The organism is Flavobacterium sp. (genome assembly GCF_036759525.1).
Lineage (GTDB): Bacteria > Bacteroidota > Bacteroidia > Flavobacteriales > Flavobacteriaceae > Flavobacterium.
In genome coordinates this window covers 1-92,500 of record NZ_DAIOUN010000011.1, presented here as the reverse complement: position 1 = coordinate 92,500, position 92,500 = coordinate 1, and the positions used below count along the sequence as shown (strand labels likewise).

Annotated in this window: 91 protein-coding genes and 1 tRNA gene; 57 read left to right on the top strand and 35 right to left on the bottom strand. The window is 34.9% G+C overall.

The window, feature by feature from the left end:
• The 3 genes from V7M80_RS09090 to V7M80_RS09080 form a co-directional block, all read left to right on the top strand.
• Positions 1–2,238: gliding motility-associated C-terminal domain-containing protein (locus V7M80_RS09090; protein ID WP_333695570.1), on the top strand; the 2,238-nt coding region annotated here is incomplete at its 5' end.
• Positions 2,239–2,250: 12 nt separating this feature from the next.
• Complete coding sequence (locus tag V7M80_RS09085) at positions 2,251–3,195, top strand: PorP/SprF family type IX secretion system membrane protein (protein ID WP_333695569.1); 945 nt, start codon at positions 2,251–2,253, stop codon at positions 3,193–3,195.
• 10 nt (positions 3,196–3,205) lie between these two features.
• Positions 3,206–5,074: an OmpA family protein gene (locus V7M80_RS09080; protein ID WP_333695568.1), complete on the top strand. Its 1,869-nt coding sequence runs from the start codon at positions 3,206–3,208 to the stop codon at positions 5,072–5,074.
• Here the strand turns inward: V7M80_RS09080 and V7M80_RS09075 are convergent, their stop codons facing one another.
• Positions 5,075–5,647, bottom strand: coding sequence for a pentapeptide repeat-containing protein (locus V7M80_RS09075; protein ID WP_333695567.1), 573 nt, complete (start codon positions 5,645–5,647; stop codon positions 5,075–5,077).
• 271 nt (positions 5,648–5,918) lie between these two features.
• Between V7M80_RS09075 and V7M80_RS09070 the strand changes: the two genes are divergently transcribed.
• Entirely contained in the window at positions 5,919–7,442 is a 1,524-nt protein-coding gene (locus V7M80_RS09070) for a DUF4394 domain-containing protein (protein WP_333695566.1), read from the top strand.
• 79 nt (positions 7,443–7,521) lie between these two features.
• Here the strand turns inward: V7M80_RS09070 and V7M80_RS09065 are convergent.
• Positions 7,522–7,595: transfer RNA gene (locus tag V7M80_RS09065), tRNA-Arg, on the bottom strand.
• 69 nt (positions 7,596–7,664) lie between these two features.
• Here V7M80_RS09065 and V7M80_RS09060 point away from each other — a divergent pair.
• Entirely contained in the window at positions 7,665–8,177 is a 513-nt protein-coding gene (locus V7M80_RS09060; protein WP_333695565.1) for an adenine phosphoribosyltransferase, read from the top strand.
• Here the strand turns inward: V7M80_RS09060 and V7M80_RS09055 are convergent.
• Positions 8,174–8,323: an SsrA-binding protein gene (locus V7M80_RS09055; RefSeq protein ID WP_333695564.1), complete on the bottom strand. Its 150-nt coding sequence runs from the start codon at positions 8,321–8,323 to the stop codon at positions 8,174–8,176. The genes V7M80_RS09060 and V7M80_RS09055 overlap by 4 nt on opposite strands.
• A 112-nt stretch (positions 8,324–8,435) precedes the next feature.
• Here V7M80_RS09055 and V7M80_RS09050 point away from each other — a divergent pair, with 112 nt between their 5' ends.
• Both V7M80_RS09050 and V7M80_RS09045 read left to right on the top strand, forming a co-directional pair.
• Positions 8,436–9,269: a CvfB family protein gene (locus V7M80_RS09050; RefSeq protein WP_333695563.1), complete on the top strand. Its 834-nt coding sequence runs from the start codon at positions 8,436–8,438 to the stop codon at positions 9,267–9,269.
• Between the two features lies 1 nt (position 9,270).
• The gene (locus tag V7M80_RS09045) at positions 9,271–9,555 is read left to right on the top strand and encodes a hypothetical protein (RefSeq protein WP_333695562.1); all 285 of its coding nucleotides are present in this window, start codon (positions 9,271–9,273) and stop codon (positions 9,553–9,555) included.
• A gap of 1 nt (position 9,556) precedes the next feature.
• On the opposite strand, the gene V7M80_RS09040 is transcribed toward V7M80_RS09045, so the two are convergent.
• The 3 genes from V7M80_RS09040 to V7M80_RS09030 are packed head-to-tail and all read right to left on the bottom strand — an operon-like array spanning position 9,557 to position 11,777.
• On the bottom strand, positions 9,557–10,765 hold the full coding sequence (locus V7M80_RS09040; protein WP_333695561.1) for a serine hydrolase domain-containing protein: 1,209 nt from the start codon (positions 10,763–10,765) through the stop codon (positions 9,557–9,559).
• 52 nt (positions 10,766–10,817) lie between these two features.
• Positions 10,818–11,252 (bottom strand): PH domain-containing protein, encoded by a 435-nt coding sequence (locus V7M80_RS09035; protein WP_333695560.1) that lies wholly within the window; start codon positions 11,250–11,252, stop codon positions 10,818–10,820.
• Positions 11,253–11,255: 3 nt separating this feature from the next.
• Positions 11,256–11,777, bottom strand: a complete 522-nt coding sequence (locus V7M80_RS09030; protein ID WP_333695559.1) for a hypothetical protein — start codon at positions 11,775–11,777, stop codon at positions 11,256–11,258.
• A gap of 60 nt (positions 11,778–11,837) precedes the next feature.
• Here V7M80_RS09030 and V7M80_RS09025 point away from each other — a divergent pair, with 60 nt between their 5' ends.
• The 6 genes from V7M80_RS09025 to V7M80_RS09000 are packed head-to-tail and all read left to right on the top strand — an operon-like array spanning position 11,838 to position 17,500.
• Positions 11,838–12,677, top strand: a complete 840-nt coding sequence (locus tag V7M80_RS09025) for a 1,4-dihydroxy-2-naphthoyl-CoA synthase (RefSeq protein ID WP_333695558.1) — start codon at positions 11,838–11,840, stop codon at positions 12,675–12,677.
• Positions 12,678–12,697: 20 nt separating this feature from the next.
• The gene (locus V7M80_RS09020; protein ID WP_333695557.1) at positions 12,698–13,285 is read left to right on the top strand and encodes a PH domain-containing protein; all 588 of its coding nucleotides are present in this window, start codon (positions 12,698–12,700) and stop codon (positions 13,283–13,285) included.
• Complete coding sequence (locus V7M80_RS09015; protein ID WP_333695556.1) at positions 13,275–14,777, top strand: PH domain-containing protein; 1,503 nt, start codon at positions 13,275–13,277, stop codon at positions 14,775–14,777. The genes V7M80_RS09020 and V7M80_RS09015 overlap by 11 nt, the downstream gene beginning before the upstream one ends.
• 44 nt (positions 14,778–14,821) lie before the next feature.
• Positions 14,822–15,763, top strand: a complete 942-nt coding sequence (gene menA, locus V7M80_RS09010) for a 1,4-dihydroxy-2-naphthoate octaprenyltransferase (RefSeq protein WP_333695555.1) — start codon at positions 14,822–14,824, stop codon at positions 15,761–15,763.
• A gap of 12 nt (positions 15,764–15,775) precedes the next feature.
• Entirely contained in the window at positions 15,776–16,453 is a 678-nt protein-coding gene (locus tag V7M80_RS09005; RefSeq protein ID WP_333695554.1) for a metal-dependent hydrolase, read from the top strand.
• Between the two features lie 3 nt (positions 16,454–16,456).
• Entirely contained in the window at positions 16,457–17,500 is a 1,044-nt protein-coding gene (locus V7M80_RS09000; protein ID WP_333695553.1) for an o-succinylbenzoate synthase, read from the top strand.
• On the opposite strand, the gene V7M80_RS08995 is transcribed toward V7M80_RS09000, so the two are convergent.
• From V7M80_RS08995 to V7M80_RS08945, 11 genes are all read right to left on the bottom strand, one after another.
• Entirely contained in the window at positions 17,497–17,970 is a 474-nt protein-coding gene (locus V7M80_RS08995) for a nuclear transport factor 2 family protein (RefSeq protein ID WP_333695552.1), read from the bottom strand. The two genes, V7M80_RS09000 and V7M80_RS08995, sit on opposite strands and share 4 nt — an antisense overlap.
• Positions 17,951–18,424, bottom strand: a complete 474-nt coding sequence (locus V7M80_RS08990; protein WP_333695551.1) for a hypothetical protein — start codon at positions 18,422–18,424, stop codon at positions 17,951–17,953. The genes V7M80_RS08995 and V7M80_RS08990 overlap by 20 nt, the downstream gene beginning before the upstream one ends.
• Complete coding sequence (locus V7M80_RS08985; RefSeq protein ID WP_333695550.1) at positions 18,421–19,098, bottom strand: peptidoglycan DD-metalloendopeptidase family protein; 678 nt, start codon at positions 19,096–19,098, stop codon at positions 18,421–18,423. Before V7M80_RS08985 ends, V7M80_RS08990 begins: the two co-directional genes overlap by 4 nt.
• A 57-nt stretch (positions 19,099–19,155) precedes the next feature.
• Positions 19,156–21,144: an excinuclease ABC subunit UvrB gene (gene uvrB, locus V7M80_RS08980; protein ID WP_333695549.1), complete on the bottom strand. Its 1,989-nt coding sequence runs from the start codon at positions 21,142–21,144 to the stop codon at positions 19,156–19,158.
• 60 nt (positions 21,145–21,204) lie between these two features.
• Complete coding sequence (locus V7M80_RS08975) at positions 21,205–21,867, bottom strand: thiamine diphosphokinase (protein ID WP_333695548.1); 663 nt, start codon at positions 21,865–21,867, stop codon at positions 21,205–21,207.
• A gap of 35 nt (positions 21,868–21,902) precedes the next feature.
• A complete protein-coding gene (locus tag V7M80_RS08970) occupies positions 21,903–22,724 on the bottom strand; it encodes a DUF4249 domain-containing protein (RefSeq protein WP_333695547.1) in 822 nt (273 codons plus the stop codon).
• Between the two features lie 3 nt (positions 22,725–22,727).
• A complete protein-coding gene (locus V7M80_RS08965; RefSeq protein ID WP_333695546.1) occupies positions 22,728–25,106 on the bottom strand; it encodes a TonB-dependent receptor in 2,379 nt (792 codons plus the stop codon).
• Between the two features lie 125 nt (positions 25,107–25,231).
• Positions 25,232–27,454, bottom strand: coding sequence for an NADP-dependent isocitrate dehydrogenase (locus V7M80_RS08960; RefSeq protein ID WP_333695572.1), 2,223 nt, complete (start codon positions 27,452–27,454; stop codon positions 25,232–25,234).
• 240 nt (positions 27,455–27,694) lie between these two features.
• On the bottom strand, positions 27,695–28,045 hold the full coding sequence (gene rplS / locus V7M80_RS08955) for a 50S ribosomal protein L19 (RefSeq protein ID WP_333695545.1): 351 nt from the start codon (positions 28,043–28,045) through the stop codon (positions 27,695–27,697).
• Positions 28,046–28,176: 131 nt separating this feature from the next.
• Positions 28,177–28,854, bottom strand: coding sequence for a tRNA (guanosine(37)-N1)-methyltransferase TrmD (gene trmD / locus V7M80_RS08950; RefSeq protein WP_333695544.1), 678 nt, complete (start codon positions 28,852–28,854; stop codon positions 28,177–28,179).
• A gap of 188 nt (positions 28,855–29,042) precedes the next feature.
• Positions 29,043–29,492, bottom strand: coding sequence for a DUF1569 domain-containing protein (locus tag V7M80_RS08945; RefSeq protein ID WP_333695543.1), 450 nt, complete (start codon positions 29,490–29,492; stop codon positions 29,043–29,045).
• A gap of 90 nt (positions 29,493–29,582) precedes the next feature.
• On the opposite strand from V7M80_RS08945, the gene V7M80_RS08940 reads away from it, so the two are divergent.
• Together V7M80_RS08940 and V7M80_RS08935 are read left to right on the top strand one after the other, a co-directional pair.
• On the top strand, positions 29,583–30,515 hold the full coding sequence (locus V7M80_RS08940) for a peptidylprolyl isomerase (protein ID WP_333695542.1): 933 nt from the start codon (positions 29,583–29,585) through the stop codon (positions 30,513–30,515).
• Positions 30,516–30,768: 253 nt separating this feature from the next.
• Positions 30,769–31,323, top strand: a complete 555-nt coding sequence (locus tag V7M80_RS08935) for a hypothetical protein (RefSeq protein WP_333695541.1) — start codon at positions 30,769–30,771, stop codon at positions 31,321–31,323.
• 26 nt (positions 31,324–31,349) lie between these two features.
• Here the strand turns inward: V7M80_RS08935 and V7M80_RS08930 are convergent, their stop codons facing one another.
• Genes V7M80_RS08930 through V7M80_RS08920 form a run of 3 tightly spaced genes read right to left on the bottom strand, consistent with a single transcriptional unit; the run spans position 31,350 to position 34,604 of the window.
• Positions 31,350–32,627, bottom strand: coding sequence for a glucose-1-phosphate adenylyltransferase (locus tag V7M80_RS08930; protein ID WP_333695540.1), 1,278 nt, complete (start codon positions 32,625–32,627; stop codon positions 31,350–31,352).
• Between the two features lie 4 nt (positions 32,628–32,631).
• Positions 32,632–34,047 (bottom strand): glycogen synthase, encoded by a 1,416-nt coding sequence (locus V7M80_RS08925; RefSeq protein ID WP_333695539.1) that lies wholly within the window; start codon positions 34,045–34,047, stop codon positions 32,632–32,634.
• The gene (locus V7M80_RS08920; protein WP_333695538.1) at positions 34,044–34,604 is read right to left on the bottom strand and encodes a thioredoxin family protein; all 561 of its coding nucleotides are present in this window, start codon (positions 34,602–34,604) and stop codon (positions 34,044–34,046) included. The genes V7M80_RS08925 and V7M80_RS08920 overlap by 4 nt, the downstream gene beginning before the upstream one ends.
• A gap of 95 nt (positions 34,605–34,699) precedes the next feature.
• Here V7M80_RS08920 and V7M80_RS08915 point away from each other — a divergent pair, with 95 nt between their 5' ends.
• Entirely contained in the window at positions 34,700–35,032 is a 333-nt protein-coding gene (locus tag V7M80_RS08915) for a tRNA-binding protein (protein WP_333695537.1), read from the top strand.
• A 35-nt stretch (positions 35,033–35,067) separates the two neighbouring features.
• Here the strand turns inward: V7M80_RS08915 and V7M80_RS08910 are convergent, their stop codons facing one another.
• Positions 35,068–35,451 (bottom strand): PUR family DNA/RNA-binding protein, encoded by a 384-nt coding sequence (locus V7M80_RS08910; RefSeq protein ID WP_333695536.1) that lies wholly within the window; start codon positions 35,449–35,451, stop codon positions 35,068–35,070.
• A gap of 70 nt (positions 35,452–35,521) precedes the next feature.
• Entirely contained in the window at positions 35,522–37,282 is a 1,761-nt protein-coding gene (locus tag V7M80_RS08905) for an ABC transporter ATP-binding protein (protein WP_333695535.1), read from the bottom strand.
• A 203-nt stretch (positions 37,283–37,485) separates the two neighbouring features.
• Here V7M80_RS08905 and V7M80_RS08900 point away from each other — a divergent pair, with 203 nt between their 5' ends.
• The 4 genes from V7M80_RS08900 to yajC all read left to right on the top strand — a co-directional run bounded on the left by V7M80_RS08900 (position 37,486) and on the right by yajC (position 40,442).
• The gene (locus V7M80_RS08900) at positions 37,486–38,589 is read left to right on the top strand and encodes a Glu/Leu/Phe/Val family dehydrogenase (protein ID WP_333695534.1); all 1,104 of its coding nucleotides are present in this window, start codon (positions 37,486–37,488) and stop codon (positions 38,587–38,589) included.
• A 75-nt stretch (positions 38,590–38,664) separates the two neighbouring features.
• Complete coding sequence (gene nusB / locus V7M80_RS08895; protein WP_333695533.1) at positions 38,665–39,603, top strand: transcription antitermination factor NusB; 939 nt, start codon at positions 38,665–38,667, stop codon at positions 39,601–39,603.
• A gap of 19 nt (positions 39,604–39,622) precedes the next feature.
• Positions 39,623–40,165 carry a DUF1573 domain-containing protein gene (locus tag V7M80_RS08890; protein ID WP_333695532.1) on the top strand — a complete coding sequence of 181 codons (543 nt, stop codon included), beginning with the start codon at positions 39,623–39,625 and terminating at the stop codon, positions 40,163–40,165.
• Positions 40,166–40,175: 10 nt separating this feature from the next.
• Complete coding sequence (gene yajC / locus V7M80_RS08885; RefSeq protein ID WP_333695531.1) at positions 40,176–40,442, top strand: preprotein translocase subunit YajC; 267 nt, start codon at positions 40,176–40,178, stop codon at positions 40,440–40,442.
• On the opposite strand, the gene V7M80_RS08880 is transcribed toward yajC, so the two are convergent.
• The 6 genes from V7M80_RS08880 to V7M80_RS08855 form a co-directional block, all read right to left on the bottom strand.
• Positions 40,443–41,021 carry a YdeI/OmpD-associated family protein gene (locus tag V7M80_RS08880; RefSeq protein ID WP_333695530.1) on the bottom strand — a complete coding sequence of 193 codons (579 nt, stop codon included), beginning with the start codon at positions 41,019–41,021 and terminating at the stop codon, positions 40,443–40,445. It abuts the gene before it with no gap.
• Between the two features lie 110 nt (positions 41,022–41,131).
• Entirely contained in the window at positions 41,132–42,373 is a 1,242-nt protein-coding gene (gene pepT / locus V7M80_RS08875; protein ID WP_333695529.1) for a peptidase T, read from the bottom strand.
• Between the two features lie 207 nt (positions 42,374–42,580).
• Positions 42,581–42,967 (bottom strand): DUF4258 domain-containing protein, encoded by a 387-nt coding sequence (locus V7M80_RS08870; RefSeq protein ID WP_333695528.1) that lies wholly within the window; start codon positions 42,965–42,967, stop codon positions 42,581–42,583.
• Between the two features lie 37 nt (positions 42,968–43,004).
• On the bottom strand, positions 43,005–44,204 hold the full coding sequence (locus V7M80_RS08865) for an alanine dehydrogenase (protein WP_333695571.1): 1,200 nt from the start codon (positions 44,202–44,204) through the stop codon (positions 43,005–43,007).
• A 104-nt stretch (positions 44,205–44,308) separates the two neighbouring features.
• A complete protein-coding gene (tsaE, locus tag V7M80_RS08860; protein WP_333695527.1) occupies positions 44,309–44,713 on the bottom strand; it encodes a tRNA (adenosine(37)-N6)-threonylcarbamoyltransferase complex ATPase subunit type 1 TsaE in 405 nt (134 codons plus the stop codon).
• Positions 44,714–44,800: 87 nt separating this feature from the next.
• A complete protein-coding gene (locus V7M80_RS08855) occupies positions 44,801–46,354 on the bottom strand; it encodes a T9SS response regulator signal transducer PorX (RefSeq protein WP_333695526.1) in 1,554 nt (517 codons plus the stop codon).
• A gap of 124 nt (positions 46,355–46,478) precedes the next feature.
• Here V7M80_RS08855 and V7M80_RS08850 point away from each other — a divergent pair, with 124 nt between their 5' ends.
• From V7M80_RS08850 to sucD, 8 genes are all read left to right on the top strand, one after another.
• Positions 46,479–47,720 (top strand): HD domain-containing protein, encoded by a 1,242-nt coding sequence (locus V7M80_RS08850; protein WP_333695525.1) that lies wholly within the window; start codon positions 46,479–46,481, stop codon positions 47,718–47,720.
• Between the two features lie 25 nt (positions 47,721–47,745).
• Positions 47,746–48,768 (top strand): UDP-3-O-(3-hydroxymyristoyl)glucosamine N-acyltransferase, encoded by a 1,023-nt coding sequence (gene lpxD / locus V7M80_RS08845; protein WP_333695524.1) that lies wholly within the window; start codon positions 47,746–47,748, stop codon positions 48,766–48,768.
• 2 nt (positions 48,769–48,770) lie between these two features.
• Positions 48,771–50,168 (top strand): bifunctional UDP-3-O-[3-hydroxymyristoyl] N-acetylglucosamine deacetylase/3-hydroxyacyl-ACP dehydratase, encoded by a 1,398-nt coding sequence (locus V7M80_RS08840; RefSeq protein ID WP_333695523.1) that lies wholly within the window; start codon positions 48,771–48,773, stop codon positions 50,166–50,168.
• 10 nt (positions 50,169–50,178) lie between these two features.
• Positions 50,179–50,964 (top strand): acyl-ACP--UDP-N-acetylglucosamine O-acyltransferase, encoded by a 786-nt coding sequence (gene lpxA / locus V7M80_RS08835; RefSeq protein ID WP_333695522.1) that lies wholly within the window; start codon positions 50,179–50,181, stop codon positions 50,962–50,964.
• A gap of 59 nt (positions 50,965–51,023) precedes the next feature.
• Entirely contained in the window at positions 51,024–51,590 is a 567-nt protein-coding gene (gene efp / locus V7M80_RS08830; protein ID WP_333695521.1) for an elongation factor P, read from the top strand.
• A gap of 20 nt (positions 51,591–51,610) precedes the next feature.
• Positions 51,611–52,540, top strand: coding sequence for a UDP-3-O-(3-hydroxymyristoyl)glucosamine N-acyltransferase (locus V7M80_RS08825; RefSeq protein WP_333695520.1), 930 nt, complete (start codon positions 51,611–51,613; stop codon positions 52,538–52,540).
• A gap of 25 nt (positions 52,541–52,565) precedes the next feature.
• The gene (locus V7M80_RS08820) at positions 52,566–52,928 is read left to right on the top strand and encodes a nuclear transport factor 2 family protein (RefSeq protein ID WP_333695519.1); all 363 of its coding nucleotides are present in this window, start codon (positions 52,566–52,568) and stop codon (positions 52,926–52,928) included.
• 122 nt (positions 52,929–53,050) lie between these two features.
• The gene (sucD, locus tag V7M80_RS08815; RefSeq protein WP_333695518.1) at positions 53,051–53,923 is read left to right on the top strand and encodes a succinate--CoA ligase subunit alpha; all 873 of its coding nucleotides are present in this window, start codon (positions 53,051–53,053) and stop codon (positions 53,921–53,923) included.
• 46 nt (positions 53,924–53,969) lie between these two features.
• On the opposite strand, the gene V7M80_RS08810 is transcribed toward sucD, so the two are convergent.
• Complete coding sequence (locus tag V7M80_RS08810; protein ID WP_333695517.1) at positions 53,970–54,440, bottom strand: hypothetical protein; 471 nt, start codon at positions 54,438–54,440, stop codon at positions 53,970–53,972.
• 196 nt (positions 54,441–54,636) lie between these two features.
• On the opposite strand from V7M80_RS08810, the gene fabG reads away from it, so the two are divergent.
• The 24 genes from fabG (at position 54,637) to V7M80_RS08690 (ending at position 81,415) form a co-directional block, all read left to right on the top strand.
• The gene (gene fabG, locus V7M80_RS08805) at positions 54,637–55,383 is read left to right on the top strand and encodes a 3-oxoacyl-[acyl-carrier-protein] reductase (protein ID WP_333695516.1); all 747 of its coding nucleotides are present in this window, start codon (positions 54,637–54,639) and stop codon (positions 55,381–55,383) included.
• 374 nt (positions 55,384–55,757) lie between these two features.
• On the top strand, positions 55,758–57,785 hold the full coding sequence (locus V7M80_RS08800) for a hypothetical protein (protein WP_333695515.1): 2,028 nt from the start codon (positions 55,758–55,760) through the stop codon (positions 57,783–57,785).
• 78 nt (positions 57,786–57,863) lie between these two features.
• Positions 57,864–58,298 carry a thioredoxin family protein gene (locus tag V7M80_RS08795; RefSeq protein WP_333695514.1) on the top strand — a complete coding sequence of 145 codons (435 nt, stop codon included), beginning with the start codon at positions 57,864–57,866 and terminating at the stop codon, positions 58,296–58,298.
• On the top strand, positions 58,298–59,281 hold the full coding sequence (locus V7M80_RS08790; protein WP_333695513.1) for an FAD:protein FMN transferase: 984 nt from the start codon (positions 58,298–58,300) through the stop codon (positions 59,279–59,281). The genes V7M80_RS08795 and V7M80_RS08790 overlap by 1 nt, the downstream gene beginning before the upstream one ends.
• A gap of 78 nt (positions 59,282–59,359) precedes the next feature.
• Positions 59,360–59,569 (top strand): DUF4266 domain-containing protein, encoded by a 210-nt coding sequence (locus tag V7M80_RS08785; RefSeq protein WP_333695512.1) that lies wholly within the window; start codon positions 59,360–59,362, stop codon positions 59,567–59,569.
• 116 nt (positions 59,570–59,685) lie between these two features.
• A complete protein-coding gene (locus V7M80_RS08780) occupies positions 59,686–61,005 on the top strand; it encodes a DUF3570 domain-containing protein (protein ID WP_333695511.1) in 1,320 nt (439 codons plus the stop codon).
• Complete coding sequence (locus V7M80_RS08775) at positions 61,002–61,664, top strand: response regulator transcription factor (RefSeq protein ID WP_333695510.1); 663 nt, start codon at positions 61,002–61,004, stop codon at positions 61,662–61,664. Before V7M80_RS08780 ends, V7M80_RS08775 begins: the two co-directional genes overlap by 4 nt.
• Positions 61,665–61,710: 46 nt before the next feature.
• A complete protein-coding gene (locus V7M80_RS08770) occupies positions 61,711–63,057 on the top strand; it encodes a sensor histidine kinase (RefSeq protein WP_333695509.1) in 1,347 nt (448 codons plus the stop codon).
• A gap of 66 nt (positions 63,058–63,123) precedes the next feature.
• Positions 63,124–63,501, top strand: coding sequence for a hypothetical protein (locus V7M80_RS08765; RefSeq protein WP_333695508.1), 378 nt, complete (start codon positions 63,124–63,126; stop codon positions 63,499–63,501).
• 88 nt (positions 63,502–63,589) lie between these two features.
• Positions 63,590–67,930: a CusA/CzcA family heavy metal efflux RND transporter gene (locus V7M80_RS08760; RefSeq protein WP_333695507.1), complete on the top strand. Its 4,341-nt coding sequence runs from the start codon at positions 63,590–63,592 to the stop codon at positions 67,928–67,930.
• Positions 67,930–69,045: an efflux RND transporter periplasmic adaptor subunit gene (locus V7M80_RS08755; protein ID WP_333695506.1), complete on the top strand. Its 1,116-nt coding sequence runs from the start codon at positions 67,930–67,932 to the stop codon at positions 69,043–69,045. The genes V7M80_RS08760 and V7M80_RS08755 overlap by 1 nt, the downstream gene beginning before the upstream one ends.
• 12 nt (positions 69,046–69,057) lie before the next feature.
• Positions 69,058–69,558 (top strand): hypothetical protein, encoded by a 501-nt coding sequence (locus tag V7M80_RS08750; protein ID WP_333695505.1) that lies wholly within the window; start codon positions 69,058–69,060, stop codon positions 69,556–69,558.
• Positions 69,559–69,634: 76 nt separating this feature from the next.
• On the top strand, positions 69,635–70,453 hold the full coding sequence (locus V7M80_RS08745; protein WP_333695504.1) for a prohibitin family protein: 819 nt from the start codon (positions 69,635–69,637) through the stop codon (positions 70,451–70,453).
• A gap of 253 nt (positions 70,454–70,706) precedes the next feature.
• A complete protein-coding gene (gene hisG, locus V7M80_RS08740; protein WP_333695503.1) occupies positions 70,707–71,564 on the top strand; it encodes an ATP phosphoribosyltransferase in 858 nt (285 codons plus the stop codon).
• Between the two features lie 35 nt (positions 71,565–71,599).
• A complete protein-coding gene (hisD, locus tag V7M80_RS08735) occupies positions 71,600–72,880 on the top strand; it encodes a histidinol dehydrogenase (RefSeq protein WP_333695502.1) in 1,281 nt (426 codons plus the stop codon).
• A 48-nt stretch (positions 72,881–72,928) separates the two neighbouring features.
• Complete coding sequence (gene hisC / locus V7M80_RS08730; RefSeq protein ID WP_333695501.1) at positions 72,929–73,990, top strand: histidinol-phosphate transaminase; 1,062 nt, start codon at positions 72,929–72,931, stop codon at positions 73,988–73,990.
• A complete protein-coding gene (gene hisB / locus V7M80_RS08725) occupies positions 73,962–75,101 on the top strand; it encodes a bifunctional histidinol-phosphatase/imidazoleglycerol-phosphate dehydratase HisB (RefSeq protein ID WP_333695500.1) in 1,140 nt (379 codons plus the stop codon). Before hisC ends, hisB begins: the two co-directional genes overlap by 29 nt.
• Before the next feature lie 138 nt (positions 75,102–75,239).
• Positions 75,240–75,821 (top strand): imidazole glycerol phosphate synthase subunit HisH, encoded by a 582-nt coding sequence (gene hisH, locus V7M80_RS08720; RefSeq protein ID WP_333695499.1) that lies wholly within the window; start codon positions 75,240–75,242, stop codon positions 75,819–75,821.
• A 30-nt stretch (positions 75,822–75,851) separates the two neighbouring features.
• Positions 75,852–76,583, top strand: coding sequence for a 1-(5-phosphoribosyl)-5-[(5-phosphoribosylamino)methylideneamino]imidazole-4-carboxamide isomerase (gene hisA / locus V7M80_RS08715; RefSeq protein ID WP_333695498.1), 732 nt, complete (start codon positions 75,852–75,854; stop codon positions 76,581–76,583).
• A gap of 30 nt (positions 76,584–76,613) precedes the next feature.
• Positions 76,614–77,369 carry an imidazole glycerol phosphate synthase subunit HisF gene (gene hisF / locus V7M80_RS08710; protein ID WP_333695497.1) on the top strand — a complete coding sequence of 252 codons (756 nt, stop codon included), beginning with the start codon at positions 76,614–76,616 and terminating at the stop codon, positions 77,367–77,369.
• A 159-nt stretch (positions 77,370–77,528) separates the two neighbouring features.
• Positions 77,529–78,125 carry a bifunctional phosphoribosyl-AMP cyclohydrolase/phosphoribosyl-ATP diphosphatase HisIE gene (hisIE, locus tag V7M80_RS08705; protein WP_333695496.1) on the top strand — a complete coding sequence of 199 codons (597 nt, stop codon included), beginning with the start codon at positions 77,529–77,531 and terminating at the stop codon, positions 78,123–78,125.
• 98 nt (positions 78,126–78,223) lie between these two features.
• On the top strand, positions 78,224–80,104 hold the full coding sequence (locus V7M80_RS08700) for an alpha-amylase family protein (protein WP_333695495.1): 1,881 nt from the start codon (positions 78,224–78,226) through the stop codon (positions 80,102–80,104).
• 109 nt (positions 80,105–80,213) lie between these two features.
• Entirely contained in the window at positions 80,214–80,900 is a 687-nt protein-coding gene (locus V7M80_RS08695) for a DUF4328 domain-containing protein (RefSeq protein WP_333695494.1), read from the top strand.
• Complete coding sequence (locus V7M80_RS08690; protein WP_333695493.1) at positions 80,897–81,415, top strand: hypothetical protein; 519 nt, start codon at positions 80,897–80,899, stop codon at positions 81,413–81,415. Before V7M80_RS08695 ends, V7M80_RS08690 begins: the two co-directional genes overlap by 4 nt.
• 24 nt (positions 81,416–81,439) lie before the next feature.
• Here V7M80_RS08690 and V7M80_RS08685 read toward each other — a convergent pair whose 3' ends face one another.
• Positions 81,440–82,444 carry a glycosyltransferase family 9 protein gene (locus tag V7M80_RS08685; RefSeq protein WP_333695492.1) on the bottom strand — a complete coding sequence of 335 codons (1,005 nt, stop codon included), beginning with the start codon at positions 82,442–82,444 and terminating at the stop codon, positions 81,440–81,442.
• A gap of 357 nt (positions 82,445–82,801) precedes the next feature.
• Between V7M80_RS08685 and V7M80_RS08680 the strand changes: the two genes are divergently transcribed.
• The 5 genes from V7M80_RS08680 (at position 82,802) to V7M80_RS08660 (ending at position 86,952) form a co-directional block, all read left to right on the top strand.
• Positions 82,802–83,638 carry an alpha/beta hydrolase family protein gene (locus V7M80_RS08680; RefSeq protein ID WP_333695491.1) on the top strand — a complete coding sequence of 279 codons (837 nt, stop codon included), beginning with the start codon at positions 82,802–82,804 and terminating at the stop codon, positions 83,636–83,638.
• Between the two features lie 34 nt (positions 83,639–83,672).
• Positions 83,673–83,948: a hypothetical protein gene (locus V7M80_RS08675; RefSeq protein WP_333695490.1), complete on the top strand. Its 276-nt coding sequence runs from the start codon at positions 83,673–83,675 to the stop codon at positions 83,946–83,948.
• Between the two features lie 152 nt (positions 83,949–84,100).
• Positions 84,101–84,544: a DoxX family protein gene (locus V7M80_RS08670; protein ID WP_333695489.1), complete on the top strand. Its 444-nt coding sequence runs from the start codon at positions 84,101–84,103 to the stop codon at positions 84,542–84,544.
• The gene (gene chrA, locus V7M80_RS08665) at positions 84,522–85,646 is read left to right on the top strand and encodes a chromate efflux transporter (protein ID WP_333695488.1); all 1,125 of its coding nucleotides are present in this window, start codon (positions 84,522–84,524) and stop codon (positions 85,644–85,646) included. Before V7M80_RS08670 ends, chrA begins: the two co-directional genes overlap by 23 nt.
• 4 nt (positions 85,647–85,650) lie before the next feature.
• Positions 85,651–86,952: an Ig-like domain-containing protein gene (locus V7M80_RS08660; RefSeq protein ID WP_333695487.1), complete on the top strand. Its 1,302-nt coding sequence runs from the start codon at positions 85,651–85,653 to the stop codon at positions 86,950–86,952.
• 227 nt (positions 86,953–87,179) lie between these two features.
• Here V7M80_RS08660 and V7M80_RS08655 read toward each other — a convergent pair whose 3' ends face one another.
• From V7M80_RS08655 to V7M80_RS08635, 5 genes are all read right to left on the bottom strand, one after another.
• Positions 87,180–87,914, bottom strand: coding sequence for a hypothetical protein (locus V7M80_RS08655; protein WP_333695486.1), 735 nt, complete (start codon positions 87,912–87,914; stop codon positions 87,180–87,182).
• A gap of 412 nt (positions 87,915–88,326) precedes the next feature.
• Positions 88,327–89,118, bottom strand: coding sequence for a hypothetical protein (locus V7M80_RS08650; protein WP_333695485.1), 792 nt, complete (start codon positions 89,116–89,118; stop codon positions 88,327–88,329).
• A 221-nt stretch (positions 89,119–89,339) separates the two neighbouring features.
• Positions 89,340–90,296 carry a DUF4062 domain-containing protein gene (locus tag V7M80_RS08645; protein WP_333695484.1) on the bottom strand — a complete coding sequence of 319 codons (957 nt, stop codon included), beginning with the start codon at positions 90,294–90,296 and terminating at the stop codon, positions 89,340–89,342.
• Between the two features lie 169 nt (positions 90,297–90,465).
• Positions 90,466–90,936, bottom strand: coding sequence for a hypothetical protein (locus V7M80_RS08640; RefSeq protein WP_333695483.1), 471 nt, complete (start codon positions 90,934–90,936; stop codon positions 90,466–90,468).
• On the bottom strand, positions 90,933–92,303 hold the full coding sequence (locus V7M80_RS08635) for an AAA family ATPase (protein WP_333695482.1): 1,371 nt from the start codon (positions 92,301–92,303) through the stop codon (positions 90,933–90,935). Before V7M80_RS08635 ends, V7M80_RS08640 begins: the two co-directional genes overlap by 4 nt.
• Between the last annotated feature and the right edge of the window lie 197 nt (positions 92,304–92,500).

Here is a 92,500-nt window from a genome sequence, read left to right as displayed (position 1 = left end):
CAAAGTAGTACAGTAACCGTAAGTTTGGTAAGTCCACCTAATGCGGGAAGCAATGCGTTGTTGACAGTATGTGAGAGTGGAGCCCCGGTTGACTTATTTGCGAGTTTACAAGGCACCCCCGATGCGGGAGGAGTTTGGTCACCGGCCTTAGCTAGTGGTAGTGGTATTTTCAATCCTAGTGTTGACCCACAAGGGGTTTACACCTACACGGTAAGTGGCACATCACCTTGTACGAGTCAAAGTAGTACGGTAACTGTAAGTTTGGTGAGTCCACCTAATGCGGGAAGCAATGGGTTGTTGACAGTATGTGAGAGTGGAGCCCCAGTAGATTTATTTGCGAGTTTACAAGGCACCCCCGATGCAGGCGGGGTTTGGTCACCGGCCTTGGCTAGTGGCAGTGGCATATTCAATCCGAGTGTTGACCCACAAGGGGTTTACACCTATACGGTAAGTGGTACATCCCCTTGTTTGGAACAAACCGCTACGGTAACAGTAACAGTAGTTGCCGAGCCTGATGCGGGTAATTTTACAGGAGTACAAACCTATTGTAGAAGCGTAATGAGTTTAGATTTATTCCTTTTATTAGATGGAACGCAACAAACCGGTGGAATTTGGACTAATAGTAATGGCGATACAGTACAAAATCCAGTTAGTTTTGATACTCTCATTTCTGGTGAAAATACATTTACTTATACGGTTCAGAACGAATGTGGTAATGCAAATGAATCTGTTCGATTCATTTTAACAGATGGTCCTCAATTAGTTTTAGAAGATATTTCTATAGTTACTCCATTTTGTCAAGGTAATTCTACTATAGTTAGTTTGTTCAATTTACCCGATGGAAATTATACGCTTACCTATGTTATATCCGGTGCCAATAATTCATCTGAGCAAACACTTTCTTTTATTTCAAATGATGGGGAAGCTCAATTTACAATTGATGCATCATTGATTGCAAATTCAGGAGTTTCGCAACTTACTATTTTAACTTTAATTTCAGATTCAAATGGATGTATAACCTCATTTTCAGATTATAACATTTCATTTACAGTATTGCCATTGCCTCAAATAGATGCAACATCTATTCAAATTCCTCAGGTTTGTTTGGGAGAAAACGTTTTGGTAGCTTTATCCAATGCTTTAGGATTGGTAGATGGAGTTTATCAAATAACTTATAGTATTCCGGGAGCGAACCCGGTAACAGGAAGTGCTTCTAATGTAGTAATTGAAAATGGTCAAGCTAGTTTTACAATTCCTGGATCTGTTTTTACAGCGGCCGGAACTTATAATTTGTTAATTGTTTCAATAAATAATACGACTTCAGGTTGCGTTAATTTGAATGTAGGAGTAACAAAAGAATTTGTAATACTACCATTATCTGTTATTTCTGAAGTTCAACCAGTTGTGTCTTCAGTTTGTTTAAATGCAGAAGGTAGCGTTACACTTTCGGGAGTTACAAATTTATCCAATGGAACGTATACTGTTAATTATCAAATTTCAGGTGTTGTAACTGCAAATGTTCAAACAGAAATAGGTATTACAAACGGAAATGGGACTTTAATTATCCCAGCTGGTTTATTAAATGCAATCGGCTCAATTACCTTAAGCATTGAACCTTTAAACTCTCAAACTCCTGGAGCTTGTGGGATTTCTGGACATACTTTTTTACCGGTTTCTATAATTTTAGAAAATGTTCCTACTCCAGAGATTAATACCACTTCTGTTGAATTTTGTGAAAGTGATTCTGCAACAATTTCTAATTTGAATGACCTGATTACTTCAAGTCAAACCATAGTTTGGTACGATTCAGCTCAAAATGGTAATGTTTTATCAAATTCACATCCATTGGAGAATGGCGTAACCTATTATGCTAGTATTCGTAATAGTTTAGGTTGTGAAAGTATTATTAGGCTAGAAGTACCGGTAACAATTTCTGACTGTCAATTACCAGATATTGTAATTCCGGATGGCTTTTCACCAAACGGAGATGGAATTAATGATGCTTTTGAAATTAAAAATATACGAACGCTCTATCCTAATTTCACAATAGAAATTTACAATCGATACGGAACTATTTTGTATAAAGGAAATAAAGATAAGCCCGATTGGAACGGAACTTCGTCTAACGGAATTCAAGTGGGTGGAAACCAATTACCGGTTGGTGTATATTTCTTTATATTGAACTTTAATGATGGAGCTCGAAAACCGTTGCAAGGAAGATTGTATTTGAGTAGATAATATGTTTGTAAAATGAAAAAGAAAGTAAAATTATATATAGTGTTAGCCCTATTAATCCATTCGAGATTCATTTCGTTGGCACAGCAAGATCCGCATTATACTCAATATATGTATAATATGAGCGTTATTAACCCTGCTTATGCAACAGATAATCCTGAACTCTATTCTTTTGGAGCTTTGTACAGAGCACAATGGGTAGGATCTGTTGGTGGCCCTACAACAGGGACATTTTTTGGGCATACGGCTTTGGGTAAAAATGTTGAAACCGGACTATCTATTGTTCACGATGAAATAGGTGATGTGGTTAAACAAACCTCAACTTTTATAGACTTTTCCTATACAATTCGATGGAATGAAAATTCAAAATTGGCTCTTGGAATCAAGGGCGGGGCTACTTTTTTTAGTACCAATTTTAATGGTTTTGTTTATTCTGATGAACTGCCAGATCCGGCTTTCGCATCCAATTTAACCCGTACTTTTCCCAATGTAGGGGTAGGAGCTTATTATTTTGGAGAAAATTATTATGTAGGATTATCTGCTCCAAATCTATTGGAAACCAAACATTTGGAACGCCAAGATGGAATTATAGCTACTGGAGTAGAATCGATTCATTATTTTTTTACCGGTGGTTATGTTTTGAATCTAAATTCTAATTTAAAATACAAACCGGCTTTTATGGTTAAGGCGGTTGCCGGAGCCCCGGTTTCTTTTGATTTTACTTCCAATTTTTTGATAAATGAAGTTTTCGAAATAGGGGCTGGGTATCGGTTTGGCGATGCCGTTTCGGGATTAGTAAATTTTAAAATATCGCCGGCACTTCGTATTGGATATGCCTATGACTATACAGTTACTAATTTAGGCCGATTTAATTCCGGTTCACATGAGATTATGCTTCTGTTCGATATCAATAAAACCAAAACAGGTCGTGGTTATGATAAATCACCGAGATTTTTCTAAGGAATAGATTATGAAAAAACAAACGCTAACTTTATTTTTTTTAGTTTTCTTTTTTGTAGGTTGGAGTCAAAAGCCCTCTGAAAAAAAAGCAAATGAATTATTTGCGAATAAAGCTTATGTAGATGCCGCCAAAATGTACGAAAGTTTAGAACCTTCTAAAAATATATTGCAAAACCTTGCAGATAGTTATTATTTTAATTCCGAAATGAAATTTGCGGCAAAACATTATGCTCAACTTTATTTTACATACAAAGACAGTTTAAAATCGGAATATCTTTTTAGATATGCACATGCGTTAAAAGGTATTGGAGAATATGAGAAGGCTGATTTAATTATGAGTTCCTACTTGAATTACACCGTTAATACACAAAAATTTAAAGAGCATTTGGTAAATATTATTCCGTTTAATTACGAATGTAAACCCATGCAGAAAAATGGATTGGGCGATTTTGGAATTTCCATTTTTGGAGATAAAGTTGTTTTTGCATCTACTCGAAATACCAAAAGTAAAATTTATAAATGGAATGAAAAACCTTATCTGGATTTATTTCAAGCCCAAGTCTCTAAAGATGGAACATTGGAAAACATTGTTCCGTTTTCAGATAAAATCAATTCTCCAACTCATGAAAGTTCGGCAACCTTTTCCAGTGATGGAAAGATTATGTATTTTTCCAGAACCAATTCAAAAATGGTTGAAGTAGGAAATGAAAAATTTGCTTCAGTAAAAATATATAAAGCAGAATGGGTTGATTCTAAATGGGATAATGTAATAGAATTGCCTTTTTCTAGTGATCAATTTTCATGTCAGCATCCGGTATTGAGTCCCGATAATAAGCGATTATTCTTTTCCAGTGACAGACCTGGTTCGTTGGGCTCATTTGATATTTTTTATGTTGATGTAAATGCTGACGGAACTTATGGAGAACCAGTTAATTTAGGCGAAACCATCAATACCAAGCACAGAGAACAATTTCCATTTGTAGATGTAGATGAAACCTTGTATTTTTCATCAGATGGACATCAAGGATTGGGCGGACTAGATGTTTTCATGTCTAAATTATACAATAACGTTTATGCCAAACCGCTCAATTTAGGGGAAACTTTAAATTCCGGTATGGATGATTTTGCATTTGTGGTTGTCCCCAATGAAAATTTAGGGTATTTTTCTTCCAACAGAAAAGGACAAGATAATCTATATACATTCACCAGAAAAGAAAACGAAAGAAAATTTGCCGTTGAGGGTGAAGTTCGCGATAAAAATACGAAGCAGTTGCTACCGGGAACCACTGTGACTTTGTATGATATGAATGACAAATTAGTTGGACAGCTCATTGTAGGTGAAAACGCAGATTATACGTTTAATTCCGAGCCAAATACAAAATATAAAATAGTAGCAGAACGTGATTTTTATGACTCAAAAACAGAGATTTTTGAAACTACAGACGATGGAAGAGTTCGCTTTGTGATAGAACTTGAAATTGAATCTTATGATGATGCAGAAGAAATTATCGTAACCAAGCCGGACGGATTGGTTTACATTCAGTTGGAAAACATATATTTTGATTTGAATAAGTGGGATATCAAAGAAGAGGCAGCACGAACTTTGGATGTATTGGTTGCCATTATGAAAAAGTATCCCCGAATGGAAATCGAATTGGGTGCTCATACCGATTCTCGTGCTTCGGATGCCTACAACTTGAGACTTTCACATGATAGAGCCGGAGCTGCATTGGAATATTTGGTGTCCAAAGGAATCAGTCGTAATCGTATGCGATCTAAAGGGTATGGAGAAAGAGTGCCACTTATTAAATGTGGAGATACCTGTACCGAAGTTGAACATTCTATAAACCGACGTTGTGAATTTATAATTTTAAAATAATTATTTTACAATTAAATCGTATTTGCAAAGCAATCCTTTTAATCCCTCGGTTGAAAAGATTGCTTTTTTTATTTTATTCTTTTCAGGGTCAATTTCATAATCAAAACTGGTATAAAAGTCGGCTTTTTGTAAATTCGAATCCATAAAAACAGCTCTTCTTAAATTGCAATGGTCAAAAAGGGCTTCACTTAAATCGGTATTCATAAAGTCAACCGCAATCATACTGCAATTTATAAATTGAATTCTTTTGAGTTTTAAACTGTAAAATTGAGCATAATCCAATAAGCAATCTGTAAAATTAAAATTATATATTACTTGATCAGTCATAGCAAAATTTACAGCCGTAAAATTGCATCCGGTAAATTGAACGTCTCGCAAGGATACATAATTAATTTTAGTTTCTTTAAAATTGCAATTGTAAAAATGACATTCTACAAATACTACACCTGTAAAATCACAAGATGAGAAATCACAATTTTTGAAGATGCAATTTTCAAAAGATTTATATCTAATAGAATTGCGTTCCAAATTTTGGTTTTCAAATTCTACATTGTAATTGTAATCCGTATGCATATCTAGATTCAAGTTTTAATTTCCAAAAGTAATACTTTTAGGTGGGATAGTAGTTCATCACACACCCTATGCCTTTATCAAACGGCCTTTTTTGGATGAAGAAGCAAAAGAATTTGAAATCGAGTCTTGGTTTTATGTTTTTTTTTTTTTTGTTGTTGTGTAATAATTTAATAATGAGCATTTTGTATAAAAATTGTTTTTTTTAATATATAAAATAAAACCAAGTTCAAAAGGAATACGTAAATCCTATTGAACTATAAAATTAAATCCCATGAAAAGAAACACATTCAAAGTAATTCAAAATGTTGTAGCAGGAATTATCTTCGGATTAACCTTAGTAGCTTGTAGTGATGATGATACTTCAGGTAACAACCCTATGACCGGTATGGCACCCGATGCCAATTTTACCGGATTAACCAATGCCAACCAATTGGTATTTTACAATGCCCAGAATTTGAACAGTCCGTTAGGAACGGTCTCCATTACCGGTTTGCAATCTGGCGAAACTCTAACTAGTATTGATTATCGTCCTGCAACTGGTCAACTCTATGGTTTGGGCAGTAGCGGAAGATTATATTTTATTAGTGAGAATTCCGGATTGGCAACTCCCTTAAACGAGCTTCCTCTAAATCCGATGGTTTCCGGTGCAAATGCTTCTATAGATTTTAATCCAACTGTAGACCGCATCCGATTGGTAACAGAATCCGGTCAAAATTTGCGATTACATCCCGAACTCGGAACCGTTGTAGCAACTGATGGTTCTATAAATGGAGGAAATGCTCCACGAATTGGAGCTGTTGCCTATACCAACAGTATGGCAGGTGCAACTTCTACTCAGCTTTTTGATATTGATTTCCAAGAAGACAAACTTTATGTTCAAACTCCTCCAAATGATGGTGGTTTGGAGTTTGTCGGAAACCTTACTCTAGATTTTAACGGTTTGGGTGATTTTGATATAAACCCTGATAATTCAGTAGCTTTGGCTGTAACTTTTCATGAAAATGTATCCAAATTGTATACTATAAATTTAATGTCCGGTAAAGCAAATTGGGTAGGTACTTTTGGTTTACCTGTAATCAGTTTAGCATTCAAAACCAATCCGGTTGCATTCGCTACTACAGCTGACAATAAATTATTGCGATTCAATCCATTAAATGGAATGACCAATTCTGTAGATATAGCTGGTTTATCAACAGGTGAACAAGTTGTTGGGTTAGATTTTCGTCCGGCAAAAGGTATTTTGTATGCAGTAACTAATCAAAGCAGATTATTAACATTAAATACCGCGAACGGACAAGCAACACAAGTTGGTGCCTCACTCTCACCTGTATTGTCAGGAACTTCATTTGGTTTTGATTTCAATCCAACTGTAGATCGTATTAGATTGGTAAGTAGTTCAGGACAAAATCTACGTTTACATCCCGATTTAGGAACTGTTGTTGCTACAGATGGGAATTTAAATCCCGGTTCACCGGTAGTTACAGGAGCTGCCTATACCAATAATGTTGCATCGGCAACTTCAACTTTGTTATATGTTGTAGATTCAAACACCAATATGCTTTACACTCAGAATCCACCTAATGATGGAGTATTAGTACCAGTTGGATCCTTAGGGATCAATATTGAGTCTTCAAACGGCTTTGATATTGGCGGCATGAGTAATAGTGCCTTTGGTCTATTTACGGTAAATGGAAATAGAGGAGTTTACAGTATCAATCTTACTTCAGGAGCCGCTACATTAGTAACTTCTTTTCAAATGGATGTTACCGCTATGGCAGTAGGATTGGGTTTTTAAAGTTTCGCTTGGAATGTAAATTTTAGATTTTAAAAATAAAAAAAACGCTAAAGATACTTTAGCGTTTTTTTGTTTTTAGTGACCTCGACAGGATTCAAACCTGTAACCTTCTGAGCCGTAATCAGATGCGCTATTCAGTTGCGCCACGAGGCCTTATTGCGGGTGCAAATATAGGTATTTTTGTGTAACTTGCAAACCTAAATTCAATTAAAAACTCATTTTATGGCACTAGAACCTTTTATTAGAGATATAGCCAACTTTCCTAAGCCGGGAATTATTTTTAAAGATATTACACCACTTTTGGCAAATGCAGCTGCAACTCAAGAATGTTTGCAGTTGTTAATCAGTAGTTTAAAAGATAAAAAAATTGATAAAGTAATAGGGGTAGAGAGTAGAGGGTTCTTTTTTGCAACCTTATTGGCACATCATTTTAATGCGGGTTTTATTCCGGTTAGAAAACCAAAAAAATTGCCATTTGAGACTGTATCGGCTTCATACGAGTTAGAATATGGTACCGATTCGTTGGAAATTCATATAGATGCTATTGAAAAAGGAGACAAAGTTTTAATTCATGATGATGTCTTGGCTACCGGAGGAACTGCAAAAGCGGTTTGTGATTTGGTGGAGCAATTGGGAGGCGAAATAGTACAGGTCAATTTTTTGATGGAATTATCATTCCTTCATGGGAGAGAAAAAATAAAAGGATACGACATTTATGCTGCTATGAATTATTAATTTTTTTCATCCAAAGCTCTACAGGTTATGTAGTATCTCCATGCTAGGATTGCCATTTGCCATTTCTTGACTTTAGATAAATCCATTCTTTTTTTGGTAAAACTCGGTAATAGGATTTTGTTAATTTGAGCTAACAGTCTGTACATGGTTATTTTTTTAGCTAAAATATTAAAATTTGTTGGTTTTAGTCTTTTGTGTTTTAATTCTTTTCCAATCAGATTCATTGCTTAATTTGTACCTTTGCTTAAAATTATAAATATGTTTACACTCGGAACCTATCATACTCTCACCATCAATCGTTCAACTCCGGTTGGATTATTTTTAACCGATGGTCAAAATGATGTATTGTTACCTCTAAAATATGTTCCTAAAAAGTTTGAAATTGGAGAAGAACTCAATGTGTTTGTATATTTAGATCATGAAGAACGTCCTGTTGCTACAACTTTAAAACCCTATATTACACTTAATGATTTTGCTTTTTTAAGAGTAAATTATACCAATCATTTTGGGGCTTTTTTAGATTGGGGATTGGAAAAAGATTTATTTGTTCCATTCAAAGAACAAGCACGGCCTATGGAGCAAGGCAAAAGGTATTTAGTTTACTTGTTTTTGGATGCCAAAACAAATCGATTGGTTGCTTCAAGTAAGTTGAATCAATTTCTAAACCAAAATCCGTTTGAAAACGAAGTCGGAGATGAAGTTCATTTGATTATATCTCACATAACCGATATGGGAATTAATGTAATAATAAACGGTACTCATAAGGGATTGGTATACAAAAATGAAGTGTATACCGATAAAATCAGACCGGGTGATAAACTTTTGGGTTACATTAAATCGATTCGTCCGGATGGAAAAATTGATGTTAGTCTTCGCAAATCCGGATTGGAATCTATAGGTGATGATGCTCAAATTATTTTAAATGAATTGCACTCTAATAAAGGATTTTTGAGGTTGCATGACAACAGTAACCCCGAAGATATTAAAACCGTACTCAAAATGAGTAAAAAAGCTTTCAAAAAAGCGATTGGCACACTTTATAAAAATCAGCAGATTGAAATTAAAGAAGACGGTATTTATCTCAAAAAATAAAATGAAACGCGATCTCAGTAAAGTATATCTCGGGCTGAGTATTTTTACTCTTGTTTTGATGTTTTGGACTCTTTTTTTTCCGATGCATTTAGTACAAATGTGGAATTTAGAGTTTGATTTCTTGTGGATACCTACCGGAATATTGATTTTATTTTTACCTCTATTCGGAATGGCAAAAATTGCCACCAACCGAGAGGATTGGAATATGAATTATTGGATTGGAATTGTACTGAACTTAACAACCATGTTATTTATCTTCAGACATTTGAAAATAGAATGGCTTTAATTTATGGAGTTTCTTCCAGTTCAAAGGGGTAGTCTCCAAATAAGGAAGCCAACTTCATAGCCTTGTACGTTTTTTGGGTGTATTTATTGGCAAGAGCAACAATAACTATAGTGTCATTTTTTAACGTTGTGTATGAGGTTGTATTACCGTGCCACCAACCATTATGATAATGTACTTTTTGTCCCGTTTCCCACTCCCGAATGCGAATACCTAATCCGTAATTTTTTTGTCCTTTTTTTTCATAACTATATCCCTTCAAAGCTTCTTCCCAAAGTGCCGCAGATAGAAAATCGGCAGAATAGGTAGCCAAATCAAATTTTACCAAGTCTCTGGGAGTTGCATATATGTTTTTATCTCCATATATAGCATCAAATTGATCCCATCCGTAATTGACATAATTTGACTTATAGGATTGACAGACCTCCTTTTTTTGATTGGGAAAATCTATAACAAAACTGTCATTCATTTCTAAGGGTTCAAAAACCATTTTTTTCATGGCTTCAGGATATGATAATTCGGTTACACTTTCAATGACTAATGCTAAAATGGCATAATTTGTATTGCAATAATTAAAAGTTGAATTGTTTTTGGATAGGAGAGGAAATTTATGTTTTGACAAATAGGTCAAAACATCTGCATTGGTAAGTAATTTTTTTGAATTCCATCCTTTGATCGTTTCGCCAAATCTGGAATAATGCGGTAAGCCACTTCTGTGATTTAATAAGGTTCTTACCGTTGTTTGAGAATAGGGAAAATTGGGTATATAATGTTGCACTTTTTGATCCAATTCTACTAAACCGGCTTGTGTAAGCTTAAGTACCAAAGTAGCAGTTAACACTTTGGAGATAGAAGCTAGATGAATAGGAGTTGAAGCATCAATCTCTTTTTTGGAATTAAAATCAGCATATCCTTTGTAATCTTCATAAATTACGGTTCCGTTTTTAGCCACAATAAATGAACCGCTAAAATCAGATTGTCCAATGTATTTTTGATAGTATTTTGCAACAGCTTCACTTTTTTCTTGTAAAAAAAGGGCAGAGGGTTTTTGCAATTCAAGTCCTAATGGAATAGTAATGGTATTGGTATCTTTAACTGTTTCTTCTAAAGTTTCAGGTACATGTAGGGCAAGAAGAGGAGCTTCCTCCTTTTTTTGACAGGAAATCGAAAAAAGTACGATAATCAGTACCTGTGCGATTTTAGTGAGTTGCATTAATTGGTATTTAGATGATTTTGGTAAACACAAATCTAAACTTTTTTTGCGGTCACTCCTTTTTAATTATCAAAATATTAGGATTACTTGTCAACAGGTAATTAACAAAGGCGTGCCTGTCTTTAGGAGATATAAAGATATCATCAAAGCCATTGTATTTTATATACAAGCCTTCTTTGTCTAGAGATGCTTTGGTAAAACTTGGTGGTGCCCAACTGTCTACAAACTCAACAGACCGAATGGATTGAATGGCAATTTTACCCCGAATAGGGCCGGTTTTATAGTGTAAATTTTCTGTTCCTAATACATAATTAGTATCAAGTAAAATCCACATACATAAAAGACTTACAGAGGTAAACAACACAAAAGCAATCCAAGTTTCAGGTACTGATAATTTTAAAATCAATACTCCGGAAAGGAAACAAATTCCGGCACTTAAAACAAGCACCCAGCCGGTTAATTGATGTACAGATGATTTAAATTTCATAATTTAAGTTCTAAATTTGAAAGAAGATTTAATACCTGAACTTACGTTTTCTGCTTTTTCAAGAGTTTCTGAAAAAACCAAGATAGAAAAAAGTTTATGTTTTTTGGCAAAATTATATACCACGGCATAATAAGGACCTACTTTACTGACCGAATGTAATGCTGTGAGTTTATCCTGAAAAAGAGTAGATTCTTCTTTTATAACAATTGCAGTTTGTCCCAATTGAGAGGCTAAGTTTTGAATTGAGCCCTCTTTAGAATTTTTCAAAATTTTTAGAGCTACTTCTTCAGAAGCCGAGATGTTTAGTTCGTTAGGATACGTTGAATCCAACATTAAAATTAAACTTCCTTCGTGTAAAACTTGATACATTTTAATTAGAGCAGTTCCTGCTTCTGTAACTACTTGCTCTTCATTTACAGTGGGGGTGCCCGGTAAAGTTAAACTGTATTCGGGAGTGTATATAGATTGTGCGTTTAGATAAAAACCTAAAAATAAAAGAATTACTGCTAGTGTGCTTTTTTTCATGGTGAAAATTTCGGTTTCAAAATCTAAAAGTACTATTTTTACGTGATAAAATAAGAGATTATGTCAAAAATTGAATGGAAAACCGCAAAAGAATTTGAAGATATTACCTATAAAAAATGCAATGGTGTAGCACGTATTGCTTTTAATCGCCCGGAAGTTCGCAATGCTTTTAGACCCAAAACTACAGCCGAGTTGTACCAAGCCTTTTATGATGCACAAGAAGATACGTCTATTGGTGTTGTTCTTCTTTCTGCCGAAGGGCCATCTCCAAAAGATGGGGTTTATTCGTTTTGTAGCGGAGGAGATCAGAGAGCTCGTGGGCATCAAGGTTATGTAGGAGACGACGGTATGCACCGCTTGAATATATTGGAGGTTCAACGTTTAATTCGTTTTATGCCCAAAGCAGTAATTGCAGTAGTTCCAGGTTGGGCTGTGGGTGGAGGTCATAGTTTACATGTCGTTTGCGATTTGACTTTAGCCAGTAAAGAACATGCTATTTTTAAACAAACCGATGCCGATGTTACCAGTTTTGATGGAGGTTACGGATCGGCTTATTTAGCAAAAATGGTGGGTCAAAAAAAGGCCAGAGAGATATTCTTTCTTGGACGTAATTATTCTGCTCAAGAAGCTTTTGAAATGGGAATGGTTAATGCTGTTATTCCTCATGCCGAATTGGAAGATACCGCTTATGAATGGGCACAGGAAATATTGGCAAAATCACCAACTTCTATCAAAATGTTGAAATTTGCCATGAACTTAACAGATGACGGTATGGTAGGACAACAAGTATTTGCCGGAGAAGCTACACGTCTTGCCTACATGACAGACGAGGCTATCGAGGGAAGAAATGCTTTCTTGGAAAAACGAAAACCTAATTTTGAAAAAAAATGGATTCCCTAAACTAAAGATCAAAAAAAGCTATGAATGATTTTTCAAATGCGGTTCGGTTTCCTGAAGGATTACCTCAATTAGAAACGGTACCGTTGACTCCGTTGGAGCGATCCTACTTTAAAGTCGTGTATTTAAGTAATTCATTTATTTCGATAGTGTTACTAGGTATTGCAACTCTGGTGAAGTATTTTAGTAATCTGGATTCATTTTACACCCTACTGTTGTTCTTGGGTATAGGAATTCTTATTTTAGTTCTTTTTGTCTTTTCCTATTTTAGTGTTCGTAATAAAGGGTATGCCTTGCGAGAAAAAGATATTATGTTGCGAAAAGGAGTGCTAGCAAATCATCAAACGGTGATTCCAATAAATCGAATTCAGCATGTTGGAATTCATGAAGGAATTTTATCTAGATTTTTTGGTTTGTGTGAATTGCAAATATTTACAGCCGGTGGTAGTTCTAGTGACATCAGTATACCCGGAATACCAAAATCTACAGCAGAGAAAATTAAATTATTTCTATTGAATCAAATCAGTTTGGAAGAAGATAATGTTGAAGTAAATTCTTCTGACGAATTATTGCCAAACGAAACGGACAATTCTGTTAGTGATGGAAACTAAAGGACATGATTTTTCATTACCACAACGACAATCCATTAAGGGAATTGTTATACTGTTTGCAGACTCCATTCAGGAGTTTGTGAGAGCAATGTGGGCTCCAATTCTTTTACTTTTATACAAATTGGATACTACCAAGTTGGGCATAATGGCATTAATTGTATTGGGAATTACAGTTTTTTTAATAGCCTTAGCCTATTTGCAATACCGAAATTTCACCTTTTATCTCGATATAAAACAAAAGGAGTTTATTATAAACAAAGGAGTTTTTAAGAAAAGTAAAATAACTATTCAACTTTCAAAAATTCAACAAGTTACAATCAACCAGTCTCTCATTCAAAAACTAATTGGAGTTTACAGTTTAGATGTTGATACCGCAGGTAGTTCAAAAAAAGAAGTAAGTTTGAGAGCCATCGATAATGATTTAGCTCTTTATCTCAAAGAAACTTTATTGGCTGTCAAAGATACCACGCCAATTCTTTTGCAGTCGCATTCAAATTCTGAGCATCCCTTCATAAAATTAAAAGGCCTTACTCTTTTGAAAGTTGGACTCACTTCAAATTATGGTAGAAGTATTGCATTGATTATTGGTTTCTTCGCATCAATTTATGGCGGTTTTCAAGATGTTATAGAATCTAAAACGGTAGATGAAGAGTTTGTAAACACATGGATTGATAAAGGGATGGCCTTTTTTTCAATTTCGGTATTTGTTTTTTTAGGACTTATAGTTTTGCTGTTATTTAATTTAATTCGGACAGTTGTTAAATATTTCAATTACACTATAAAATTAGACAAAGGAGCATTGGCTGTTTCACAAGGTTTATTGGCTAAAAAAAATACGTTATTACGTCCTGTAAAAGTTCAGTTAACCTCAATTAGACAAAATTATTTTCAGCAAAAGTTAAGTTTGTTTGATTTAGTCATAAAGCAGGCTACTTCAGCCAATCCGGATCAAAATCCATCTAAGGAGTCTGCAGTTGATGTTCCGGGATGTGATCCTATTGAAAAAGAGACCTTACTGAAAATGATTTTATCAACCCATCCCAATTTTAAGGAAATTTTAAAACCCAACATTCGATTTTTAATTTTTGCTTTCTTGTATGGTGTCTTTATACCGGTATCTGTTTATGTTGGATTTTGGATTTTGGGATTCTCACATTTAGAGAATTACTGGATAGGTGTTGTATTGTATTGTTTACTGGTTAGTATTTTGGTTTATTTTAGATTCAAAAACGCAACTCTTTTTCTTGGAAGAGAGTTTGTTGCGGTGAAACAAAATGCCTGGGATGTAGCTTTAATATATCTCGAAACATATAAAATTCAAGGCGTGACCACAAAACAATACCTTTGGCATAAAAAGTCAGATTTAGTTCATCTTACCCTACATACGGCTGCCGGAGATCTTCATTTTAATTATATTTCATTTTCAAAAATTAAACCTTGGATTGATTTGTGGCTCTATCATGTAGAGCAAACCCAAAAAAATTGGATGTAGCATATAAATTAAATTACCTTTGTAGTTAAATAATTGATTAAATCATGAAACATTGGATTGAAGCCGCACGTTTGAGAACATTACCTTTATCAGTTTCCGGAATACTTGTGGGAAGTTTTTATGCCTTGGCAAAACCTACCGATACGGTTCTGACTCCAACTCAAGTATTCAGTTGGAGAATATTTATTTTGCTTTTACTTACCACAATTGGTCTTCAGGTTTTGTCAAATTTTGCAAACGATTATGGCGATGGAGTAAAAGGTACTGATAATTCGGATAGAATCGGACCCAAAAGAGCTATACAGTCCGGAGTTATTTCACCAAAATCAATGAAATTAGCCATTTTCATAACAGCTTTAGTCACTTTTATCTTTTCAGTTCTTCTCATTTATTTTGCGTTTGAATTCAAGTATTTCTATTATTCTATTTTTTTTCTATTACTTGGAATTGTAGCAATTGCATCAGCTATACGCTACACAGTAGGAAAAAAAGCCTACGGTTATAAGGGCTTTGGAGATTTATTTGTTTTTGTGTTTTTTGGACTCGTTAGTACTTACGGTTCGTATTTTATGTTTTCTAAATATTTGGACTGGACACTTCTACTACCGGCAATTGCAATTGGGTTTTTGAGTGTTGGGGTTTTGAATTTGAATAATATGCGTGATGAAGAATCGGATAGAAAAGCCGGAAAGAATACCATTGTAGTAAAAATAGGAGGAGCAAAGGCAAAACAATACCATTATTTTCTTTTAATAACAGCAATGGTTTTATTATTTATTTTTGGAATTATTCAAGACTTTGCTCTAGATCAATACCTCTATTTGATTGTTTTTTTACCACTAATATCTCATATAATGCGGGTTAAAAGAAATCAGAATCCGGCTGATTTGGATCCGGAGTTGAAACGATTGGCAATCAGTACTTTTTTGGTGTCTCTTTTGTTGTCATTATGCTTGATTTACTTTATTTCTGACGTAATTGTTTAAAAATATATAGCTATGAAAATTACATTTTTAGGTCATGCTTCATTAAGTATTGAAGTGAGTGGAAAACATATTTTGGTGGATCCCTTTATAACGGCAAATCCTCGTGCTGCTCACATCGATGTAAATACATTGAAAGCAGATTATATTTTGCTTACACATGCACACCAAGATCATATTTTAGATGTAGAATCTATTGCTCAAAGAACTCAAGCCGTTATTGTTTCCAATTGGGAAATTGCCACCTATTATGGCAATAAAGGATTTCATACGCACCCCATGAACCATGGCGGAAGTTGGCAATTTGATTTTGGAAAAGTAAAATATGTAAATGCCGTTCATTCCAGTTCATTTCCGGATGGAACATACGGGGGAAATCCCGGAGGTTTTGTTATCGAAAGCGAACATAAAAATATTTACATTTCAGGAGATACAGCTCTAACTATGGATATGAAATTGATTCCACTACGAACCAAACTGGATTTGGCCATTTTTCCTATTGGAGATAATTTTACTATGGATGTAGAAGATGCCATTATTGCGTCAGAGTTTGTTGAATGTGATAAAGTATTGGGAGTTCACTATGATACATTTGGTTACATCGAAATCAATCATGAAGACGCAATTAAGAAGTTCTTTAGTAGTGGGAAAGATTTAATGTTATTAGGAATCGGAGAATTTATTGAACTGTAACCTTTGAAAGCATGCTATCAGAAATACCTACTTGAATTTAAAAAACCTTCGGGTACTTCAAGAGGAGTTTTAACACAAAAGGAAACCTGGTTTATCATTTTAGAAAAAAATGGGAAATGGGGAATAGGAGAGTGTGGTATTTTGAGAACCTTAAGTATTGACGATCGTCCCGATTATGAAGAGAAACTGCAATGGGTTTGTCAAAATATTCATTTGGGAAGGAATCAACTTTGGGAAAGTTTAATGGAATTCCCCTCTATTCAATTTGGTATTGAAATGGCATTTTTGTCCCTCGAAGCTAAAACCCCCTTTGAATTATTTCCCTCACCATTTACCTCCGGTCAAGAAAGGATGAACATAAACGGATTGGTTTGGATGGGTGAGGAAGCGTTTATGAAATCTCAAATAGAAGAAAAATTAGCTCAAGGTTTTCGATGTATAAAAATGAAAATTGGAGCAATAGATTTTGATACAGAATTGGGATTATTGCAATTTATTAGACAACATTTTGATGAGAATGTTATAGAAATCCGAGTGGATGCCAATGGGGCATTCAATTCAAATGAAGCTTTATATAAACTAAATCAATTATCTGGTTATAAAATACATAGCATTGAGCAGCCTATTCCCAAAAATCAACCTGACATGATGGCAGAATTGTGTAAAAGTAGTCCTTTTCCTGTTGCTTTAGATGAAGAGCTTATAGGTGTTTTTTCTAAAGAAGAAAAACGCCTTTTGTTGGAAAAAATCAAGCCACAATACATCATTCTAAAGCCTAGTTTGGTGGGTGGGTTTAGAGGTTCGCAAGAATGGATTTCCCTTGCCGAAGAACTTCAAATTGGATGGTGGATTACATCTGCATTAGAAAGTAATATTGGATTGAATGCCATTGCTCAATGGACATATACCTTGCGAAATCATTTGCCTCAGGGTTTAGGAACCGGAGGCTTGTATACGAACAATTTTGATTCGCCTTTGTTTATTGAAAAAGGTCAAATTGGATACAATCCAAATCTAAAGTGGAATACTGAAGCAATTTCTCTTTAAGTTCTGTTAAGATAGGTGTTAAGTGATTGTAATGCTTGAGCTTTTATTTTTCTTTTCATAAAGGGTGTCCACCCTAAAAGTACACCTTTCCAGCCCAAAGCCATTCGATTCCATTTCCATAAATCAAAAGAGTCATGATGCTCTATTATTTTGCCGTCTTTACATTTAATTTTGGCTCTTATGATGTTTTTAACACGTCTGTTTTCTTTTCCAAAACTATATTCAGCTATCCACGTAACACAAACAATATCATTGTTTTGGATAATATCATCGAAAGTTATACTTAAGTTTCCTTTACTTCGTTTTAAAAGCATTTCCCACATTGCGGATACTTCGGTATAGTTCAATAAACCAAAAACCGGATCTGAAAAAAGGGCCTGCTCGTTATAACAAGCTTTCATAGCTTGACTGTTTCCGTTTTGAAAAGCGGTGTAAAATTGCTTTACTATTTCAATAGCTGAAGGTGTCATTCCAATCAATTGTAGTTAGTGCTGTTATTTGTTTTGCATCATTCATTGTTATACGAAGTTCTTTGATACGGTATTTCTTTTCATAATCACATTTGTATCTAAAAACAGTCAATTGTTCCGTTTCTATTCGGTAAACTTCAATAAGTTTAATGTCATTGAACTTCCCAAACGATTTAATAATATTTTGACAGGTTTCAGAAATACGATCTTTATTAACTTTTTGGATAACTTCTGTAGTAGCTTCTTCTGATGTAAACGGTTTGAAAGTTGAAGTGTTACAGGTCATGAGCACTCTTTTTCCCAATTCATAGGCCCGTTTTTTTAATGTACTATTTGCCTGATTTAAAGTGATAGGTGTATAAGTTGGTTTATTTTCTGGATGGGTTAGGGTGGATTTAGATTTACATCCAATTAAAAATATAAAGATTAGAAATAAGAAGATTTTTTTGATCATGAAAGTTGTAAAATTAAGTTAGGATCCGGACAATTTTTTTGATAAAAAGACAGTTGTTCTTCACTGCAAACTCCGGGATAATCACCCTGAAAATCTTGAATGTCTCGAATGATTTGAAAATGCAAATGTGGTGCATAATCTCCATTTACTTTGGCTTCACCTAAAGTAGCAATTTTTTCTCCTTTTTTAAAAAATTGTCCCATTTTTAGTTCGCTTATACTTTCTAACGAAAGATGTCCGTAAAGCGTATAAAAATGGAAAGAATTTAACGTATGTTTTAAAAGTATAGTTGGTCCATAATCTCCCAATGCGGTGTTGTTCTTAAAACTATGAATTTCTCCATCAAAGGCTGCTAAGATAAGAGTTCCGGCATCTATCCAAAGATCTATACCCAAATGTATAGAACGATTGTTTGAACTGGATTGGGTAAATAAAGAACTTCTTTGGTATAAATTTCTTTTCTCCAAATACCCTCCAAAACCTACTTTTCCTTTTTTTAAAGCAATGTATTTTTTTAGAATTACTTCATAGTCATCGGCAGTTGTGGGATTTTGAAATTGAAATAACTTTGAATTAATAGACAAATCTACCGGAACATAATCCGATTTTGAAAACTGTTTATCAATTACCTGAGTATCTTTTTGTTCTGAGAGCCATTTTTCGAATGAATCCATAATTGTACTAAACTATAAATGAATGGAACTAATAAAAAATTCGTTGCAGAATTCGTATTATATTTTTTCTTGTAACGTTTTTATTTCATCTCGCAGTTTTGCAGCTTCTAAGAAGTTGAGTTCTTTAGCTGCTTTCTCCATTGACTTTCGTAATTCACGTATCTTTTTTTCTATTTCCGATTTTGATAAATACAAACTCTCCGGTTCTGCAGCTTTTAAAATTTTCTCTTCATAATACGAAGTTGAAACCGAATTAGAACTTAGAGCATTGTTTAAGCTTTTATTCAAAGCTTTTGGCTCAATTCCTTTTTGGATATTGTAGGCCATTTGTTTTTCTCTTCTGTAATTGGTCTCATCAATAGTTTTTTGCATGGAAGCTGTAATTTTATCGGCGTACATGATGGCTTTTCCATTTACATTTCGAGCAGCTCGACCAACAGTTTGCGTTAGAGAACGATGACTGCGAAGAAAGCCTTCTTTATCGGCATCTAAAATAGCAACTAAAGAAACTTCCGGTAAATCAAGTCCTTCTCTCAATAAGTTAACTCCAATGAGCACATCAAACAATCCTTTGCGTAAATCTTGCATGATTTCAACTCGTTCTAACGTATCAACATCCGAGTGAATGTAGCGACAGCGAATGGAAACTTTGGTTAAGTACTTGGTTAATTCTTCCGCCATGCGTTTTGTTAATGTTGTAACCAGAACCCGTTCATCGGCTTCACATCGCACTTGGATTTCTTCAATTAAATCGTCTATTTGGTTTAAGCTTGGGCGTATTTCTATGATTGGATCTAATAAACCTGTGGGTCTGATAACTTGTTCAACATAAACCCCTTCACTTTTTTGTAATTCATAATCGGCTGGAGTTGCAGAAACATAGATTACTTGATTTTGTAGACTTTCAAATTCTTCAAATTTTAACGGGCGGTTATCCATGGCTGCCGGAAGACGAAATCCGAATTCTACCAAGTTTTCTTTTCTACTTCGGTCTCCGCCATACATAGCATGAACTTGCGATAGGGTTACATGACTCTCATCAACCACCATCAAGTAGTCATTGGGGAAATAATCTAATAAACAGAACGGACGAGTTCCCGGGAGTCTGCCATCTAGATAACGCGAATAATTTTCAATTCCGGAACAATAGCCTAATTCTCGAATCATTTCTAAGTCAAAATTTGTTCTTTCTTCCAAACGTTTTGCTTCCAAATGTTTTCCGGTTTCCTTAAAATAATCCACTTGCTTAACCAAATCTTGTTGGATTTCCCAAATGGCATTTTGCAACACATCCGGAGATGTTACAAACATATTGGCAGGGTAAATGTTGAGTTTGCTGTAACGCTCCATTACTTGGGCTGTTTTAGCATCAAATGCTTCAATTTCTTCAATTTCATCTCCAAAAAAATGAATTCTAAAGGGTTCATCTGCATAACTTGGAAAAATTTCAACCACGTCTCCTTTAATGCGAAATGTTCCGGGTAAAAATTCGGCTTCGGTTCTCGAATACAAGCTTTGTACCAATCGGTGCAGTAATTGAGTGCGAGAAATGATTTGACCTCTATCAACTGAAATAACATTTTTTTGAAATTCTACCGGGTTTCCAATTCCATACAAACAGGATACGGAAGCCACTACTACTACATCTCTTCTTCCCGAAAGGAGTGCAGATGTGGTACTTAAACGCAGTTTTTCCAGTTCGTCATTAATAGATAAATCTTTTTCTATATAGGTTCCTGTTACCGGAATGTAAGCTTCCGGTTGGTAATAGTCGTAATAAGAGACAAAATATTGTACAGAATTATTAGGAAAAAATTGTTTGAACTCAGAGTACAATTGGGCCGCTAAAGTTTTATTATGAGCAAGAACCAATGTAGGTTTTTCCACTTTTTCAATAACATTGGCTACAGTAAATGTTTTTCCGGAACCGGTAACTCCCAATAAGGTTTGGTATTTTTCACCATTGAAAATTCCATTAGCCAATTTTTCAATAGCTTGGGGTTGATCTCCAGTGGGTTGGTATTCGGATATAACTTGGAATTTCATTTTTGAGTGACTAAGGAGCGGTGTTACAGATTGGCTAAGTTAATCATTTTTGGGATAGAATTAATCCCAGCATTCCATTAAAATCAAATCGCCTTCTTCATGAATAATAGTAACAATTCCATCTTGTGCAACGTGATTGCTACTGCCGGTTCGGTAACCAATGGTAAGTGAATCATTGGCTAAAGGATAAAATAAATTGTGCGAGTGAATACCTTGAACCGCTCCAATTGGGATAAGTGAAATTACCGATTGAGCCGGATACCATTTTTCATACTTTTTGGGAAGTAAAAATATTTTTGAATGATCATCAAACAAGACAATTTTCAAAAGATCTCTGTATTTTACTATAGATGTAATATTGGTTATGGTATGATCGGCTCTTTTTCCCGTAGCCCAAACTACATTTACGGCGGGTACTTTTCGTTCAATTAGATAATCAAATGCTTTTTCTAAATCGGTTTTGTTCTGATCTGGTGTGTGTATGATTTCAAGAGGATATTGAATTTCTTTGTAATACTGAGTGTCAAAATCTCTGTCAAAATCCCCTAGTAAAACATCTACTTTAATGCCCAACTCCATCACACGACTTATAGCTGAATCCAAAACAATGACTATAGGCGACCATTCCAGTAATTGACCCAAGAGTTCTTCACTGCATGAAGCTCCATTAGCAATTATTAAAGCGGGTTCTTGGTCGTCTTTGACAATGTGGTGTGATGACATTTATTTTAATCGAATTAACCGTTATTTTGAAAAAATTATTCAATGATGTATTCTTTTACTTCGGTTTCTCCCAACCTAAAGTAACCTAATGCAAAGTTACTGAAGTTCGTTTGATTGACTATGTTTCCTCTTACCGTTGATGTTGGAGTGCTAAAAGGTCCCGCACTCGTCGTTCCGGCTTGAGCCAATAGAATGTTCATGTAATTGAAATATTGTTGTGAAACACCACTCATGGTAAAAGTTACTGTATCAGTTGGTTTAAATTTATCACTAAAGTACAATCCAAACATTTCATTATTTTGAAAAAATCGGTCTTCTAAGACGCCGTATTCGGGGATGACTTTATACGGATCAAATATGCCTAAAAAGTAAAAATTGGTTTCATTGGGAATGTCATTGAAAAAGAATTTCAGTTCGATGTCTTCACCTAAAACGCCTGCATCATTGCGTTGTTCAACTCGAGTTACGGCTGGAGTTGCTAAGAGTTTTTCAGTGGATGTGTAAATTTCGCCTTGGTATACTATGGTAAGAGTATATGTTTCACCTACCACCGGTACAAAATTAGAGCAAATGTACAATCCGGGTTGGTCAATTTCACTGAAAGTAAAAATTGTTCCCGAGCTATTGGAAATCCGAACTTCGGCATCGGTTACCGGAGGGATTTCAGTATCAAAATAGCCGGTTGTGGTAGAAAGTCGAATTGCTTGTATATTTCCTGGGGTGTCTTTAATCCAATTGATTGAGGCCTCAACAACCAATCGTGGTTCGGCAGTTTTAAGATTTACATCGATAACTTCTTCACAACTTGTAAAAATTCCAAGGCTTATTATGGCCAAGAGATATAGTAATTTTTTCATAGTTTAAAATTTAAAGTTATAGGTTACACTTGGTACAATTCCAAAAATAGAGAGTCGAATGGCTTCATTTCTTGCGGTTTCATCATTTTGTCTAAAAGTGATAGAGGCTGCATTTTGACGATTGTAAAGGTTGTAAATCCCAAAAACCCATTCTGCTTGCCAGGTACGATTTTTATTTTTAGTTGGAGTTAGCGTAGCTGAAACGTCCAATCTATGATAGGTGGGGAGTCTGCTGTCATTTCTACTCGTATAATTGGGAATTGTAATACCTAAATATTCGTATTGTCCGTTGGGAAATGTCACGGGTTGTCCGGTTTGCAGTGAAAAATTGGCACCAAAACGCCATTTTTCATTCAATTTGTAGTTTCCTACACATGATAAATCATGAAGTTTATCAAATCCGGTTTTATACCAATCTCCATTATTAATACCGGTTTCCTCTGGAGTTCTTCCTGCAACTTGTTGTTCGGTTCGAGCTAAGGTATAGGCCAACCATCCGTTGAAACGACCTTCATTTTTACGGAACAAAATTTCCAGACCATAAGCTCTACCACGACCGTTTAAGACTACGCGTTCTATGGCTTCGTTGGCTATTAAATTGGCTCCATCAATGTAATCTACCCGATCTTGTATTTTTTTGTAATAGGTTTCTACCTCTAATGAATAAGCATCCTCCTTAAAATTTTGAAAATATCCCAGAGCGAATTGATCCAGTATTTGGGGTTTTAAAAAGGAGTCGCTGGGAGCCCAAACATCCAATGGAGTGGGGGATTGAGTGTTTGATATCAAATGCAAATACTGACTCATGCGATTGTAACTGGCCTTTATCGATTGGCGGTCGTTTAAAGCATAGGAAATTCCCAATCGGGGTTCCCAGTTGTCAAATTGTGCAATGGTTTTGTTTCTACCATAATATTTTGTCCCTATGGGTTCTGCACTTTCATAGATTTGAAAAGTTGGATTGAAAATTACGGCTTGATTGTTTTCATAAACGTTTAGAGTTTGTTCCCCTAATCGTAAAAAATTACTGTAGCGAAGTCCGTAGGATACAGCTATTTTATCTGAAATTTGATGTTCTGCATCCCAATACAAAGCCGATTCAAAGGCATATTTTCGATCCAATTGATCGGGATTGATTCCGGAATCGGGGCGGCTGGGTTCAATTTTACCGGGATTGAAAGTGTAATATATCGCATTGGCTCCGTAGGTAAGTTTTAATTTATCATTAACATAATGTTTAAAATCGTATCTGAAATTGTAGTTTTTAATCCCACTATTCCATTCAAATCCAATAAAGTCGAGTTCTAAACCATAATAATAATCCGAGTATATCAATGACATATTACTGAATAGTTTGTCGGAAAACAGATGATTCCAACGCAAATTTAAAACAGCATTACCATAAGTGTTCACAAAAGTATTGTTGAGTGTAAATACATCTCTTCCAAAATAACCGGAGAAGTAAATGTTATTGTTATCGTTGATTTTATAACTCAATTTGGTATTTAAATCATAAAAATAAGCCGAATTGTTATTGTCTGTCAGTTTTAAAAACAAATGGGCATAGGTTCCTCTTCCTGCGACAAGAAATGAACCTCTACTTTTTTGAAGTGGTCCTTCTGCTAGTAATCTGCTTGAAATGAGTCCGATGCCTCCATTCATGTGGAATTCGTTACTGTTTCCTTCCTTTTGATAAATATCCAAAACCGAAGACAATCTCCCACCATAACGAGCCGGGATACCCCCTTTGTAAAGTTTTAAATCTTTAATGGCGTCGGGATTAAACACAGAAAAAAGACCAAATAAATGCGAAGAGTTATAAATAGTTGCCTCGTCTAAAAGGATTAAATTTTGATCGGCACCACCACCTCGAACATTAAAACCCGATTGCCCTTCACCGGCACTGGTTACACCCGGCAAAGTGAGTAACGATTTTACAATATCTACTTCTCCTAGCAATACTGGCATCTCTTTGACTTCTTGGATAGAAAGTTTATTTACACTCATTTCGGGCTTTTTAATTTCAGATTTTAATTTGCGTTCCGAAACGATAACCTCTTTCAACTGTTGAGTGGTTTCTGATAAACTGAAGTTTTTTCGAATATTTTTGTCTAATATTACAGATTCTGTAAGGGTTTCATACCCCAGAAAACTTATTTCAATTTGGTAAGTTCCTTTTGGTAGTGACAAAGAAAAAAATCCGTACTCATTGGTTGTGGCACCTGTTTTCAGATCGGTTACAAAGATAGTAACACCATACAGCGATTCATTACTACGCTTGTCTGTTACGGTACCACTTAAAGTAAATTTTTCTTGAGCCACACCATTTGATAAACAAATGAAAAGAAGGATAAATTGAAATGCTATTTTGTTTAACGACATAAGCAAATTTTTTAACAAAATTGATGATTTTTTTTCAGAAATTTTATACACCATTTGTTAAAGTACGGTTAATAAAAAAAGACAACCGGTTAAGATTGTCTTTGTTATTAGGAGAAAATATATTTTTAATTCAACTTCGCCAAAATAGCATTAAATGTTGCACTCGGACGCATTGCTTTTTCCAACAATGTAAAATCAGGTTTGTAATACCCACCAATTTCTTGTTTTTTACCTTGCGAACCTATCAATTCTCCATTGATTTGGGCTTCGTTTTGGGTTAATTCTTTAGCAATAGGAGTAAAAAGTGCTTGTAGTTCTGCATCTTTATTTTGTTCTGCTAAAGCTTGAGCCCAATACAGTGCCAAATAAAAATGCGAACCTCTGTTGTCAATCTGACCTACTTTTCGAGCAGGAGATTTATCGTTTTCTAAGAATTTTTCAGTGGCCGTATCTAAGGTTTCAGATAAAACCAAAGCTTTGGCATTATTCAATGTTTGACCTAAATGTTCTAACGAAACCCCAAGAGCTAAAAATTCACCCAATGAATCCCATCGCAAATACCCTTCTTCGATAAATTGTTCCACATGTTTGGGAGCTGAACCACCGGCACCGGTTTCAAACAATCCACCACCATTCATTAAAGGTACGATTGACAACATTTTGGCCGATGTTCCTAATTCTAAAATAGGGAATAAATCGGTTAAGTAATCACGCAACACGTTTCCGGTTACAGAGATCGTATCTAAACCTTTAATGATTCTTTCTAAGGTGAATGTAGTGGCGTCAACCGGATTTAAAATACGAATATCCAATCCGTTTGTATCGTGGTTTTTTAAATATAAATTTACTTTTTCTATGATTTGTCTATCGTGAGCTCTATTTTCATCCAACCAAAAAACAGCTGGTGTGTTTGATAATCTGGCACGGTTTACGGCTAATTTTACCCAATCTTGAATAGGAGCATCTTTTACTTGACACATTCTGAAAATATCTCCTTTTTCAACATTTTGTTGCATTAAAATAGTCTCATTGGCATCTATAACTTTCACCACACCTTCTTGATCCATTTGGAAAGTTTTGTCGTGCGAACCATATTCTTCCGCAGCTTGAGCCATTAAACCAACGTTAGGAACACTTCCCATAGTTTTGGGGTCAAATGCTCCGTGTTTTTTACAAAAATCAATCGTAGCGGTATAAACTCCAGCATAACATCTGTCTGGGATTATCGCTTTGGTATCTTGTTGTTTGCCTTCCGCATTCCACATTTGACCGGAAGTTCTAATCATAGCTGGCATCGAAGCATCTACAATTACATCCGATGGGACATGAAGGTTGGTAATTCCTTTATCTGAATTTACCATCGCAATCGCTGGTCCTTTTGCCATGGCTTCGCTTAAGGCAGCTTCTACTTCAGCTTGTTTAGGATGACCGGCAATTTTGGCATATACATCACCTAATCCGTTTTTGGTATTCACACCTAATTCGTTGAACAAATTGGCATACTTTTCAAATACATCAGCAAAGAAAACATCTACAATGGCACCAAAAATGATGGGGTCGGAAACCTTCATCATAGTTGCTTTTAGATGTACAGAAAACAATACGTTTTTTGCTTTTGCATCTTCAATTTCGTTAGCAATGAATTGTTTTAATGATTTTAAATTCATTACCGAACTATCTATAATTTCACCTGCTTTTAAAGGGGTTGTGTCTTTTAAAACTTTTGTTGTACCGTCTTTGGCTTCAAAAACAATTTTAAACGTTGTAGCTTCCGGAATGGCAACCGATTGTTCACTACCATAAAAATCGCCACCGTTCATATGAGCTACATGCGTTTTAGAATCACTTGACCAGGCACCCATGCTATGCGGATTGTTTTTAGCATAATTTTTCACCGCTTTTGGTGCACGACGATCGGAGTTTCCTTCGCGTAAAACCGGATTTACAGCCGAACCCAACACTTTAGCAAATTTAGCTTTGATAGTTTTTTCTTCTTCAGTTTGTGGATTTTCTACAAAATTTGGAATGGCATAGCCTAACTTTTGTAATTCTGCAATCGCTTCTTTTAATTGAGGAACAGATGCTGAAATATTGGGTAACTTTATGATGTTGGCTTCTGGTGTTGTGGCTAGTTGACCTAGCTCTGCTAAATCATTATTTATGCGTTGACTTTCAGTTAGGTATTCCGAAAAATTTGCAATGATTCTTCCGGCTAATGAAATATCTCGGGTTTCAACTTCAATTTGTGCCGGAGAGGTAAAAGCTTTTACAATAGGGAGAAGGGAGTGAGTGGCAAGCATAGGTGCTTCATCCGTAATTGTATAAATAATTTTGGATTTTGACATGATATAAAGTTTGTTTGTTTTTGTGTAATTAAGGATTGCAAAGTTATGAAAATCAAAGCAATTTAGCCTAATTAGTGTTCACGAAAACGATTGAATTGAGAATATGGCAATTCAACCGAGTTAAATTGTAAATTCCATAAAAAAGATGTCAATTTTTGAAAAATACGCAATTTGTAAGAATGTAAAATAAAAAAAATCCCGTTTTGTGTTTCAAAACGGGATTTAAGTATGATTCGAGAAAAATTATCTTCTTTTCTCTTTAATTTTTGCTTTTTTACCGGTAAGGTCTCTAAAGTAGAAAATACGAGCTCTTCTAACTTTACCTCTTTGGTTCACTTCAATTTTTTGTAAAGCCGGCATGTTAATAGGGAAAATTCTTTCTACCCCAACAGCTCCTGACATTTTACGGATTGTGAAAGTTTCAGTAACTCCGGTTCCTCTTCTTTGGATTACTACTCCTTTGAAAAACTGAGTTCTGGTTTTTTCACCCTCTTTAATTTCGTAATACACAGTAATAGTATCACCTGCTCCAAATTCTGGAAAATCTTTTTTTGTTACAAATTCGTCTTGTACGAATTTCATTAAATCTGCCATAACATTTAAGTTAAAATAGTGAGTATCAGAGCAACATTCACGGTTTTCGTCAGAGGTTGGTCCAAATGTGGGTGCAAATTTACAATTTATTTTCAATCTGCAATTAAAAGGACACTTTTTTTTAATTTGATTTATTCTTCCAACAAATCCGGTCGTCTATTCTTCGTGTGTTCATAGGCTTGGTTTTCCCGCCATTTATCTATTTCGGCAAAATTGCCACTTAATAAAACGTCAGGCACTTTCCAACCTTTGTACTCGGCCGGACGAGTATAAATGGGTCCCGACAATAAATTATCCTGAAAACTGTCGGTCAATGCCGAGGTTTCATTACTTAAAACTCCGGGAATCAATCGAATGATGGCATCACTTAAGACGGCAGCACCCAATTCGCCTCCGGAAAGCACAAAGTCGCCAATCGAAATTTCTTTCGTAATAAAATGATCCCGAACCCGTTGGTCTACTCCTTTATAATGTCCGCAAAGAATAATGATATTTTTTAATAGCGACATCGAATTTGCCATTTTCTGATTCAAGGTTTCCCCATCGGGAGTCATGTAAATCACTTCATCATAATGGCGTTCACTTTTGAGTTGGCTTATACAATCGTCTATGGGCTGAATGGTCATAACCATTCCGGCACCACCGCCAAATTGATAATCGTCCACACTTTTTTGTTTATTGGTGGAATAATCACGCAAATTGTGCAAATGGACTTCCACCAAACCTTTGTCTATGGCTCGCTTCAATATTGAGGCTTCAAACGGACTTCGCAATAATTCAGGTAAAACGGTGATGATATCAATTCGCATAGGTCTTATTTTGGGACAAAAATACTTATTTTTAGGAGCTATTCCGGCTGTTTACTACAAGTTTTTTTAAAAAACAAGCGTTTTGTAAGCCTTCACAAGAGCTCCCAAGGTCGCTTTGTTAAGTCAACAAAACAGTATTGTTTTAATAAAAAAAGCTTTCCGTTACCATCCGGGCTAAAAAGAGAGCACTACACACCAAATTGTTCCAAATGATGATTCAAGTGTTTCCATTGCAAATTATCCCACTCATTATAAGTCATTTTTCCGAAAAAAGGGTGCTTTTCTATTTTAATACTTGCAGTTCCTTCGGTAGCAAAACGTCTAACTTTAGAAAGTAATTCAGCTTTTGTTTTTTCAAAATCGTAATCCCCGGTTCTCACAAAACTCGGTTCTGTTAAAGCATTTTTCTGGAATCGCGGTGCATTCAAAATTTTCTTTTTATAAAGTTTGCCAAGAATCAAAAAGATAAAATTAGATTTCAGTTGCAATTCTCCATAAGCTACATCTATTGGAGCTTGACAATGGGAAAGCATCTGAGCGGCATTCATTTTTCCCCAAAGAGGTTGGCTTTCATGTGAAATAGATTCAATTCTTTGACAGAGAATTTCATTATCGATTTTGTCAAATATGGAAGGCATAGGCGAATCTTTAAGGTATTCAAAAATACAATTTTAAGGTTAATCCACAATATTATACTAAATTTGCTCCAAAATTAAATTAAACACAAGATGGAAAACGGAATTTACGCTAAATTCAACACCTCAAAAGGGACAATTTTAGTCAAATTAACACACGATAAAACACCGGGCACAGTAGGAAACTTTGTAGGTTTAGCCGAAGGACAATTAGAAAATGAGGCCAAACCTATGGGAAAACCTTATTATGACGGATTAAAATTCCACCGCGTAATTTCAGATTTTATGATTCAAGGCGGTTGTCCACAAGGCATTGGAACAGGCGGACCGGGCTATCAATTTGATGATGAATTCCATCCTGATTTACGTCACGACGGACCTGGAGTATTATCCATGGCCAATGCCGGACCCGGTTCTAATGGGTCTCAATTTTTTATTACCCATGTAGCTACACCTTGGTTGGACAAAAAACATTCTGTTTTTGGAAATGTCGTAGAAGGTCAAGATGTGGTAGATAGTATTGCTCAAGGTGATGTAATTGAAAGTCTAGAAATTGTTAGAGTAGGCGAGGAAGCTCAAAAATGGAATGCCATCGAAGCGTTCAGAACCTTTGAAGGGTCACGAGAAAAACGAATTGCCGAAGAAAAAGTAAAAGCAGAAGAAGCTCTAGAAAAATTGGCTGCCGGTTTTGAAAAAACAGAAAGCGGTTTACGTTATAAAATCATCCAAAAAGGAAACGGTAAACAAGCCGAAAAAGGCAAAACCGTTTCTGTACATTATACTGGTTCACTGGAAAACGGAATGGTTTTCGATTCTTCCTACAAAAGAAAACAACCCATCGATTTTCCTTTAGGAAAAGGTCATGTGATTGAAGGTTGGGACGAAGGGATTCAATTACTTCAAGTAGGTGATAAAGCTCGTTTTGTAATTCCATCCTATCTGGGTTATGGTTCTCGTGGGGCCGGAGGAGTTATCCCACCAGATGCTACTTTGATTTTCGATGTAGAGTTGATGGATGTGAAATAGTTTAAGGTTAAAGGTTTCAAGTTGAAATGTTGTTTGAAATAGAGATTTTTTTAAACAAATTTGCCCTGAAAGCTACAGCCATTTGCCAAATAAAGAAAGCACTCTTTTGAGAGTGCTTTCTTTATTTTGAATTTCATAGAATTTTAAAATCGATGTTCATCTGCGTTTTACATTTTTTATAGCTATAATCCGAGTCTCTTTATTTTTGGAATAGCTTTTGCTTTTGTATCTTTACCCAACGATGAATTTAGATATGAGATTTTTGATTATTTTTTTTCTATTACTTCCCTTAATGGGTAAATCACAAGTTATTAACGCTCAGCATTGTGGTTATGATTTTACTTCTTACTTGGTGGTTGAGGTTACCGAGAAAGGAAAAACAGAAACCATTCGGGGACTTCGTATTTCTATTGCAGATAGTTTAGGTCGAGATGTGATTAATGTAAATAATATAATGAGTTGGACCAATCGAAATGAACCTCTGATTTTCAAATTGAATTACAAAATTGATAAAACCGGAAATAGAGTTTCATCTGAATCACCGGAAGCAAAATGGTTTTTTCCATTTGCCAAGGAACATTATTTATTGTCGGTTGCCAATACTTTTAAAGCAGATGACTACTTTATAAAAATACAAGATAATGATGGTACGGATAATGGGGGAGAATTTGATACCCAATTGATTCCGTTATATCCTTTTAATATGTATGTATTGTGTTCTTCTGAAAATGAACGGCAAGCTCAACAGTTTGGACCTCGAACAAATCGACCTATACAAGTATTTTTAGAGAAAAAAAACAGCCCTTAAATTTCAAGGGCTGTTTTTATTTAAAGCTATTCTATTCTAAATCCATCCGGAATTACCGCTCCTTTTTTAATAACGATAATCCCTTCCTTAATGGTGTAAAGTTTCGTATTTACATCTTCCAAATGTTTGCCCCCATTTAGATACACATCGTTCCCTATTCTACAATTTTTATCTACGATGGTGTTGTGAATAAAACATCTTTTACCAATACCTATATTCTTGATATTGTGAGCGATATTGTGATTAAGTTCGTCCAAGTTTTGATAAAAATCACTACCCATGATGTACGAGTTTTTAACCAAAGTACCTTCGTCAATTCGAGAGCGTATTCCAACAACAGAATGTTCAATGGTAGCTGAATTGATAATACATCCCTCGGCAACTATAGATTGCTCTACTGTTGTTTTACCCAATATTTTTCCGGGAGGTAGAACTCTCGCACGTGTATAAATTTTACTGCTGTTATCAAATAAATTGAACTTAGGGATATCATCCGTCAAGCCTAGATTTGCTTCAAAAAAGGAATCAATATTCCCTATGTCTGTCCAATACCCTTCGTATTGATAACTTAATACTTTTTGATGTCCTATGGCTTGTGGAATAATTTCTTTTCCAAAATCTTTGGTATCGGGATTGTTCATCAATTCAATCAATAAATCCCGATTGAAAATGTATATTCCCATCGAAGCCAAGTAGTGTCTTCCTTCTTTTTGCATTTCTTCGCTTACTTCAGAGGTCCATTGCGGTAACAATTCAGCTTTTGGTTTTTCGATGAATGAGGTTATCCAACTGTTTTCATCGGTTTTTAAAATACCAAATTCAGGAGCTTCTTTTGCACTTACCGGTAACGTAGCTATGGTTATGGCAGCCCCATTTTTTTGATGTGCATTGATCATCTGGTTAAAATCCATTTGATACAACTGGTCACCGGATAGAATCAAGGCATAATCAAATTCGTGATTCAAAAAGTGTTGCATACATTGTCGCACTGCATCGGCTGTACCTTGAAACCAAGTGGGGTTATCCGGAGTTTGCTCAGCTGCCAAGATATCTACAAAAGCGGTACTGAAATAGCTAAAATGATACGTGTTTTTAATGTGTTGATTCAACGAAGCCGAGTTGAATTGCGTTAAAACAAACATTCGCTTAATATCTGAATTGATACAATTGGAAATCGGGATATCAACCAAACGGTATTTTCCGGCAATTGGTACGGCGGGTTTTGAACGGCTTTCCGTTAACGGATACAATCGTGAACCTTGACCACCTCCCAAAATGATGGCTAAAACTTCTTTTTTATTCATAACATTATTTTTTTAAAGATTGGTAAACCGCTATATATTCTTGGGCCACTTTTTCCCAAGAATGGTCAATTTGCATAATTTTTTTTCGAGTCTGATCAAACAATTTAGCGTCATAAAATAAATCAATGGCTCTTGTGATGGAATGGTTTACATCAAAAACACTGGTTTGATCGTGACAAATACCAAATCCGCCATCACCAATGTCTAACACGGTATCTTTGAGACCTCCCGTTCTTCGAACAATTGGAATGGTACCATACCGTAAAGCATACAATTGATTCAATCCACAAGGTTCTACTCGTGATGGCATTAATAAATAATCTGCTCCGGCATAAATAATGTGAGCTAATTTTTCATTGTACCCTATGTAAGCATTATAATTTCCTTGGTAAAACTGCTTTAATTGAGTCAATTGGTGTTCTACATGCGAATCACCTGAACCTAATATCAATATATTGATTTCGTTTGGATTACGATTTAAAGCAATACTACATATTTCCGGCAGTAAATCGGCTCCTTTTTCTCCAACCAATCGACCAATAAAGGTAAAAAGGGGTTTGGTGGGGTCTAAATTAAATTCCTCGCACAAAAAAACTTTGTTTTTGGCTTTTCCGGTTTTATAGTTTTTAGTAGAGTAGGTGTGTGGCAACAATTCATCCGTACTCGGATTCCATACTTCAGTATCAATTCCGTTAAGGATTCCTAAACTTTTGGGTCGTTCAAATCGTAATAAATTTTCTAATCCGTTTGCCTTTTCACTCAATTCATCCAAATAACTTGGAGAAACAGTAGTAACTTTCCACGCACATTTTATGGCTGATGCCAATGGATTGATAATGCCATTCCATTCTAAAAAACCTAAACGACTGGAACTAACTTGCGGTAAATAGTTCAATTTTTCAAATCCAAACCAACCTTGATATTGCCCGTTATGAATGGTTAAAACGGTAGGAACTTGGTTCAAATGTTGGTAAATAGGAGCTTGAGCCATCATAAACGGAATCAAACCGGTATGGTGGTCGTGACAATGCACAATATCCGGCATTTGATGGGTTTCGGTTAGCCAATTTAAAAAAGCAACTTGAAAAGCGGTAAACCGTTCCGTATCATCTTCATAGGAATACACATTTGGACGATCAAACAACTCGGGAATAGCAATTAGGTAGAGTTCAAAGCCCAATTTATTGGTTTTTTCTTTTAAAACAGAATAGGGAAATGAAAAATAGCCCAATCGCAATTGACCTTGATGCTTCACATCAAATTCATTTTCAGTAGTAAATTTTGTGTTATATCCCGGCAAGACAACTTTGGCTTGATGACCAAGTTTGTTTAAGTATTTGGGTAAAGCACCCACTACGTCACCCAAGCCTCCAACTTTAGCAACCGGATAACATTCGGCACTGATATGAAATATATTCATTGGTTTTTCCATTTGATATTGCAACCTATACTAGGTTTTTGAAGGGTGTTAATTTTTCGATTGTATAGTAGTCCATCTATTGCACCACGGAGATCACTTCCGCTTAAAGGAATGCCATTACCGGGTCTTGAATCGTCCAATTGACCTCTGTAAACCAATTTTTTTTGAGTGTCATACAAGAAAAAATCAGGTGTACATTCAGCCCCAAAGGCACGAGCAGTATCCTGACTCTCATCGTATAAGTAGGGAAATTCAAATTTATTTTCAAATCCAAATTCAGTCATTTTTTCAGGGCTATCTTGAGGATATTGTACAATGTCATTACTTGATATAGCTACTATTCCTATGCCTTGAACCCTATAGTCGTTGGCAATTCGAATCAATTCTTCCATTACATGATGTACAAACGGACAGTGATTGCAAATAAAAAGGACTAATGTTCCTTTTTCTCCTTCGCAATCTGCAAAGGTGTAAAAAGAGTTAGACTGAGTGTCTGGTAATTTAAAATCGGGAGCTAATGTACCCAAAGGAATCATTTTCGATTCAGTTCTAGCCATGACAAAAAGGTGTGTTGTTAAGTTAATGTTTAAAGTTAAGAATTTTTGTATTAGTATGTGTATTTTTGATTTTAAATTTTTATAAATAGTATATTATGCTTACATGGGAAGAATTTGAAAAAGTTGAAATGCGGGTAGGAACCATTTTGGAAGTGTATGAGTTTCCGGAAGCTAGAAAACCGGCTTACAAGTTGGTAATTGATTTTGGAACTGAAATAGGAACACGTAAATCATCAGCTCAAATAACACAACGGTATACCATTGAAGAATTAGTTGGAAAACAAATTGTAGCTGTTGTCAATTTTCCGGAAAAACAAATTGGGAAATTTAAAAGTCAATGTTTGATTTTAGGTTCGGTGGGAGTCAACCAAGATGTTGTTTTGTTGAGTAGTGATAAGCCGGTAGAAAACGGTTTACGTATAGCATAAAAAAAAACCTTCTAATTTAGAAGGTTTTTATTTTATTAGATATCATCAAAATCAATATCGGTAAAACTGGTTCTCTGGTTTTCAGTTTCTTCAGTTGTGGGTGAAGGATTGGCATATTCCTTTTTAAAATCTTTTTGATGTCTTTCAGAAATTACTTCTTCACCTTTGTGGTCTAAAACGTAAGAGGTCATTTCGTCTAAAATTTCCTTGAATGCTACAAAATCCTCTTTGTATAAATAGATTTTGTGTTTTTTGAAATGGAAGGAACCATCTTCTTCGGTAAATTTTTTACTTTCTGTAATTGTGATGTAATAGTCATCAGCTTTTGTGGCTCTAACATCAAAAAAATAGGTTCTTCTCCCGGCTCTTAAAACTTTAGAAAAAATCTCATCTTTTTCTAACATTTCATTTTCTCTCATAATCTTTCTGTCAAATTAAGTGTTGTAAGTTGTAATCAAAAATCTAAAAAATAAATGAATTATCAAAAAATTAGGACAATTCTTTTTCAGAAAGTTGTTTAAAATACAACTCTTTGTAATACCCTTCTTCATTTACTAATTGATTATGAGAACCTTGTTGTATAATTTTTCCGTCCTCCAAAATTATAATTTTATCGGCATTTTTTGCAGTAGAAACCCGATGACTTACCAAAATAGTGGTTTTGTTTTCGCTAATTTTAAAAAGGTTATTTAAAATTTGTTCTTCGGTTTCGGTATCTACAGCCGAAAGGCAATCATCTAAAAGAAAAATTTGAGGATCTTTAATGAGAGCCCGGGCTATGGAAACTCTTTGTTTTTGTCCGCCCGATAAAGTAATACCTCTTTCTCCCAATACTGTTTGATATTGGTTTTTAAATCCTATGATATTTTCATGCACAACTGCATTTTGTGCCGCTACTACAACTTCAGCGTCTGTGGCATCTTCTTTTCCAAATTTGATATTATTTTTTATACTGTCTGAAAACAGAAAAGCATCTTGAGGAACAATTCCAATACTATTTCTTAAGTCAAATAAATTTAGGTTTTTAATTTCCTGATTATCTATCCAGACTTTTCCTTCTTGTACTTCATACAATCTACTTAATAAGGCTAGCAATGTTGACTTACCGGAACCGGTTTTGCCCAATATAGCCAATGTTTCTCCTTTGTTTAAAGTGAATGAGATGTTATTTAGTGCTTGAATATCTGTATCTTCATAGGTAAAACTCACATTTTCAAAACGTATACTTCCTTCAATTTTACTCGAATTCGGATTTTGATTTTGAATTTCAGGTTCAACTTTTAAGAATTCGTTAATCCTTTTTTGTGAGGCTTCTGCTTCTTGAACCAATGAAGATACCCATCCAATAGAAGCCACCGGCCATGTAAGCATGTTTACATACAAAATGAACTCTGCAATTGTTCCTATATTGGGTATCGTCCCATCCATGTACATGAGACCACCAAAGTAGATTACAATTAAATTACTTAAACCAATTAGCAATAACATCAAAGGGCCAAAAAGAGCATTGGCATAGGCCAAACTTAAATTTTTAGCTTTACTTTCTTGAGCCAAATTTTCAAACTGTTTTTGGTTTTTATCTTCTAAAGCATAGGCTTTGACTACTCGTATTCCTGAAAAAAATTCTTGAGAAAAAGTAGATAAATGCGATAAGTTTTCCTGGAAAGTGGTACTTCTTTTATTGATTTCGGTACTTAGTTTGAATATACAATAAGAAAGAAGAGGAAGCGGTAATAAGGTGTATAAAGTGAGTTTTGGTGAAACGGTGTACATATATACAATAACCACTGCAAACCGTATGAAAGTATTGATGGTATACATAACCGCTGGTCCTACATACATGCGTACTTTTCCTACGTCTTCCGATATGCGATTCATTAAATCACCCGTGCGATTTTGCTTGTAAAAACTTTGTGATAGTGTTTCATAATGTTTGAAAATTTCATTTTTTAAATCAAATTCAACATAACGAGACATCACAATCAATGTTTGTCTCATGAGGAACGTTAAAAATCCGGAAATTAAAGAAGCTACGACAATTAATCCCACATAAAGCCATAATTCACTTTTCAACTCGGCTGTGTTGGCAGTTGGATTTTTTAAAAATTCTTCAATAACATTTATAGATTTATTAACCAATCTAGGTGTAAACAACGAAAATATTTGAGCTACAATAGTGATGAAAATACCTAATAAAAATCGGTTCCGGTATTTGATGAAATATTTATTTAAATATTGAAGTTCTTTCATAAAAAATTGGGGCTTAGCCTGTTCTTGATTTGTTTTACTGTTAAAATTATTGGAATAGTGTTATTTTAAGGTGTAAAACAGTATGGGACTTTTATTAACAAATTACTAAAATTTAAAATTTAAATTGCATTATTTTGATTATTATTCTACTTTTGTTTGGTCTTTTTGACAAAGTCATAATTTTTACTTTAATTTTTATTACTATGATAGCAGAAGTAACATCTCCAAAAGAGCTTCAAAAAATGGATCCGGTTTTCGGACAAGTATCTTTTGATAATCATGAGCAAATTGTTTTTTGCCAAGACAAAGATACAGGTTTAAAAGCAATAATAGGAATTCATAACACAGTTTTAGGACCTGCATTGGGCGGTACACGTATGTGGAACTACACTAATGAGTGGGAAGCTTTAAATGATGTTTTGCGTTTATCTCGCGGTATGACTTTTAAGTCGGCTATCACAGGATTGAATTTAGGAGGCGGTAAAGCTGTAATTATTGGAGATGCCAAAACTCAAAAGACACCGGAATTAATGCGAAAGTTTGGTGAGTTTGTTCATTCCTTAAGTGGTAAATACATTACAGCTGAAGATGTTGGAATGCAAACCGAAGATATGGATACCGTTCGTGATGTAACTCCTTATGTTACTGGTATTTCCGAATCAAGAGGAGGATCTGGAAATCCTTCTCCTGTAACTGCATATGGAGTTTACATGGGGATGAAAGCTGCTGCTCAATACAAATACGGTTCTAATAATTTATCCGGTAAGAAAGTTTTGGTTCAAGGTATTGGACACGTGGGTGAAACTTTGGTTGATTACTTAACCAAAGAAGGAGCTTTGGTTACTATTGCTGATATTAATCAAAATCGACTCGAAGAAATTGGAGCAAGATATGGAGCTAAAATTTTTAATGGCCCCGATCTTTATTCTGCCGATGTAGATATCTATGCCCCTTGTGCTTTGGGAGCAACCCTAAATGATGATACCGTTTATAAATTGAACGCTGCCATTGTAGCCGGTGCTGCCAATAACCAATTGGCCGACGAAAATAAACACGGACAAATCCTTCAAGAACGTGGCATATTATATGCTCCCGATTTCTTGATTAATGCCGGTGGTATTATTAATGTTTATGCCGAAATAGAGCACTACGACAAAGCGGAAGCGATGCGAAGAACTGAAAATATATACAACACCACTTTGGAGATATTTGATTTTGCTTTAAAAAATAAGACCACAACGCAACAAGCGGCCTTAACGATTGCTCAAAACAGAATCAATCAACGTAAAAAAGAAAACGCGAAATAATTCGTTTCTATTAAAAATATAGTATTTTTGTGACGCCTCAGAAGAGGCGTCACTAATTTTAAAAGTTCTCATACAGTGTTAAACAGAAGACATATTCGGGTAAAAGTATTGCAAACCATTTACGCCATGCACCAAAGCGGTTCAGAAGACCTAGCCAAAGAAGAACGCTTTTTATTTGCGAGTTTGGACAGCATTCAGGATTTATATTTAATTGTACTTACCGCATTAACAGAATTGAGACAAAAAGAAGCCGACTTTTTAGATAAAGCCTCCAAAAAACATTTGGCAACTGCAGCTGATTTAAAACCAAACAAAAAATTTATTGAAAATCGCTTTTTACTTCTGTTAGAAGAAAGTACGTCTTTAAATAATGCCGTTACCACCAGAAAAATTAGTAATTGGCAACAAAACGATGATGTTATATTGTTACTTTTAGAAGATGTGAAAAAATCGGCTTTATATTTAAAATACATGGCTTCCAATCAAAAAACATTTGCAGAAGATAAAGAATTTATCATGCAATTATTTTCTGAAGTCATTGCACCCAATGAGAAATTATACGATTATTTAGAAGATTTTAAACTTACTTGGGTAGATGATATTCCATTGGTGAACACCGCTTTGATGAAGCAGTTTAAAACTTTGGATGAAAAGAATCCTTTTGAGATTTTGCCCTTGTTTAAAGATGAAGAAGATCAGGATTTTGCCCGTGATTTATTTAGAAAAACAGTTTTAAATGAAAACGATTTGGCCAAAGAATACATAGATAGAACTCCCAATTGGGATCCGGAACGTATCTCTGAAGTTGATACTATTATGTTAAAATTGGCCATCTGTGAATTCCTCAAATTTCCTTCTATTCCGGTTAAAGTTACTATTAACGAATATTTAGAGATTGCCAAGGAATATGCTACACCAAAAAGTAGTATTTTTATCAACGGAATTTTAGATAATTTAGTCAAAGAATTTCAAAAAACAGATAAACTTAAAAAAACCGGTCGCGGTTTAATGTAATTTTAAAATTGAAAAAACGATGAAAAAACTTGTTTTAATTTTATGTGCAGCCACTTTAGTTTGGGCTTGCAAAAACGAAGAAGCTTTGTCAAAAGTAGATCCAAACAGCAAAGACATTACTTTAAAAGATTACAGTGGTACCGAAACGAATGCTCAATCTAATGGTTCGGTATCCAACATTACCACAACACCTCCGGTTAAAGACGGAAAATACCCAACAATTTCGTTCTCCAAAAAAGAACATGATTTTGGGACCATTAAAGAAGGCGAAAAAGTAGAAACTACTTTTACTTTTACCAACAATGGTGAAGCCGATTTGTTAATTGCTAATGCTGCAGGTTCTTGTGGATGTACTGTTCCAGAATTTCCTAAGGAGCCTATTAAACCCGGAAAATCAGGCAAAATGAAAGTTTCTTTTGACAGTAACGGTAAACCTGGCATGCAACAAAAAACGGTTACAATTACGGCAAATACGGCCACCGGCACCGAAACTTTAACTATAAAAGCTAATGTTACTCCAAAAGCACAATCTGCACCTGAAGTAGCACCTGTAACTCAATAAATACCCAATTATGCAACAATTACTCCCGTTCTTATTAATGTTTGTGGTTATCTATTTCTTTATGATTAGACCGCAACAAAAAAGAGCCAAACAAGAAAAAGAATTTGAAAACAATTTAAAAGTAGGTGATAGAATTATTACGAAAAGTGGACTTCATGGCAAAATTGCCGAATTATCTGAAGGAACTGTAGTAATTGAAACTATGGCCGGAAAACTAAAAATGGAACGCTCTGCTATCTCTATGGATATGAGTGCCAAATTGGTTGAGAAAAAATAATTATTTTCTATATTTATCATTTAAACCGATGTTTGACAAAAGCATCGGTTTTATTTTTTCAAATCGTTCGTGCTTAGTTTTATCTTGTTTAGCCGAATCGATATACTCAATGAATTCTTTTTGTTTATAGGGTGAAAAAAGTGAAAATTTCTCAACCAGTTCGGGCTCTTCATTAAGTTTTGAAAGAAAAAAATCAGAAGGAATTACTTCTTTTTTTTCAGGTTTTAAGGATATTCCCTTTTTTTCGTTTTGGATCGCCTGATTTACATAGTGCAAAACCCATTTCTCATTGATTTCTTCTTTAGATTTAAAACGCCATTGTCTCAAGGCTTTGGTTACGCCTTCACTCGCATTTACTAAAACTTTTTGTTCATCAGTTAGAAAAACACCATTGTAAAACCAAATGGTAAAATAGTCTTTAAAACCACCAATTCCAATAATATTTTTGTTGTTCCAAGTATAAACAATACCTCCCCATTTGGTGGTCTCTTCCAATTCTGTTTTAAGGAGAATCGATTTTAAAATTTCAAGTTCATCTTGCCACTTTTCGTTGCGTTTTTGGGTTTTTTGGTCTTGCATTTGTTGATTTTATAATGGAGCAATTTATAAAATTTGGGGTAATTATAAAATAAAACCACCGAGATAATTATTGAAAATCTGTACTCAGTGGTTAAAAAGGGATTATATTTTTACTTGGTTTCGGCAGTTAATTCAGCAATTTTTACAATTACCTCAACAGCTTTTTGCATACTTTCTACAGGAATGTATTCATACTTTCCATGAAAATTATGACCTCCGGCAAATAGGTTAGGGCATGGTAAGCCTTTGAAAGATAACTGACATCCGTCTGTACCGCCGCGAATAGGTTTTATTAGAGGTTTGATATCCAATTTTTTCATTGCTTTTTCAGCAATTTTAACAATATGAAAAACAGGTTCAACTTTTTCTTTCATGTTGTAATATTGATCTTTAATCTCAATTACAGCAATCTCGTTTCCAAATTGTTTGGCATACTTTTTATTTATTTTTTCTACTATATCGTGTAGAAAGTCTTTTCTCTTTTTGAATTTTTTAGCATCATGATCTCTAATAATTAGAGATACGGTACTCTCTTCAATAGAACCGGTTATTCCCGTTACATGGAAAAATCCTTCGTAGCCTTTGGTTTTTTCAGGAACTTCTTTTTTGGGTAATTTGGCTATAAATTTGGAAGCCAAAAGCATTGAATTTATCATTTTTCCTTTAGCATATCCGGGGTGCACACTCTTTCCCTTGAAAGTTACAGTAGCTCCTGCAGCATTAAAGTTTTCGTATTCCAGTTCGCCAATTTGACTACCATCCATTGTGTAGGCCCAATCGGCTCCAAATTTTTCAACATCAAAATGATGTGCTCCACGACCAATTTCTTCATCGGGCGTAAAACCTACTCTTATTTTTCCATGGGGAATTTCCGGATGTTGAATGAGATATTCCATAGCCGTTACAATTTCGGTAATTCCGGCTTTATCATCGGCTCCCAAAAGTGTAGTACCATCTGTGGTAATTAACGTTTGACCTTTATATTGCACTAAATCTTTAAAATAGGAAGGTGATAAAACAATGTTTTGTTCTGCATTGAGTACAATGTCATTTCCATCATAATTTTCAATAATTTGGGGCTTCACATTGGCTCCTGTAAAATCTGGAGTAGTATCATAATGAGCTATAAAACCTAGTACCGGAACGGTATGTGACACATTAGAGGGTAGAGTTGCCATAACATAACCGTTTTTATCGATGGTTACCTCTTGCATTCCTATTTCTTTTAGCTCTTGAACCAATTTTTTGGCTAATACCAATTGTTTTTTTGAACTAGGTATTGTTGTCGAATTGGGATCGGATTCGGTATCAATAGTTACATAACTGATAAAACGATCGATAATATTTTGCATAAATGTAGAAATTTGTTCTACACAAAGATACAGAATGAATTGATTTGGCAATGTTAAGAATTGCAATGGATTTTGATGGAATTTTATAGAAATGGCAAAGAAGTCTAAGTTCTCTTTTTATTTCTAAAAGTTTTTTTTTCCTTTGAATAAAAAGCGATTGATTGACTTGCTTTGAAATTTAGGTTGAGCAAAATTGTTATAGAAATACTACTCTTTTTGAATTGTTTTGAGAACTGCTTTTTTTTCGTAATTGAGGATTTCTAAAACAACCGGAATATTATTTTGAGTTTTACCGGAAATCACATATAATTTTGCATTCCCTTCCTTGATATTACTTTTGCTAAAGTCAACATCACCATAGGTAAGGGTGTTTTTAATATCCAAAGTATCAATCCATGATTCTGCTAATACTGCTGAAGCTTCTTCAGAGTAATGAAAAGGTTTGTTTCGTATATCTTTTAAAACTCTGCAATTGGGTAAATAGCAAAAAGTTACATTACGAGATTCGGCTTTAGCTCCTAAAAAGTAAATCAAAAAAATTACTCCAATGAGTAATCCAAATAAGAAAAAGGCCAATCGTTGGTAAAATTTCATACTATAAATTAAGACTGTAAAAATACAAACATTTTTACTAGAAAACAATCAAATTTATATCGCTGTTTGGTAAATCAAACCAATCACCAATGGCTTTATTTGTCAAAATTCCATGATAAAAATACAATCCATTTTTGAGTCCGCGGTTGCAGCGAATTGCACTTTCAACTCCACCATCTTCGGCAATTTGAATGAGATAAGGTGTAAGTATATTGCTTATTGACAAAGAAGCCGTTTTAGAATAGCGTGAGGGTATATTGGGTACACAATAATGAATTACATTATTTTTAATAAAGGTAGGTTTTTCGTGTGTTGTAATTTCAGAGGTTTCAAAACAACCTCCGGTATCAATGCTTACATCTACAATTACTGCCCCTTTTTTCATGTGTTCTACCATAGTTTCGGTTACCACTACCGGAGTACGGTTTTGTCCTCTCATGGCTCCTATAGCTACATCACAACGACGAAGAGCTTTTAATAGGGATTTGGGTTGTATGGTTGAGGTGAAAATAGGTTGCTTCAAATTGTTTTGCAAACGTCTGAGTTTCGTAATCGAATTGTCAAAAACTTTTACTCCGGCACCAAGTCCCAAAGCTGTTTTGGCTGCAAATTCGCCTACTGTTCCGGCACCAATAATAACTACATCAGTTGGAGCTACTCCGGTAATGTTTCCAAATAGTAATCCTTTGCCAAACTGGTTGTTAATCATAAGTTCAGCCGCGATGAGTACCGATGCGGTTCCGGCAATTTCACTTAACGATTTTACAGCGGGGTATGAACCGTCGTCGTCTTTAATAAACTCAAAAGCAAATGCAGTAATTTTTTTCTTGGCTAATTTTTCAAAATACTCTTTTTTTCGGGTTTTTAATTGAATAGCCGAAATGATAATAGTGCTCGGATTTATCATTTCAATTTCTGCAGAAGTAGGAGGTTCTACTTTTAAAATCATAGGACAGCTGAAAACTTTCTTGGGATCTTGTGTGATTTCAGCTCCGGCATCACTGTATTCTTTGTCACTATAACTGGCACTTTCTCCGGCTCCCGATTCTATTAAAACTCTATGGCCATGAGAAACCAATGAATTAACCGCATCAGGTGTCAAACAAATACGACGTTCTTGATAGGAAGTTTCTTTGGGAATTCCGATAAACAATTCGCTTTTGTGTCGGGCAATTTCCAATTTTTCTTCCTGCGGAAGTAATTGCTGTTTCGAGAAAGGAGTTAGCGGCATAATAATTTGTAAAATAAGTGTCTAAGTTAGAAATTATTTTGGAATTAAAAAGAGCAAATTGAAACGAATTACTTCACAAGAAAGCATTTGAATTCTAACTACTCAAAAAATTAACTTAAATGAAGAATTCTTTTTCCATCTTCCGCAATCTCAATTCGTATCACACTGCGGGATTCAGGAATAAGATTCGGAATATTTTCGGCCCATTCAACAAAACACCAATGACCAGAATAAAAATAATCTTCTATACCAAAATCGAAGGCTTCACTTTCATTTTTTAAACGATACATATCAAAATGATAAACCAATCCGTTGGGGGTTTCATATTCGTTGACTAAAGAAAAAGTAGGACTAGATGTAGGATTGATTACCCCAAGTTTTTTTGCTAAGGCTTTTATAAACGTAGTTTTGCCTGCACCCATTTGACCGTGAAAAAGGATTACTTTCTTTGGATTTTCCTGCAAAACTTTCTCAGCCACTTCTTCAATTTCGTTTAATGCAAAGGTGTACACCATAGTAGTTGATTTGTAAAATGTAAAACGGAAAATGTATTTTAAAGCAAAAGTACACTTTCCGTTTTAAACTCCCAATAAATCATTTTTCTACCTGGGATTTAATACCAAAAAGGGTATAATCATTTCTTCCAGTGAAATTCCCCCGTGTTGGTATGTGTTTCTGTAGTAACTTACATAATGGTTGTAATTGTTTACATAAGCCAGAAACAAATCGTTTTTGGCAAAAATGAATGAGCTACTCATGTTAATGGCCGGGAGACCAATTTTTTTGGGGTCTTTAACAGCAAAAACGTCTTTATCTTCATAGGTAAGACTGCGACCTGTTTTGTAGCGTAAATTTAAACTGGTGTTTTTATCTCCAATTACTTTAGACGGGTTTTTCACATTAATAGTTCCGTGGTCTGTAGTTAGAATGAGTTTGAAACCCATTTGTTGAGCCATTTGAATCATTTCCAAAAGCGGTGAGTTTTTAAACCAACTCAAAGTAAGTGATCGATAGGCTTTGTCATTTGAAGCCAATTCTTTAACCACATCCATTTCGGTTTTGGCATGGGAGAGCATGTCTACAAAGTTATATACAACAGTTGTAAGGTTGTTGTTTTTTAAACCTTTAAAATTGTCAACTAATTTTTTACCGTCTTTAAAATTGGTGATTTTGTAATATTCACTTTTACATTGCAATCCCAATCGTTTGAGTTGAGCTTCCAAAAATTCGCCTTCATAAAGATTTTTACCGCCTTCCTCTACGTCATTTTTCCAATAGTTTGGAAATTGTTTTTCCATTTCAAGAGGAGTTAGACCTGAGAAAATAGCATTTCGGGCATATTGAGTAGCTGTTGGTAAAATGGAGTAGTAGGCCATTTCTTTTTCCAATTTGTAATGAATATTCACTACATTTTCAAATGCTTTCCATTGATCGTATCTCAGGTTGTCAATAACAACAAAAAGTATAGGTTTATCTTTTTTAACCAATTCTGGAACTACAAATTCCCGAAAAACTTTGTGAGAGAGTACAGGTTTTGATGCTTTTTCTTCAAACCAATCTTCGTAGTTTTTTTCAATAAATTTACCAAACTGACTATTTGCTTCGGTTTTTTGGGATTCCAATATTGAAATCAAACCTTGGTCTTCAATGTTTTCCAATTCAATTTCCCAAAAAATAAGCTTTTTGTATAACTCAGCCCAATCTTCAAAAGAGTTAACTTGGGCTAAATCCATTGCTATTTTTCGAAATTCTTTTTGATAATCCAAAGTGGTTTTTTCGGATACCAATCGCGAATGATCTAGATTCTTTTTTAATGCTAATAAGATTTGATTTGGATTAACGGGTTTAATAAGGTAATCGGCTATTTTAGAACCAATCGCTTCTTCCATAATATGTTCTTCCTCACTTTTCGTAATCATTATAATAGGAACAGCCGATTTTTTTTCTTTCATTTCCGAAAGGGTTTCTAAGCCGCTCATTCCCGGCATATTTTCATCCAGAAATACAATATCAAAAGAGGTTTCCTCAAATATATCAATTGCATCTCTACCATTGTTACACGTGGTTACGGCATAATTTTTACTTTCTAAAAAAAGGATGTGGGGCTTTAATAAATCAATTTCATCATCTACCCAAAGAATTTTTATTGGATTCATTGTATCTGTTTTAGAGTTGCAATTTAACAAATACCCAACGTTAGAAGTATTAAAGTTATTGTAAAATAATTGTTGAATGTACCATTTTCAAATTCAGTATATTTGTAGCCCAATTTAGTGTATTGTGAGTCACACCAACAAATTAAAAATTTTCAACGATCCAATTTATGGGTTTATAACCATTCCCAACGAATTGGTTTTTGATTTGATTCAGCATCCGTATTTTCAACGTCTCAGAAGAATTTCTCAAATGGGAATGTCTTATTTGGTTTATCCCGGGGCACATCATACGCGTTTTCATCATGCTTTAGGTGCTTTGCATTTGATGCAAAAAGCAGTAGAAGTTTTGCGTTTCAAGGGCGTTTCGATTTCATCTGATGAGGAAACAGCTTTGTATGTTGCAATAATGTTGCATGACATTGGGCATGGTCCGTTTTCTCATGCTATGGAACATAGTATTGTAGAGCATATTCATCATGAGGAATTGTCATTGCTTTTCATGAATGAGTTGAATATTCTATTTGAGGGAAAATTAGACTTGGCAATTCAAATTTTCAAAGGTGAATATAAGCGAAAGTTCATGTTGCAGCTTATATCCAGTCAATTGGATATGGATCGCATGGATTATTTGAAACGCGACAGTTTTTATTCGGGAGTAGCAGAAGGAAATATTAATTCGGATCGTTTGATTCAGATGCTACATGTGGTTGATGAACAATTGGTTTTGGAAGAAAAAGCCATCTATTCTATAGAAAAATTTTTGATGGCAAGACGATTGATGTATTGGCAAGCTTATTTGCATAAAACCAGTTTGGTAGCCGAAATCATTTTGACCAAAACGCTGAAAAGAGCAAAAGAATTGGTAAGTAAAGGTATCTTGGTACCTTGCAGTGAACCTTTACAGTTTTTTTTGAATCCTATAAATCGCGAGTCATTTGATCGCTCTGTTTTGCAAAAGTTTGCTTTATTGGATGACTATGACATCATGAGTGCTTTAAAAGGTTGGCAATTTCACAGCGATTTTATTTTAAGCTCTTTGAGTAAAATGATAATCAACAGAGATTTGCCCAAGGTTAAACTCCATACCGAAAAGTTTGATAAAATGGATATTCAAAAATTGAGAAATGAAATCAGTTCCTTGTATCAAATATCAAATTCTGAGGTAGATTATTTTCTTTTTAAAGGAAAAATTAAGACATTAGCCTATAATAAAGAAAAAGAGCCCATAAAAATTATTCGAAAAGATAAGAAAATAGAGGATGTAGAAGTGTATTCTGAGCAATTAAACTCCAAAGCTTTCTCCAAACCTATGACAAAGTATTATCTGTGTTATCCAAAAGTACTTGAATTAAATAACCAATTTTAGGTAGTTTTTTATATTTTTGTCCACAATGAAATTTACTGCATCACAAATAGCATCCATTTTAGAAGGCGAGGTCGTTGGAGATTCTAATATTGAAGTGTATAAACTTTCCAAAATAGAGGAAGGTACAGAAGGTTCACTTACATTTTTAGCCAATCCTAAATACGTCAATTTCATTTATTCTACACAAGCATCCATTGCTATCGTAAATAAATCGTTTATCCCGGAACAAGAAATTTCGGCTACTTTAATTAAGGTTGAAGATGCCTACAAGTCATTTTCCAAATTATTAGAGTATTACAATCAGGTGAAATTAATGAAATCCGGTATAGAACAACCATCGGTCATTTCTGAGGGGGTTACTTATGGCGAAGGATTGTATTTGGGTAGTTTTTCATACGTTGGAAAAAACGTAAAAATTGGAAAAAATGTAAAGATTTATCCCAATAGTTTTATAGGTGATAATGTTGTCATAGGAGACAATTGTGTTTTCTTTGCGGGAGTTCGCATATACTCTGAGTCAGAAATTGGTTCCAATTGTACAATACATTCCGGAACTATTGTGGGTTCTGATGGTTTTGGATTTGCACCCAATGAAGATGGTTCATACAATAAAGTACCACAAATTGGGAATGTAATTATAGAAAACAATGTAGAAATAGGTTCGTGTTCTACTATTGACAGAGCTACTTTAGGTTCTACCATTATAAGAAAAGGAGTGAAATTGGATAATCAAATTCAAGTAGCTCACAATGTAGAGATAGGAGAAAATACAGTTATTGCAGCTCAAACCGGCATCGCGGGTTCAACCAAGATTGGGAAAAATTGTATCATTGGTGGTCAAGTTGGTATAGCCGGACACTTAACTCTGGGAGATGGAGTGCGAGTACAAGCTCAATCCGGAATTGGTAGAAGTTTGAAAGATGGTGAAACGGTTCAAGGTTCGCCCTCATTCAATTACAGTGATTATAGTAAATCCTATGTTCACTTTAAAAATCTACCCAAAATTGTAAACGATATAGAAAATTTGAAAAAAACGATAATTAAATAAGAATGTCACAATCGGTAAAACAAAAAACCATAAAGAATGAAATTACCCTCAAAGGGGTAGGATTACATACTGGACAGGAAGTAACAATGACTTTCAAGCCGGCTCCTGTAAATAACGGTTTCACTTTTGTGAGAGTTGATTTAGAAGGACATCCCGTTATTGAAGCAGATGCTAATTATGTTGTAAATACACAAAGGGGTACTAATTTGGAAAAGAATGCTGTGAAAATTCAAACTTCCGAACATGTTTTAGCCGCTTGTGTAGGGTGTGACTTGGATAATTTAATTATAGAGTTAAATGCTTCAGAACCCCCAATTATGGATGGTTCTTCCAAGTATTTTGTTGAAGCCTTGGAGAAAGCCGAAGTGGTAGAGCAAAATGCAGACAGAAATGTTTATGTTGTTAAGGAAGTTATATCCTATACCGACGAAGCAACCGGAAGCGAAATCTTAGTTATGCCTTGTGAAACCTATCAAGTAACAGCTATGGTTGATTTTGGTACTAAAGTTTTAGGAACTCAAAATGCAACCTTAAAGTGTATTTCAGATTTCAAAAAAGAAATTGCCGATGCTCGTACTTTTAGTTTTCTTCATGAATTGGAAAATTTATTAAACAATGGTTTGATAAAAGGTGGCGATTTGAATAACGCCATAGTTTATGTTGATAAAGAAATATCTGCAGAAACCATGGAAAATTTAAAAGTAGCCTTTGGAAAGGATAAAATTGCCGTGAAACCAAATGGTATTCTAGATAATTTGACTCTTCATTATCCCAATGAAGCGGCACGTCACAAACTTTTAGATGTAATAGGTGACCTAGCTTTGGTAGGAACTCGCATCCAAGGTAAAGTAATAGCTAATAAACCGGGTCATTATGTGAATACCCAATTTGCAAAAAAATTATCAAAAATTATTAAAATAGAACAACGTAATCAGGTACCTACCTATGATTTACATCAAGAACCTTTGATGGATATTCATAAAATCATGGCAATGTTACCCCATAGACCTCCCTTTTTACTTATTGATAAAATTTTTGAGTTGACCGATACACATGTAGTAGGACTTAAAAACGTTACGATGAATGAGCCTTTCTTTGTGGGACATTTTCCGGACGCACCTGTTATGCCGGGCGTACTCATTGTAGAAGCTATGGCTCAAACCGGTGGAATTTTGGTTTTAAGTACTGTTCCGGATCCGGAAAATTACTTAACCTATTTCATGAAAATTGACAACGTAAAATTCAAACATAAAGTATTACCCGGTGATACTCTTATTTTTAAATGTGATTTAATTTCTCCCATACGCCGTGGAATATGTCACATGCAAGCCAATGCTTATGCCAATGGAAAATTGGTAGCAGAGGCAGAGCTTATGGCTCAAATAGCTAAAAAGAACTAACCTATTTTATATGAATCAACCTTTAGCATATGTACATCCCGGGGCTAAAATCGCCAAGAATGTGGTAATTGAGCCCTTTACAACCATAAATAATAATGTAGTAATAGGTGAGGGCACTTGGATTGGATCTAATGTAACCATCATGGAAGGAGCCCGAATTGGTAAAAACTGCAATATCTTTCCCGGTGCAGTAATTTCTGCGGTACCTCAAGACCTAAAGTTTGGTGGAGAAGATTCTCTTGCCATCATTGGTGATAATACAACAATAAGAGAATGTGTAACTATAAATAGAGGTACAGTAGCCTCAGGTCAAACTACTATTGGTAAAAATTGTTTGATTATGGCTACAGCACACGTAGCTCACGACTGCCACATCGGTGATAATGCAATAGTTGTAAATGGTGTTGCTTTGGCAGGACATGTAACTGTTGGTAATTTTGCCATCATTGGAGGTTTAGCGGCTGTTCATCAATTTATAAATATTGGCGATCATGCCATGATATCAGGTGGTTCATTAGTCCGTAAAGATGTGCCTCCTTACACCAAAGCCGCAAAGGAACCCTTGTCTTATGTGGGTATAAATTCCGTTGGACTCAGAAGAAGAGGTTTTACTACCGAAAAAATCAGAGAAATACAAGAAATCTATCGTATTTTATATCAAAAAAATTACAACACCTCTCAAGCCGTTAGTATTATAGAAGCCGAAATGACAGCTTCGCCGGAGCGTGATGAAATCCTTCAGTTCATTAGAAATTCATCTCGAGGTATTATGAAAGGATATACGGGGGTTTATTAGTGTGGTGAAAGGTAATGGTTATTAAAAAGTAAATAAATTAAAAATTAAAATAAATTAGAATGGCAAGTACTGCAGATATTAGAAACGGATTATGTATTAAACACAACCACGATATTTATAAAATTGTTGAATTCCTTCATGTAAAGCCCGGAAAAGGACCAGCATTTGTTCGTACAAAATTGAAAAGTTTAACAAACGGGAAAGTATTGGATAATACATTTTCGGCAGGACATAAAATTGATGTGGTTAGAGTAGAAACCCATACCTTCCAATTTTTATATTCTGAGGGTTCAGAGTTTTATTTTATGAATACCGAAAGTTTCGAACAAATAACGCTGAATAAAGATGTATTGGATGCTCCCGATTTGTTAAAAGAAGGTACCAATGTAATGGTTCAAATTAATACTGAAACAGATATGCCTTTGTCTGTAGACATGCCGGCTTCAATTGTTTTAGAAGTTACTTATACAGAACCAGGTGTTAAAGGAAACACGGCAACCAATGCCACTAAACCGGCAAAAGTTGAAACCGGAGCTTCGGTTAATGTTCCGCTATTTATAAATGAAGGTGATAAAATCAAAATAGATACGGCTTCAGGTTCATACTTGGAACGTGTTAAAGAATAATAACTAACTCGCTCCAGTTTATGAAATTTCCAAAGACTTTTTCACTTAAAGAAATTGCACAAATAATAGATTGTGATTTTGTAGGAGATGAAAATTTTTCAGTTCTGGGTATGAATGAAATTCATGTGGTAGAGCCTGGAGATATTGTCTTTGTTGATCATCCCAAATATTACGATAAAGCTTTACAATCGGCGGCAACTATAATTCTCATAAACAAAGAAGTTGATTGCCCGGAAGGTAAAGCTTTATTAATTTCTACCGACCCATTTAGAGACTTTAATAAGTTAACTCAGTATTTCAAGCCTTTTCAAGTTTCAACATCTGCCATTTCTCCAACTGCTACTATTGGATCAAACACCGTAATTCAACCCAATTGCTGTATTGGGAATCACGTACAAATTGGCAGTAATTGTCTGATTCATGCTAATGTTACCATTTACGATCATTGTGTAATAGGGGATAATGTTGTAATTCAATCCGGAACTATTATTGGAGCCGATGCTTTTTATTACAAGAAAAGACCTGAAGGTTTTGATCAACTTTTGTCTGGTGGACGAGTAGTAATTGAAAATCATGTAGGCATTGGTGCTTTGTGTACTATTGATAGAGGGGTAACCGGTGATACAACTATTGGTGCCGGAACCAAAATTGACAATCAAGTTCATGTAGGACACGATACAATCATCGGGAAGAAATGTTTAATTGCTGCACAAACCGGAATTGCTGGATGTGTGGTTATTGAAGATGAAGTTACTTTATGGGGACAAGTCGGAACAACCAGTGGTATTACAATTGGTTCTAAGGCGGTAGTAATGGGGCAAACCGGTGTTACCAAATCTATTGAAGGTGGTAAAACCTATTTTGGAACCCCCATTGAAGAGTCTAGAGAGAAATTGAAGCAATTGGCCAACATCAAAAGAATTCCCGAGATTCTGGATCGAATTAAATAAGTGTTGATTCCTTTAAAATGTACTTATGACTGCAAAAGAATTAGTTTTAAATTTTTACAATTCAGACGCCCTGTATAATCCTGAAACATTAAAAGGTTTTTTACATTCCGATGTCATTTTAAATTGGAATAGTAGTAAAGGATTTGTAACGAAGAACAAAGAAGAGCTTTTTCAATTGGCAACCGATTTGCAAAACAATTACACTTCACACGTTATTCAATTGCACCAAGTAGTTGCAGAAGCTAATTTGGTGACTGTACATTACACACATTTTGCAACTACTATAGAAAATCCCAATCACATTCATATTTTGGCTCATTTTATGGTGATTTGGGAAGTTGAAAACAATACATTATACAAAGGTTTTCAAATGAGTCAACAACCCTAATTTTGATCATACTGTATATCAAATTAGCAAAATCATAAAAAAAAAGACAAAAAAATGGTAGGTTTAATTTTGTAAAGAATTACTTTTGCACTACCATTTCAAAATAATTTAAATTTACCACCATGAGTGTTTTAGTTAATAAAAATTCAAAAATAATTGTACAAGGTTTTACCGGAAGTGAAGGAACTTTTCACGCGTCACAAATGATTGAATACGGTACAAATGTTGTAGGCGGAGTTACTCCGGGTAAAGGAGGTTCAACTCATTTGGATCGTCCGGTTTTTAACACCGTTAAAGATGCAGTAGAACAAGCCGGAGCCGATACTACCATTATTTTTGTACCACCGGCTTTTGCAGCCGATGCCATTATGGAAGCTGCAGATGCGGGAATTAAAGTTATTATCACCATTACCGAAGGTATTCCTGTTGCCGATATGATTAAGGCTTACAATTACATCAAAGGAAAAGGGTGTCGCTTAATTGGTCCAAACTGTCCGGGTGTTATCACTCCCGAAGAAGCCAAAGTAGGTATTATGCCCGGCTTTGTATTCAAAAAAGGGAATGTAGGTATTGTTTCTAAATCGGGAACATTAACCTATGAAGCAGCAGACCAAGTAGTGAAACAAGGTTTGGGAATCACTACAGCTATCGGAATTGGTGGAGATCCAATCATTGGTACAACCACTAAAGAAGCGGTAGAATTATTAATGAATGATCCAGAAACTCATTGTATCGTTATGATTGGTGAAATTGGAGGTCAATTAGAAGCTGATGCTGCCAAATGGATTAAAGCCGACGGTAACCGCAAACCGGTTGTAGGATTTATTGCCGGAGAAACAGCTCCAAAAGGCAGAACCATGGGGCATGCCGGTGCCATCGTAGGTGGTGCAGATGATACTGCTGAAGCCAAAAAACGCATCATGAGAGAGAACGGAATTCATGTAGTAGACTCTCCTGCCGAAATCGGTAAAAAAGTAAAAGAAGTTTTAGGATAATACTTCCTTATTGCAATAAAAAAAGAGACCTCATTGAGGTCTCTTTTTATTTGACTACCGATGCTCCCGGTACTTTAAACACATTCTCGAGATAAGCATCTAAACATATTAAATTGGTTATATTTTTTTTGGTTGTATGAAAAACACTCTGACCGATTCGCAAAACATAATTTTCCAATCTATTGTTGGCATTGTTTTCTCCTTCACCTTCAAAAGTTATATCACTCACAGTAACACTGTAGCCACCTTCTACCAAAGTAATTTCAAATTGCAAATCAAAAGCTTGTTCAAAATACCACGAACCTTCTTTACAAGTACAGTTAAATTTTACACCGCGACCGGTAAATTCACCTTCATTTACAATAAGTTTCTTATTGTTTTTTGGGAGAAGCTTCATGACATCGCCCTCCGGTAATTGATAAGTCATAGTCCATGTTACTTCCTTACGAGCCGCTTTGAAATGATGATCTTGTGCCCACATTGATGTGGTTAACAGTAAAATAAGTAAATATCTCATTAGATTGATTTTTTACAAATATACTTTCTTCCTTTCAAATCTAACTTTTTTAAAGTTGTTTTTTCAATCACTTGTTGGGAAATAGAATAAAGTCATAAATTCCTATAGAACATTATATATTTACTTTTAGTGGCGTATAAAATATTAGTATATTTGGCTTTTAAAATAAATTACTGATTAAATAGTACAAAGTATCATGAAATTATTAGAAGGAAAAGTTGCCATTATTACCGGTGCCAGTCGCGGAATTGGAAGCGGTATTGCTAAAGTTTTTGCACAACACGGAGCCCAAGTGGCATTTACTTACAGTTCATCGGCAGAATCAGCTTTGGTTTTAGAAAATGAGCTCAATGCTTTAGGAGTTAAAGCAAAAGGGTATAAATCAAATGCGGCCGACTTTAATGAAGCTCAAAAATTAGCCGATGATGTAATCGCAGAATTCGGTACTATAGATATTTTAATTAACAACGCCGGTATTACAAAAGATAATCTCTTGATGAGAATGTCTGAGGAAGATTTTGATAAAGTAATCGAAATCAACTTAAAATCCGTATTCAACATGACTAAAGCCGTACAAAAAGTAATGTTGAAAAATCGCAAAGGTTCTATTGTCAATATGAGTTCGGTAGTTGGTGTGAAAGGGAATGCCGGACAAGCCAACTATGCGGCATCTAAAGCAGGGATGATTGGTTTTACCAAGTCAATTGCATTAGAGTTAGGTTCACGAAACATTCGTTGCAACGCCATTGCACCAGGCTTTATCGAAACGGAAATGACCGGAAAATTAAACGAAGACGTGGTACAAGGCTGGAGAGATTCTATCCCACTTAAGCGTGGTGGAACTCCCGAAGATGTGGCCAATGCTTGTCTTTTCCTGGCCTCAGAGTTGAGTGCTTATGTAACCGGACAAGTTATGAATGTAGATGGAGGTATGCTGACGTAGTCAGTTTTCAGTCGCAGTTTTCAGTTATAGTTTGTCATTTCGCATGATAACGTAGTCGAAAAAAACCGAACAATAGCGAACAGGCAATGCCAAACTCCTGCAAAGTAGATCAGAAAATCGAAAACTGACAACAGACAACTAATGAGAAGCTATTCCCGCTGTCCGTTACAAGTTTTTCAAGAAAAATTAAGTTTTGTAAGCCACCCATAAAGCTTCCTTTGGTCGCTTTTGGTTGGCCACAAAACTAAAAATTTTCCTTTAAAAAGCTTTCCACTACCATCGGGGCTAAAACGAGCAATAAAGAAAAATTCATTGAAACAAGAAATTTAGCATTATTTGCTCATCACCAATTTACTAATCACTAATTACCAAAAATGACATCATCAACTGTGCTTTTACTCTTACTTTCAGTATTATTAGCCGGAAGTGTATCATTTTTTCAGTATTTTTATAAAACTAAAATCCATTCCCATAGTGTTTGGGTTTTAGCTTTTTTACGTTTTATAGGTGTTTTTGGGTTGTTACTCTTACTTATCAATCCTATTATTACCCACAAAACCTATGAAACTCAAAAAATTCCACTTCCCATAGTTGTAGATAACTCGTCATCAATAAAAGAACTAAAATTTGATACAGAAACTCAAAATTTAGTAAAAGAGATAACTCAAAATTCAAAACTTAAAGACCAATATGCTGTTCAGGTATTTCGTTTTTCTGAAGAGGTTGAATCCAATGATACGATAGATTTTAAAGGCAAACAATCGCGTTTAGATAAAATTGGAAAAAGGTTAAAACAACAATTTAAAAACACAATTCACCCTACAATTTTACTTACAGACGGTAACCAAACACAAGGGAACGATTACGTTTACACTTTTGAAGAAAATAAGCCTATATTTCCAGTGGTTTTGGGTGATACGACCTCGGTTTTAGATTTAAAAATCAGTAATCTTAACGCTAATAAATACGCTTTTTACAAAAATAAATTTCCCGTTGAAATTTTTGTAACCTATTCAGGGAATCAAAAACTAGCAGCTTCATTAACTGTGAGTCAAGGTTCTAAAACACTACACACTCAGCTAGTTGATTTTTCTGCTCAAAAAAAATCGCAAATCATTTCAGTCTTACTTCCTGCCGATCAAGTTGGAGTACAAATATTTAAAGCTCAAATCAATACCACCCAACCGGAGAAAAACAAATACAACAATAGTAAGAATTTTGCCGTTGAAATAATCGATCAAAAAACCGAAATTGCTTTAGTTTCTTCCATTAACCACCCCGATTTAGGTGCTTTAAAAAGAGCAATTGAATCAAATGAACAGCGAAAAGTAACCCTTTTAAATGTTCTTCAAAATCCATCATTAGATAAGTTTAATGTGGTGGTTTTTTATCAACCCAATGCCACTTTTAAACCGTTATGGGAATATGCTCAAAATAAAGGTTTGAACACTTGGATTATTACCGGATTGCATACTGATTTTGAATTTTTAAATCAGAATCAATCTCATTTTTTATTTAAAATGAGTTCTCAAAAGGAAGATTATTTAGCATCTTTTTCAACCCAATTTAATCTTTTTTCAATTGATAATTTGGGATTTGAAAATTTTCCGCCTTTGCAAAATCCTTTCGGAACCATAACAAGTACCCAAAACGGTAATACATTACTCAATTCCCGTGTACGTAATGTAAATCTTGAAGCCCCTTTATTATCCTACATCGAACAAGCCGGTAAGCGAAACGTATATCTTTTTGGTGAGAATATCTGGAAGTGGCGAATGCAAAGCCATTTGGATGAAAACTCCTTTGAAAAATTTGATATTTTTACCGATAAAACCATTCAATTTTTAGCTTCAAATTCTTCGAGAAAATCATTAATTGTTACGCATGAAAATTTCTATAATTCAGGTGATGCTATAGAAATAGAAGCTCAATATTTCAATAAAAATTTTGAGTTTGATACCAAAGCAAGATTAACCATTACCCTTCAAAATAAAAACACCAATCAAATTAAATCTTACGATTTGATTCGTGCTGCCAATTCGTTTAAAGTTAATTTAGATGGTTTGGCTGCCGGCTCTTATTCTTTTTCTGTTACCGAGAATAACTCAAAGACCACTTATAATGGGTTTTTTGAAGTACTTGATTTTGATATGGAAAAGCAATTTGTCAATCCGGATTATGCCAAGTTAAATCAGTTGGCAAATCTTACCAACGGTACAATTTATTTGTCAAATCAAGTTAAAGACTTAATTTCAGTTTTAACAGAAACCGAACTTTACAAACCTATTCAAAAAGAGATTGTCAAAAAAACACCTATTATTGATTGGGTTTGGTTGTTAATGATTATTGTATTGGCATTGGCTTTAGAGTGGTTTATTCGCAAATACAATGGTTTGTTGTAACTTAAGATTCGCTTAATTCATTTAAATCATTCAATATAGTTCTCACTTTTCCGTTAATTTTACATAAAAATTCAACGGATGAAAAAAGTTTTGTTTCTCTTGTTTCTTTGCAGTCATACGGTTTTAATGGCTCAAAATTGGCAAACAAATTTTGAAGAGGCCAAAGTTATTGCCCAAAAAGAAAATAAAAATATACTTTTAGTTTTTTCCGGTTCCGATTGGTGTGCACCTTGTATGAAGCTGGAAAAAAACATTTGGATGTCGCCTGAATTTCAGACGGAAGCTCAAAACAGTTGGATTATCTATAAAGCCGATTTCCCCAAGAAAAAGGCAAATCAACTTTCTCCTGAGAGGACTGAACAAAACAAAAAATTAGCTGAAAAATACAATAAAGAGGGTAGTTTTCCATTGGTTGTTCTGTTAGATCCTTCTGGAAAAGTACTGGGCATGTTCGGTTTTAAAAATAGTTCACCTTCTGCTTATATTGCCTTAATCCATTCAGCTGAAAAATAATGAGATTTCTATTTTTCATACTAGCTTACTTTTTTTCTTCCGTTTTGTCGGCACAAATGGTTTACACCCAAAAAACAAAAATGTTGGGCAGTCCTTTTGAAATGACTGTTGTGGCTCAAGATACAGTTGAAGGAAATTATTTTATTCAAAAAGCCATTGATGAAGTAAAACGTATTGAGCATTTAATTTCCGATTGGATTCCTACTACACAAATTTCTCAAGTTAATCAAAATGCCGGAATAACTCCAGTAAGGGTTGATCAAGAAGTATTTCAATTGATTGAAAGAGCAATTAAAATTTCAAAATTAACGTATGGTGCTTTCGATATTTCGTATGCTTCGATGGATAAAATATGGAAATTCGATGGTAGCATGAAAGAAATGCCAACCGAAGAAGCCATAAAAAATTCGGTTGCGAAAGTGGGTTACCAAAACATCATTTTAAACGAAAAAGAATCGACTATTTTTCTGAAAAACAAAGGGATGAAACTCGGTTTGGGTGGAATAGGGCAAGGGTATATTGCCGATAAAATTAAAGCCTTATTGATTGAAAGTGGTTGCAAATCAGGGATTGTCAATGTTTCGGGTGATATTTTCGCTTGGGGAAAACAACCTGATGGCAAACCTTGGACGGTAGCTATTGTAAATCCCATTAATAAAAATAAAGTATTTGCCACTTTTCCATTAGAAGACAGTGCGGTAGAAACTTCCGGAAGTTATGAAAAGTATGTTACTTTCAACGGAAAACGCTATTCACATATTATAGATCCAAGAACTGGTTATCCTGCTTCGGGCATTGTGAGTGTGTCGGTTTTTGCCAAAACCACAGAAGTAGCCGATGCACTCGCTACCGGAGTTTTTGTGCTGGGTGTTGACGTCGGTCTCGACTTAATCAACCAACTCAAAGGAATTGAATGTATTATTGTGGATGATAAGGGTGTGGTGCATACTTCTAAAAATATTGATTTAAAAAAATACGAATAAACAATTTATTTGCTCACTATCCTCTCCTTTGGAGAGTCCCGATAGCTATCGCTAGGGGTGAGGTTAAAAGAAAAAAACATGAAAAAAACTGCAATTCTTGCCTTAATTCTAATCGCATTACAATCCTGCAATTCGGTCAAAGAATACGAAAAAGAAAAAATAAATGACCCGGACATGAAATTGGCAGCACGACCATCCGAACGTTTTGAAACCAATTTTCAAGTCTATCGTGAAGCAGCTGCAGGAGCTAATGGTGGCAAAACCGGAGGTGGTTGTGGGTGTAATTAGTTTAAGAGTTTAAGGGTTAAAAAGTTTAATAGGTTTTGAGAATACTTGATTAAGAGTCTTAAAGCATTTATAATCATTTTTCAATTTCTTCAATCTGTGTTCAAAAAAAATATTTTATGAAAAATTATAATGTATTCATTTTGTTATTCATCACATCATTTGGATTTGCTCAAGTGAATGATTCTACGCAAGTGAGTTACAAAAAACGAGTCTTAGAATCGATAGAAGTTGATTTCTTGATGAGTTATTACAAACAAGACGGAATACATTCAGCTGTAGCCGGTGGGAATGGAATGGAAAAACTTACCGATATTACACCAACCATTGTCGTTGCAGTTCCTTTAAACGATGACGATGTTTTAACGGTAGATATGGGAATTTCGGCTTATTCTTCTGCTTCTTCAGGAAATATTAATCCTTTTGATAGTAATACACCAAGTCCATGGCAGGCGAGTTCAGGTGCTTCGGCTCAAGATGTTTTAACTACCTTAGTCATAAATTATAGTCATAGTTCAGATGATCGCAATACCATTTGGAATGCCCATGTTTCCGGTTCGGTGGAATATGATTATTCTTCAATTGGTTTTGGAGGAGGTTTAACCAAATTATTCAATGATAAAAATACAGAAGTAGGCATCGCCGCCAATGTGTATTTAGATACTTGGAAACCCATTTATCCAAAGGAGTTACAAGATTTTGCCGATAACGGCAATAATCTGAATGGGGGAATATTCGATAATTTTACGATTATTGGTAACACTAGTTATGCTCCAACTAAATTTGTTTTTCATCAAGACAAAAACAGAAATTCCTTTGCTTTGTCTTTCAGTTTTTCGCAAGTACTGAATAAAAAGACGCAAATTTCAATTTTTGCTGATGTTTTGCAACAGCAAGGATTGCTTTCTACACCTTATCAACGCGTTTATTTTGCCGATGTTGACAATGCTTTTATCAACGAATTTCAATTGGCCGATGACATTGAGCGATTGCCCGATAGCCGATTTAAATTACCCCTCGGAGCTCGTTTGAATTATTATGTAAATGAGAAATTGGTGTTACGGACTTATTATCGTTTTTACACGGATAATTGGGGTATTAACTCGCATACGGCTAGTTTAGAATTACCGTATAAAATTACCGACCGATTTACCTTAATTCCGATGTATCGTTTTTACACGCAACAAGCCTCAAAATATTTTGCTCCGTACGAACAACATTTATCCACTGAGAAATATTATACGTCAGACTATGATTTGTCTTCTTTTGATGCTCATCAATATGGAATGGGAGTAAGTTATACCGATATTTTTACAGCCGCTAAAATTTGGAAATTTGGTATAAAAAACTTAGATTTCCGATACAATCATTACTCCAGAAGTGATGGATTGGAAGCTGATATCGTGTCGTTTGGAATTAAATTTGTATTAGACAAATGAACATTTTAATCATAGAAGATGAATCCGGAATCGCCTCTTTCTTAAAACAAGGATTGGAGGAAGAAAATTACGTAATTTCTTTAGCTTCAAATGGAGAAGAGGGTTTACAAAAAGCTCTCGCAGAACAACCGGATTTAATTCTTTTAGATTGGATGTTGCCCAAACTTTCCGGTTTGGAGGTTTGTAAAGCCTTTAGAAAGAAAGATACGCAAACGCCCATTCTTTTTTTAACCGCAAAAGATACCATTCAAGAAACCATTGAAGGACTCAAAGCCGGTGCCAATGATTATATCAAAAAACCTTTTTCATTTGAAGAATTATTGGAACGCATTAAAATTCATTTTAGAAATAAAGACGAAAATAAAGTCTTAACGTTGGGCAATATAGTTTTGGATAAAAATACTTTTCAAGTGTTTGTAGATAAAAATGAAGTAAATTTGACACAGAGAGAGTTTGAATTATTAGCTTATTTAATTAAAAATAAGGGTTCTGTTTGCACCCGAACCAACATCATTGAAGACGTTTGGGATATTCATTTTGAATACGATACCGGTGTGATTGATGTTTTTATGAATGCTATTCGAAAGAAATTAAATCTAACCAAAGATCAAGAACTAATCAAAACTATTAGGGGAGTAGGCTACATTGCAAATGATTAAGTATTTTAATTTTTCTTTTAAAAACAGAATCGCTTTTAACTACATTATGAGTAGTTCTATTTTTATTGCCCTGGTTTTTATAGCCATTTTTCAAGTTGTAAAATTGAGCGTTAACAATCATATTAACGAAGAAGTGTATGACGAATTGATGAAACATTTGGATGATGTAACTACCGATTCTAATGATACCTATCTCATTCAAGTGGACCAATGGAGAGCCAGAGAACACAATTCGATAAGTGTGAATCCGGTTTTTGTGCAATTTTATGATACCAATGGCGAAACCATCGATAAATCTCCCAATCTTAAAGAGTCTGATTTAAAGTTGTTTGACTCATCAAAAAATGATGCATTTGTCAATTCAGAATTAAATTCCATTCCCATCAGGCAAATTCAAACACCCATTCTCAATTCAAACAAAGTAGTTGGATTTCTGGTAGTTGCCATGTCGTTGGAGGATTTTGAGATTGTATTGATATTAAAAAACATTCTTTTAATTACTTTTCCTTTAATTCTTTTTTTATTGTTTTTGATTGCTCGATTTTTTGCCGGAAGAAGTATTAAACCCGTCCAAACGATAATTGAAACCTCTAATCAAATTACCAAAGACAATTTAAAAAGCCGAATTCCGTTACCCCAAAACAAAGATGAATTGTATATTTTATCCGAGAACATTAACAGTCTTTTAAATCGAATTGAAAATGCTGTTGATCGTGAAAAACAGTTCACTTCCGATGCTTCACATGAATTAAGAACACCTTTGGCAGTTATTAAAGGCACGATGGAAGTACTCATTCGTAAACCTAGAAATGAAGAGGAATATAAAGACAAAATTCGTTTTTGTATTAACGAAGTAGATCGATTAAATAAAATGGTAGACCAGTTGCTTTTATTGGCTCGATTTGAAAATCAGAAAAGCAATAGTAAAAAAGAAAGTGTATATTTGAATGCTTTGGTTTTAGATACTTTATCTCGATATTCCGATAAAATCGAAGCTAAAAAAATAAGCGTCATCACTCAATTTGAAGATGATATTTATATTGAATCAGATAATTATCTCTTGTCAATTATCATAGAGAATTTGATTTCAAATGCGGTGAAGTATAACTATAAAAACGGTATTATTGAAATAGAATTACATAAAATAAATAAAGAAATCAATTTAACAATTACTGATAACGGAATTGGGATTTCTGAACAGGATTTAAATAAAATTTTCAATTCTTTTTACCGTTCTGATTTTTCCAAGCATCCGGAAATTAAAGGCACCGGTTTGGGTTTGTCTATCGTAAAAAGACTTTGTGATGTATTAGATTTCAAAATTTTTGTTGAAAGCAAATTAAATGAAAAAACTACATTTAATTTAATTTTACCTTCTACTAAACTTAAGTAGTTCTTAAGGTATTCCTTATTTTTTATTATTTATCTTTGTATGGTAAATCTTTCTTGATTTTATCAAATGAACAAGCTAATTGCTCTTTTTCTGATTTCAGTATTTATGTGTGCTAACACATCAGTAGGGCAATTATTGAAAATCCCAAACTTATTTGAGCACTATCAAGAACATAAAAATTCAACTGTTGCTTCATCTTTATCTTTTGTTGATTTTATTAAATTACACTATTCCGAAAATTCCGATCACAATCATGATAGCCATCAGGATTTACCTTTTAAAACCATAGAATCAACATCCAACCTTATTTTTCTTATTTCTTTTGAAACCATTAAAATACAAATCACCAATTTTTACCTAGGTTCCAAAAGACATTTTTTTTACAGGGATTTAGTCGAATCTTCTCCACTCACTTCCATTTGGTTACCCCCTAAAATAGCCTAACATTTTTTGTAAATAATCATTTTAATGATGTTAATGTGTTTATTGGTTCGCCAGATAAATACTATTCGTTTATTATAATTTTATTGAAATGTTAGAAAAAATAATTGCTTTAAGTTTGCGAAACAAACTAATTGTACTCCTTTTTACCCTAGGAGTCTTTGGTTATGGAATATTTTCGGTATTCCAAATATCTATTGGTGCTGTTCCTGATATTACCAATAATCAAGTACAGGTTATCACTACTTCTCGAAATCTTTCAACACAAGATATCGAACAATATATCACGTATCCCGTGGAATTAGAAATGGCGAATTTACCTGGTGTAAAAGAAATTCGTTCAATTTCAAAATTTGGTTTATCTGTTGTAACCATCGTTTTTGAAGAAGACATGGGAACGTATTTACCAAGACAATTAATTGCTGAAAAAATCAAAACCGCTATAGAAAAAATTCCACAAGGTTTTGGTACTCCTGAAATGGGCCCCATAACAACAGGTTTAGGAGAAGTGTATCAATACACCTTAGAAGTTAAACCTGAATTCAAAGACCACTACACGATTACCGATTTACGAACTATTCAAGATTGGGTAGTAAAACGTCAATTATCTGGAATAAAAGGGGTTGTAGAAATCAATACTTGGGGTGGTTATTTGAAACAATACGAAATTGCCATTCATTCTTCGAGTTTGAAAGCGATGAATATTTCGGTTAACGAACTTTTTGAAGCAATTGAGAAAAACAACAGCATTGCAGGCGGTTCTTACATTGAAAAAACGAATCAAAGTTATTTTATTCGAGGAGAAGGTCGAGTTGCGAAACTAGAAGATATTGAAAATATTGTCGTTAAAAATGTAAACGGAAATCCGGTTTACGTGAAAAATATTGCACAAGTAAAATTCGGACATGCCAATCGTTTTGGAGCTATCACAGGAAATGGAGAAGGAGAGAAGGTGTTAGGTCAAGTGATGATGCTAAAAGGAGCCAATTCCAAACAAGTAATTGATGACGTAAAACATCGTGTTGCTGAAATTGAGAAAACGTTACCGGATGGCGTTTATATCAATGGATTTTTAGAAAGAAGTGAATTAGTTGGTAAAACTACTTTCACCGTAGCCGAAAATTTAATTTTAGGTTGTTTGATTGTTATTTTCGTAGTAGTTCTTTTATTGGGAAACTGGCGTTCAGGACTGGTTGTAGCTTCTGTAATTCCGCTGTGTTTGTTGTTTGCTATTTCATTCATGAATATTCTTAAAATCGATGCGAACTTAATGAGTTTGGGAGCTATCGATTTTGGAATTATCATTGATGGTGCGGTAATTATTGTCGAATTTATAGCCTTTCAAATTGCTTCAAAATCAAATCAATTAGTTGGATTAACTAAAAAAAAACGTCAAGACGAAATTGATCAAATCACATTCAAAAGTGCTTCAAAAATGATGAATTCGGCAATCTTCGGACAGTTGATTATCTTAATCGTTTTCATCCCTATTTTGTCACTTTCTGGAGTAGAAGGTAAAATGTTCAAACCTATGGCAATGACGTTTAGTTTTGCTTTAGTTGGAGCGATGTTATTCTGTTTTACCTATGTTCCAGTTGTTGCTTCTTTGTTTTTAAAACCTAGAGAAGAAAATCCAAATTCGTTATCCAATCGTTTGATTAACCAATTGAATTCTTGGTATTTACCCGTAATTACTTGGGCTTTGGATAATACTAAAAAAGTTATGTATGGTGCTGTAGGATTATTGGTTTTAGCAGTTGGTGTATTTAGTACAATGGGAGGCGAATTCATCCCCACATTAGACGAAGGAGATTTCGTAATTCAACCCGTTTTAAAAACAGGAACTTCATTAACCAAAACCATTGAAACCACTACAAAAATTGAAGCTATAATTCTTAAAAATTTCCCTGAAGTTTCTCAAGTTGTTAGTAGAATTGGTGCAGCGGAAGTACCAACCGATCCCATGAGTATGGAAGAAAGTGATGTAATTGTAAAACTAAAACCAAAATCGGAATGGGTTTCAGCCGATTCTAAAGACGAATTAGCAGATAAAATTAAAGTGGCAATTGAAAAACAAATTCCGAATATGGAAGTAGAATTTACACAACCTATCGAAATGCGTTTTAACGAGTTAATCTCAGGTTCACGTTCTGATGTGGCGATTAAAATTTTCGGAGAAGATTTAGATATTTTAGCCCAAAAAGCACACGAAATTGAAAAAGCAATTAAAAATGTGGAAGGTGCATCGGATATCATCATAGAAAAAACAGAAGGTTTACCACAAATGTATGTGCAATATGATAGAAGTAAAATTGCCCAATTCGGTCTAAATATTGCCGATTTGAATGATATGATTGCTTTAGGATTTGCAGGGAAAACAGCCGGAAATGTATTTGAAGGAGAAAAACGATTTGATTTGGTAGTTCGTTTAGATGAAAGCAATCGTAAAAACTTAGAAGACTTACAAAATCTTTATGTTACTACTCCAAACGGTGAACAAATTCCATTGCGAGAATTAGCAAAAATTGAATATACCGAAGGTCCAGCCAAAATTTCTAGAGATGATACCAATCGAAGAATTGTAGTGGGAATCAACGTTCGTAACCGAGATTTACAAAGTGTTGTAGATGATGTGAAGAAAATAATTGAAACCAAAATTGATTTACCAGATGGTTATCGAGTAGCGTATGGAGGACAATTTGAAAACCTTCAAAGTGCCAAAGCTCGTTTAATGATAGCTGTTCCAATTGCATTATTCTTAATTTTCGTATTGTTACATTTCGCCTTTGGTTCGGTGAAAGAAGCTTTGATGGTATATTCAGCTATTCCATTATCTACAGTAGGTGGAATTTTATTCTTGTGGATGCGCGATTTACCGTTTAGTATTTCGGCAGGTGTTGGATTTATTGCACTTTTCGGAATTGCAGTATTGAACGGAATTGTTTTAATCGAACATTTTAAGGAATTAAAGCATCAAGGCATGACCAATATGAATGAACTCATTTTAAAAGGAACAACCGATAGATTACGTCCCGTTTTATTAACTGCTTCGGCAGCAGCTCTTGGATTTTTACCAATGGCAATCTCAACTTCGGCAGGAGCAGAAGTGCAACGCCCTTTAGCAACAGTTGTCATTGGAGGATTGTTTACCGCAACTCTTTTAACTATGATAGTTTTACCAATTTTATTCAAAATTTTTGATGAAAAAGAATTCAAGAAGCCAAAATTTAAAAAAGTGAAAAATTCAGACGTTTTACTGATCTTTATGTTATTGCCATTTATAGGTTTTTCACAACAAAATAATTCAGAACTAGATAGTATATTCCAAAAAGCCATTTCAAACAATGCTGGAATTAAAGCAGGTCAACTAAAAATCGAAAAAGCAAAACAAGCAACAAAATTAGCATATGATTTCGAAAAAACGAATGTTTATTATAGCTATGATCAAAATAACTTAGCTTTAAACGAATTACCTTTAAAAGTTTTTGGAGCCCAACAAAAGTTTGCTTTTCCAACGGTTTATGGTGCTAAAAAGAAATTATATAAAGCAGAATATGAAAAAGAAAAAACCGGATTTGAAATTCAGCAAAACCAACTGAAATTACAAATTTCACAAGTATATTATCAAATTGTGAATGTACAACATCAAGAAAAATTATATCGTTACTTAGATAGTTTGTACCAAAATTTCTCAAAAGCAAGTAATAGAAGATTTGAATTAGGCGAAACCAATTATTTAGAAAAAATTACCGCTGAAGCAAAATTTCGTCAAATCAAAACCAAGTTATCACAACTTGAAAAAGAGAAAAAAGCACAATTAGAAGTATTGCAATCCTTAGTGCAAAGTGATGAAAAAATAGTAATTTCAAATACAATTTCAGAGCCTATTTCAACTGTAACTTTAAATTCAAGTAAAGATTTATATGTTTCACATTTAGAATCATTTACGAAAATTTACAAATCAAATGAAAGTTTACAAAAACAAAATTGGTTACCCGATTTTAATTTGGAATATTTTCAAGGAAGAAACAATGGTTTGTCTCAATCTTTATATGGTTTTCAAGTGGGATTATCTGTACCCATTTTATTCAACGGAAATATTGCAAAATCAAAAGTTGCCAAACTAGAAACCCAAGCTTGGGAAGCCCAAAAGAAACAAGAAGAAACTAAAATAGATTCTTACATCAAACAAAAACAACAAGAAGTTGAACAGCAACAACAAGCTATATCTTACTACAATGAGTATGGAAAAAAAGTATCAGAAGAAATCATAAAAGTAGCTGACAGCAGTTACAAACACGGCGAAATTGACTTTTTTCAATACATTTTAAGTTTAGAAAATGCTACAACAATTCAAGTAGATTATTTGGATGCCGTAAAGCAATACAACACAACTATTTTAGATTTATATTACCTAAACATCGAGAACTAATGATAAAAAATAGCATTTTAATAGCACTAATCGGATTATTCATTTCTTGCAAAGAAGAAAAAACCGAAGTTGTAACTCCAAATAATGGATTTATAACAGTTACCAAAGAACAATTTCAATCTTCCAAAATGGAAATAGCCACTTTGGTTGAAAAGGAGTTTAACGTCACTGTTTCTGCATCAGGAAAAATTGATGTTCCACCACAATATAGGGCTAAAATTTCGCCTTTTATTGGTGGTTATGTAAAATCTTCTCAGTTTTTAGTGGGTGATAAAGTTTCCAAAGGACAAGTTTTGGTAACACTTGAAAACACAGAATACTTAGATATTCAAAAAGATTATGTAGAAGTTGCTGAACAAATCAATTACTTAAAATCGGAATTTGAGCGTCAGAAAACCTTATTCAATGAAAAAATCACTTCTCAAAAAAACTATCTTAAAGCAGAAAGCGATTACCGCCAAGCAAAAGGAATGTATCAAGGTTTGCGAGAAAAATTATTGTTATTGAATATCAACCCTTCTAATGTTGAGAAAGGTAAATTTACTTCAGTAATTACTTTAACAGCTCCAATTTCTGGAGATATCACGGTAATGAATGCCAATGTAAGAATGTTCATGTCGCCTTCAGATGTGATTATGGAAGTGGTTGATACGCAACATTTATTATTGAGTTTAAATGTTTTTGAAAGTGATATTTTAAAAATTAAAGAAGGACAAAATATCGAATTTACGATTCCTCAAGCTTCAAAAGACGTATACAAATCTAAAGTAAAAACCGTTGGAAAATCAATCGAAAATAAAGATAGAAGTATTTCGGTTTTCGGCTTATTACAACCAGAATTAAAAGAAAAATTATTATCTGGAATGTTTGCCGAAGCTAAAATTAGCATCGCAACAAAAAAAGGCTTAAGTGTACCAAATGAAGCCGTAAAAAAAAGTGGTGACAAGAATTTTGTACTTTTACTTGTGAAAGAAGCGAACAATAACTATAGTTTCAAGAAAACGTTAGTACAAATAGGAGAAGTTTCAGAACATCATACTGAAATAATTTCAGATGAAAATATACATCAAGAATCAAAAATTTTAGTAAAAGGAGTTTTCGAATTAACGAATTAAAAATTAGAAATTATGAATCAAGCACATTTACACCTGGTTTTTAACCACTTTCCAATCATCGGATTATTCTTTGGAATCGGAATTTTAGCATACGGAATTATAAAAAAACAAACTATTTTAGTTAATACGGCTTATGTAATGTTCATCTTTTGTATGATTATGGCAAAAGCTACAATGATGACAGGCGAAGGAGCCGAGGAAATAGTGGAAGAATTAGGCATATCGCACGACATCATTCACGAGCACGAAGAATTGGCTGAAAAGTATATGAAAGTATTGTATGCTTTAGGATTACTATCTATTGCCGGTTTGGTAACCCATACCAAAAAACATGCAAAGGCGAGTTTGGTTTCTTATTTGGTTCTGGTTTTGGCTCTCGCAGGTTTGGTGTTTTCTAAGTTTGTAGGAACTTCTGGAGGTGAAATTCGCCATACAGAAATTAGAACTTCAGATAAGTTTGATAGCACATTACCCGAAGTTTATGCTCACGAAAAAGAAAGTGATGATAACTGATTTGATTTTCAATGCGTTTTTTTTTGTAACAATTTGCTAAAATGTGCGTATAAAAAGTAAACCAAACTTACTTGAGATGAAAAAAGAATTCAATTTTAAAATCATTCCTACCGTTATTGGAGTTATTCTACTCCTCATTTTTTTTATAAAATCAACTATCACCATTGGATCCGGTGAAGCCGGTGTGCTTTATCGTACTTTTGATGGAGGTGTAGTTACAGATGAGCCCCCTTTGGGCGAAGGATTTCATTTGGTTGCTCCTTGGAATGATGTTTTTATCTATGAAGTTCGGCAACAGGAAATATCTGAGCAAATGCAAGTGTTGTCATCAAACGGTCTGGAAATCAAATTAGACGCCACGGCTTGGTTTCATCCGCAGTATGAAAATACCGGAAAATTGCACAAAGAAAAAGGCGAGAATTACATAGAAAGGGTTATTCGTCCAGCCATTCGTTCGGCAGCAAGAAGTGTAGTAGGACGTTATACTCCGGAACAATTGTATTCTACCAAACGCGATGCCATTCAAGATGAAATTTTTACCGAAACCAAAAAGATTTTAGCCAATCAATACGTGCAACTCAATGAAGTTTTAGTTCGTGATGTAACTTTACCGGCTACAATCAAGTCGGCTATTGAAACCAAATTAAAACAAGAACAAGAAAGTTTAGAATACGAATTCCGCTTAGAAAAAGCTCAAAAAGAAGCCGAACGGCAACGCATTGAGGCCGAAGGTAAAGCCCGTGCCAACCAAATTTTAAGTGCTTCTTTAACAGACAAAATTTTGCAAGAAAAAGGCATTCAAGCTACTTTAGAATTGTCTAAATCTCAGAATACTAAAGTTATTGTCATTGGTTCCGGTAAAGACGGAATGCCAATTATTTTAGGGAATCAATAGTTCAACAAATCATAAAGTTTCTAAATTTTTTGTTTTCTAAAAATTTTAGTCATTACATTTGTAGCACAAAATAGAACAATAATGTTTTCAATTCAATTACATCATCACCATCATACCTCCGCTCAAGCGAAGTAATGATGCTATGTAATGTAACCATATAAATCAGAAACCCGTTTGAGTACATCAAGCGGGTTTTTTCGTATTCAGCATTTTTAAAATCCCTTGGTGTACTTTTTTAAAACAAAATTTAAAAATGAACACACTAAAAATCGCCATTCAAAAATCAGGTCGACTTCACGACGAAAGTATTCAAATTCTTCGAGATTGTGGAATTTCAATTTACAACGGAAACGATCAACTCAAAGTATCGGCATCCAATTTCCCTTTAGAAGTCTATTATTTGCGTAATTCCGATATTCCTCAATATTTGATTGATGGAGTAGTAGATATTGCTATTGTAGGAGATAATCTTTTGGTTGAAAAAGGGCAAAACATTCAAATTGCCGAAAAACTGGGATTCTCCAAATGCAAAGTTTCGGTAGCGGTTCCAAAGAATTTCAACTACAATTCCATTCAAGATTTAAACGGATTACGTGTTGCCACTTCCTATCCAAAAACAGTAGTAGATTATTTTACTTCCAAAGGAATTTCCGTAGACATTCACCAAATCTCTGGCTCGGTAGAAATTGCACCAAACATCGGACTTTCAGATGCGATTGTAGATATTGTTTCAAGCGGAAGTACGTTATTCAAAAACGGTTTAAAAGAAGTAGAGGTTATCTTAAAAAGCGAAGCCGTATTAGCCGTTTCTCCTCAAATTTCTGATATAGCCAAACAAGTTTTAGCCCAACTTCAATTCCGAATTCAAGCCGTATTACGATCAAGAAAATCAAAATATATTTTGATGAATGTACCCAATAATAAAATTGCAGAAATCAGTAAAATTCTTCCGGTTTTAAAAAGTCCAACAGTAATGCCATTAGCAGAAGAAGGTTGGAGTAGTGTGCATTCTGTAATTGACGAAGATAAATTTTGGGAAGTTATTGACCAACTAAAAGAAGCCGGAGCTGAAGGAATTTTGGTTTGCCCAATTGAAAAAATGGTTCTGTAAAAGAAAATTGATAATAGAATTTAGAATATTGACTTATGAAAAAAATATACAACCCAAAACCCGAAACCTGGGCTCAAATTTGCAAAAGACCTACACAATCGTTCAACGATATTGAGGAAACAGTAAAGCAAATTTTTAAAGAAGTACAAAATAAAGGCGATATAGCCATTGCTAAGTATTCCTCTTTTTTTGATGGCGTAACTTTAGAAAATATCCAAGTTACACTAGAAGAAATTGAAATGGCTAAAAATGAAGTTACTTCCGAATTAAAAGAAGCCATTCAATTAGCGAAATCAAATATCGAACAATTTCACGCCGCTCAAAAAACAAATAAAATTGTGGTAGAAACGACTATTGGAGTTACGTGTTGGCAAGAAAAACGTCCCATTCAAAAAGTGGGTTTATACATTCCTGGCGGAACGGCTCCTTTGTTTTCAACGGTTTTAATGTTGGCCGTTCCTGCAAAACTAGCAGGTTGTCAAGAAATTGTATTGTGTTCGCCATCGGATAAAAATGGAAAAATCAATGCAGCAATTCTCTATGCTGCCGATTTGTGTGGCGTATCAAAAATTTACAAAGTGGGTGGAATACAAGCGATTGCCGGAATGACATTCGGAACAGTAACCATTCCGCAAGTGTATAAAATCTTCGGACCAGGAAATCAATTTGTAACGATTGCCAAGCAATTTGCTTCCCAAAACGGCGTAGCAATTGACATGCCTGCTGGTCCAAGTGAATTGTTAGTGTATGCAGATGAAACCGCTATTCCAAGTTTTGTAGCTTCTGATTTATTAAGTCAAGCCGAACATGGAAAAGACAGCCAAGTAATTTTGGTTACTACCAATAAAAATATTTTGAATGATGTAGAAGAAGAAATATACAAACAATTAAAAGAGCTTCCCAGACAGGAAATCGCACAAGTGGCCATTCAAAATTCTAAATTAATCTTCGTTGAAACCGAAAAAACGGCGTTATCATTAATTAATGAATACGGTCCAGAGCATTTTATCGTATGTTCTAAGAATGAAGATTATTTCGTTGATGGCATTCAAAATGCAGGTTCAATTTTCATTGGGAATTATACACCGGAAAGTGCCGGTGATTATGCTTCAGGAACCAATCACACGCTACCAACAAATGGTTATTCTAAAAGTTATAGCGGTGTAAATCTGGATAGTTTCTTAAAAACGATGACCTTCCAAAAAATATCAAATATTGGTATTCAAAACATTGGAAAAGCTATTGAAACTATGGCAGAAGCCGAAGGTTTACAAGCTCACAAAAATGCCGTTACATTAAGATTAAAAAATAACTAGAATTGTCATTTCGACGTAAGGAGAAATCACATAATAAAGACATAAAATATGAATATTGAATCTTTAATCCGAGAAAACATTAAAAAACTGAGTCCCTATTCCTCTGCACGAGACGAATTTGAACAGTTTACAAAGCAAATGATTTATCTAGATGCAAATGAAAATCCGTTTTCTAATGGCATGAATCGTTATCCGGATCCGCAGCAGAAAGAACTAAAAGTAATAATTGGGGATAAAAATAAGGTTTCAAAAGAAAATATTCTTTTAGGAAATGGTAGCGATGAAGTCTTAGATTTGATTTTCAGAGCCTTTTGTGAACCGAATCGCGATAATATCATCACATTGCCACCAACGTATGGAATGTATGGGGTTTTAGCCAATATTAATGCGATTGAAAATCGTGAAGTTTTATTGAGTGAGGAATTTCAGCCTAATGTTGAAGCGATTCTAAATGCTGTAGATAACCATACGAAAATCATCTTTTTGTGTTCACCAAACAACCCAACAGGAAATTCTTTTACCAAAGAATCGGTGATCAAAATTCTAAATCAATTCAAAGGTTTAGTGGTAATTGATGAAGCGTATATCGATTTCTCCAAAGACGAAAGTTGGTTAAGTGTTTTGAAAGATTTTCCAAATTTGATGATCACCCAAACCTTGTCAAAAGCCTATGCCATGGCGGGTTTACGTATTGGAATTTTATATGCTTCCAAAGAAATTATTTCGGTTTTGAATAAAATCAAACCACCTTATAATATTAATGTTTTGTCTCAAGAAACAGCAGTAAAAAAGTTGATGCAAAACTCGATGCCAACTCAAGTAAAAAAAATAAAAATCGAACGAAATATACTTATCAAAGCCCTTTCAAAATGTGAATTTGTTGAGAAAATATATCCTTCGGATGCCAATTTTATTTTGATAAAAGTGGATGATGCGAATTATAGATACCAACAATTTTTAGATAATGGAGTAGTGGTTCGTAACCGAAGCAATCAACCTTTATGCGAAAATTGTTTACGAATCAGTATTGGAACCAAAGAAGAAAACGAACAAATTATGGAATTACTAAAAACCTTCAACAATGCCAAAAAAAGTAGTATTTATAGATAGAGATGGAACGTTAGTTCTAGAACCGGAAAATTACCAATTGGACAGCTTAACCAAATTAGAATTCTATCCCAAAGTGTTTCAATTCTTGAGTAAAATAGCCAAAGAATTGGACTTCGAATTAGCTATGGTCACCAATCAAGATGGCTTAGGAACTGAAAGTTTTCCGGAAAATACATTTTGGCCAACCCAAAATTTCATCCTAAAAGCATTTGAAAATGAAGGTGTAAGATTCGATGAAATTTGTATCGACAGAAGTTTTCCGGAAGACAACGCTCCAACCAGAAAACCAAGAACCGGAATGTTAACGAAGTACTTGAACAATCCGGATTACGATTTAGAAAACTCCTTTGTAATTGGCGATAGAATTACCGATGTAGAATTGGCAAAAAACCTAGGCTCGAAAGCAATTTTCATCAAAAACGAAGAAAATCTGGGCGGAAATGAAACCACAACCTCATGGGAAGAACTCCAAAATGCAATCGCTTTACAAACCACAGATTGGCAACAGATTTATGAATTTTTGAAATTGGAACAAAGAACCGCTTCCATAAAAAGAACTACAAATGAAACCAATATTGCCATCACTTTAAATTTAGACGGAACCGGAAAAAGTAACATCAAAACAGGTTTGGCATTCTTTGACCACATGTTGGATCAATTGGCACGTCACGGTCAAATGGATTTAGACATCCAAGTCAAAGGCGATTTAGAAGTTGACGAACACCACACAATCGAAGATACAGCGATTGCGTTAGGCGAAGTTTTTGCCAAAGCATTAGGTGATAAATTAGGCATCGAACGCTACGGATTTTGTCTCCCAATGGATGATTGTTTGGCTCAAGTTGTCATCGATTTTGGCGGACGTTCTTGGCTAATGTGGCAAGCTCATTTCAAACGAGAAAAAATCGGAGATATGCCAACTGAAATGTTTTTCCATTTTTTTAAATCTTTTGCCGATGGAGCCAAAGCCAACTTAAACATCAAAGCAGAAGGTTTTAACGAACACCACAAAATTGAAGCGATTTTCAAAGCATTCGCGAAAGCCATCAAAGCCGCAGTTAAAAGAGATGCAGAGAAAATGATTTTACCAAGTACAAAAGGAATGTTATAAATAATTTTTTTAAGTTTCAAGTTGTTTTGTTGAATAACCTGAAACTTGAAACTTGAAACCTGAAACCTGAAACCTGACAAGAGCCCAAAGGGCGATTGGCGAAGCAAACCTGAAACTTGAAACCTGAAACAAAAACTAATGAAAATAGCTATTATAGATTACGGAGCCGGAAATGTGCAAAGCGTTTTATTCGCTTTGGAACGACTGGGTTTTGATGGAATTGTTTCTAATGATTGGAACACCATAAAGACAGCTGATAAAGTTATTTTTCCGGGTGTAGGCGAGGCGAGTAGTGCCATGAAAATGTTAGTGGATAGTGGATTAGATGTATTGATTCCAACACTAAAACAACCGGTTTTAGGAATTTGTTTGGGCATGCAATTGATGTGTAAACACTCCGAAGAAGGCAATACGAATGGATTAGGAATTTTTGATGTTAATGTAGTGAAGTTTTCAAACGAAGTGAAAGTCCCACAAATGGGTTGGAATACGATATATAATCTAAAGTCGCCATTGTTTGAAGGAATTAAAGATAACGAATTTATGTATTTGGTTCACAGTTTTTATGCACCCTTATCTGAAAACACCATTGCAACCACAAATTATGAACGCGAATACAGCACCGCTTTGAACTGCAATAATTTTTACGGAGTACAATTCCACCCTGAAAAAAGCGGTTTTTTCGGAGAACAAATTTTGAAAAACTTTCTCAACCTATAACCCATTACCAATTACCCAAAACCTAAAAAAATGAGAATAATCCCAGCCATAGATATCATCGAGGGAAAATGCGTCCGACTTTCCAAAGGTGATTACGATACGAAGAAAATATACAACGAAAATCCGCTTGAAGTGGCGAAATCATTTGAAGCACACGGAATAGAGTATTTGCATTTGGTAGATTTAGATGGTGCCAAATCAAGCCGAATTGTGAATTATAAGGTATTGGAACAAATTGCTTCGAAAACCAATTTAAAAATAGATTTTGGTGGCGGTTTAAAATCGGATGCCGATTTGAAAATAGCTTTCGAAAGTGGAGCCAATCAAATCACAGGCGGAAGTATAGCCATCAAACAACCCGAAGCTTTCAAAAATTGGATTGAACAATACGGTGCCGAAAAAATTATTTTAGGAGCCGATGCTTTGAATGAAAAAGTAGCAATTTCAGGTTGGTTGGAAGAATCAAAAGAAGAACTCATTCCGTTTATTCAAAATTATCAGAAAGAAGGCATTCAATACGTAATTTGTACCGATATTTCCAAAGACGGCATGCTGGAAGGGCCAAGTTTTGAATTGTACCAAAGAATTTTAGAACAAACCAAAGATATGAAACTCATCGCTTCAGGAGGCATTTCAGCATTCGATGAATTACCCAAACTAGCCGAGTTAGGTTGCGAAGGCACCATCATCGGGAAAGCCATTTATGAAGGCAGAATTACCTTAAAACAATTAGAAAATTACATAATTAATCAAAAAGCTTAGCACCTTTGCGTCTTTGCGAGAAAAAAAAATATGCTAACAAAAAGAATCATTCCCTGCCTCGACATCAAAAACGGTCGAACCGTTAAAGGGGTCAATTTTGTCGATTTAAAAGATGCAGGTGATCCCGTAGAATTGGCAAAAAAATATGCCGAAACGGGTGCTGACGAATTGGTTTTTCTAGATATTTCAGCTACTGAAGAACGTCGTGCGACATTAATTGACTTAGTAAGAAAAGTGGCAGCTGCGATTAATATTCCGTTTACGGTTGGTGGTGGTATTTCTTCCGTTGCGGATGTGGATGTGTTGCTTCGCAATGGAGCCGATAAAATTTCAATCAATTCTTCAGCAGTTAAAAATCCGGATTTAATCAATGAAATTGCCTCAAAATATGGAAGTCAGTGTGTGGTTGTGGCTATTGATGCCAAACAAATTGAAGGAGAATGGCTCGTACATTTAGTAGGAGGAAAAGTGCTTACGGAATTAAATTTATTCGATTGGGCAAAAGAAGTTGAGCAACGTGGTGCGGGTGAAATTTTATTCACTTCCATGAATAATGATGGGACTAAAAACGGTTTTGCCAATGAAGCCTTGGCCAAATTATCCGAAATTGTGAACATTCCCATCATAGCTTCCGGAGGTGCCGGAACAAGGGAACATTTTGCAGAAACATTTATCAACGGAAAAGCCGATGCTGCTTTAGCAGCTAGTGTTTTCCACTACCAAGAAATCGAAATTCCAGAATTAAAACAGTTTTTAAAAAATCAAAATATCTCGATAAGATTATAATAAGAATAAAGATTAAACCATATAGAAACATAGAAAATCGTTTTGTAAGTCAATCATAGCATTGTATTTAGACATAGCTATGAAAACTATGAAAAGTGCAACGACTAACCATTTTAATGATTAAACCTATGTTTCTATGTGGTTAAAAAATAACTAAATATGAAAGTAAACTTCAACAAAACCCCAGATAACCTAATCCCAGCCATCATTCAAGACAACGAAACCAAAAATGTTTTAATGTTAGGCTACATGAATCAAGAAGCTTTAGATCAAACCTTGGCTACCCAAAAAGTAACTTTCTTCAGTCGCACCAAAAATAGATTATGGACCAAAGGCGAGGAGAGTGGCAACTTCTTAGAATTGATTTCCATTAAAGAAGATTGCGATAACGATACGCTATTAGTGAAAGTAAAACCGGCTGGTCCAACTTGCCACACAGGTACAGATACGTGTTGGCAAGAAGCTAACAATCAAGAATTTGGGTTTTTGTCAAAATTGGAAAACACGATTGCTAGACGCAAAGAAAATGCCGATGCTGAAAAGAGTTATGTAGCTTCATTATTTGCAAAAGGCATCAACAAAATAGCACAAAAAGTAGGTGAAGAAGCCGTGGAAGTGGTCATAGAAGCCAAAGACAACAACAACGATTTGTTCTTATCCGAATGTGCCGATTTATTATTTCATTATCTAATTTTATTGAACGCAAAAGGTTTTGAATTGAATGATGTCGTAAAAATTCTAAAAGAAAGAGCCTAATTACTCTTAATAGCTTTTAGATCGTTCCTTACTATTCACTAATTACTATTCACGATTCACTAATTTTCGTATATTTAGACCTTTAAAAAGTAAAAAATATGCTTAAAAAATCTGCAGTAGCTCTAAGCTCCATCGTTTTATTTTCAACTTTATCCTGCGAACAAAAAAATATGAAAGCCCAAACGGAGACCGTTTCTGAATCCAATTCAGAACATAAAATTGTTGTTTATCAAGTTTTTACACGTTTATTCGGAAATACCAATACCACAAACAAACCTTGGGGAACCAAAGAGGAAAACGGAGTAGGAAAGTTTAATGATTTCACAGATAAAGCTCTTCAGGAAATTAAAGATTTAGGGGTAACTCACATTTGGTACACCGGTGTTCCGCATCACGCTTTAGTAGGGGATTATACTTCATACGGAATTTCAAATGACGACCCGGATGTGGTAAAAGGTCGTGCCGGTTCGCCTTATGCCGTAAAAGATTACTACAATGTAAATCCCGATTTGGCTGTCAATCCCGCTAAACGATTAGAAGAATTTGAAGCCTTGATTGAACGAACCCACAAAAACGGACTCAAAGTTGTTATTGATATCGTGCCCAATCACATCGCTCGCCGTTACGAAGGGAAAACCAATCCCAAAGGTGTAAAAGATTTTGGAGCTGATGATGATAAAACCGTAGAATACAAACGCAATAATAATTTCTATTACATTCCCAATTCGAAGTTTGAAGTACCCACCGATGCCAATTACAAACCGCTTGGTGGTGAGAAAAATCCATTAGCCGATGGTAAATTTGAAGAAGTTCCGGCAAAATGGACCGGAAACGGGTCGCGTTTAGCCAAACCGGATATCAATGATTGGTACGAAACCGTGAAAATCAATTACGGAGTAAAACCAGACGGAACCAAAGATTTTCCAACCTTACCGGAAGGGTACGACAAAAAAGATTACAAAGCTCATGCCGCATTTTGGAAAGGAAAAGACGTGCCGGATTCCTGGAAAAAATTTAAAGACATCACCCATTATTGGATAGATAAAGGCGTTGATGGTTTCCGTTATGATATGGCCGAAATGGTTCCCGTAGAATTTTGGAGTTATATGAATTCTTCCATCAAAATGAAGAATCCCAATGCTTTTTTATTGGCCGAAGTGTACAATCCTGCCGAATACAGAAATTACATTCACTTAGGCAAAATGGATTATTTGTATGATAAAGTGCAAATGTATGATACACTCAAAAATATTGTGCAAGGACGAGGTTTACCTAAGCATATTTCGGGTATTCAAGAAGATTTAAAAGATATTGAACACCACATGCTTCACTTTTTAGATAATCATGACGAACAACGTTTGGCGAGTCCGCAATTTGCCGGCGATCCCAAAAAAGGAATGCCTTTAATGGTGGTTTCGGCTACCATTAGTTCATCGCCAACGATGATTTATTTTGGTCAAGAAGTAGGAGAGCCCGGAGCTCTTGATGCCGGTTTCGGAAAACAATCTCGAACTTCAATCTTTGATTACGTGGGAGTGCCGCATCACCAACGTTGGATGAACAACGGAAAATTTGATGGAGGTCAGTTATCTAATGACGAAAAAGATTTACGCGATTTCTACAAACGTTTGCTCAATTTTACACTAAAAAGTAAAGCCCTAATGGGCGATTTCGAACAAATTCACGATGCCAATTTAGAAGCCGGTTTGGGGTATGATTTTGGTCTATATGCTTATGTGCGTTGGAATGAAAACGATAAATTGATAATAGTTACCAATTTCAATCAGAATACAACCGTTGATTGTCCGGTTATACTTCCGGCAGGTGTGGTGAAAAAAATGAATCTCAAAGATGGAACTTTAACACTCAAAGACCAGCTGTATGAGAAAGTAAGTACGCCCCTCACCATTAAAAATGGAGTAGGGAAGTTTAAGGTAAAACTCAAACCCGGCGAAAGCTTTATTTTCAATATTCAATAATTCAAAAAAACAAACCCGATGATAACATCGGGTTTTTTTACAAAAAAAAAATAAAATCAATCTCAAATCCAAACCTTTTTATATATTTGAAAAATTAAACTTACAAAAAATGCAACTGAAACCCAATCACCAAAGAGCCAAAACAGCTCAACTTCTCATAGCCATGGTAGGTGTTGTTTATATCATGATGCTCATCTCTTCTTACTGGCAATACGGTTTGTTGCAAGACATGAAATCAGGAACCGTTTATTCTCAAGAGGTATTAGAAACAAACGATTTAAGAGAACAGTTTTTAGCTATTGTTTTTCTTATGCTTTACATAACTTCTGCCGTAACTTTTATCATGTGGTTCCGTAGAGCCTATTTCAATTTACATCAAAAAATAAACCATCTCACACACACCGAAGGTTGGGCTGCCGGAAGTTGGTTTGTTCCCTTTATAAATTTGTATCGTCCCTACCAAATCATGGCAGAACTATACAATGAAACAGCCGAATTACTAGCTAAAAGAGGATTCAAAAGAAAGGTAAAACTTGATACAACTTTTGTGGGTATTTGGTGGTTTTTATGGCTGGTAAGTAATCTTTTGGCCAATATCGTTTTCAGAATGTCCAATTCGGCTACCGATATTGATCAATTCCTAAATTTTACAGCTTTAGATATGGGTTCAGATGTTTTGGGGATTATTTTAGCTCTAATAACTATAAAAGTAATTAAAACGTATGCCAACGCCGAGTCGTTTTTAATCCAGTTAAAAGACGAGGAAGAAACGTCACCGGTATCAGAAGCAGTATGAAATTAAAATCCATTTTCAAAGAAGAATTAACTTGGCAATCTCCTCTTGATAAAGAAGAGATAATCCAAATTCTGTACAGTATCGTTACCTCAGAATCGCCCAACTTTTTTAAAAGTAATCTCGTTGATTCATCCTTTAAGTACAGAGGAACAATAGAACCCGAAAGATTTACAATACAACGGATTATAAATTATCAAAATTCATTTTTGCCTACCATTAAAGGCGAAATTTATCCACACAACCAAGGTAGCTTAATCAAAATGACAATCCAACCCAATATTGGAGTACAAATTTTTATGACCCTATGGTTTTTGGGTGTCACTATAGCTATGCTTGGAGCAGGGTTTGCCTTTTTTACTATTGAACAAGACGGGCATACCCAATACATAGGCCTAATATTCCCTTTACTAATGCTCGCTTTTGGAAGTCTGCTTTATTTTTTAGGTTTTAAACTCGAGGCTAATAGAAGCAAAGACGATTTAAAGTTTTATTTTAAAGCTAAAGACCGCTTGTAATAGGATTTAAATAGATCTTAGTATCTATCCCAATTGTTCCATTTTTTTGCATTTCGAATGAACAAGTACCTGTTGCATTTCACCAACAATCTCGACGGGAGTGGTTGTTAAAATATTTATACCTTTTTGATTTTTTCCATACGGAGCATACTTAGCAGTAGAGCTCACAGAAAATAATCCAAGCGTTGGAACCCCGGAAGCCGATGCCAAATGCATTATCCCACTATCAGTTCCCACAAACAATTGGGTGTGTTGTAATAGGGCTGCTATTTCGTGAACAGAATCGGAGTAATAGGTTGGGCAACAAAAATCAAGTTGCGAGACCTTTTCATTAGGCAACAATTCCAAAATGGAATAATGCGGAAATGCGGCTTTAATTTCTGCATACAGTTCTTGCCACCAAGACTTGGGCAATAGCTTTCTGCCGGTTGCATAAGTAAATAATACTAGGGTTTGAGAAGGATGGGAAACCAAATTTTGCAGGGTAGCAAACCCTTGATTTTGTTGAGATAGGCTCAAAGGCAAATGCAGATGGGGTATAGCCCGAACTTCAGCCTTGAAGCCAATACGTTCCATATAGGCTCTTAAAAGGGCTACCGGTCTTTGACCCAAATGCAATGGAAGTTGAGCTTCTGGCAAAGGGGTATCGGTTTGATTTTCACCATACAACTTCACAGGTGCTTTAACTATTCGAGTGGCAATTCGGCCGGACGATGAATTTCCATCAACATTTACAACCAAATCATACGGCTTTCGGTACAACTTAATCCAAGTTTTTAAATACAAAAAAAGAGCATCAAACGGTTTTTTGGGTAACTGTATAAAATGTTTTACGTTCGGAAATCCGGAAAAAAGAATTCGAGACAAGCTACCCCGAGTTAACAATGTAATCTCACAGTTGGGAAACACGTGTTCCAATTCTTGAAGTAGAGGAGTTAGTAAAAGTTGATTACCCAATCGATGATTAGGCCGCACTACAAGAACATGCAAAACCTCTTTTTGAGGTAAAGGACGTTCTTGAGACTTCATCAAAAATAAAGTCAATGTCCGGGTACATTTTCTGCGGTAAATATTAACTACAGATAGAAACGACATAAATTTTTTTTCATAAAAAACAAGTAAAATGATTCTTACCCTACCTAAATTTGAATTAAAATTACATAAATTTACCTGTATTAAATACAAACAAAAATTAAGATGGTCTTAAAAAAAATAGCATGACTGGCATAAACCTAAGATTAACAAGAATTTTTTAAATTCATTCACGTGTTTTTTAGTTTTAAAATCATAAGAAAAATCAGAATTTTAAACTTAGGGAACTGTTTTTCAAGTACCAAATTAAACAAATTTTGAATTTTGATGTCCTAGGTAAATTAAAGCAACCTTATGAAATACTTCGTCTTAATTTTAGGAATACTCGTTTCGTGTCAAAGTGACGAAAATCCCCAAAGTTCCAATACAGCAGTACGAGAAGTACGAAACATTACATACAACGGTGTAACCGTTGATTTGGTTATAGAAAAACCCAATCAAACTGCTGCCGATGTACTTTTGGTATACCACGGAACCGTGATGTTTGATAACCAAATTCTCCAAGCGGCTCATAACACACTCACCAACTTCAAAAACACCCTCAATCGAAAAGATATGATGATTATTAGCGTGGCCTATCCGGAAGAAAATCTATTGTTTGGCGACAATATACTTCATGCCGAAGCGGCTTTACTCTGGGTTAAAAATCGAGCTTCACAAGAACTAGGAATTACAGTCAACAAAATTTTTATGGCAGGTCATTCGCAAGGCGGTTACCTCGTTACGCGTCTCAACACCATGCACTCCACCCATGGAGTTATAGCCAATGCTCCCGGACCATTAAATCTAAACTACCGATGCAGCTTAGAAGAAAACGGACAAATAGCTTCCGGAATAACGTGCAGCCAACTCCAATCACAATACGGAAATACAATCCAAAATCCCGATGCTTATTTTCAAAGATCACTTTTAAATTTTACCCAAGCCTTTCAATCGGATATTCTATTTATTCAAGGGTTAAACGACAGTCCCATACAAATGTATTCTTGGCCGGTTTTCAAACAGCAAGTGAACCAATGTACCAATTGTCAAGAACGCCTTTTTGTAGAAATCGAAGGGCAAGGGCATGGGGCTTTATTTTCGAGTACTACAGGCAAACAAGCTTTTAACAATTTTATCAACTCACGATAAATACCAATAATCAAAAAATTAAATACCGCCGTAAATGAATAAAATCGCTTCTCTTTATACCATAACATGGGCCAATTTCGCAATAGTAGCCTATTTCGGCTCCCTTTTTTTACTCAATCATTTCAAGATAGATGCCCTATTAATTGGGGTTTTCCGTGAGCTACTTACCATTCCTTTTCTCTTGGCTCAATTTGTCTTTCTGGGTTTAAGTGGCAAGCTACTAGTAAACCAAAAATCAAATGGAATCTTTCTAATAAGTGTCTTGGCTTTAACCATTTGTACAGTTCTTACCGTTATATCCTTTTTTTAATAGGAGGTGTTAAAGTTCAGTTTCCTTTTTATCCCCCAATAAATAAGTAGTATATTTACCACAGAGCCTGTTTCTGCTTTTACTTAGTTAGAGTCATCTTAACTGCAATTGTAGCCTACGACTTATAAAACAAAAAAGAGTAACTGAATACCATGGAATACAAAATATTACATTCCGATTTAGATAAAACAACAATCATAATACGTTTTGTAGTTGGTGCTGTCTTTCTTTCAGAAGGTATCCAAAAATTTTTATTCCCCGAGTTAAGAGGTGCCGGACGTTTTGAAACCATTGGATTGCCTTTTCCGGAGTTTTTTGGAAATTTGGTGGGAGCTTTCGAAATCATTTGTGGACTCTTCATCCTTTTAGGTTTTATAACCCGTTTAGCAGCTATACCGCTCATAATCATTATGGGCGTGGCAATAGCTTCTACAAAGACCGATATATATTTAGAAAAAGGATTTTGGGAAACCCTCCACGGTAGTCGAACCGATTGGGCGATGCTGTTAGGAAGCCTTTTTCTACTAATCAAAGGTTCGGGGGCATTTGCCTTAGATAGTTTATTGATTAAATATGGAAAACAAAGCCAGTCTTAAAGAAATTGCTCAAGTTTTTTGCAAACTGGGTTGCATTGGCTTTGGAGGTCCCGCAGCTCACATCGCCATGATGCAAAAAGAAGTGGTAACTCAAAAAAAATGGCTTACTCAACAACATTTTCTCGATTTAGTAGGAGCTACCAACCTTATTCCGGGACCCAATAGTACCGAAATGGCCATACATATTGGCTACGAAAAAAAAGGTTGGAAAGGACTTCTCGTTGCCGGATTGGGTTTCATTTTGCCCGCGGTAGCTATTACGGGGTGTCTCGCTTGGCTTTACAAACAATACGGCCAGTTACCACAAATGCAACCGTTCATCTACGGAATAAAACCGGCAATAATTGCTATTATTCTGGGGGCTATAAAACCGTTAGCTCAAAAATCCTTCAAAAATGCAACACTCTGGGCTATGGGGGTACTGGTAGCCATAGGGGCTTTGCTCAATATCAGTGAAATTCTACTCCTGTTTACAGCCGGATTTGGAGCTATGATTTTCCACTATTTCAAATCAAAACAAGAACTCCATTCCGTTCTACCGCTGGGAATCGTTCCTTGGCTTACAACTATCGGAATCACTTCCGGCCAGGCACACCTGTTTTGGATATTTCTAAAAGTTGGCTCCATTCTCTACGGGAGTGGGTATGTACTTTTTGCATTTCTCGATACCGAATTGGTCGCTACCGGATTACTCACCAGACAAGAACTTCTCGATGCTATAGCCGTAGGACAATTCACGCCCGGACCCGTTTTTTCATCTGTTACTTTTATCGGTTACCAAATAGAAGGATTTCAAGGAGCTGTAATAGCTACATTTGCCATATTCATTCCGTCTTTTGTGTTTGTAGCTTTGTTGAGTCCGCTGGTCAAAAAAATGCGAAATTCCAAAAACCTCGCTGCTTTTTTAGACGCGGTCAATGGGGCTTCTGTAGCTATAATTGTAGCGGTTTGCATCCAAATGGGTCAAGAAACGCTTACCGATTGGAAAACTGTTACCATTGCCTTAATCAGCTTGTATGTCGCTTTTCGACACCCCAAAATAAACAGTGCTTTTCTGGTATTGGGAGGCTCCCTGTTAGGATATGCACTTTCAATACTTTAAATCAATGAAAAAAAAGCTGGGATTTATAATGCTATTCAGTAGCTTCGCTTGGGCTCAAGAGGCAACCATACCTTTTGTAACAAACGATATCTCGCATTTTTATGAAGCCTACGATCAGGTTCTACAAACTACAGATAGCCTCAAAAGAATACAGCTAGTCAATGCTCTTTATCTTAACAAAGGCTCAGACGGACTCAAAGCAATGAAGGAAGCCCGAAATTACAAAGATTACGAATTTGTAGAAGCCATGTTAAGCTATCCTAAATTTTGGAACGCCCTCAGAAATAAAGTTCAAGAGGTAGACAAAAGTAAGCTGCAATTGGAAAACTATATTGCTCGTCTCAAAGAATATTACCCGCAACTCAAACCGAGCACCGTTTATTTTCCGGTTGGGGTATTCAGAAGTGCCGGAACCTATCGGGAAAACAAAATACTGTTGGGAGCCGAGTTTTTTTTAGTCGACGCAACTACACCTTTAGACGAATTTCCTCCAAATATACAAGCCGGTATATCCCAAAATCTGCCTTTCAATTTGCCTGTAACCGTTTTACACGAGTGGGTACACACGCAGCAAAAACCTTGGGAAAACAAAAGCATCATTCACTTGAGTGTAGCAGAGGGAGTAGCCGAGTTCATAGCTACTCTTGTTTCGCAAACACCCGTCTCAAAACCGGTCTTTTTTGGCAAACAAAACCCAGCCAAAGTATTGAATAAATACATGATAGAAATCTTCAGAGACGACGACGTGTGGAATTGGCTCTGGAATGAAAACCACAACAGTTTACAGCAACGTGACTTGGCCTATTACATCGGATACGAAATGAGCGAACGCTATTACAACAAAGCCGACGATAAGAAAAAAGCCATTCAAGGGTTAATAGAGTTAGATTACAACAACCCGGTTCAATTCGACCAATGGGTAGATAGCACGGGTTTTCTTCCTTTAACCGTAAAAGAAATAGGAGATAAGTACGAATCCCTAAGACCCACCATCAAAAGGATTATGGAATTTAAAAACGGAAGCCCAAAAGTGTCTCCCAAACTAAAAACCCTAACCATAGAATTCTCAGAACCCATGAGCCAATGTTGCCGAAATTTAGATACAGATACCACTGCCGGAGTGCAGCAACTCCCCATCAAAAGCTTCAAAGGCTGGTCCAAAAACAACACCCTTTTTACCATAGAGCTCCAGGATTTAAAACCCAATACAACCTATGGACTGACCCTGCTTAACTTTGTCAATGAAGACGGCGGCAACCCGCTAGCTCCCTATACCATTCGATTTAAAACTAAAAGCAAACCTTAAACCCAAAAACGAGCGTTCCAATAATCAAAAAAGAAAAAAGAAAAAAGAGAAAAGAGAAAAGAGAAAAGAGAAAAGAGAAAAGAAAAAAGAAATCAAAAAATCAAAGAATCCAACAATCCAAAAATAAAAGAACTAAAAACCCAAAACCTAACACGAGCCTGAAACCTGAAACCTGAAACCTGAAACCTGACACAAGCCTAAAAGGCGACTGGCGAAGCAAACCTGATTCACGCTCGCCGCACTTTCCGAAACTTAATCCCACTCACCTGAAGATACTGAGGACTCTTACTCCCAAAAATGCCTTTAACATACTTCTTCACTTCCAGAGCTACCGAAACCAAACCATCCTCATCCGCATACAACTTCGCATTGCGGGACAATCGGGCATTACTCACCGCCACATACCGCACCGCCACATCCGTATTACTCAAACTCAAATTCTGAATCTTCACATCCCAGGCAGCAAGTTCCAAATCCGCAACATTGGCAACATAATCCGGAACCGATTCCAATACCGCCTTAAACCCAATAACATGCTGAACCAACTGCGTGTACGATTGCTGACTCGTCGATATCGTGTTAGGAGCTGGCGTGTTGATATCTAGAGGAGCCTGAATCATCTGAGCCCGTCGCCCATGAACCTTACGCACAAAATACTTCGCATCCTGTAGCGTCTGAGCATCCGCTCCCGTCGTTTGCAGTACATTATTGCCTCGCGTTACCAGAGACCGCAACTCCTTAAACAAGTAATACCGGCGGTTCACCGCACCATTATACTCCGTGTTCGTTTGCACTACGTGAAGCAAACGCTCCCTCGCCTCAACCTCCAATTGCTGCAACTGGGCAACCTGCAACGAAGGATTATGCGGATTGTAAGCCGCCCCAAATCCCATAACAAACTGAATCAATAAATGAAAATTGTCAACATTCTTAGCGTGACCGGTTTCAAAATACGTAGCCATAACAAATAATTTTAAGTGGATGATACAATAAATAGTCAAAAACAAATCCCCAAAAGCTCTCGCTCCAAGACCGCTTCCAAACAAGTTAAAACTAAGAAAAGTATTTTAAATAAGTTGTAGAACTTATTCCTGAGGCTTGTAGAAAGAGTTTTACAATAAAAAGAGAAAAAGTCACAAAAAAAACACCAAAAGAATCTACAAAACAACAACCGTCAACCAACAACCACCAACCATCAACCATCAACCATCAACCACCAACTATCAACCATCAACCAACAACCCCCAACCGACACTAACTACCAAAAAAAACAAAAACCCCGTTCAGAAATTCCAAACGGGGTCGTTTTATAATGAGTTAAAAATTTTGTTTATAAAGGGGAGGGGCAACAGATAAAAATGTAACTGGCCGAAGTTATTCTTTTTTAAACATGAACTCATACAATGATTCACCAACAATTAATTCATTTCCGTTTTGAATGGTTTTAATACTACCATCCATGTATTGAATTTTTACAGTTAATAATTTAGTTGTTTCTACAAGGTCAGAAAACCATACGTAATCAAAAATATATTCACCTTCATTATTTGGTTTTATTGGCCCAACACCTTTTAGAGTTTTAGTACTTACTAAATCTCCAACAGGATTGATACTTTTGACAGTAAACCAAATATATTTTATGGTTTTTGTACTTGTATTAATAAAAGTAGTTGAGTAACCAGTTCCTTTTGTATATTCACTTTGGTCAAATGCATTAGATTTTTTGAATAATATTCCATTTAATTTTCCTTTAGCCTTAAACTTTGAGACTAGAGCATCAATTTTAGCATTTACTTCTTCAAGTTCTTTTTTAGCTGTTTCCTTAATTTTCAATTCCATTTCCTTCTGTTGAATACTATCCATAGATTTAAGAAATGACTCATCTTCGGGTTTAATTTTAACTTTCTTTTCTTCAATCATATATGCTTGACCATGCCAGTAAACTTTATATATTCCAATATTTTCTTTATTACAATTAAAATAGCCATATAATAATAGCGATTCGTTATTATCTAAAATTTCTTTAACGTCTAATGTACAACCAAAAACAAAATCTTGTCCAAGGGTTGGAGAATTTTGCCCAAAGGCTTTAATAAAATCTATTCCTTTTTGCGAAAAAGCTATAGATGTAAAAAGAAGTAGCGTAAAATAAATTCTATGTTTCATTTAGTAAAATTTGGTGAATTCTTACAGGTAACTAATTAAAACGATTAAATACATAGAAATAGCAAGCCAAAAGCCAAAACCCTTAAACTCGCTAACATTTTTAAATAGGTATTCAAGTAAACTGCGTACTGTCTGCTAAGATAAAATATTTTCTTATTGAAAGAAGTTCAATTCAAGAAAAACCAGCAATAGAGTGAAACCGCTATTGGCAGAAGTAGTGTTTAGAATGGTAAATCATCAACAACTGGAGATAAATTAAGTCTTATGAAGTTTGGATTCCATTCCTCTTTGGTATAAACTTTTAATTTATTATCACTATTAAATATTTCATCATTATAACTCAATTCATATCTAGTATCACCTTTCTCCATTACCCAAACCTGAATATCATCAAATGGTAAATTTGTATTTGATTCTCTATAGCCACGTGCTTTTAACAAATCTAAAAATTCCTCTTTGTTTATGAAAAATACTCTATAAGGAATTTTCAACATTTCTTTTATTTGTTCCATAGCAGGATGATTACTTAATAGTATTTCATTGATAGCATTTTCAGAACCTCTTTTTTCTTCTGTTAAGAAAGTTACTAATTGATTTAGAGTTTTTGCAGTGTTTTCAATACCTCTAATTATGTTTATTTCTTTATTTCTGGTTTGGTCTTGTAGAAATCTTTGAAAAAGACCAGCCCATTGTTCTTTTAAGAATGAACTAATATCGGATGATGTTTCAAATCCGTGAATTGTATTGTTATTTGGTAATGATTCCACAAATTCGATGAATTGATGAATCTTCACATTATCGGCATAAGTATACTTTGTGGTATCATTTTCTTTGTTGTTTAGATAAAAATGATATTCATTGTAAACACTTTTTTCAATAAAAATATATACTTGTTTATTTAATTCATATGCAGTTTTTAATTCCATTTGAGAAACAGAATTATTTTCGTTCTTGCTCTCAGAACCATATCTACCACCAATAATCGAAACCAATATATCAACATTATTAATTTCTTTATAACAATAATCTTCAAGCTTATCGTCTTTTCCATAAGGAATATTTCCTTGTTCATTTAAAACAGGTTCATAGCCTTGTTCTTTAATGAATCTTTCTATATCACTTCTTATGTGTCTTAAATCATAATAAGTTGAACTTACAAATATTCTAGGTTTAGCCATATGTGATTTTTTATGCGGTTTCTTACTATTTCTGCCTACGGTTTTGGACTTACCGAAGGCGGGGATTATAGCACAAAAGTTCAATAGAATTACTACCGTTAAACCTTACACAAATGCTCAATCGAAGCACTTTAGCCCCGCTTTTGGCAATACCTTGTTAGCGGTAGTTTTATATTCTTGGATTTACTTCTTCCGCAGTTACTATTTCTATCCCCATTTCTTTTTTAAAATATTTTCTTTTACTCTTTTGGTAGTCAGTAAAGTCGTGAGAAGCCAATATTTTGTCATTGGAATTTATTGCGACCCGTAAAAAATGTCGGTCCTTTTTGTTTCTAATTTTCTGTTCAACGACCTTCTTTTCTTTCTGAGGAACTTTGATTGAGACAAAATTGAATCGAGAGTTCTGTGCAATATGAATCATTAAATAATATCCCAAAGATGTTGGTTTTAAGTGTTTAATGTATTCTAAGGCTATATAACTTGAATGAACTGGGTCGTTCATATCAAATCCTTCATCAACTGTGCAAAGAATTGTATTTGCTGTCATTCTATTTATGAAGTCAACCGAATGCTCAAAATAATCCGACTCAGGATTGTCAGCATGAACAAGAGTACAAGTATCAATTACAATATCATTCATTTTTTCTTGCGTTTTGCTTGTTCAGATGCCATTGCCATCGCCTCTTTTAGTGATTCTCCAAAGAAATCTTTTGGCCAATCTATTGGCTTTATATGTCCATTTTCTTGGAGAGTTATTTCCCTGATTTTAGAATTTAGACCATCACCCTCGACAAAATAAATTGCTACATCTTCTGATTTTACTTTTTCTTCGGCAACAAGTCTTCTTAATCTTAATAAGAGGTGTTCGGAATGAGTTTCGACAATTACACTTTGTTTCTTATTTGCCATTTCAACGAATAAATCCGCTAATTCACATTGTATTCTTGGATTTAGGTGAATTTCTGGTTGTTCGGCTATCGTAATACTTCGTTTCGGGGAAACCACCGCTTGAACTATTAATGGAAGAATTTGTGAAGCACCGAAACCTGCATTCGAAATACTTGTATAATATTCAGAATCAGTTTTTCTAAACCTCAAAGAGTATGCATTGCTGTACAGTTTTTGTAAATAAACTTCATCCCCAAATCCGAATCTCTTTACCCAACTGTTTATTTCCTCATTGTTGTTCCCAATTTTTTTAATGAGGTTTGGCATATTCTCTCCCTTACTTCCCACAGTATTGTATGTTTCGTTCGTAATTTCATAAATACGATGAGGATTGTCTCTGATTGGACCTAAGAAACTTAATTGTCCTAAATATCTATGCACACTTGAATTATTGTAAGAAAGAGCGGAAAGAAATTGTGAAAAACCCTTAGTAAATCGGCTTACCTTTCTTTTAATTTTCTCTCTTTCTTCATCTTCATCATTATCATCAAGATCAGATAATATAGAATTTGTAGAAAATAAAAAATTGATTGGTTCGCTATTTGAAATGGCATTCTTTTCCGCCTCAGACATTGAATCTTTTCCTATTCCAGTGAAGTTGGTTTTACCATATTTCGCTCTCGATAAGGTTAGAAATTTCCTTCCAAACAAATCATATACAGTTAATGCTTTTAGTTTAATTTCTGACTCTTTACTTTCAACATGAAATGTTACATCAAATCCACCAGGAGGATAATTTCCAATAGCCTCAATCTTCTCATCTGTTTCATGAACATGATACTTAAATCCAAAGTATATGTCATTCTCAGTCACGTATTCGCGAACAATCTCTTGATAATTACCAGCATCATATAGGTCTCCTTTTAAAATAAGAGGGGATAATCTATCTCGTGAGTTTATAGTTTGATTCATTAACAAAAAGGGAGCAAGAAAATTTGTCTTTCCAGAATTGTTTGAGCCAAGAACGATTGTGATTGGTTTAATCTTAATCCAACCAGTATCTTTAAAGCCTTTGAAGTTTTTCCATCTAACTTCGGTGTAATTATGGTGCTTGTCCATTCTTTTAATTATTATTAGTCTTCTTAAAATTACTGTTAACGTGCCGCGGCTTCGCGTCAGTTGTGAAGCCAGCGAACGAATTATTTTCTGTTAAAGATAAACGTTTTTCGTGAATGCCTAAAAGCAAAAACCAACAATTGCGCGAAACCGCTGTGCTTGTTGCACAACTCCCCAAATATACCAAAAAAATCTTGCAA

Coding starts and splice junctions, on each gene's coding strand:
- V7M80_RS09075 (WP_333695567.1), bottom strand. CDS start 5,647: ATGCATACGGATTACAATTACAATGTAGAATTTGAAAACCAAAATTTG.
- V7M80_RS08750 (WP_333695505.1), top strand. CDS start 69,058: ATGAATCAAGCACATTTACACCTGGTTTTTAACCACTTTCCAATCATC.
- V7M80_RS08755 (WP_333695506.1), top strand. CDS start 67,930: ATGATAAAAAATAGCATTTTAATAGCACTAATCGGATTATTCATTTCT.
- V7M80_RS08820 (WP_333695519.1), top strand. CDS start 52,566: ATGACTGCAAAAGAATTAGTTTTAAATTTTTACAATTCAGACGCCCTG.
- chrA (WP_333695488.1), top strand. CDS start 84,522: ATGGAAAACAAAGCCAGTCTTAAAGAAATTGCTCAAGTTTTTTGCAAA.
- V7M80_RS09015 (WP_333695556.1), top strand. CDS start 13,275: ATGGAAACTAAAGGACATGATTTTTCATTACCACAACGACAATCCATT.
- V7M80_RS08650 (WP_333695485.1), bottom strand. CDS start 89,118: ATGAAACATAGAATTTATTTTACGCTACTTCTTTTTACATCTATAGCT.
- V7M80_RS08670 (WP_333695489.1), top strand. CDS start 84,101: ATGGAATACAAAATATTACATTCCGATTTAGATAAAACAACAATCATA.
- V7M80_RS08790 (WP_333695513.1), top strand. CDS start 58,298: ATGAGATTTCTATTTTTCATACTAGCTTACTTTTTTTCTTCCGTTTTG.
- V7M80_RS08810 (WP_333695517.1), bottom strand. CDS start 54,440: ATGAGATATTTACTTATTTTACTGTTAACCACATCAATGTGGGCACAA.
- lpxA (WP_333695522.1), top strand. CDS start 50,179: ATGAATCAACCTTTAGCATATGTACATCCCGGGGCTAAAATCGCCAAG.
- V7M80_RS08685 (WP_333695492.1), bottom strand. CDS start 82,444: ATGAAGTCTCAAGAACGTCCTTTACCTCAAAAAGAGGTTTTGCATGTT.
- V7M80_RS09060 (WP_333695565.1), top strand. CDS start 7,665: ATGGCACTAGAACCTTTTATTAGAGATATAGCCAACTTTCCTAAGCCG.
- V7M80_RS08745 (WP_333695504.1), top strand. CDS start 69,635: ATGAAAAAAGAATTCAATTTTAAAATCATTCCTACCGTTATTGGAGTT.
- tsaE (WP_333695527.1), bottom strand. CDS start 44,713: ATGGTGTACACCTTTGCATTAAACGAAATTGAAGAAGTGGCTGAGAAA.
- V7M80_RS08940 (WP_333695542.1), top strand. CDS start 29,583: ATGGAAAACGGAATTTACGCTAAATTCAACACCTCAAAAGGGACAATT.
- V7M80_RS08890 (WP_333695532.1), top strand. CDS start 39,623: ATGAAAAAACTTGTTTTAATTTTATGTGCAGCCACTTTAGTTTGGGCT.
- V7M80_RS08765 (WP_333695508.1), top strand. CDS start 63,124: ATGAACAAGCTAATTGCTCTTTTTCTGATTTCAGTATTTATGTGTGCT.
- V7M80_RS09085 (WP_333695569.1), top strand. CDS start 2,251: ATGAAAAAGAAAGTAAAATTATATATAGTGTTAGCCCTATTAATCCAT.
- V7M80_RS08770 (WP_333695509.1), top strand. CDS start 61,711: ATGAGTAGTTCTATTTTTATTGCCCTGGTTTTTATAGCCATTTTTCAA.
- V7M80_RS08840 (WP_333695523.1), top strand. CDS start 48,771: ATGTCACAATCGGTAAAACAAAAAACCATAAAGAATGAAATTACCCTC.
- V7M80_RS08935 (WP_333695541.1), top strand. CDS start 30,769: ATGAGATTTTTGATTATTTTTTTTCTATTACTTCCCTTAATGGGTAAA.
- V7M80_RS08995 (WP_333695552.1), bottom strand. CDS start 17,970: ATGACACCTTCAGCTATTGAAATAGTAAAGCAATTTTACACCGCTTTT.
- V7M80_RS08965 (WP_333695546.1), bottom strand. CDS start 25,106: ATGTCGTTAAACAAAATAGCATTTCAATTTATCCTTCTTTTCATTTGT.
- yajC (WP_333695531.1), top strand. CDS start 40,176: ATGCAACAATTACTCCCGTTCTTATTAATGTTTGTGGTTATCTATTTC.
- V7M80_RS08785 (WP_333695512.1), top strand. CDS start 59,360: ATGAAAAAAACTGCAATTCTTGCCTTAATTCTAATCGCATTACAATCC.
- V7M80_RS09055 (WP_333695564.1), bottom strand. CDS start 8,323: ATGTACAGACTGTTAGCTCAAATTAACAAAATCCTATTACCGAGTTTT.
- V7M80_RS08795 (WP_333695514.1), top strand. CDS start 57,864: ATGAAAAAAGTTTTGTTTCTCTTGTTTCTTTGCAGTCATACGGTTTTA.
- V7M80_RS08635 (WP_333695482.1), bottom strand. CDS start 92,303: ATGGACAAGCACCATAATTACACCGAAGTTAGATGGAAAAACTTCAAA.
- menA (WP_333695555.1), top strand. CDS start 14,822: ATGAAACATTGGATTGAAGCCGCACGTTTGAGAACATTACCTTTATCA.
- V7M80_RS08925 (WP_333695539.1), bottom strand. CDS start 34,047: ATGAATATATTTCATATCAGTGCCGAATGTTATCCGGTTGCTAAAGTT.
- efp (WP_333695521.1), top strand. CDS start 51,024: ATGGCAAGTACTGCAGATATTAGAAACGGATTATGTATTAAACACAAC.
- lpxD (WP_333695524.1), top strand. CDS start 47,746: ATGAAATTTACTGCATCACAAATAGCATCCATTTTAGAAGGCGAGGTC.
- V7M80_RS08920 (WP_333695538.1), bottom strand. CDS start 34,604: ATGGCTAGAACTGAATCGAAAATGATTCCTTTGGGTACATTAGCTCCC.
- V7M80_RS08690 (WP_333695493.1), top strand. CDS start 80,897: ATGAAATTAAAATCCATTTTCAAAGAAGAATTAACTTGGCAATCTCCT.
- V7M80_RS08800 (WP_333695515.1), top strand. CDS start 55,758: ATGACATCATCAACTGTGCTTTTACTCTTACTTTCAGTATTATTAGCC.
- hisC (WP_333695501.1), top strand. CDS start 72,929: ATGAATATTGAATCTTTAATCCGAGAAAACATTAAAAAACTGAGTCCC.
- V7M80_RS08975 (WP_333695548.1), bottom strand. CDS start 21,867: ATGTCATCACACCACATTGTCAAAGACGACCAAGAACCCGCTTTAATA.
- hisG (WP_333695503.1), top strand. CDS start 70,707: ATGAACACACTAAAAATCGCCATTCAAAAATCAGGTCGACTTCACGAC.
- V7M80_RS08825 (WP_333695520.1), top strand. CDS start 51,611: ATGAAATTTCCAAAGACTTTTTCACTTAAAGAAATTGCACAAATAATA.
- V7M80_RS09005 (WP_333695554.1), top strand. CDS start 15,776: ATGAAAATTACATTTTTAGGTCATGCTTCATTAAGTATTGAAGTGAGT.
- V7M80_RS08700 (WP_333695495.1), top strand. CDS start 78,224: ATGCTTAAAAAATCTGCAGTAGCTCTAAGCTCCATCGTTTTATTTTCA.
- V7M80_RS08945 (WP_333695543.1), bottom strand. CDS start 29,492: ATGCCTTCCATATTTGACAAAATCGATAATGAAATTCTCTGTCAAAGA.
- V7M80_RS09080 (WP_333695568.1), top strand. CDS start 3,206: ATGAAAAAACAAACGCTAACTTTATTTTTTTTAGTTTTCTTTTTTGTA.
- hisH (WP_333695499.1), top strand. CDS start 75,240: ATGAAAATAGCTATTATAGATTACGGAGCCGGAAATGTGCAAAGCGTT.
- V7M80_RS08970 (WP_333695547.1), bottom strand. CDS start 22,724: ATGAAAAAATTACTATATCTCTTGGCCATAATAAGCCTTGGAATTTTT.
- V7M80_RS08855 (WP_333695526.1), bottom strand. CDS start 46,354: ATGAATCCAATAAAAATTCTTTGGGTAGATGATGAAATTGATTTATTA.
- V7M80_RS09035 (WP_333695560.1), bottom strand. CDS start 11,252: ATGAAATTTAAATCATCTGTACATCAATTAACCGGCTGGGTGCTTGTT.
- hisIE (WP_333695496.1), top strand. CDS start 77,529: ATGAAAGTAAACTTCAACAAAACCCCAGATAACCTAATCCCAGCCATC.
- V7M80_RS08900 (WP_333695534.1), top strand. CDS start 37,486: ATGATAGCAGAAGTAACATCTCCAAAAGAGCTTCAAAAAATGGATCCG.
- V7M80_RS08680 (WP_333695491.1), top strand. CDS start 82,802: ATGAAATACTTCGTCTTAATTTTAGGAATACTCGTTTCGTGTCAAAGT.
- V7M80_RS09070 (WP_333695566.1), top strand. CDS start 5,919: ATGAAAAGAAACACATTCAAAGTAATTCAAAATGTTGTAGCAGGAATT.
- V7M80_RS08645 (WP_333695484.1), bottom strand. CDS start 90,296: ATGGCTAAACCTAGAATATTTGTAAGTTCAACTTATTATGATTTAAGA.
- hisB (WP_333695500.1), top strand. CDS start 73,962: ATGCCAAAAAAAGTAGTATTTATAGATAGAGATGGAACGTTAGTTCTA.
- V7M80_RS09020 (WP_333695557.1), top strand. CDS start 12,698: ATGAATGATTTTTCAAATGCGGTTCGGTTTCCTGAAGGATTACCTCAA.
- hisA (WP_333695498.1), top strand. CDS start 75,852: ATGAGAATAATCCCAGCCATAGATATCATCGAGGGAAAATGCGTCCGA.
- V7M80_RS08880 (WP_333695530.1), bottom strand. CDS start 41,021: ATGCAAGACCAAAAAACCCAAAAACGCAACGAAAAGTGGCAAGATGAA.
- trmD (WP_333695544.1), bottom strand. CDS start 28,854: ATGCGAATTGATATCATCACCGTTTTACCTGAATTATTGCGAAGTCCG.
- uvrB (WP_333695549.1), bottom strand. CDS start 21,144: ATGAAATTCCAAGTTATATCCGAATACCAACCCACTGGAGATCAACCC.
- V7M80_RS09045 (WP_333695562.1), top strand. CDS start 9,271: ATGAAACGCGATCTCAGTAAAGTATATCTCGGGCTGAGTATTTTTACT.
- V7M80_RS08780 (WP_333695511.1), top strand. CDS start 59,686: ATGAAAAATTATAATGTATTCATTTTGTTATTCATCACATCATTTGGA.
- V7M80_RS08985 (WP_333695550.1), bottom strand. CDS start 19,098: ATGGATTCATTCGAAAAATGGCTCTCAGAACAAAAAGATACTCAGGTA.
- V7M80_RS08760 (WP_333695507.1), top strand. CDS start 63,590: ATGTTAGAAAAAATAATTGCTTTAAGTTTGCGAAACAAACTAATTGTA.
- pepT (WP_333695529.1), bottom strand. CDS start 42,373: ATGCAAAATATTATCGATCGTTTTATCAGTTATGTAACTATTGATACC.
- hisD (WP_333695502.1), top strand. CDS start 71,600: ATGAAAAAAATATACAACCCAAAACCCGAAACCTGGGCTCAAATTTGC.
- V7M80_RS08930 (WP_333695540.1), bottom strand. CDS start 32,627: ATGAATAAAAAAGAAGTTTTAGCCATCATTTTGGGAGGTGGTCAAGGT.
- V7M80_RS08640 (WP_333695483.1), bottom strand. CDS start 90,936: ATGAATGATATTGTAATTGATACTTGTACTCTTGTTCATGCTGACAAT.
- V7M80_RS08905 (WP_333695535.1), bottom strand. CDS start 37,282: ATGAAAGAACTTCAATATTTAAATAAATATTTCATCAAATACCGGAAC.
- fabG (WP_333695516.1), top strand. CDS start 54,637: ATGAAATTATTAGAAGGAAAAGTTGCCATTATTACCGGTGCCAGTCGC.
- V7M80_RS08870 (WP_333695528.1), bottom strand. CDS start 42,967: ATGAAATTTTACCAACGATTGGCCTTTTTCTTATTTGGATTACTCATT.
- V7M80_RS08775 (WP_333695510.1), top strand. CDS start 61,002: ATGAACATTTTAATCATAGAAGATGAATCCGGAATCGCCTCTTTCTTA.
- V7M80_RS08910 (WP_333695536.1), bottom strand. CDS start 35,451: ATGAGAGAAAATGAAATGTTAGAAAAAGATGAGATTTTTTCTAAAGTT.
- V7M80_RS08990 (WP_333695551.1), bottom strand. CDS start 18,424: ATGATCAAAAAAATCTTCTTATTTCTAATCTTTATATTTTTAATTGGA.
- V7M80_RS09040 (WP_333695561.1), bottom strand. CDS start 10,765: ATGCAACTCACTAAAATCGCACAGGTACTGATTATCGTACTTTTTTCG.
- rplS (WP_333695545.1), bottom strand. CDS start 28,045: ATGGCAGATTTAATGAAATTCGTACAAGACGAATTTGTAACAAAAAAA.
- V7M80_RS08660 (WP_333695487.1), top strand. CDS start 85,651: ATGAAAAAAAAGCTGGGATTTATAATGCTATTCAGTAGCTTCGCTTGG.
- V7M80_RS08655 (WP_333695486.1), bottom strand. CDS start 87,914: ATGGCTACGTATTTTGAAACCGGTCACGCTAAGAATGTTGACAATTTT.
- V7M80_RS08915 (WP_333695537.1), top strand. CDS start 34,700: ATGCTTACATGGGAAGAATTTGAAAAAGTTGAAATGCGGGTAGGAACC.
- V7M80_RS09030 (WP_333695559.1), bottom strand. CDS start 11,777: ATGAAAAAAAGCACACTAGCAGTAATTCTTTTATTTTTAGGTTTTTAT.
- hisF (WP_333695497.1), top strand. CDS start 76,614: ATGCTAACAAAAAGAATCATTCCCTGCCTCGACATCAAAAACGGTCGA.
- V7M80_RS09050 (WP_333695563.1), top strand. CDS start 8,436: ATGTTTACACTCGGAACCTATCATACTCTCACCATCAATCGTTCAACT.
- V7M80_RS08695 (WP_333695494.1), top strand. CDS start 80,214: ATGCAACTGAAACCCAATCACCAAAGAGCCAAAACAGCTCAACTTCTC.
- V7M80_RS09025 (WP_333695558.1), top strand. CDS start 11,838: ATGTCAAAAATTGAATGGAAAACCGCAAAAGAATTTGAAGATATTACC.
- sucD (WP_333695518.1), top strand. CDS start 53,051: ATGAGTGTTTTAGTTAATAAAAATTCAAAAATAATTGTACAAGGTTTT.
- V7M80_RS08675 (WP_333695490.1), top strand. CDS start 83,673: ATGAATAAAATCGCTTCTCTTTATACCATAACATGGGCCAATTTCGCA.